The 112,190-nt window shown below is 69.8% G+C and carries 103 protein-coding genes, 10 tRNA genes and 1 other RNA gene (2 of these 114 cut by a window edge); 59 read left to right on the top strand and 55 right to left on the bottom strand.

Features of this window, described 5'->3' with window-relative positions:
• Window positions 1–326, bottom strand: partial view of an MBL fold metallo-hydrolase gene (locus ACWD5F_RS20060; RefSeq protein WP_451255945.1) — the start only. The gene continues 442 nt to the left of window position 1, outside the view; only the first 326 of its 768 coding nucleotides appear in the window; the start codon lies at window positions 324–326; its stop codon lies beyond the left edge, outside the window.
• Window positions 327–429: 103 nt separating this feature from the next.
• On the opposite strand from ACWD5F_RS20060, the gene ACWD5F_RS20055 reads away from it, so the two are divergent.
• Window positions 430–1,083: a TetR/AcrR family transcriptional regulator gene (locus ACWD5F_RS20055; protein WP_451255943.1), complete on the top strand. Its 654-nt coding sequence runs from the start codon at window positions 430–432 to the stop codon at window positions 1,081–1,083.
• Between the two features lie 100 nt (window positions 1,084–1,183).
• Here the strand turns inward: ACWD5F_RS20055 and ACWD5F_RS20050 are convergent, their stop codons facing one another.
• Window positions 1,184–2,206: a LacI family DNA-binding transcriptional regulator gene (locus tag ACWD5F_RS20050; RefSeq protein WP_451255941.1), complete on the bottom strand. Its 1,023-nt coding sequence runs from the start codon at window positions 2,204–2,206 to the stop codon at window positions 1,184–1,186.
• 191 nt (window positions 2,207–2,397) lie between these two features.
• Between ACWD5F_RS20050 and ACWD5F_RS20045 the strand changes: the two genes are divergently transcribed.
• From ACWD5F_RS20045 to ACWD5F_RS19995, 11 genes are all read left to right on the top strand, one after another.
• Window positions 2,398–3,669 (top strand): ABC transporter substrate-binding protein, encoded by a 1,272-nt coding sequence (locus tag ACWD5F_RS20045; protein ID WP_451255939.1) that lies wholly within the window; start codon window positions 2,398–2,400, stop codon window positions 3,667–3,669.
• A gap of 10 nt (window positions 3,670–3,679) precedes the next feature.
• Window positions 3,680–4,585: a carbohydrate ABC transporter permease gene (locus tag ACWD5F_RS20040; protein WP_451255937.1), complete on the top strand. Its 906-nt coding sequence runs from the start codon at window positions 3,680–3,682 to the stop codon at window positions 4,583–4,585.
• On the top strand, window positions 4,582–5,490 hold the full coding sequence (locus ACWD5F_RS20035; RefSeq protein WP_451255936.1) for a carbohydrate ABC transporter permease: 909 nt from the start codon (window positions 4,582–4,584) through the stop codon (window positions 5,488–5,490). Before ACWD5F_RS20040 ends, ACWD5F_RS20035 begins: the two co-directional genes overlap by 4 nt.
• Window positions 5,487–8,180: a hypothetical protein gene (locus ACWD5F_RS20030; RefSeq protein WP_451255934.1), complete on the top strand. Its 2,694-nt coding sequence runs from the start codon at window positions 5,487–5,489 to the stop codon at window positions 8,178–8,180. The genes ACWD5F_RS20035 and ACWD5F_RS20030 overlap by 4 nt, the downstream gene beginning before the upstream one ends.
• Window positions 8,181–8,206: 26 nt before the next feature.
• The gene (locus ACWD5F_RS20025) at window positions 8,207–11,080 is read left to right on the top strand and encodes a glycosyl hydrolase family 95 catalytic domain-containing protein (RefSeq protein ID WP_451255932.1); all 2,874 of its coding nucleotides are present in this window, start codon (window positions 8,207–8,209) and stop codon (window positions 11,078–11,080) included.
• Window positions 11,081–11,311: 231 nt separating this feature from the next.
• Window positions 11,312–11,386: transfer RNA gene (locus ACWD5F_RS20020), tRNA-Asp, on the top strand.
• Window positions 11,387–11,413: 27 nt separating this feature from the next.
• Window positions 11,414–11,487: transfer RNA gene (locus ACWD5F_RS20015), tRNA-Phe, on the top strand.
• Between the two features lie 146 nt (window positions 11,488–11,633).
• The gene (locus ACWD5F_RS20010) at window positions 11,634–11,984 is read left to right on the top strand and encodes a hypothetical protein (protein WP_451255930.1); all 351 of its coding nucleotides are present in this window, start codon (window positions 11,634–11,636) and stop codon (window positions 11,982–11,984) included.
• Between the two features lie 87 nt (window positions 11,985–12,071).
• Window positions 12,072–16,016: an ATP-dependent RNA helicase HrpA gene (gene hrpA, locus ACWD5F_RS20005; protein ID WP_451255928.1), complete on the top strand. Its 3,945-nt coding sequence runs from the start codon at window positions 12,072–12,074 to the stop codon at window positions 16,014–16,016.
• 94 nt (window positions 16,017–16,110) lie between these two features.
• Window positions 16,111–16,185 (top strand) — tRNA-Asp (locus ACWD5F_RS20000).
• A 330-nt stretch (window positions 16,186–16,515) separates the two neighbouring features.
• Window positions 16,516–16,707 carry a DUF6274 family protein gene (locus tag ACWD5F_RS19995; protein WP_451255927.1) on the top strand — a complete coding sequence of 64 codons (192 nt, stop codon included), beginning with the start codon at window positions 16,516–16,518 and terminating at the stop codon, window positions 16,705–16,707.
• 424 nt (window positions 16,708–17,131) lie between these two features.
• Here the strand turns inward: ACWD5F_RS19995 and bldC are convergent, their stop codons facing one another.
• Entirely contained in the window at window positions 17,132–17,338 is a 207-nt protein-coding gene (gene bldC, locus ACWD5F_RS19990) for a developmental transcriptional regulator BldC (protein ID WP_003949541.1), read from the bottom strand.
• A gap of 533 nt (window positions 17,339–17,871) precedes the next feature.
• Window positions 17,872–18,714: a hypothetical protein gene (locus tag ACWD5F_RS19985; protein WP_451255925.1), complete on the bottom strand. Its 843-nt coding sequence runs from the start codon at window positions 18,712–18,714 to the stop codon at window positions 17,872–17,874.
• Window positions 18,715–18,934: 220 nt separating this feature from the next.
• Here ACWD5F_RS19985 and ACWD5F_RS19980 point away from each other — a divergent pair, with 220 nt between their 5' ends.
• On the top strand, window positions 18,935–20,038 hold the full coding sequence (locus ACWD5F_RS19980) for a Leu/Phe/Val dehydrogenase (protein WP_451255923.1): 1,104 nt from the start codon (window positions 18,935–18,937) through the stop codon (window positions 20,036–20,038).
• Window positions 20,039–20,319: 281 nt separating this feature from the next.
• Window positions 20,320–20,574: a DUF3073 domain-containing protein gene (locus ACWD5F_RS19975; RefSeq protein ID WP_401719707.1), complete on the top strand. Its 255-nt coding sequence runs from the start codon at window positions 20,320–20,322 to the stop codon at window positions 20,572–20,574.
• Between the two features lie 94 nt (window positions 20,575–20,668).
• On the opposite strand, the gene purM is transcribed toward ACWD5F_RS19975, so the two are convergent.
• From purM to ACWD5F_RS19950, 5 genes are all read right to left on the bottom strand, one after another.
• Window positions 20,669–21,745 (bottom strand): phosphoribosylformylglycinamidine cyclo-ligase, encoded by a 1,077-nt coding sequence (gene purM, locus ACWD5F_RS19970; protein WP_451255921.1) that lies wholly within the window; start codon window positions 21,743–21,745, stop codon window positions 20,669–20,671.
• 34 nt (window positions 21,746–21,779) lie between these two features.
• On the bottom strand, window positions 21,780–23,306 hold the full coding sequence (gene purF / locus ACWD5F_RS19965; RefSeq protein WP_451255919.1) for an amidophosphoribosyltransferase: 1,527 nt from the start codon (window positions 23,304–23,306) through the stop codon (window positions 21,780–21,782).
• 61 nt (window positions 23,307–23,367) lie between these two features.
• Window positions 23,368–23,814: an META domain-containing protein gene (locus ACWD5F_RS19960; protein ID WP_451255917.1), complete on the bottom strand. Its 447-nt coding sequence runs from the start codon at window positions 23,812–23,814 to the stop codon at window positions 23,368–23,370.
• A 101-nt stretch (window positions 23,815–23,915) separates the two neighbouring features.
• Window positions 23,916–24,713: a sterol carrier family protein gene (locus tag ACWD5F_RS19955; RefSeq protein ID WP_451255915.1), complete on the bottom strand. Its 798-nt coding sequence runs from the start codon at window positions 24,711–24,713 to the stop codon at window positions 23,916–23,918.
• 67 nt (window positions 24,714–24,780) lie between these two features.
• Window positions 24,781–25,425 (bottom strand): TetR/AcrR family transcriptional regulator, encoded by a 645-nt coding sequence (locus tag ACWD5F_RS19950; RefSeq protein ID WP_451255913.1) that lies wholly within the window; start codon window positions 25,423–25,425, stop codon window positions 24,781–24,783.
• Between the two features lie 95 nt (window positions 25,426–25,520).
• Here ACWD5F_RS19950 and ACWD5F_RS19945 point away from each other — a divergent pair, with 95 nt between their 5' ends.
• Window positions 25,521–27,023, top strand: coding sequence for an MFS transporter (locus tag ACWD5F_RS19945; protein WP_451255911.1), 1,503 nt, complete (start codon window positions 25,521–25,523; stop codon window positions 27,021–27,023).
• Here the strand turns inward: ACWD5F_RS19945 and ACWD5F_RS19940 are convergent.
• Complete coding sequence (locus ACWD5F_RS19940) at window positions 26,967–27,566, bottom strand: O-methyltransferase (RefSeq protein WP_451255909.1); 600 nt, start codon at window positions 27,564–27,566, stop codon at window positions 26,967–26,969. The two genes, ACWD5F_RS19945 and ACWD5F_RS19940, sit on opposite strands and share 57 nt — an antisense overlap.
• A gap of 220 nt (window positions 27,567–27,786) precedes the next feature.
• On the opposite strand from ACWD5F_RS19940, the gene ACWD5F_RS19935 reads away from it, so the two are divergent.
• Window positions 27,787–28,920 (top strand): FAD-dependent oxidoreductase, encoded by a 1,134-nt coding sequence (locus tag ACWD5F_RS19935; protein WP_451255908.1) that lies wholly within the window; start codon window positions 27,787–27,789, stop codon window positions 28,918–28,920.
• Window positions 28,921–28,984: 64 nt separating this feature from the next.
• Here the strand turns inward: ACWD5F_RS19935 and purL are convergent, their stop codons facing one another.
• The 3 genes from purL to purS are packed head-to-tail and all read right to left on the bottom strand — an operon-like array spanning window position 28,985 to window position 32,180.
• On the bottom strand, window positions 28,985–31,243 hold the full coding sequence (gene purL / locus ACWD5F_RS19930) for a phosphoribosylformylglycinamidine synthase subunit PurL (RefSeq protein WP_451255906.1): 2,259 nt from the start codon (window positions 31,241–31,243) through the stop codon (window positions 28,985–28,987).
• Window positions 31,240–31,920, bottom strand: a complete 681-nt coding sequence (gene purQ, locus ACWD5F_RS19925) for a phosphoribosylformylglycinamidine synthase subunit PurQ (RefSeq protein WP_123999136.1) — start codon at window positions 31,918–31,920, stop codon at window positions 31,240–31,242. Before purQ ends, purL begins: the two co-directional genes overlap by 4 nt.
• On the bottom strand, window positions 31,917–32,180 hold the full coding sequence (purS, locus tag ACWD5F_RS19920) for a phosphoribosylformylglycinamidine synthase subunit PurS (RefSeq protein WP_123999135.1): 264 nt from the start codon (window positions 32,178–32,180) through the stop codon (window positions 31,917–31,919). Before purS ends, purQ begins: the two co-directional genes overlap by 4 nt.
• A 291-nt stretch (window positions 32,181–32,471) precedes the next feature.
• Between purS and ACWD5F_RS19915 the strand changes: the two genes are divergently transcribed.
• From ACWD5F_RS19915 to ACWD5F_RS19880, 8 genes are all read left to right on the top strand, one after another.
• The gene (locus ACWD5F_RS19915) at window positions 32,472–32,789 is read left to right on the top strand and encodes a histone-like nucleoid-structuring protein Lsr2 (protein WP_123999134.1); all 318 of its coding nucleotides are present in this window, start codon (window positions 32,472–32,474) and stop codon (window positions 32,787–32,789) included.
• A gap of 127 nt (window positions 32,790–32,916) precedes the next feature.
• Window positions 32,917–32,988: transfer RNA gene (locus ACWD5F_RS19910), tRNA-Gly, on the top strand.
• 98 nt (window positions 32,989–33,086) lie between these two features.
• Window positions 33,087–33,159: transfer RNA gene (locus tag ACWD5F_RS19905), tRNA-Gly, on the top strand.
• A gap of 157 nt (window positions 33,160–33,316) precedes the next feature.
• Window positions 33,317–34,264 carry an ABC transporter ATP-binding protein gene (locus tag ACWD5F_RS19900; RefSeq protein WP_451255904.1) on the top strand — a complete coding sequence of 316 codons (948 nt, stop codon included), beginning with the start codon at window positions 33,317–33,319 and terminating at the stop codon, window positions 34,262–34,264.
• A 44-nt stretch (window positions 34,265–34,308) separates the two neighbouring features.
• A complete protein-coding gene (locus tag ACWD5F_RS19895; protein WP_451255997.1) occupies window positions 34,309–35,088 on the top strand; it encodes an ABC transporter permease in 780 nt (259 codons plus the stop codon).
• 19 nt (window positions 35,089–35,107) lie between these two features.
• Window positions 35,108–36,562, top strand: a complete 1,455-nt coding sequence (locus ACWD5F_RS19890; RefSeq protein ID WP_451255902.1) for a sensor histidine kinase — start codon at window positions 35,108–35,110, stop codon at window positions 36,560–36,562.
• Between the two features lie 11 nt (window positions 36,563–36,573).
• Window positions 36,574–37,185: a response regulator gene (locus ACWD5F_RS19885; protein ID WP_401720569.1), complete on the top strand. Its 612-nt coding sequence runs from the start codon at window positions 36,574–36,576 to the stop codon at window positions 37,183–37,185.
• A gap of 37 nt (window positions 37,186–37,222) precedes the next feature.
• Window positions 37,223–37,295: transfer RNA gene (locus ACWD5F_RS19880), tRNA-Gly, on the top strand.
• A 65-nt stretch (window positions 37,296–37,360) separates the two neighbouring features.
• Here the strand turns inward: ACWD5F_RS19880 and ACWD5F_RS19875 are convergent.
• From ACWD5F_RS19875 to ffs, 6 genes are all read right to left on the bottom strand, one after another.
• On the bottom strand, window positions 37,361–38,260 hold the full coding sequence (locus ACWD5F_RS19875) for a phosphoribosylaminoimidazolesuccinocarboxamide synthase (protein ID WP_451255901.1): 900 nt from the start codon (window positions 38,258–38,260) through the stop codon (window positions 37,361–37,363).
• A gap of 94 nt (window positions 38,261–38,354) precedes the next feature.
• Entirely contained in the window at window positions 38,355–39,890 is a 1,536-nt protein-coding gene (locus tag ACWD5F_RS19870; protein ID WP_451255899.1) for a N,N-dimethylformamidase beta subunit family domain-containing protein, read from the bottom strand.
• Between the two features lie 265 nt (window positions 39,891–40,155).
• Complete coding sequence (locus ACWD5F_RS19865; RefSeq protein ID WP_451255995.1) at window positions 40,156–42,282, bottom strand: hypothetical protein; 2,127 nt, start codon at window positions 42,280–42,282, stop codon at window positions 40,156–40,158.
• Between the two features lie 531 nt (window positions 42,283–42,813).
• Window positions 42,814–44,070, bottom strand: coding sequence for a phosphoribosylamine--glycine ligase (gene purD, locus ACWD5F_RS19860; RefSeq protein WP_401719745.1), 1,257 nt, complete (start codon window positions 44,068–44,070; stop codon window positions 42,814–42,816).
• A gap of 204 nt (window positions 44,071–44,274) precedes the next feature.
• The gene (locus tag ACWD5F_RS19855) at window positions 44,275–46,689 is read right to left on the bottom strand and encodes a DNA polymerase III subunit gamma and tau (protein ID WP_451255897.1); all 2,415 of its coding nucleotides are present in this window, start codon (window positions 46,687–46,689) and stop codon (window positions 44,275–44,277) included.
• Window positions 46,690–46,825: 136 nt separating this feature from the next.
• Window positions 46,826–46,924, bottom strand: an RNA gene (gene ffs, locus ACWD5F_RS19850) — signal recognition particle sRNA small type.
• Between the two features lie 72 nt (window positions 46,925–46,996).
• On the opposite strand from ffs, the gene ACWD5F_RS19845 reads away from it, so the two are divergent.
• Window positions 46,997–47,084, top strand: a tRNA-Ser gene (locus ACWD5F_RS19845).
• A gap of 105 nt (window positions 47,085–47,189) precedes the next feature.
• The gene (locus ACWD5F_RS19840) at window positions 47,190–47,717 is read left to right on the top strand and encodes a DUF402 domain-containing protein (RefSeq protein ID WP_451255895.1); all 528 of its coding nucleotides are present in this window, start codon (window positions 47,190–47,192) and stop codon (window positions 47,715–47,717) included.
• A gap of 223 nt (window positions 47,718–47,940) precedes the next feature.
• Here ACWD5F_RS19840 and ACWD5F_RS19835 read toward each other — a convergent pair whose 3' ends face one another.
• From ACWD5F_RS19835 to ACWD5F_RS19825, 3 genes are all read right to left on the bottom strand, one after another.
• On the bottom strand, window positions 47,941–48,585 hold the full coding sequence (locus tag ACWD5F_RS19835; RefSeq protein ID WP_451255893.1) for a hypothetical protein: 645 nt from the start codon (window positions 48,583–48,585) through the stop codon (window positions 47,941–47,943).
• Between the two features lie 610 nt (window positions 48,586–49,195).
• The gene (locus tag ACWD5F_RS19830) at window positions 49,196–49,657 is read right to left on the bottom strand and encodes a PH domain-containing protein (protein WP_451255891.1); all 462 of its coding nucleotides are present in this window, start codon (window positions 49,655–49,657) and stop codon (window positions 49,196–49,198) included.
• 276 nt (window positions 49,658–49,933) lie between these two features.
• Complete coding sequence (locus ACWD5F_RS19825; RefSeq protein WP_451255993.1) at window positions 49,934–50,401, bottom strand: DUF4240 domain-containing protein; 468 nt, start codon at window positions 50,399–50,401, stop codon at window positions 49,934–49,936.
• 198 nt (window positions 50,402–50,599) lie between these two features.
• On the opposite strand from ACWD5F_RS19825, the gene ACWD5F_RS19820 reads away from it, so the two are divergent.
• Window positions 50,600–50,848, top strand: coding sequence for a DUF7660 family protein (locus tag ACWD5F_RS19820; protein WP_451255889.1), 249 nt, complete (start codon window positions 50,600–50,602; stop codon window positions 50,846–50,848).
• 109 nt (window positions 50,849–50,957) lie between these two features.
• Here ACWD5F_RS19820 and ACWD5F_RS19815 read toward each other — a convergent pair whose 3' ends face one another.
• Window positions 50,958–51,101, bottom strand: coding sequence for a hypothetical protein (locus tag ACWD5F_RS19815; RefSeq protein ID WP_451255887.1), 144 nt, complete (start codon window positions 51,099–51,101; stop codon window positions 50,958–50,960).
• A gap of 60 nt (window positions 51,102–51,161) precedes the next feature.
• Here ACWD5F_RS19815 and ACWD5F_RS19810 point away from each other — a divergent pair, with 60 nt between their 5' ends.
• Entirely contained in the window at window positions 51,162–51,446 is a 285-nt protein-coding gene (locus ACWD5F_RS19810; RefSeq protein WP_451255886.1) for a hypothetical protein, read from the top strand.
• Window positions 51,447–51,933: 487 nt separating this feature from the next.
• Window positions 51,934–52,584: a DUF5994 family protein gene (locus ACWD5F_RS19805; RefSeq protein WP_451255884.1), complete on the top strand. Its 651-nt coding sequence runs from the start codon at window positions 51,934–51,936 to the stop codon at window positions 52,582–52,584.
• A gap of 253 nt (window positions 52,585–52,837) precedes the next feature.
• On the opposite strand, the gene ACWD5F_RS19800 is transcribed toward ACWD5F_RS19805, so the two are convergent.
• Window positions 52,838–53,236 (bottom strand): DUF5994 family protein, encoded by a 399-nt coding sequence (locus ACWD5F_RS19800; RefSeq protein WP_451255882.1) that lies wholly within the window; start codon window positions 53,234–53,236, stop codon window positions 52,838–52,840.
• Window positions 53,237–53,314: 78 nt separating this feature from the next.
• Entirely contained in the window at window positions 53,315–54,316 is a 1,002-nt protein-coding gene (locus tag ACWD5F_RS19795) for an acyl-CoA desaturase (protein WP_451255880.1), read from the bottom strand.
• A gap of 259 nt (window positions 54,317–54,575) precedes the next feature.
• On the opposite strand from ACWD5F_RS19795, the gene ACWD5F_RS19790 reads away from it, so the two are divergent.
• Window positions 54,576–54,920: a hypothetical protein gene (locus ACWD5F_RS19790; protein ID WP_401719775.1), complete on the top strand. Its 345-nt coding sequence runs from the start codon at window positions 54,576–54,578 to the stop codon at window positions 54,918–54,920.
• Window positions 54,921–55,013: 93 nt separating this feature from the next.
• Here the strand turns inward: ACWD5F_RS19790 and ACWD5F_RS19785 are convergent, their stop codons facing one another.
• The 8 genes from ACWD5F_RS19785 to ACWD5F_RS19750 all read right to left on the bottom strand — a co-directional run bounded on the left by ACWD5F_RS19785 (window position 55,014) and on the right by ACWD5F_RS19750 (window position 64,400).
• Entirely contained in the window at window positions 55,014–55,901 is an 888-nt protein-coding gene (locus tag ACWD5F_RS19785; protein WP_401719778.1) for a carbohydrate ABC transporter permease, read from the bottom strand.
• Complete coding sequence (locus tag ACWD5F_RS19780) at window positions 55,898–56,878, bottom strand: carbohydrate ABC transporter permease (protein ID WP_401719780.1); 981 nt, start codon at window positions 56,876–56,878, stop codon at window positions 55,898–55,900. The genes ACWD5F_RS19785 and ACWD5F_RS19780 overlap by 4 nt, the downstream gene beginning before the upstream one ends.
• Before the next feature lie 8 nt (window positions 56,879–56,886).
• Window positions 56,887–58,203, bottom strand: a complete 1,317-nt coding sequence (locus ACWD5F_RS19775) for an ABC transporter substrate-binding protein (protein WP_451255878.1) — start codon at window positions 58,201–58,203, stop codon at window positions 56,887–56,889.
• Window positions 58,204–58,432: 229 nt separating this feature from the next.
• Window positions 58,433–60,217, bottom strand: a complete 1,785-nt coding sequence (locus tag ACWD5F_RS19770) for a copper resistance CopC/CopD family protein (protein WP_451255876.1) — start codon at window positions 60,215–60,217, stop codon at window positions 58,433–58,435.
• 137 nt (window positions 60,218–60,354) lie between these two features.
• On the bottom strand, window positions 60,355–61,119 hold the full coding sequence (locus ACWD5F_RS19765; protein WP_451255875.1) for an SDR family NAD(P)-dependent oxidoreductase: 765 nt from the start codon (window positions 61,117–61,119) through the stop codon (window positions 60,355–60,357).
• Window positions 61,116–61,589 (bottom strand): cupin domain-containing protein, encoded by a 474-nt coding sequence (locus ACWD5F_RS19760; protein ID WP_451255873.1) that lies wholly within the window; start codon window positions 61,587–61,589, stop codon window positions 61,116–61,118. Before ACWD5F_RS19760 ends, ACWD5F_RS19765 begins: the two co-directional genes overlap by 4 nt.
• Window positions 61,586–62,200, bottom strand: coding sequence for a GNAT family N-acetyltransferase (locus tag ACWD5F_RS19755; RefSeq protein WP_451255871.1), 615 nt, complete (start codon window positions 62,198–62,200; stop codon window positions 61,586–61,588). Before ACWD5F_RS19755 ends, ACWD5F_RS19760 begins: the two co-directional genes overlap by 4 nt.
• On the bottom strand, window positions 62,193–64,400 hold the full coding sequence (locus tag ACWD5F_RS19750; protein ID WP_451255869.1) for a penicillin acylase family protein: 2,208 nt from the start codon (window positions 64,398–64,400) through the stop codon (window positions 62,193–62,195). Before ACWD5F_RS19750 ends, ACWD5F_RS19755 begins: the two co-directional genes overlap by 8 nt.
• 78 nt (window positions 64,401–64,478) lie before the next feature.
• On the opposite strand from ACWD5F_RS19750, the gene ACWD5F_RS19745 reads away from it, so the two are divergent.
• The 5 genes from ACWD5F_RS19745 (at window position 64,479) to ACWD5F_RS19725 (ending at window position 67,117) form a co-directional block, all read left to right on the top strand.
• Window positions 64,479–65,189, top strand: coding sequence for a siderophore-interacting protein (locus ACWD5F_RS19745; RefSeq protein WP_451255867.1), 711 nt, complete (start codon window positions 64,479–64,481; stop codon window positions 65,187–65,189).
• A gap of 24 nt (window positions 65,190–65,213) precedes the next feature.
• A complete protein-coding gene (locus tag ACWD5F_RS19740) occupies window positions 65,214–65,807 on the top strand; it encodes an HhH-GPD-type base excision DNA repair protein (RefSeq protein WP_451255865.1) in 594 nt (197 codons plus the stop codon).
• Window positions 65,808–65,891: 84 nt separating this feature from the next.
• Window positions 65,892–66,557 (top strand): HdeD family acid-resistance protein, encoded by a 666-nt coding sequence (locus ACWD5F_RS19735; protein WP_451255863.1) that lies wholly within the window; start codon window positions 65,892–65,894, stop codon window positions 66,555–66,557.
• A gap of 74 nt (window positions 66,558–66,631) precedes the next feature.
• A complete protein-coding gene (locus tag ACWD5F_RS19730; protein ID WP_451255861.1) occupies window positions 66,632–66,937 on the top strand; it encodes a hypothetical protein in 306 nt (101 codons plus the stop codon).
• 57 nt (window positions 66,938–66,994) lie between these two features.
• Window positions 66,995–67,117: a hypothetical protein gene (locus ACWD5F_RS19725; protein WP_451255859.1), complete on the top strand. Its 123-nt coding sequence runs from the start codon at window positions 66,995–66,997 to the stop codon at window positions 67,115–67,117.
• 21 nt (window positions 67,118–67,138) lie between these two features.
• On the opposite strand, the gene ACWD5F_RS19720 is transcribed toward ACWD5F_RS19725, so the two are convergent.
• On the bottom strand, window positions 67,139–68,746 hold the full coding sequence (locus ACWD5F_RS19720) for a helicase HerA-like domain-containing protein (protein WP_451255858.1): 1,608 nt from the start codon (window positions 68,744–68,746) through the stop codon (window positions 67,139–67,141).
• Between the two features lie 105 nt (window positions 68,747–68,851).
• Here ACWD5F_RS19720 and ACWD5F_RS19715 point away from each other — a divergent pair, with 105 nt between their 5' ends.
• Both ACWD5F_RS19715 and ACWD5F_RS19710 read left to right on the top strand, forming a co-directional pair.
• Window positions 68,852–69,148, top strand: a complete 297-nt coding sequence (locus tag ACWD5F_RS19715) for a type II toxin-antitoxin system VapB family antitoxin (RefSeq protein WP_003999914.1) — start codon at window positions 68,852–68,854, stop codon at window positions 69,146–69,148.
• A gap of 112 nt (window positions 69,149–69,260) precedes the next feature.
• Window positions 69,261–69,908 carry a LytR C-terminal domain-containing protein gene (locus ACWD5F_RS19710; protein ID WP_451255856.1) on the top strand — a complete coding sequence of 216 codons (648 nt, stop codon included), beginning with the start codon at window positions 69,261–69,263 and terminating at the stop codon, window positions 69,906–69,908.
• Between the two features lie 127 nt (window positions 69,909–70,035).
• Here the strand turns inward: ACWD5F_RS19710 and upp are convergent, their stop codons facing one another.
• Window positions 70,036–70,671 carry a uracil phosphoribosyltransferase gene (gene upp, locus ACWD5F_RS19705; RefSeq protein ID WP_401719809.1) on the bottom strand — a complete coding sequence of 212 codons (636 nt, stop codon included), beginning with the start codon at window positions 70,669–70,671 and terminating at the stop codon, window positions 70,036–70,038.
• A 96-nt stretch (window positions 70,672–70,767) separates the two neighbouring features.
• Between upp and ACWD5F_RS19700 the strand changes: the two genes are divergently transcribed.
• The 9 genes from ACWD5F_RS19700 (at window position 70,768) to ACWD5F_RS19660 (ending at window position 76,229) form a co-directional block, all read left to right on the top strand.
• Window positions 70,768–70,986, top strand: coding sequence for a hypothetical protein (locus ACWD5F_RS19700; RefSeq protein ID WP_401719812.1), 219 nt, complete (start codon window positions 70,768–70,770; stop codon window positions 70,984–70,986).
• Window positions 70,987–71,288: 302 nt separating this feature from the next.
• On the top strand, window positions 71,289–71,822 hold the full coding sequence (locus ACWD5F_RS19695) for a tRNA adenosine deaminase-associated protein (RefSeq protein ID WP_401719814.1): 534 nt from the start codon (window positions 71,289–71,291) through the stop codon (window positions 71,820–71,822).
• A gap of 56 nt (window positions 71,823–71,878) precedes the next feature.
• A complete protein-coding gene (tadA, locus tag ACWD5F_RS19690; protein ID WP_402356349.1) occupies window positions 71,879–72,304 on the top strand; it encodes a tRNA adenosine(34) deaminase TadA in 426 nt (141 codons plus the stop codon).
• Between the two features lie 64 nt (window positions 72,305–72,368).
• A tRNA-Ser gene (locus ACWD5F_RS19685) sits at window positions 72,369–72,453 on the top strand.
• A 201-nt stretch (window positions 72,454–72,654) separates the two neighbouring features.
• Window positions 72,655–72,831: a hypothetical protein gene (locus ACWD5F_RS19680; RefSeq protein WP_185146105.1), complete on the top strand. Its 177-nt coding sequence runs from the start codon at window positions 72,655–72,657 to the stop codon at window positions 72,829–72,831.
• A 24-nt stretch (window positions 72,832–72,855) separates the two neighbouring features.
• Window positions 72,856–73,149 carry a Dabb family protein gene (locus ACWD5F_RS19675; protein ID WP_451255852.1) on the top strand — a complete coding sequence of 98 codons (294 nt, stop codon included), beginning with the start codon at window positions 72,856–72,858 and terminating at the stop codon, window positions 73,147–73,149.
• A 194-nt stretch (window positions 73,150–73,343) separates the two neighbouring features.
• On the top strand, window positions 73,344–74,177 hold the full coding sequence (locus tag ACWD5F_RS19670; protein ID WP_451255850.1) for an RNA polymerase sigma factor SigF: 834 nt from the start codon (window positions 73,344–73,346) through the stop codon (window positions 74,175–74,177).
• A gap of 304 nt (window positions 74,178–74,481) precedes the next feature.
• Window positions 74,482–75,375: an RNA polymerase sigma factor SigF gene (locus tag ACWD5F_RS19665; RefSeq protein ID WP_401719831.1), complete on the top strand. Its 894-nt coding sequence runs from the start codon at window positions 74,482–74,484 to the stop codon at window positions 75,373–75,375.
• Between the two features lie 101 nt (window positions 75,376–75,476).
• Entirely contained in the window at window positions 75,477–76,229 is a 753-nt protein-coding gene (locus tag ACWD5F_RS19660; protein WP_451255848.1) for a hypothetical protein, read from the top strand.
• Between the two features lie 26 nt (window positions 76,230–76,255).
• Here the strand turns inward: ACWD5F_RS19660 and ACWD5F_RS19655 are convergent, their stop codons facing one another.
• Window positions 76,256–76,453 (bottom strand): hypothetical protein, encoded by a 198-nt coding sequence (locus ACWD5F_RS19655; RefSeq protein WP_401719837.1) that lies wholly within the window; start codon window positions 76,451–76,453, stop codon window positions 76,256–76,258.
• Between the two features lie 204 nt (window positions 76,454–76,657).
• Here ACWD5F_RS19655 and ACWD5F_RS19650 point away from each other — a divergent pair, with 204 nt between their 5' ends.
• From ACWD5F_RS19650 to ACWD5F_RS19635, 4 genes are all read left to right on the top strand, one after another.
• Window positions 76,658–77,155, top strand: a complete 498-nt coding sequence (locus ACWD5F_RS19650) for a MarR family winged helix-turn-helix transcriptional regulator (RefSeq protein ID WP_451255846.1) — start codon at window positions 76,658–76,660, stop codon at window positions 77,153–77,155.
• Between the two features lie 13 nt (window positions 77,156–77,168).
• Window positions 77,169–79,733, top strand: a complete 2,565-nt coding sequence (locus ACWD5F_RS19645; protein WP_451255844.1) for an MFS transporter — start codon at window positions 77,169–77,171, stop codon at window positions 79,731–79,733.
• A gap of 95 nt (window positions 79,734–79,828) precedes the next feature.
• Window positions 79,829–80,647 (top strand): YceI family protein, encoded by an 819-nt coding sequence (locus ACWD5F_RS19640; RefSeq protein ID WP_451255842.1) that lies wholly within the window; start codon window positions 79,829–79,831, stop codon window positions 80,645–80,647.
• A 21-nt stretch (window positions 80,648–80,668) separates the two neighbouring features.
• Entirely contained in the window at window positions 80,669–81,142 is a 474-nt protein-coding gene (locus tag ACWD5F_RS19635) for a PPOX class F420-dependent oxidoreductase (RefSeq protein ID WP_451255840.1), read from the top strand.
• Window positions 81,143–81,222: 80 nt separating this feature from the next.
• On the opposite strand, the gene ACWD5F_RS19630 is transcribed toward ACWD5F_RS19635, so the two are convergent.
• The 6 genes from ACWD5F_RS19630 to ACWD5F_RS19605 are packed head-to-tail and all read right to left on the bottom strand — an operon-like array spanning window position 81,223 to window position 89,593.
• Window positions 81,223–81,981, bottom strand: a complete 759-nt coding sequence (locus tag ACWD5F_RS19630; protein WP_451255838.1) for a TetR/AcrR family transcriptional regulator — start codon at window positions 81,979–81,981, stop codon at window positions 81,223–81,225.
• Window positions 81,982–82,024: 43 nt separating this feature from the next.
• Window positions 82,025–83,416 carry an MFS transporter gene (locus ACWD5F_RS19625; RefSeq protein ID WP_451255836.1) on the bottom strand — a complete coding sequence of 464 codons (1,392 nt, stop codon included), beginning with the start codon at window positions 83,414–83,416 and terminating at the stop codon, window positions 82,025–82,027.
• A 52-nt stretch (window positions 83,417–83,468) separates the two neighbouring features.
• Complete coding sequence (locus tag ACWD5F_RS19620) at window positions 83,469–85,670, bottom strand: ArnT family glycosyltransferase (RefSeq protein WP_451255834.1); 2,202 nt, start codon at window positions 85,668–85,670, stop codon at window positions 83,469–83,471.
• Window positions 85,667–87,160, bottom strand: coding sequence for a glycosyltransferase (locus ACWD5F_RS19615; RefSeq protein WP_451255832.1), 1,494 nt, complete (start codon window positions 87,158–87,160; stop codon window positions 85,667–85,669). Before ACWD5F_RS19615 ends, ACWD5F_RS19620 begins: the two co-directional genes overlap by 4 nt.
• 13 nt (window positions 87,161–87,173) lie before the next feature.
• Window positions 87,174–88,856, bottom strand: a complete 1,683-nt coding sequence (locus ACWD5F_RS19610) for an ATP-binding protein (protein WP_451255830.1) — start codon at window positions 88,854–88,856, stop codon at window positions 87,174–87,176.
• Window positions 88,853–89,593, bottom strand: coding sequence for a response regulator transcription factor (locus ACWD5F_RS19605; protein ID WP_185146104.1), 741 nt, complete (start codon window positions 89,591–89,593; stop codon window positions 88,853–88,855). Before ACWD5F_RS19605 ends, ACWD5F_RS19610 begins: the two co-directional genes overlap by 4 nt.
• 306 nt (window positions 89,594–89,899) lie before the next feature.
• On the opposite strand from ACWD5F_RS19605, the gene ACWD5F_RS19600 reads away from it, so the two are divergent.
• Entirely contained in the window at window positions 89,900–91,231 is a 1,332-nt protein-coding gene (locus ACWD5F_RS19600) for an outer membrane protein assembly factor BamB family protein (RefSeq protein WP_451255828.1), read from the top strand.
• Between the two features lie 45 nt (window positions 91,232–91,276).
• Here the strand turns inward: ACWD5F_RS19600 and ACWD5F_RS19595 are convergent, their stop codons facing one another.
• The 3 genes from ACWD5F_RS19595 to ACWD5F_RS19585 are packed head-to-tail and all read right to left on the bottom strand — an operon-like array spanning window position 91,277 to window position 93,512.
• A complete protein-coding gene (locus ACWD5F_RS19595; protein ID WP_451255826.1) occupies window positions 91,277–92,227 on the bottom strand; it encodes an amidohydrolase family protein in 951 nt (316 codons plus the stop codon).
• Between the two features lie 32 nt (window positions 92,228–92,259).
• A complete protein-coding gene (locus ACWD5F_RS19590; protein ID WP_451255824.1) occupies window positions 92,260–93,150 on the bottom strand; it encodes a DUF2797 domain-containing protein in 891 nt (296 codons plus the stop codon).
• Window positions 93,150–93,512 carry an HGxxPAAW family protein gene (locus tag ACWD5F_RS19585; RefSeq protein WP_451255822.1) on the bottom strand — a complete coding sequence of 121 codons (363 nt, stop codon included), beginning with the start codon at window positions 93,510–93,512 and terminating at the stop codon, window positions 93,150–93,152. Before ACWD5F_RS19585 ends, ACWD5F_RS19590 begins: the two co-directional genes overlap by 1 nt.
• A gap of 115 nt (window positions 93,513–93,627) precedes the next feature.
• On the opposite strand from ACWD5F_RS19585, the gene ACWD5F_RS19580 reads away from it, so the two are divergent.
• Together ACWD5F_RS19580 and ACWD5F_RS19575 are read left to right on the top strand one after the other, a co-directional pair.
• Window positions 93,628–94,104: a MarR family winged helix-turn-helix transcriptional regulator gene (locus ACWD5F_RS19580; protein WP_451255820.1), complete on the top strand. Its 477-nt coding sequence runs from the start codon at window positions 93,628–93,630 to the stop codon at window positions 94,102–94,104.
• 216 nt (window positions 94,105–94,320) lie between these two features.
• On the top strand, window positions 94,321–94,845 hold the full coding sequence (locus tag ACWD5F_RS19575) for a GtrA family protein (protein ID WP_451255818.1): 525 nt from the start codon (window positions 94,321–94,323) through the stop codon (window positions 94,843–94,845).
• A gap of 65 nt (window positions 94,846–94,910) precedes the next feature.
• Here the strand turns inward: ACWD5F_RS19575 and ACWD5F_RS19570 are convergent, their stop codons facing one another.
• Complete coding sequence (locus tag ACWD5F_RS19570) at window positions 94,911–95,492, bottom strand: hypothetical protein (protein WP_451255816.1); 582 nt, start codon at window positions 95,490–95,492, stop codon at window positions 94,911–94,913.
• Between the two features lie 728 nt (window positions 95,493–96,220).
• On the opposite strand from ACWD5F_RS19570, the gene ACWD5F_RS19565 reads away from it, so the two are divergent.
• The 3 genes from ACWD5F_RS19565 to ACWD5F_RS19555 all read left to right on the top strand — a co-directional run bounded on the left by ACWD5F_RS19565 (window position 96,221) and on the right by ACWD5F_RS19555 (window position 98,276).
• The gene (locus ACWD5F_RS19565) at window positions 96,221–96,577 is read left to right on the top strand and encodes a hypothetical protein (protein WP_451255814.1); all 357 of its coding nucleotides are present in this window, start codon (window positions 96,221–96,223) and stop codon (window positions 96,575–96,577) included.
• 77 nt (window positions 96,578–96,654) lie between these two features.
• The gene (locus ACWD5F_RS19560) at window positions 96,655–97,377 is read left to right on the top strand and encodes a hypothetical protein (protein WP_451255812.1); all 723 of its coding nucleotides are present in this window, start codon (window positions 96,655–96,657) and stop codon (window positions 97,375–97,377) included.
• 569 nt (window positions 97,378–97,946) lie between these two features.
• A complete protein-coding gene (locus tag ACWD5F_RS19555; protein WP_451255810.1) occupies window positions 97,947–98,276 on the top strand; it encodes a hypothetical protein in 330 nt (109 codons plus the stop codon).
• A gap of 1,408 nt (window positions 98,277–99,684) precedes the next feature.
• Here ACWD5F_RS19555 and ACWD5F_RS19550 read toward each other — a convergent pair.
• A complete protein-coding gene (locus ACWD5F_RS19550; protein WP_451255809.1) occupies window positions 99,685–100,086 on the bottom strand; it encodes a hypothetical protein in 402 nt (133 codons plus the stop codon).
• Between the two features lie 172 nt (window positions 100,087–100,258).
• Here ACWD5F_RS19550 and ACWD5F_RS19545 point away from each other — a divergent pair, with 172 nt between their 5' ends.
• Window positions 100,259–100,861 (top strand): hypothetical protein, encoded by a 603-nt coding sequence (locus tag ACWD5F_RS19545; RefSeq protein WP_451255807.1) that lies wholly within the window; start codon window positions 100,259–100,261, stop codon window positions 100,859–100,861.
• Between the two features lie 144 nt (window positions 100,862–101,005).
• Here the strand turns inward: ACWD5F_RS19545 and ACWD5F_RS19540 are convergent, their stop codons facing one another.
• The 3 genes from ACWD5F_RS19540 to ACWD5F_RS19530 form a co-directional block, all read right to left on the bottom strand.
• A complete protein-coding gene (locus tag ACWD5F_RS19540) occupies window positions 101,006–101,554 on the bottom strand; it encodes a YcxB family protein (protein WP_451255805.1) in 549 nt (182 codons plus the stop codon).
• Between the two features lie 146 nt (window positions 101,555–101,700).
• Window positions 101,701–101,773, bottom strand: a tRNA-Arg gene (locus ACWD5F_RS19535).
• Window positions 101,774–101,933: 160 nt separating this feature from the next.
• Window positions 101,934–102,024, bottom strand: a tRNA-Ser gene (locus tag ACWD5F_RS19530).
• Between the two features lie 239 nt (window positions 102,025–102,263).
• Here ACWD5F_RS19530 and ACWD5F_RS19525 point away from each other — a divergent pair.
• Window positions 102,264–102,881, top strand: a complete 618-nt coding sequence (locus ACWD5F_RS19525) for an SSI family serine proteinase inhibitor (RefSeq protein WP_451255803.1) — start codon at window positions 102,264–102,266, stop codon at window positions 102,879–102,881.
• 345 nt (window positions 102,882–103,226) lie between these two features.
• Window positions 103,227–107,597 carry a PAS domain-containing protein gene (locus ACWD5F_RS19520; protein WP_451255801.1) on the top strand — a complete coding sequence of 1,457 codons (4,371 nt, stop codon included), beginning with the start codon at window positions 103,227–103,229 and terminating at the stop codon, window positions 107,595–107,597.
• A gap of 84 nt (window positions 107,598–107,681) precedes the next feature.
• Here ACWD5F_RS19520 and ACWD5F_RS19515 read toward each other — a convergent pair whose 3' ends face one another.
• The 5 genes from ACWD5F_RS19515 to ACWD5F_RS19495 form a co-directional block, all read right to left on the bottom strand.
• On the bottom strand, window positions 107,682–109,337 hold the full coding sequence (locus ACWD5F_RS19515) for a long-chain fatty acid--CoA ligase (protein ID WP_401719938.1): 1,656 nt from the start codon (window positions 109,335–109,337) through the stop codon (window positions 107,682–107,684).
• Window positions 109,338–109,477: 140 nt separating this feature from the next.
• The gene (locus ACWD5F_RS19510) at window positions 109,478–110,035 is read right to left on the bottom strand and encodes a SigE family RNA polymerase sigma factor (RefSeq protein ID WP_451255799.1); all 558 of its coding nucleotides are present in this window, start codon (window positions 110,033–110,035) and stop codon (window positions 109,478–109,480) included.
• 226 nt (window positions 110,036–110,261) lie between these two features.
• Window positions 110,262–111,428 (bottom strand): lipid-transfer protein, encoded by a 1,167-nt coding sequence (locus tag ACWD5F_RS19505; RefSeq protein ID WP_451255798.1) that lies wholly within the window; start codon window positions 111,426–111,428, stop codon window positions 110,262–110,264.
• Window positions 111,425–111,868, bottom strand: a complete 444-nt coding sequence (locus tag ACWD5F_RS19500) for a MaoC/PaaZ C-terminal domain-containing protein (protein WP_451255796.1) — start codon at window positions 111,866–111,868, stop codon at window positions 111,425–111,427. The genes ACWD5F_RS19505 and ACWD5F_RS19500 overlap by 4 nt, the downstream gene beginning before the upstream one ends.
• 71 nt (window positions 111,869–111,939) lie before the next feature.
• Window positions 111,940–112,190 carry the 3' end of a bifunctional MaoC family dehydratase N-terminal/OB-fold nucleic acid binding domain-containing protein gene (locus ACWD5F_RS19495; protein WP_451255795.1) on the bottom strand. The gene runs 658 nt beyond the window's last position, so only the last 251 of its 909 coding nucleotides appear in the window; its start codon lies off the right edge, out of view; its stop codon occupies window positions 111,940–111,942.

The following is a 112,190-nucleotide window of genomic DNA, read 5'->3' as shown; positions in this document are numbered from 1 at the left end:
GGCTTGGCATGGCGCATCGCGCTGCGCGGGCCGTCGCGCAGGATGACGGCGTCCCGGTCATGGATCCAGACGTCGGCGCCGGCCTCCTTGAGGGGGTGGGCCAGGCCGGTGTGGTCGAGGTGGCCGTGGGTCAGGAGGACGGCACGGACGTCGGACAGCGAGCGGCCGAGGTCGGTCAGCAGCCCGCGCAGCTGGTCCAGATGGGCGGGCAGTCCCGCGTCGATCAGGACCAGGCCGTCGGGGTGCTCGACCAGGTAGAAGTTGACGGCGTGATCGCCCAGGCGATGGACGCCGGGTGCCACCAGGGTGGGCGCGGGACGGGACATACGTGCCTCCGGCAACCGAAGTTCGTTCGATACGGTCGAAGCAATTCGATGCGCTTCGGTGTATTCAATACAGTGGACTGTAACAGATTGGGGGAGTCCCTCGATGGCAGGCGAGACGCCACGCCGGACCTACAACTCCGAGCGCCGGCAGGAGGCCGCGCGCCGCAACCGGGCCGCGGTCCTGGCGGCCTGCGGCGAGCTGCTCTTCCGGGACGGCTACCACGCCATGACCGTGCGCGCCGTGGCCGAACGGGCGGGCGTCTCCGCGGAGACGGTCTACAAGACGTTCGGCGGCAAGCCGGGCATGGTCAAAGCCCTCTGGGACATCACGCTGGCCGGCGACGACGACCCGGTACCCATGGGGGACCGCCCCCAGACGCGCGAGATCCTGCGGACCGACGAGCCGCACGCCAAGCTCCGGCTCTACGCCGCGTTCGTGCGCGGCATCCATGAACGCGTCGCCGAGCTGTTCGCACTGCTCACGCAGGCCGGACCGGACGTCGGGGAGGTCCTGGAGACGGCCGAGCGGGAACGGCTCATCGGCGTCACCGCGTTCGTCACCCACCTCGACGAGACCGGCGCGCTGGGTCCGGACGCCGATCCGGCCCGCGTGGCGGACGCGCTCTGGGCCCTGGCGGGGCCGCAGCTGTACAACCAGCTGACGGCCGGACGGGGTTGGTCGACCGAGACGTACGAGGAGTGGCTGGCCGCGACGCTGACGGCGACGCTCCTGCCGGCCTCGCGACGGCTGCCGTAGGCAGTGAGCCTCACACCTCGGGGCCGCCCATCGGCCCGTTTCGAATAACGTTATCGCGTACGATCCCCACGCCCAGGCCCGTGCACCCGCGCCCTGCCCCTCAGGCGCGCACCTCCCCCGAGCCGCGGACCGTCAAGGTGACCGGGACGATCACGGACTGGACCGGGCGACCGGGGTCGGCGATGCGGGCGCGGAGGAGTTCCACGGCGGTCCGGCCGATCTCGGCGGTCTGCTGGGCGACGACGGTGAGGGCCGGTTGCAGGAGGTCGGCCAGGGGCACTTCGTCGAAGCCGACGAGGGCCAGGCGGGAGGCCTCCTTGGGGCCCAGGTGCCGTAGGACCGCGAGGGTGGTGTCCATGTTGCCGGTGACCAGGGCGGTCGCCGGGTCCGGGCCGTGCAGTGCGGTGTCGAGGGCGGCGGCCACGCGTTCGGGGGTGATCTCGCCGGGGTGCACCAGGCCCTCGACCGCCTCGCCGTGGGCGCGCAGGGCCGCGCGGAAGGCGGCGGCGCGCTCCCGGCCGGAGAAGACGCGCTCGCTGTCGCCGACGTAGCCGATCCGGCGGTGGCCGTGCTGGTGGAGGTGGTGGAAGGCCATGCCGATGCCGGAGGCGTTGTCGGACATCACGCAGTCCACGGAGACCCCGCTCATCGGGCGGTCCATGGCCACCAGCGGGACGCCCGCGTCCAACTCCGGCTGCAGATAGGCGTGGTTCTCGCCGAACGGCTCGACGATGATGCCGTCGAGGCGCTGCCGGCACATGGAGATCAGGATGTCGTGCTCCCTGGTCTCGTCGAAGTCCGTGGAGGCGGCGAAGAGGGTCAACCCCGCGTCCCGGGCGGTCCGTTCGATGGCGGCCAGTTCCGGGTTGACCTCGGCGATCCTGCGCACGGCGGCGCCGATCGTGCCGGTGACGCCGGTGCGCAGCTGGCGGGCGCGGTCGTCCGGGCGGTAGTTCAGCGCGGCGATCGCGGCCTCGACCTTGGTGACGTACTCCGGCCCCACCGTGGGGTCGTTGTTGACCACCCGGGAGACGGTGCGCAGGGCCACGCCGGCCGCGCGCGCGACGTCGACCATCGTCGGGCGCCTGGGCCGTCCCCCGCTCTCTCGCCGTGCTTGCGTCATCCGGCAGCTCCTCCTCGGATCCCTGAACGCTGGATCCCTCGAAACATCGGACCGATATCAGACCGGCCCTTGACACATTCCCGCAACGCGCTCCTATCCTCGCGATAACGTTATCTCGAAGGATGCCGTGGCGTCGATCCTCTCCGGTCCGCCCCGTCCCTCGGGCCGCATCGTCCCGTCAGGAGACTTCCATGAGGCGCAAACGTCCGACCGTTGTCTGCCTCGCCGCGGCGCTCGCCCTCACCGGTTGCTCCGCTGCGTCGACCGGGGGCGCGAAGGGTGGCAGCACCCTGACCTACCTCACCTTCGAGACCCCGAGCCTGACCGCGTCGTTCTGGAACACCTCGATCGCGGGCGCCGAGAAGAAGGTCCCGGGCGTCACGGTGAAGAAGATCGTCGCGCCGAGCACGGACCGGGACGCGTACGCCAAGCAGTTGCAGGCCTCCGGGCAGTTCCCGGACCTGCTCCAGTCGATCACCCCGTCGACGTTCGCGACGGCCGGGCTGCTGAAGCCGTACGACCAGAAGTGGGTGGACGCAAACTTCCTGCTGCCCGAGGGCAATGCCTACCGGGGCAAGGTCTACATCCCGCCGACGAACTCGCAGGTCATCCCCGAGGTCTTCTACAACAAGAAGCTGTTCGCCAAGGCCCACATCGCCCAACCGCCCAAGACCTGGGCGGAGTTCATGGCCGTGTGCGCCAAGCTCAAGGCCGCCGGGGTCACGCCGGTCGAGCTGGGCGGCGGCGATCCGTTCTCGGCCTCGATGCCCCTGGTCGGCATCCTCTCCGCCGACGTCCTGGGCAAGAACCCGAACTGGCTGAAGGAACGCTACGAGGGCAAGGTCAAGTTCACCGATCCCGACGTCAAGGCGGCGGTGGGCAAGTACCGGACGATGGTGAAGAACGGCTACTTCGAGGACGGCGCCCTGGGCGTCAAGTACGCCGACTCCATCACGAACTTCACGTCCGGCAAGGCCGCGATGTACATGATGGGCAGCTGGTTCCTCGGTGCGGTGCCCAAGGACCACGCCGACGACTTCGGCGCCTTCCTCACCCCGACCGAGGACGGCTCGCTCGTGGTGCCGTTCTCGGTGGGCGGCTCCATGGCCGTCAGCGCCAGGACGAAAAACCCCGCCAAAGCGACCGCGTTCGCGCAGGCCTGGTCCCTGGACCCCGCCAACTACAAGGCCCTGATCGAGGGCGACGGCGCGTTCCCGATGCTCAAGGGCAAGACCCTGGACGACTACGGCGTGAACGTCACCCAGGTCTTCAAGGACTCCTACTCCTACGTCACCCAAGAGAACACGAAGGTCTCGTCGTTCGGCTGGGCGACCAACGACGACTCCATGCCCTCAGGGCTCAACAACGCCTTCTACGCGGCCAGTCAGGCGCTGTTCTCCTCCGACGACATCGACGGACAGCTGGCCAAGCTGGACGCCGCCTGGGACTCGGCGACCAAGTAAGGACGCGGCCATGACCTCCCCGACCATGACCGACCGCGTCCGCCGACGCCGAGGCGATCCCGCCCTGGGCACGATCGCGGTCGTCGCGCTCGGCCTGTACGCCCTCTTCATCGTCGTACCCGTGATCATGAGCGCCTGGAAGAGCCTCACCAACGAGAACCCGCTGCTTGCGCGCGCCGACTTCGTGGGCCTGGCCAACTACCGGGAGATGGCGCACGACAGCGCGCTGGCCGACAGCCTCGGCTTCACGCTCCTGCTGGCCGGCGCGGTGACGATCGTCGCCAACGCCGCCGGCATCGGGTTCGCGATGCTGCTCAACAGGACCTCGCTGAGCTTCCGGATGATGCGTACGGTCGCCTTTCTGCCGCAGGTGCTCTCCGGTGTCATCGTCGGCTTCGTCTGGCGCTACATCCTGGCCCAGGACGGCATCCTCAACAACGTCCTGGTCTCCCTGAGCGTCATCGACAAGCCGGTCACCTGGCTGGGCAGTCCGCATCTGGCCGTCCTGTCTGTGGGGATCGTCGCGGCCTGGGTGCTGACGGGCTTCACCACCGTCGTCCACCTCGCCGCGCTCCAGTCGATCCCCGTCGAGCTGTACCAGGCCGCGATGGTCGACGGCGCCGGCCGCTGGCAGCGGTTCCGCCGGATCACGTTCCCGATGGTGGCCCCGGGCACCACCATCAGCGTCACCATCTCGCTGATCACGATGCTCAAGCTCTACGACATCATCGCGGTCCTCACCTCCGGCGGCCCGGCCAACTCCACCCAGTCCACCGCCCTTTACATCATCCAGCTCGCCTTCACGGACGACCGCTACGGCTACGCCTCGGCCGTCGCGATGCTGCTCCTCGTCGTCTCGATCGCCATCGCGCTGTCCGTGACCGCCCTGCTGCGCCGCCGGGAGGTGGACCTGTGAGCACGTCGACCTCGCAACGGCCCGTGGCACGGAGGCGAACCGCACCACCACCGGCCGTCCCCGCGCCGCGCGCGAGCCGCCGCCCCTGGGCCACGCGGGGCCACCTCCTGGTGGCCGCCCTGCTCACGCTGGCTTTCGTCAGCCCCGTCTATCTCACGATCGTCAACGCCTTCAAGACGCAGGACCAGATCGTCCGCGACCCGGCGGCTCCCCCGGCCCCGCCGACCACGCACAACCTGACGGACGCCCTCTCCCGGCCCGACCGGATCGTCCAGATCGGGCTGACCAACTCCGCGGTCACCGTGGTCGCTTCGGTGCTGCTGATCATCCCGCTGGGCGCGGCCCTCAGCTTCTGGCTGTCCGGCCGCTCGGCGCGCCTGCGCCGGATCGTCCTGGCGGCCTTCGCCGCCGGCCTGATGATCCCGCCCGCGGTGATCCTGCTGCCCACCATCCGCATCCTGACCTTCCTGCACCTGGACCACACCTATCCGGGCCTGGTCCTGGCCAACGTCGGCGGCGGCTATCTGTCGTTCGCGGTGTTCGTCTACTCCGGCTTCCTGCGGTCGATCCCCGGCGAGATCATCGAGGCCGCGACCGTGGACGGCGCCGGGCGTCTGCGGGTCTGGTGGACGATCGTCATGCCGCTGCTGCGCCCGGCCACCGCGACCGTGACGATCTTCCTCTCGCTGTGGATCTGGAACGACTTCATGAATCCGCAGTTCATCCTCGGCCCGCTGCACGGCCAGACGATCACCACAGGTCTTTATCTGTCGGTCGGTCAGTTCTCCACGGACTACGCCCAGTTGTTCGGCGTGATGCTGCTGGCGGCCGTCATCCCCGTCGCCGGATACCTCGCGCTGCAGAAGCAGTTCATCGCCGGACTGACCTCGGGAGCGACCAAGTGACCACGAAGACCGACGTGCGGGCCGTGGACATCGGCAGGACAGGCGTCCCGGACCTGACCGACGTCGCCGGGCACTGGGTCGACGCGGACGAGATCGCCCACCTGCCCTCCCTGCGCAACCAGCAGGGCCAGGCCCACGTCAACCACGACCTGACCTCCCTGTCCTGGCTGGCGGCCCCGCCGTTCACCTTCGGCTATCACACCGGCGAGCTGCGCGTGGACGGCCAGGTCCCGGCCGCACAGCGGTACTTGTGGAAGCCGTGGGGTGTGGTGCGCGAACACCGCCGCGAGGACGGGCTGTCGGTGACCACCGACACCCGCATGGCCCTGAACCGGGACCTCCTCCTGTGGCGGATCGAGGTCACCAACGACAGCGCCGAGGCGCGGACGGTCGAGCTGACCCAGGACCTCTTCGCGATGGTCGCCCACTCCGAGGTCGGCTACGGCTGGCTCTACGACGGCCCGTGGAACCACGGAATGCACCACGACTTCATGGCACTTGAGCGCATCCGGGCCACGACGGGCGGCGGCGAACCGCACTACCTGCTCTCGCCCGCACCTCGTCGGCTCCGCCTCGGCAAACCCCGCGTCCCCGGCATCCAGCGCGACGAGGACCACGGCCCGATGCTCCTGGACGACGCGCTCCCGGCCCACGTCAGCCACGACAAGGAGCCGGAGCCACGGGCCGGGGTGTCCGGAGCGGTACGTGGGCTGCGCGTGACGGGAGCCGACGGCGAGGCGCTCCTGCGGGCCGCCACCGACGAGCCGATCACGCTGACACCCGACGGCGAGACGGGCCTGGACACCTTCGCCCTCTCCCCCGGCCTGACGATCGACTTCGAGCTACGGCTCGACACGGCAAGCCAGTTCGGGACGGTCCTCACCCACGGCAACCACCCCGACTCGCTCCAAGTCGGCGTCGACGACGGCCGGCTGTGGCTCGGCATCACGGGAGAGCGGGAGGCCACCGAGGCCCAACTCCCCGTCGGAGACTGGCAGCACGTCCGCGTGGACGTCGAAGCCGACCACGTCGTACTCCGTCTCGCGGGCTCGGAGACCGCCCGCACCCGGCACTGGACCGAGTCGCGCCGCTGGATGTCCCGCATCGAGGACGGCACGGTCACCTTCACGGACTCCCGATCACCGGCGCACGCCGTCCACGCCTTCGCCGGACCACCCGGCGAGCTGCGGGCCGAGGGCGCCGGGGCACGGGCCAGGTGGATCCGCCGGATCGAACCCGGCGGGAGCGTGACCATCGGGATCGCCTGCGCATACGGCAGTGATCTCGCCGCCGTCTCGGCCCGAGCCCGCGCCGCCGCCGAGGACTTCGAGGCGACGACGCGGGCCGGGGAGGACGGCTGGCGGCGACTGTGGGCCAGCATGTTCACGCCGGGGAACCCCGACTTCTCCGGCCATCTGCCGACCTTCACCACCGAGGATGCGGGACTCGCGCGCACCTACTACATGGGCGCCCTCCAGACGCTGTACATGCGCACCACCCGCATCCGCCCCGACGAGCCGGTGTTCCTCACCGGCGGCCCCCGACTCGGCCCGACCACCACCTACTTCTGGGACCACTGCGAGTGGAGCCGCCTGTACGCCCTGCTGGAACCGGCCGGACTGCGCTCCTGGCTGCTCCGGGTCCTGGCCGGTCCCTACCGCGACTCCTTCGGCGTCGAGAACCTCAGCGGCGGCCCCCTGGGCAACGCCTACAGCTCCACCGACTACGCCCTGTTCCGGCTCATCGAGCACTACGTCTGCGTCACGGGCGACTTCGCGTTCCTCGAAGAGACACCCGGCGGAACGACCGGCAGCACAACGGTCCTCGCCCACCTGGAGCGGCTCGGCCTGGGCTGGCGCGACCGCCGCACCCCGGCCACCGGCGGCGTACTCGCGGACTTCGGCCCCGATCCATGGCAGTTGCTGGAGTGCGTGCCCACGTACACCGGAGTCGTCGCCTCCTTCAACGGCGCCTACGTCTCCTCGACGCGCTCGCTGGCCGGCCTGTACCGACGTCTCGGCCGCGCGGAGGAGGCCGAGCGGACCGAGGCCGAGGCCGGCCAACTGGGCGCTGCGCTGCTGGACTTGTACGCCGGGTCGGGCCGCTGGCGCATCCTCCGCCCGGACGGGACCGACACGATCGGCCACTGCCTGGACTTCGGTCTGGTCGCAGCGGCCCTCCACCGCGAACTCCCGGACGGGACGCGTCGGGAGATGGCCGACTTCGTCACCGACCGTCTGCTGGTGGGGAGTTGGATGCGGGCGCTCGGTCCCGACGATCCGATCGCCGCCGCCTCCGACCGCCCCGACCACGGCGCGGCCGGCGCGTTCGCCGCCTGGCCCGGAGTCACCGCCCACGGTCTGGCCCGCCTCGGCCACCGCGACCGGGCGACCGCTCTCCTGCGCGGTCTGTCCGACGCCGCCTCGGGCGGGCTGTGGGGCCAGGCCATGGAGATCGTCACCGCTCCGGACGGGCAGCACCGGGCCCGCGTGGCCGAACGCGGCACCGCCACCCGGGACAACATCGCGGGCGCGGCCGGAGCCGAGGCGGTGCTCTCGGCCCTGTTCGACATCAACCCGACGTTCAGGAACGGCCCTTCCACCGCTCTGCCCGCCGCCCTGACCGTCGAGGGCGTCGGCACGCTCACGGGGCTCGGCGGCCGGCCGGGCGAAGGAGAGGGGACCGGATGAGAAACGAGAAGAAAGGTCGCACCCCAGTGGCATCCTCACTTCGTCACCGGCGCCGCATCAGCACCCTGCTGGCCTCGGCCCTGGTGGCCCTGGGCCTGACAACCCTCCAAGGCGGCACGCCCGCAGCGGCATCCCCACCACCGACATCCACGCAGACCACCGGCAACCCCACAGCGGCCCAAGCCCTGCGCACCGTCGCGCAGTTCAAGGGCGAGTGGGACTCCCCGCCCACCGTCCTGGCCAACGGCGAGACCGTCGACGCCCCGCTGATGGGCAACGGCGACGTCGGCGTCGCGGTCGGCGGCTCCATCGACGACCAGACCTTCTACCTCGGCAAGAACGACTTCTTCTCCACCGCCACCAACGGCATCGAACCGCTCGGCCGCATCGTGCTCGCCGTCCCGGGCCTGGCCGGCGCCGACCACCACGTCGTACAGAACATCGCCCAGGCTCGGGTCGAGGGCACCTACAAGCTCGGCAACCAGACGCTCTCGTCCAGGAGTTGGGTCTCCGCCACCGACAACCTCTTCGTCACCACCTTGCGCCTTACCGGCTCGCGCGCACAGGACGCGACCGTCACCGTGCAGGACGGACAGGGCAAGACCCCGCCGACCTCCAACAGGAACGGCGTACTTGACGCGGACGTACAGGCCGGCACCACCGACGCGCCGGGCAACCCCCATGCCCGTATCGCGACAAGCGTGCGCGGCACCACCGCGAGACCGTCGGGCAACCGCATCAGCCTCACCCTCGAGCCCGGCGTGACCTACACCCTCGCGACCGCCGTCCGGAGCAGCCACGACACCCCCCGCTACGAGTCTGTCGCCCACGCGGCGGCGGCCGCGGTCACCGACGGTTCGCTGGCCGAGCTGTACGCGGCCCACGAGTCCTGGTGGCGCGCGTACTGGTCCCGGTCGTTCGTGCAGATCCCCGACCAGACCGTGGAGAAGAGCTGGTACGGCTCCCTCTATCTCCTCGGCTCGGTCTCGCGCGCCGGGAAGTACGCCCCGGGCCTGTGGGGCAACTGGATCACCGGGCCGATGAACTGGTACGGCGACTACCACGCCAACTACAACTACGAAGCGGCGTTCTACCCGACCCTGTCCACCAACCACGTGGCCCAGATGGGCAATTACGACGACCCGATCCTGGACTGGATGCCCAGAGGCAGGGCGAAGGCCGCCGCGGCCGGCTACCAGGGCGTGCTCTACCCGGTGGGCATCTCCCCCAACGGCACCAGCGCCGCCGACGACCTCTACAACCAGAAGTCCGACGCCGTGAACTTCGCCGGCGACATGGTCATGAAGTACGAGTACACCCGCAGCGCCTCCTACGCCCGCAAGGTCCTCCCCTATCTCCGGCAGGTCGGCCTGTTCTGGGAGAACTACCTGACCTGGGACGCGGCCACGGGCACGTACATCATCGAGAACGACGCGCCGCAAGAGGGCAACGCGTATCCGCAGACCAACAGCATCCTGTCCCTCGGCCTGGTGCACCTGCTGTTCCAGGGCCTGATCGACATGAGCGAGGACCTGCACATCAACGCCTCGCTCATCCCCACCTGGCAGCACATCGACAGCCACCTCGCGCCGCTGCCCACGATGACGAGAAACGGCCGGACCGTCTTCCGCCAGACCTCCGAGGGCTCCGGCTGGGTCACCGACGGCAACGACGTGGCCATCCAGGCCGTCTACCCGGGCCTCCAGGTCGGCCTGAACGACTCCCCCGACCTGCTGCGGACCGCCCGCAACACCGTCGAGCAGCTCAACAACTGGCACAGCGACAACGCGCCCGCCACCCTCTACGCGGCGGCGGCGATCGTCGGCTACAACCCCAGCACCCTGATGGAGGAGCTGCACTCCGAAGCCACCAAGCACTCCTACCCGAACATGGCGGTGCACCACTACGGCGGCGGCGTCGAGAACCTCAACGTCACCACCTCCGGCCTGAACGAAATGCTCCTCCAGTCCTTCCAGAAGGACATCAAGGTCTTCCCGAACTGGCCCACCGACTCCAACGCCAAGTTCGGCGGCCTGCTCGCCTACGGCAACTTCGAGGTCTCCAGCAGCATCCGGAACAACACGGTCGAGTACGTACGGACCACCAGCCGCTCCGGCAGCGACCTCACCCTCACCAACCCCTGGCCCGGCAAGCGCGTGGAGTACTACGCGAACGGCGTCCACAAGGGCACCCTCACGGGCACCAGGATCAAGCTGCACACGACAGTCGGCGAAACGATCGACTTCGCACCGGCGGGCACCAGCCTGTCCACCATCCGGTACGAACTCTCCCAACCGTCGAAAACCGCGACGACCGCTTCCCTCACCACGGGCTTCGAGGCCGGCCAGCCCCAGCCCACCTGGACCGACACCGTCGACAACGTCGACACCAACGGCGACGGCAACTACGGCATCACGGGGCTGTGTTGCGGCCTCACAGGCCCCCAGGCAGCCGTACGCACCGGCGAACGGGCCCACACGGGCGACGCCTCACTCATGTACTCGGGCTACGCCAACGGCGGCCCCTACGACCACGCGTACATGCAGGTCCACGGCTTCAACGGCGCACCGCTCACGGTCGACGACGACACGACCCTCAGCTACTGGATCTTCCCTCAGTCCGACGCCACCACCCCCTGGGTGCCCGCCGGCTCCGACGACAGCACCTGCGTCGCCGTCGACCTGATCTTCACCGACGGCAGCAATCTGCGGGACGCGGCCGACGGCCTCCATCCGAGCGCCCACTGCGGCCGTCTCGCACTCGACCGGTGGAACCACGTCACCGTGAACCTGGGCACGATCAAGAAGGGAACGTCGATCAGCAAGATCCTCGTCGGCTACGACCGCTCGGGCGCCACGGGCGGCTACCGCGGCTACATCGACGACGTGACCATCGGCTGACCCCGGAGCAGCCACCAGGTGGGCCGGTGACAGCCGCCCGGCCCACCACCTCCGAGGGGTCCGGACCCCTTCTCACATGGGCCGGGGCACACCCCGTGGTCTGATACGCTTTTCCAGCGACATCGGCCGCCGGCCAGTGCGAATCGAAGGTCGCAGCGTCCCTCCCCACGAGAATTCAATCCCGTTGGGAACACGCGACACCGTGTGCGAGACTGTCGTACGCAACAGCATGGTCCTGTGGAGCAGTTTGGAGTGCTCGCCACCCTGTCAAGGTGGAGGCCGCGGGTTCAAATCCCGTCAGGACCGCTGAGGTTTCTTTTCGAAGAACCTCGTGGCTGGGTAGCTCAGTTGGTACGAGCGATCGCCTGAAAAGCGATAGGTCGCCGGTTCGATCCCGGCCCCAGCCACCTCCCGAAGACCCCGTCCAGTTGGACGGGGTCTTTGTCGTACGCGTTCGGCTTGGCAGCACCCCCGCCCGGCGCTACCTTCTGGGCTGATCGGTGACCGAGGGCACCGGCTGATGCGGGTGGGGCAGACGACGATGAAGCGGGATATGGCCGGGACCGCCGGGGCTCTTGCGCTGGAGCGGGACCGGGCTCGGTTCGGGTTGATGGCCGTGGTGTTCAGCAATCTCGCGATCGCCGGGGTGGCGCTGTTCGGGGTGTGGCGGCTGGACGGGGACAAGGCGGTGATGGTGGGCGTACTGACGTCCGCGTTCACCGCGGTCAGCAGCATGACCACGGCCTATCTGGGGATCAAGGCCGTCTCCAACACGGCCCAGTCCTTCGCCATGGGGGACGGTGACGCGCGCAAGCAGCCGGCGCCGGCGGCGGCCACGCCCGCATCCACCCCGGAAACCACGCCGACCGTCACGCCTGGGCCTCCTGAGCAGCGCACTTCCTAGAACCGGTACAGGAACCGGTACGGGTCGGGGCACCGCGCGGCAAATCATTCGCCACGGATTTCTCCGGGATGAGATCCTGGATCCCGTATGTCTACGCACCCTGCCCCCGCCCTCGGCGCCCTCGCCCCCCGCCTGACCGAGCTGTCGCTGCGCGATGCGCATCGGCTCGGGCGCAGGCTCGAAGGTGCGCGCAAGATCCGTAAGCCCGAGGCTCGGGCCGCCGTCCTCGCCGAGATCGAGACGGAGGTCGGCCGGGCCGAAGAGCGGATGGAGGTGCGGCGGGCGCGGGTGCCCGCGGTCTCGTATCCGGAGCAGTTGCCGGTCAGCCAGAAGAAGGACGAGATCGCGGCGGCCATCCGTGATCACCAGGTCGTGATCGTGGCCGGTGAGACCGGGTCCGGCAAGACCACGCAGATCCCGAAGATCTGTCTGGAGCTCGGGCGCGGTGTCCGGGGCATGATCGGGCACACCCAGCCCCGTCGCATTGCCGCCCGTACGGTGGCCGAGCGGGTCGCGGAGGAGCTGGACACCCCACTCGGTGAGGCCGTCGGCTGGAAGGTGCGGTTCACCGACCAGGTGAGTCCGGACTCGACCTTCGTGAAGCTGATGACGGACGGCATCCTGCTCGCCGAGATCCAGACCGACCGCGAGCTGCGCGCCTACGACACGATCATCATCGACGAGGCCCACGAGCGGTCCCTGAACATCGACTTCCTGCTCGGCTATCTGGCGCAGCTGCTGCCCCAGCGGCCCGATCTGAAGGTCGTGATCACGTCCGCGACCATCGATCCCGAGCGGTTCTCACGGCATTTCGGGGACGCCCCGATCGTCGAGGTCAGCGGGCGGACGTATCCGGTGGAGGTGCGGTACCGGCCGCTGCTGGAGGAGGACTCCGAGGACTCGGACCGGGATCAGATCACCGCGATCACGGACGCCGTCGAGGAGTTGATGGCCGAGGGCAAGGGCGACATCCTCGTCTTCCTCTCCGGGGAGCGGGAGATCCGCGACACCGCGGACGCGCTGGAGAAGAAGAAGTACCGCTTCACGGAAGTGCTTCCGCTGTACGCCCGGCTCTCGCACGCCGAGCAGCATCGCGTGTTCCAGCAGCACAGCGGGCGCAGGATCGTTCTGGCTACGAACGTCGCGGAGACCTCGCTGACGGTCCCCGGCATCAAGTATGTGATCGACCCGGGCTTCGCCCGCATCAGCCGCTACAGCCATCGCACGAAGGTCCAGCGGCTGCCGATCGAGGCGATCTCGCAGGCAAGTGCCAACCAGCGCAAGGGCCGTTGCGGTCGTACCTCCGACGGCATCTGCATCCGGCTCTTCACCGAGGAGGACTTCCTCGCGCGGCCGGAGTTCACGGACGCGGAGATCCTCCGTACGAACCTCGCCTCCGTCATTCTCCAGATGACCGCGGCCGGCCTCGGCGAGATCGAGAAGTTCCCGTTCATCGACCCGCCGGACCACCGCAACATCCGTGACGGCGTACAGCTGTTGCAGGAGCTGAACGCGCTCGACCCGGCGCAGAAGGACCCGCGCAAGCGGCTCACGGAGACCGGTCGCAAGCTGGCCCAGCTACCGGTGGACCCGCGTCTGGCCCGCATGGTGCTGGAGGCCGACCGGAACGGCTGTGCGCGGGAGGTCATGGTCATAGCCGCCGCGCTGTCCATCCAGGACCCGCGCGAGCGCCCTGCCGAGAAGCAGACGCAGGCGGACCAGCAGCACGCCCGGTTCAAGGACGAGAGCAGTGACTTCCTCGCGTATCTGAATCTGTGGCGGTACATCCGCGAGCAGCAGCGTGAGCGGGGCTCGTCGTCGTTCCGTCGCATGTGCAAGCAGGAGTACCTGAACTTCCTGCGGATCCGTGAGTGGCAGGACATCTACACCCAACTGCGCACGGTGGCCAAGCAGATGGGGATCCAGCTGAACGAGGAGGACGCGCCCGAGCAGCGCGTCCATGTCTCGCTGCTGGCCGGGCTGCTCTCGCACGTCGGCATGAAGGACGTGAAGGACGGCAACAAGAACGAGTATCTGGGCGCGCGCAGCGCCAAGTTCGCGATCTTCCCGGGTTCGGCGCTGTTCAAGAAGCAGCCCAAGTTCGTCATGTCGGCGGAGCTGGTGGAGACTTCGCGGCTGTGGGCCCGGGTCAACGCGAAGATCGAGCCGGAGTGGGTCGAGCCGCTCGCCGAGCACCTGCTCAAGCGGACGTACAGCGAACCGCACTGGGAGAAGGACCAGGCGGCCGTGCTGGCCTTCGAGAAGGTCACGCTGTACGGCGTACCGATCGTCGCGCAGCGGAAGGTGAACTACGGCCGGATCGATCCGGAGGTCAGCCGTGAGCTGTTCATCCGGAACGCGCTGGTGGAGGGCGACTGGCGCACGCACCACAAGTTCTTCGCCGACAACCGCCGACTCCTCAGCGAGGTCGAGGAGTTGGAGCACCGGGCGCGGCGCCGGGACATCGTGGTCGACGACGAGACGCTGTACGACTTCTACGACGAGCGGGTGCCCGAACACGTCGTGTCCGGGGCGCACTTCGACTCGTGGTGGAAGCGGAAGCGGGAGGAGCAGCCGGAGTTCCTGGACTTCGAGCGGGAGATGCTCATCCGGGAGTCGGCCCAGGCGGTCACGAAGGACGACTATCCGGACTCGTGGCGGCAGGGGCAGCTGAAGTTCCGGGTGACGTACCAGTTCGAGCCGGGTGCGGACGCGGACGGTGTGACGGTCCATGTGCCGTTGCAGGTGCTCAACCAGGTCACGGACGAGGGCTTCGACTGGCAGATCCCGGGCCTGCGGGAGGAAGTGGTGACGGAGTTGATCCGTTCCCTCCCCAAGCCCATCCGCCGCAACTACGTGCCGGCGCCGAACTTCGCGAAGCGTTTCCTGGACACGGCGGTTCCTTTGCAGGAGCCGCTGACGGTGACCATGGCGCGCGAGTTGAAGCGGATGGTGGGAGTCCCGTTCACCGCGGACGACTTCGACTGGTCGAAGGTGCCGGACCATCTGCGCATCACGTTCCGGATCGTGGACGAGCGGCGACGCAATCTGGCCGAGGACAAGGACCTGGAGGCGCTGCGGCTGCGGCTGAAGCCGAAGGCGCGCCAGGCGCTCTCCCAGGCCGCCGCGGCCACCGCCGAGCGCGAGGGCGGCCCGTCGCTGGAGCGCAAGGGCCTCACGGACTGGACGATCGGCACGCTGAGCCGGGTCTTCGAGACGCGTCGGGCCGGGCAGCCGGTGAAGGCGTATCCGGCGCTGGTGGACGACGGCGACACGGTCTCCGTACGCCTCTTCGACACGGAGGCGGAGCAGGCGGAGGCGATGTGGAAGGGCACGCGGCGGCTGATCCTGCGCAACATCCCGGTCAATCCGGCGAAGTTCGCGTCGGAGAAGCTGACCAACGTCCAGAAGCTGGCGCTGTCGTCGAATCCGCACGGCTCGATCCAGGGCCTGTTCGACGACTGCGCGATGGCGGCGGCGGACCGGCTGATCGGTGACTTCGGGGGTCCCGCGTGGGACGAGGAGTCGTACCGGAAGCTCTTCGACAAGGTGCGGGCGGAGATCGTCGACACGACCGTGCGGGCGGTGGAGCAGGTACGGCAGGTGCTCACCGCCTGGCAGTCCTGTGAGCGCCGTTTGAAGGGCACGAACAGTCCGACCCTGCTGCCCAACCTCCAGGACGTACGAGGGCAGTTGGACGCCCTCGTGAAGCCGGGTTTCGTGACGGCCGCGGGGCTGCGACGCCTGCCGGACCTGCTGCGCTACCTGACCGCGGCCGACCGGCGCCTTCAGCAGATGCCGACGGGCGTCCAGCGGGACACGTCCCGGATGGAGAAGGTCCACGAGATGCAGGACGAGTACGCGTGGCTGCTGGAGCAACTGCCCCAGGGCCGGCCGATCCCGTCCTCCGTGCTGGACATCCGCTGGATGATCGAGGAGCTGCGGGTCAGCTATTTCGCCCACGCGCTGGGCACGGCGTACCCCGTCTCGGACAAGCGGATCGTGAAGGCGATCGACGCGGCGGTCCCGTAATCACCCCTGCACGGTGGGTGAGTTCGACCAGCGCCCCAACCCTCCTGTACAGTCTCTTCTCGCAGCGCAACGCACCAATCGCACTGCGAAACAAGGTCCTGTGGAGCAGCTTGGAGTGCTCGCCACCCTGTCAAGGTGGAGGCCGCGGGTTCAAATCCCGTCAGGACCGCAGTAGAGGAAGGGCCCGCACTCGACAAGAGTGCGGGCCCTTCCTCATGCCGCGCCTCAAAGTCGCTCGCCGGCCTGTCAAGGTGGAGGCCGCGCCCGCGGCGGAGCCGCAATCAGACACAGCAAATCCCGTCAGGACCGCAACAGTGAGAGCCCGGATCTTCGGATCCGGGCTCTTACGCGTTCCGGTGTCTGTTGGGGCGACACTTCCGGTTCAGACCCCTCAAGAGTCCCTCATCGCCTCACGCCGTCTTGACGGCGTCACATTCGCTCGGTACCCAGAAACCAGGGCACATTCCCGTGCGGCCCGTGCGGCCCCTGGAGGTGGCGTATGGCGGCTTCGGTCAGGCACGAGACGCGGGCGTTGCTCCGTGCGCACCTGGCGGCCGCCACGTCCTACCGGCATCTGATGCGTCACTGTCCGATCTGCCATCGCCTGCTGTGGCAGGAGTTGGACTCCGCGCCACCGGCCGGCGCGGTGACCGACGACGCCGTCGAGGACGAGAGTCCCGCCAGTGCGTGACGCTCCTTTAGCGCACGCGTAGGCGGAGTAACAAGGACTCTGGCATGTGACGGGTGTCACTGCATGAGTTTCTGAAACCGAGGAATTTACCCCTCTCCTACAACTGGTCAATTTTATATGTGCAATTGCACCAGCGCCCGGGGTCTCCGTCAGCCTCCCGTCAGGGTCCCTTCTCAGACTCCGACAAGGTCGCTCACAGCCCCACCGGACCCACCCACCTCATCCACCGCACGCGCACAAAAAAGATCGCGCTGGACCCGGCGGAGTCCAGCGCGATCGACGACGCACCCTTGTCACGTAATGGGAAAGCCCGGAGGGGCTTGGGCGTGGGCTCTGTTGGGGCAGAACCCGCGTCGTTTGGAGCTAGTGATCGGACGTATCGACAAGTTGGGGGACCTGCCGGTTTGCCCGGTTATCCAGTTGTTCAGGCCTCGCTGCGCTGCTGCGGGATGCCCGCGAGCAGAGCACGGACCTCCGCCTCGCGGTAGCGGCGGTGCCCGCCGAGCGTACGGATCGACGTGAGCTTGCCGGCCTTCGCCCACCGCGTGACCGTCTTGGGGTCAACACGGAACATCGTGGCGACCTCAGCCGGGGTCAGCAGCGGCTCGGCATCAGGGGTGCGAGCGGTCATGAGCGGCCTCCTCGGGAGAACCGAACCTTCTCGGTTCTTTCCTCTAAATTCTGCACCTTGACCCGCGTTGCCCGAAATGGCGGACGCGAGTCGAGTCGGTTATAGGACGAACGGCTTGTCCTCGGCACTACAACTACACCATCTGTCCAACCACGTAGGCCAAACCGATGGAATTGCCCCTCCAGGTATCCATCAGCGACGGAAGCCGATGGACCATGCCATAGCGGACAGTCACGCCACTGTGACGATCAGTCACAGGGCGATCAGGAGTCATCAGACCCCCCAAAGCGTGCAATGCGAGCGGAGTCCTCCCCGGACTCCTTGTCCTATTTTGGCATGAGGAGGGGTAAGGGACGCAAGGGCCGCGTACGTGCGGTCCGTCACGCTTGCCCCTTGTTGACGCGTTGTTGACACATAAGCCCGGATCGGGACCTACGTCCCATGTGGACGCGGCATCAGAAGGCAAGGGCGACTCGCACGAATGCACGAGCCGGTGTCAGGACGAAACCCCAAAACGGGCGATTCGTCAAACGTCAGTTCGCCGAGCGCCGATCCCTGACCGACCGCCAGCGGTCCACGAGACGCGCGTACGCCGCTCCCGCGGCCGCTCCGTCGCCGTGCCGCAGGGCCTCGATGCCCTCGGCGACGTCCGCCGCCGAGTGGTCGTCCTCCAACTCGCCGGGCGGCAGCGCGTGCACGAGCCCGCCGTAGTCCAGCTCCACCAGCGAGCGCGGATGGAACTCCTCCAACCAGCGCCCGACATCCAGCAGACCGTCCATCAGCGGCCCCTCGTCGAGGGTGTCGCGCAACGTCCGCAGGGCCCGGGCCACGCGCCGGCGGGCCTGCACCATCGGCGTGCGGTAGCGCAGCGCGGGCGGGATCTCGCCGGAACCCTTGTCGAAGCGCCGCTCCTCGTCGGAGACGAGCACGAACCAGTGCAGCGGCACCTGCCAGGTCGCCATGCGGATCCACGGGCGGGCGTCGGGGTTGCGCAGCAGCCAGCGCTCGTAGTCCTGGGTCGCCTGGCGTCGTACGACCTCGGGCAGGACCGCCTCCAGGACCGGCGCCGGCAGTTCCCCGGCCAGTTCCTGGAGGGCCTGCCAGCCGCGCAGCCGGGTCCGCCAGGGGCAGACGCAGACCACGCCGTCGGCGTCGAGCACGAAGGCGTCGCTGCTCTCGTGCACCGGCACCGGGATGGGCGGGGTGGGCAGCAGGTCGGCCAGGGAGCGGCGCAGCTCGTCCTGGTAGGAGGGGCGGTCGGGCCGGCGGGCGTAGCGCGCCCAGTGGGTGCGCTCCGGCTCCGGGAAGGCGGCCAGCGGTTCGTACACGCGCAGATACGTCGCATACGGGACGATCACCGAGGACACCTTGGGCACGCCTGCTCCATCCCCCGCCCACCAACGGGAAAACCTGCGGAACCCGCTCACAAACGGGCGGGAAAACTATCCAAATCGTCGCACGGACGCATCACATGAGTACGTGATCCTGAGCACTGCGCGGTGGCCGGACACCCCAAGGCCCTAATCTCGTCTCACAGCCCCCGCCACCCATGGGAGCTCGTCTCCAACCGCCGCTACTTACCCAGGAGTCACTACAGTGACCGACGTAACCGGCGCACCTGCTGACGCACTGCACACCCTGTTCCACACGGACCAGGGCGGTCACGAGCAGGTCGTGCTCTGCCAGGACCGCGCCTCCGGCCTCAAGGCCGTGATCGCCATTCACAGCACCGCCCTCGGCCCCGCGCTCGGCGGTACGCGCTTCTACCCCTACGCGAGCGAGCAGGAAGCCGTCGCCGACGCGCTGAACCTCGCCCGCGGGATGTCGTACAAGAACGCCATGGCCGGTCTCGACCACGGCGGCGGCAAGGCCGTGATCATCGGCGACCCGGACCGCGACAAGACCGAGGACCTGCTGCTCGCCTACGGGCGCATGGTGGCCTCGCTGGGCGGCCGGTACGTCACCGCGTGCGATGTCGGTACGTATGTCGCCGACATGGACGTCGTCGCCCGCGAGTGCCGCTGGACGACCGGGCGTTCACCCGAGAACGGCGGCGCCGGCGACTCCTCCGTGCTGACCGCGTTCGGCGTCTACCAGGGCATGCGGGCCAGCGCCCAGCACCTCTGGGGCGACCCGTCGCTGCGCGGCCGCAGGGTCGGCATCGCGGGCGTCGGCAAGGTCGGTCACCACCTCGTGGCGCACCTGCTGGAAGAGGGCGCCGAGGTCGTCGTCACGGACGTGCGCGAGGAGGCCGTACGCCGGATCCTCGACGCGCACCCGGCCGGCGTCAGCGCGGTCGCCGACACCGAGGCGCTGATCCGGGTGGAGGGGCTGGACGTCTACGCGCCCTGCGCGCTCGGCGGGGCCCTCAGCGACGACTCCGTGCCGGTGCTGACCGCCTCGATCGTGTGCGGCGCCGCCAACAACCAGCTGGAGCACCCGGGCGTCGAGAAGGACCTCGCCGACCGCGGGATCCTCTACGCGCCGGACTACGTGGTGAACGCGGGCGGGGTGATCCAGGTCGCCGACGAGCTGCACGGGTTCGACTTCGAGCGGTGCAAGGCGAAGGCCGCGAAGATCTTCGACACCACGCTGGCCATATTCGCACGTGCGAAGGAAGACGGTATTCCGCCGGCCGCCGCGGCCGACCGGATCGCCGAGCAGCGGATGCACGAAGCGGCGCTGAAAAGAGCCCGCTGAGGTTTGGCCGGTACCCGTCGGCGGGCAGTTAGAGAGAACTCTCACGTCCGTCGGCGGGTCGCCCGCGAAGAAGTGGTTAAAATCGCGGTTGACCAGCGGGGACGGGGCGCCTCGCAGGGGGTGGACCCGGGCCCGTCGTGCGGGCGACGTACCGTATGGGCGCGGGCTCAGGTACCGTGGAAGCCCTACGGACCGGTCTCTCCACGGAGAGCCCGTTCCAGATCATGAACGCGTGTCAAGACTCTGGGGCCGTCGAGCCCCGTCACCGAGGGGGTCGAGCCATGGGGCGCGGCCGGGCCAAGGCCAAGCAGACGAAGGTCGCCCGCCAGCTGAAGTACAACAGCGGCGGGACTGACCTGTCGCGTCTGGCCAACGAGCTGGGCGCTTCGACTTCGAACCAGCCGCCGAATGGCGAGCCGTTCGAGGACGAGGACGAGGAAGACGACGACCCGTACTCGCAGTACGCGGATCTCTATAACGACGACGAGGACGAGGACGACGAGTCCGGCCCTACGTCTCAACGCCGCGGCGCTTGACGACCCAGCGTTGCTTGACCCGGTCCATGCGGTTACCCCCGCCGGACCGGGTTTTGCGCTGCTTGGTGCGGTTCGGCCCGGGTAGGGGCGCGGTTCAGCTCGCGTAGTCGCCGATGAGCGCCGCGCCCGTCCCGTGGTCGCCGCGGTCGGTGATCTCGCCGGCCACCCACGCCTCGACGCCGCGGTCCGCCAGGGTCGCCAGGGCCACGTCCGTGGACTCCTCGGGGACGATGGCGATCATGCCCACGCCCATGTTGAGGGTCTTCTCCAGCTCCAGGCGCTCGACCTGACCGGTCCTGCCGACCAGGTCGAAGATCGGGTCCGGGGTCCAGGTCGCGCGGTCCACGATCGCGTGCAGGCCGTCGGGGACGACACGGGCGAGATTCGCGGCGAGGCCGCCGCCGGTGACGTGCGAGAAGGCGTGCACGTCGGCGGTGCTGGTCAGCGCCAGGCAGTCCAGCGAGTAGATCTTGGTGGGCTCCAGGAGCTCCTCGCCGAGCGTGCGGCCGAGCTCGTCGATCCGCGCGTCCAGGGACAGGCCCGCCTGGTTCAGCAGGACGTGCCGGACCAGCGAGTACCCGTTCGAGTGAAGACCGGAGGACGCCATGGCGATGACCGCGTCACCCGTACGGATGCGATCGGGGCCCAGCAGCCGGTCGGCCTCCACCACGCCCGTACCGGCGCCCGCGACGTCGAAGTCGTCCTCGCCGAGCAGTCCGGGGTGTTCGGCCGTCTCGCCGCCCACCAGGGCGCAGCCGGCCAGTACGCAGCCCTCCGCGATGCCCTTGACGATGGCGGCGACACGCTCGGGGTGGACCTTGCCGACGCAGATGTAGTCGGTCATGAACAGCGGCTCGGCGCCGCACACCACGATGTCGTCCATGACCATCGCGACCAGGTCGTGGCCGATGGTGTCGTAGACGCCCAGCTGCCGGGCGATGTCGACCTTGGTGCCGACACCGTCGGTCGCCGAGGCCAGCAGGGGACGCTCGTACCTCTTCAGGGCGGAGGCGTCGAAGAGGCCGGCGAAGCCGCCGAGGCCGCCGAGGACCTCGGGGCGCTGGGTCTTCTTCACCCACTCCTTCATGAGTTCCACGGCGCGGTCGCCCGCATCGATGTCGACGCCGGCAGCCGCGTAGGAAGCACCGGTGGAAAGGGGGGTCTCAGACATTGCCTGGGATCTTTCGGGTTGGTTTCTACGAGGCTTACGGGCGACGGATCGCGTCGGCCGCGGCCGTGGCGGCCGGACCGGCCGCCAGCTCGGTCTCCAGGAGCTGCTTGCCGAGCAGCTCGGGGTCCGGGAGCTCCATCGGGTACTCGCCGTCGAAGCAGGCGCGGCAGAGGTTCGGCTTGGCGATGGTGGTCGCGTCGATCATGCCGTCGATGGAGATGTACGCCAGGGAGTCGGCGCCGAGCGAGATGCCGATCTCGTCGATGGTCATGCCGTTGGCGATCAGCTCCGCGCGCGTGGCGAAGTCGATGCCGAAGAAGCAGGGCCACTTCACGGGCGGGGAGGAGATCCGGATGTGGACCTCGGCCGCGCCGGCCTCGCGGAGCATGCGCACCAGGGCGCGCTGGGTGTTGCCGCGCACGATGGAGTCGTCGACGACGACCAGGCGCTTGCCCTTGATGACTTCCTTGAGCGGATTCAGCTTCAGGCGGATGCCGAGCTGCCGGATGGTCTGCGAGGGCTGGATGAACGTACGGCCGACGTACGCGTTCTTCACGAGGCCCGCGCCGAAGGGGATGCCGGACGCCTCCGCGTAGCCGATGGCGGCGGGGGTGCCGGACTCCGGTGTCGCTATGACCAGGTCGGCCTCGACCGGGGCTTCCTTCGCGAGCTTGCGTCCCATCTCCACGCGGGAGAGGTAGACGTTGCGGCCGGCGATGTCGGTGTCCGGGCGGGCCAGGTACACGTACTCGAAGATGCAGCCCTTGGGCTTCGCTTCTGCGAATCGCGAGGTGCGCAGGCCGTTCTCGTCGATGGCGACGAACTCGCCCGGCTCGATCTCGCGGACGTAGGCGGCGCCGCAGATGTCGAGGGCGGCGGACTCGGAGGCGACGACCCAGCCGCGCTCGAGGCGGCCCAGGACCAGCGGGCGGATGCCCTGCGGGTCACGGGCGGCGTAGAGGGTGTGCTCGTCCATGAAGACGAGGGAGAAGGCGCCGCGCACCTTGGGGAGGACCGTGTGGGCGGCCTCCTCGATGGTCAGCGGCGTGCCGTCCTCGTCGGCCTGGGCGGCGAGCAGCGCCGTCAGCAGGTCGGTGTCGTTGGTCGCCGCGACGCGCGGGGTGCGGCCCTCCTGCTTGGGCAGGTCGGCGACCATCTCCGCGAGCTGCGCGGTGTTGACCAGGTTGCCGTTGTGGCCGAGCGCGATGGAGCCGTGCGCGGTGGCACGGAACGTCGGCTGGGCGTTCTCCCACACGGAGGCGCCGGTGGTCGAGTAGCGGGCGTGACCGACCGCGATATGACCCTGGAGCGAACCGAGCGAGGTCTCGTCGAAGACCTGGGAGACGAGTCCCATGTCCTTGAAGACGAGGATCTGTGAGCCGTTGCTGACCGCGATTCCCGCGGATTCCTGGCCTCGATGCTGTAGGGCGTAGAGCCCGAAGTAAGTGAGCTTGGCGACCTCTTCACCGGGAGCCCAGACTCCGAAGACGCCGCAAGCGTCCTGGGGTCCTTTCTCGCCGGGGAGCAGATCATGACTGAGTCGACCGTCACCACGTGGCACGGCACCGAGTGTAGGCGAGATCGACCACTGGTCCGAATTGGGGTTACTCGCCGGTAGTGGATCACTCGGCGGCGACGGCGCGGACGCTCGTGCCGTTTTCGCTGGTCAGCGTGAGGGTGTCGTGATCGACTCGGTAGTCGACCCGGCCGTCGAAGAGGGTCAGCAGCGAGCGTTCGGTGCCCATGAGTGAGGCGTCGCACATCATTCGGGTGGTGGACGGACGGCCGAGCGTGATGTGTCCGGCGCGTACGGTGGCCGTCGCGTTGACGGCGTTGCAGCCGAGCCGGCCGCCGACCTTGCCGTTCTTGGCGTCGAAGGCGAGGTACGGCTTGCCCTGCACCTTCTTGGTCGCACCGTCCGCGGTGATGTCCTGGACCCGCCAGTCCACACCGGTGACGGGCCGCTCGGCATCGACCGAGCCGCTGCCGCCGGTCGCCTTCTCGCTGCCGCACGCCACGACGAGCGGGAGGATGGTCAGGACGGCGAGGGTGAATCGCAGTTTGTCCATGGGGATGGGACGGGAGGGACGCGGGACGGGTTCCCTCGGGGACTTCGCCGGCCACTTCTCGGGATTCCGTCGGCCGCTTCTCGCAGATTGCGTCGGCCGCTTCACCCCATGATCGGCAGCAGTCCGCCCAGATCGGACCGCTCGCCGCTCGCGCTGACCTTCGCCTCTTTCACGGCGTCCTTCCATCCCGTGCGCCCGGTCGCGAGCCGGAGCCAGGTCAGGGGGTCGGTCTCGACGACGTTCGGCGGGGTGCCGCGGGTGTGCCGGGGGCCTTCGACGCACTGGACGACGGCGTACGGGGGGATCCGCACCTCCGTCGTCGCGCCGGGGGCCTTCACGGCGAGGGCGTCGGCGAGGAGCCGGGTGCAGGCGGCGAGGGCCTGGCGGTCGTACGGGATGTCGAGGCCCGGCACGGCGGCGTTCAAGTCGTCGGTGTGGACGACCAGTTCGACGGTACGGGTGACCAGGTAGTCGGCGAGGGGCATGGCGCCGGCGTTGGTCTCGAGCAGCCGGGTGCCGGGGTGGGTGTCGAGGTGCCCGGTGAGGGTCCGCTCGATGTCGGCGAGATAGGCGTCGAGGTCGGGGTGCTGCTCGGCGAGCGTCCGCGTGAAGTCGGCGATGGCCGCGGAGTTGGCCGCGGTGGCGAAGGGCCAGTCGAGGATCCCGGCGTCCTGCGCCGGCGGGGCGGGCCGGTCCAGGGAGCGGTGGACGGCGGTGACCGCCATCCCGATGTGCGCGACCAGCTCTCGTACGGTCCATTCCCCGAGCCGGGTGGGGAGCGCGAGCTGCTCGGGCGTGAGCGTCAACACGGCCTGACGTACGTTCCCGAACTGCGCGAGCACCGCGGCGCGGGTCTTGACGGGGTCGTACGTACGCGCGCGCTTCTTGGCCGTGGGCATGGCGGTGAGCCTAATCGTCGGGGCGGGACGGCTCACGGCGTTTTCGGTCCCCCCTCTTGTGGGCAGCTCAGCCGGCTTTGCGGGCGTAGTCCCCCAGGCCGTGCTCCACCAGGTCGAAGGCGCGGGCGGCCCGTTCGGCGGCGTCCGCGGTGACCTCCTCCACGGATTCGCCGGCGTCGAGGCGGCGGTGGTGGTCCTCCACGAGGGCGTTGCGGGCGGCGGTGAGGGTGGCGGCGGCGATCAGGGCGAGGACCGGATCGCCGGTCTCGTCCCGCAGCAGGTCGGCCAGCTCGCGGGCGCCCTTCTCGGAGGTGAGGTAGGCGCGCTCCATCAGGACCGGGGTCTCCATGATGAGCCGGCGGATCCGGCGCCCGAACGGCTCGATGTGCAGGCCTATCGACGGGTCGCGGGTCTCGATCATCTCCAGGAACTGCCGGCGCACGGCGGCCACCGCGGACTCGCCGGGGGCGCGGTCGCGCACGGCGCGGGCGGAGTCGGAGAAGTGGTCCTCGATCGGGCGGAAGACCAGGTCCTCCTTGGTCCCGAAGTAGTTGAAGACGGTCATCTTCGACACCTCGGCCGCGTCCGCGATCTCCTGCACCGAGACCGCGTCGAAGCTCTTCTCCAGGAACAGCTCCACGGCGGTGCGGTAGATCCGCAGCTCGGTCTGGATCTTCTTGCGCTCGCGCAGCCCCATCGCCTCAGCAGCCATGACATCACTGTACCAAGCCGAATTATGAGCCGGGACGAAAAATAATCCCAGAAAAAAGATTGACCCGGTACACATTGCTGCCTCATCGTGGAGGCATGACCGAGACCCAGCGCCGAATCGGCTTCCTCGTCTGTCTGGTGACGATCGTCCTGGCCGTCCTGGACATGCAGATCGTGTCCGCAGCGACCGTGCCGATCGTCCGCGACCTGGACCCCGACCACGGCATCGACAAGATCCCGTGGCTGGTCAGCGCGTTCGCGTTGGCGTCGGCCGCGGTGCTCCCCCTGTACGGCAAGCTGTGCGACACCCTCGGCGCCAAGCGCGTCTTCCTGACGGCCGTGGGCGTGTTCCTGGTCGGCTCCGCGCTGTGCGGGGCGGCCCAGTCCATAGGGCAGTTGATCGCCGCGCGGGCCGTGCAGGGCATCGGCGCCGGCGGCCTGATGAGCGTCACGATGGTGGTGATCGCCGAGCTGAGAGGCCCCGGCGAGAAGGACGCCAAGGGCGCGGGCATGGGCGGGGTCGTCTCCGGCGGCGGAATGGCGGTGGGCCCGTGGATCGGCGGCCTGCTCGCGGACCACGCGAGCTGGCGCTGGATCTTCTACGTCAACCTGCCGCTCGGCCTGGCCGTGCTGGCCCTCGGCGCGCTGGTCCTGAAACTGCCCCGGCAGCCGCGCCGCCACCGCATCGACTTCCTGGGCGCGGCCCTGGCCGCCGCGTTCTCCGCGGCCCTGCTGCTGGTGACCGAGTGGGGCGGCAAGCAGTACGCCTGGTCGTCACCGCAGATCATCGGGCTCGCCCTGACCGCGGCGGCCGCACTCGCGCTCTTCCTCCGGCGCCAGAGGACAGCGCCCGAGCCGATCCTCCCGCTGTCCCTGTTCCGGGTACCGGAGCTGCGGTGGGGCTTCGCCATCCAGGGGCTGATGGGGGCGGCGATCGTGGGCGCCATGTACTACGTCATGGTCTATCTCCAGGTGGCCCGTGGCATCACCAGCTCCTCGGCCGGCCTCTATCTGCTCCCCATGGCCCTCGGCATGACCGCGGTCGGCATCCTCTCCGCCAAGCTCGCGGAACGGGGCTGGCAGGAGCGGACGTTCGCGATAACCGGCTCGGCGATCGGCACGGTGGCGTTCCTGTCGCTGTCCACCCTCGGCACGGACACGTCCCTCTGGCTGCTGCGCGGGGATCTGCTCCTGGTCGGCATGGGCTTCGGCCTCCTCCTCGGCCAGCTGATCCAACTGGTCCAGGACGCGGCCCCCCGCCACCAGCTGGGCGTGGCCACGACCGCCATCCGCTTCTTCCAGACCCTGGGCACGGCGTTGGGCGCGGCTCTCTTCGGCACGGTGATCACCCGGCTGTACGACGGCCCCGGCCCGCTCACGTCACTGACGGGCACGGAGCGGGTGGCGGGGGTGGCGTCGTACGTCGACGCGACGGACACGGTGTTCCTGTGCGGGGCGGTGCTGATGGGGTTGTGCGTGGTGATGGGGTTGCGGCTGCCGAAGCGTCCGGGTCCCGCCGGCTCCACTCCGACGGGGGGCTCTTCAGGAGAGGGACGTCCGCTCCGGCGTACCCCGCACCGCCATGACCAGGCCGCTTGACCACGCCAGGCGCACGGACCGGAAGTCCGGACGTCCCTCCAGTTCGCCCAACAGGCGCTTCACGGCGGCCTCGTGGGTCGCCGGCCAGTCCGGCTGGAGGAGCAGGTCGTCGATCAGGTAGGTGCCGCCGGGTGCCACGAGGTCCAAGGCCAGTTCGAGGTGGGTGAACTTGCCGGGCCAGGTGTCGGCGAACACGAGGTCGAAGGGCTCCCCGTCGTACTCCTCCAGCCACTGCCCCGCGTCCGCCGTCACGAAGGTCGCTCTCGGGTCGGACCCCAACTCCTCGCGGGCGACCGCCTGGACGCCGGCGTCGAGTTCGACCGTGACCAGTCGGGAAGCTCCGTCCATCCCACTCAGGAGCCAGGCGGTGCCTTCGCCGACGCCGGTGCCGAGTTCGAGAACGCGGCCACCGGGACGGGCCGCCGCGAGCACGGCCAGCAGACTGCCGGTCCGCTCCTCACACGACATGGTGAAGCCTGCCTCCCGGGCCGCAACACGCAATGCGGGAAGGGCAGTTGGCGAGGTGATCGGGGTGTCGTCCATCCAGGGATGATGCAAGCGCCTCGCCTCGCGTGCAACAGCGGTCGGGCGATTGTCGGCCGTGTCCGGCGGGTTGTCGTCGGTGTCGGACGGCTGTCGGACGGCTGTCGGCCCTGTCGATCGTGCGTCGGCGGACTGTCGGTGCGCGCTGGAACCGTTCCGGAATACCCGCCGGGCGACCGTCCGGCAGGCCCGCCACACGCAAGGCACACAAGGAGTCGTCATGACCACTCACGTCACGATCATCGGCGCCGGACTCGGCGGACTGACCCTCGCCCGCGTCCTGCACGTGAACGGCATCCCGGCCACGGTCTACGAGGCGGAGGACTCACCGATGGCCCGGCTGCAGGGCGGGATGCTCGACATCCACGACTACAACGGCCAACTCGCTCTACAGGCGGCGGACTTGATGGACGAGTTCCGCGCCATCGTCCTGGAGGGCCGCCAGGCGACCCGCGTCCTCGACCGGGACGGCACCCTCCTGATGGACGAGCCCGACGACGGCACAGGGGGCCGCCCCGAAGTGCAGCGCGGCGAGCTGCGGCAGATCCTGCTCGACTCGCTCCCGGCCGGTACCGTCCGATGGGGCCACAAGGTCAGCGGCACCCGCACCCTCGACGACGGTCGGCACGAAGTCACCTTCGCCGACGGCGGCATCGTCGTCACCGGCCTGCTCGTCGGCGCGGACGGCGCCTGGTCGCGGGTCCGGCCGCTGCTGTCCGACGCCACTCCCGAGTATTTCGGGCGGTCGTTCGTCGAGACCTATCTGTTCGACAGCGAGACCAGGCACCCGACCGCCGCGAAGACGGTCGGCGGCGGGTCACTGTTCGTGCTCGCCCCGGACACGGGAGCGAGCGGGAAGTGGATCGGGGCGCACCGCGAGAGCGGCGAAACGCTGCACGCCTATGTGACGCTGGCCAAGCCGCAGGAGTGGTTCGCCGGCATCGACTTCACCGACTCCGCCGCGGCCACCGCCCGGATCGCCGCGGAGTTCGAGGGCTGGGCCCCCGAGATCACCGCCCTGATCACCGACAGCGACACCGCCCCGGTCGTGCGGCCCCTCAACTCGCTGCCGATCGGCCACCGTTGGGACCGGGTGCCCGGCGCGACCCTGGTCGGCGACGCCGCCCATCTCTCCCCGCCGGACGGCGAAGGCGCCAACCTGGCCATGCAGGACGGCGCCGAACTCGGCCTGGCCATCGCCGCGCACCCCGACGACATCGAGGCCGCGCTCACCGCGTACGAGGATGTGCTGTTCCCTCGTAGCGCCGCGGCCGCCACCGCGGCGGTGGCCACCAACGAAGCCATCGGACAGGACCTGATCGGCTTCTTCACCCAGAACGAACAGACCGCATAACAAAGAAGCGTTCGTGGGACGGTCACCGTGACCGTCCCACGAACGCCTTCTCCGTACTCGGGTGTTATGCCAGCAGCGCCGGGATCGTCGCCTCGTGGGCCTCGCGCAGCTCTTCCAGGGACAGTGCGAACTCGCCCTGGACATCCACGGAGTCGCCGTCCACGACACCGATGCGCGTGACCGGCAGCCCTCGCGCGCCGCACATGTCGTTGAAGCGCAGTTCCTCCGAGCGCGGGATCGCGACGACCGCGCGCCCCGCCGACTCCGAGAAGAGGAAGGTGAACGCGTCGAGACCGTCCGGGACGACCAGGCGCGCGCCCTTCTCGCCCAGCAGCGCCGACTCCACGACCGCCTGGATCAGACCGCCGTCGGACAGGTCGTGCGCCGAGTCGATCATGCCGTCGCGGGACGCGGAGATCAGGATCTCGGCCAGCAGCCGCTCCCGCTCCAGGTCGACCTTCGGCGGCAGCCCGCCGAGGTGGTCGTGGACGACCTGCGACCAGGCCGAACCGCCGAACTCCTCACGGGTGTCGCCGAGGAGGTAGAGCAGCTGCCCTTCCTCCTGGAAGGCGACCGGCGTGCGCCGCGCGACATCGTCGATGACGCCCAGCACCGCGACCACCGGCGTCGGGTGGATGGCCACCTCGCCCGTCTGGTTGTAGAGAGAGACGTTGCCGCCCGTGACCGGCGTGCCCAACTGCTGGCAGGCGTCGGCCAGTCCACGGATGGCCTCCGCGAACTGCCACATCACCGCCGGGTCCTCGGGCGAGCCGAAGTTCAGGCAGTCGGAGACGGCGAGCGGCTTCGCGCCGGTCGTCGCCACGTTCCGGTACGCCTCGGACAGCGCCAACTGAGCACCCGTGTACGGGTCCAGCTTCGCGTAGCGGCCGTTGCCGTCCGTCGCGATGGCGACCCCGAGCCCGGTCTCCTCGTCGATGCGGATCATGCCCGAGTCCTCGGGCTGCGCCAGCACCGTGTTGCCCTGCACGAAGTGGTCGTACTGCGAGGTGATCCACTTCTTGGAGGCCTGGTTCGGGGACGACACCAGGGCCAGGACCTGGGACTTCAGTTCCTCCGAAGTCCCGGGCCGCGCAAGCTTGTTGGCGTCGTCCGCCTGGAGCGCGTCCTGCCACTCGGGGCGGGCGTACGGGCGCTCGTAGACCGGACCGTCGTGCGCGACCGTGCGCGGGTCGACGTCCACGATCTTGCCGCCGTGCCAGAAGATCTCCAGGCGGTCGCCGTCCGTCACCTCACCGATGACCGTGGCGATGACGTCCCACTTCTCGCAGATCTCCAGGAAGCGCTCGACCTTCGCCGGCTCGACGACCGCGCACATGCGCTCCTGCGACTCGCTCATGAGGATTTCCTCGGGCGAGAGCGTGGAGTCGCGCAGCGGTACGTCGTCCAGGGTGACCGTCATGCCGCCGGAGCCGTTGGACGCCAACTCGCTTGTGGCGCAGGAGAGTCCGGCCGCGCCGAGGTCCTGGATGCCGACGACCAGCTTCTCCTTGAAGGCCTCCAGGGTGCACTCGATGAGGAGCTTCTCCTGGAAGGGGTCGCCCACCTGGACGGCGGGGCGCTTCGAGGGCTTCGCGTCGTCGAAGGTCTCGGACGCGAGGATCGAGGCTCCGCCGATGCCGTCGCCGCCGGTCCGGGCCCCGTACAGGATGACCTTGTTGCCCGCGCCCGACGCCTTCGCGAGGTGGATGTCCTCGTGCCGCATCACGCCGATGGCACCGGCGTTGACCAGCGGGTTGCCCTGGTAGCAGGCGTCGAAGACGACCTCGCCGCCGATGTTGGGCAGACCGAGGCAGTTGCCGTAGCCGCCGATGCCGGCGACGACACCGGGCAGCACACGCTTGGTGTCGGGGTGGTCCGCCGCACCGAAGCGCAGGGGGTCCACGACCGCCACCGGCCGCGCGCCCATCGCGATGATGTCGCGCACGATGCCGCCGACGCCCGTGGCCGCGCCCTGGTAGGGCTCGACGTACGAGGGGTGGTTGTGCGACTCGACCTTGAAGGTGACCGCGTAGCCCTGGCCGACGTCGACGACACCGGCGTTCTCGCCGATGCCCACGAGCAGCGCGTCGGACTGGGGCGCCTTCTCGCCGAACTGGCGGAGGTGGACCTTGGAGGACTTGTACGAGCAGTGCTCGGACCACATGACGGAGTACATGGCGAGCTCGGCACCGGTGGGCCGGCGGCCGAGGATCTCCACGACCCGCTCGTACTCGTCCTTCTTCAGGCCGAGTTCGGCCCAGGGCAGCTCGACGTCGGGGGTCTCGGCCGCGTGCTCGACTGTGTCCAGAGGCGTCCTGCTCATGCGTTGACCAGCTTCTTGAGGATCGAGGTGAAGAAGGGCAGGCCGTCGGTGCGGCCGGAGCCGATGAGCGGCTCGACGGCGTGCTCCGGGTGCGGCATGAGGCCTACGACGTTCCCGGCGGCGTTCGTGATGCCGGCGATGTCCCGGAGGGAGCCGTTCGGATTGAAGTCGAGGTAGCGGAAGACGACCCGCCCCTCGGCCTCCAGCTCGTCCAGCGTGCGCTCGTCGGCGACGTACCGGCCGTCCATGTTCTTCAGCGGGATGTGGATCTCCTGGCCGGACGCGTAGTCGCTGGTCCAGGCCGTGCCCGCGTTCTCCACCCGCAGCTTCTGGTCGCGGCAGATGAAGTGGAGGTGGTTGTTGCCGAGCATCGCGCCCGGGAGGAGGTGGGCCTCGGTGAGGATCTGGAAACCGTTGCAGATGCCCAGGACCGGGAGTCCCGACTTCGCCTGCTCGATGACCGTCTCCATCACCGGCGAGAACCGGGAGATGGCTCCGGCGCGCAGATAGTCGCCGTAGGAGAAACCGCCGGGAAGGACAACCGCGTCGACCTGGTGAAGGTCCTTGTCCTTGTGCCAGAGAGCGACCGGTTCGGCACCCGCGAGGCGGATCGCGCGCTGGGTGTCACGGTCGTCGAGACTTCCCGGGAAAGTGACGACGCCAATACGAGCGGTCACTTCGCGGCCTCCGCCACTTCTTCGACCTTGACCGTGAAGTCCTCGATCACCGTGTTGGCGAGGAAGGATTCCGCAAGATCATGGATGCGGGCGAGCACGGCCTCGTCGACCGGTCCGTCAACTTCCAGTTCGAATCGCTTTCCCTGACGTACATCGGAGATGTCTTCGAAACCCAGGCGCGGCAGGGCACGCTGGACCGCCTGGCCCTGGGGGTCGAGGATCTCCGGCTTGAGCATGACGTCGACTACGACGCGTGCCACTGGCACTCCCGGTGTTGTGGTGCTGAGCAGGTTCCTGCGGGTCTTCGACAGGTGGCTTCAGACTACCCGCACAAAATTTCTACGCGGGTAGCGTTGGAGGAAGCTACGTGATGGCCGTCACGGCCCGGCGCGCCGACGCCCGTTCACGAAAAGATCCAGGAAAGATCCCAGATCGACACCCGATACCTATTGCGCTCAGGACGCGCGGGAGGATTTAGTCAAGCTTCACATTGCATTGCTGAGCACTGTACAAATGAATTGGCAACGTGCCGTACGAAGGGACCGATATTCGTGGCGCAGAAGGTCGTGGTCACTCTCTTTGACGACATCGACGGCTCGGAAGCGGCGGAAACGATCGCCTTCGGACTGGATGGCAAGTCGTACGAGATCGACCTGAATGAATCCAATGCCAAGAAACTGCGTAAGGCGCTCGCGCCCTACGTGGACGCCGGCCGCAAGCGCTCGAAGTCGGGCAAGGCGTACCGGCAGACGGAGGTGGCCCCCGACCCGGCGGCCGTCCGCGCCTGGGCTCAGGCGAACAAGATGGACGTGCCCGCGCGCGGCCGGATCCCCAAGAAGGTCTACGAGGCGTTCAGCGCGGCACAGTGAGCCGCCGCGCCCGACGACGGGTCATCCGCCCCTCGGGAGACCCGACTTGCGCTGCACCCCTGATGGTCAGCTAGAGTTCGGAGCACGCCGAGGGGCGAGGCCGAAAGGCCGAACCCCCGAGGTACACGCGGGTGTAGTTCAGTAGCAGAACATCCCCCTTCCAGGGGGAAGGCGCAGTGTGCAATTCCTGTCACCCGCTCTGCATCGCTTCAGATCCACTTCGGTGGATCGGATTCACTCCGGTGGATCAGGTAAGCTGATGCCCGCGCCGATCGGTGGGAGCCGGTCGGAGGCAGTGCGGACGTAGCTCAGTTGGTAGAGCGCAACCTTGCCAAGGTTGAGGTCGCCAGTTCGAACCTGGTCGTCCGCTCACTTCACGAAGGCCCCGGTCATCGACCGGGGCCTTCGTCGTGCGCCCGGAAGGCGTGCGCCGGGAGTCGTATCTCCGCGGCCCTTCTGACATTTGTCATGCGCGGCGATGACAGCGCGCACTGCTTCCGCCTCCGGATCGCCGGGACGCTGGAGGCATGGACAACAACGAACACGAACACGTGATTGAGGTCACTGACCTACGACGTGTGTACGGGGGCGGGTTCGAGGCCGTACGCGGGGTCTCCTTCCATGTGGACCGGGGTGAGGTCTTCGCGCTGCTCGGGACCAACGGCGCCGGCAAGACGTCGACGGTCGAGGTGCTGGAGGGGCTCGCCAAGCCGGCCTCGGGACGGGTGCGGGTGCTCGGGCACGACCCCTACGAGGAGCGGTCCGCCGTACGGCCCTTCACCGGGGTGATGCTCCAGGAGGGCGGCTTCCCGTCCGAGCTGACCGTCACCGAGACCGCCCGGATGTGGGCGGGGTGCGTGAGCCGGCCCCGGCCGCCGGAGGAGGCGCTGGAACTGGTCGGCCTCCACCGGCGGGCCGACGTACGGGTGAAGCAGCTGTCCGGCGGTGAACGGCGCCGCCTCGACCTCGCGCTCGCGGTGCTCGGGCGGCCCGAGGTGCTGTTCCTGGACGAGCCGACGACCGGTCTGGACGCCGAAGGGCGGCGGGACACCTGGGAGTTGGTGCGCTCGCTGAGCGACGGCGGCACGACCGTGCTGCTCACCACGCACTACCTGGAGGAGGCCGAGGATCTCGCCGACCGGCTCGCGATCATGCGCGAGGGGCGTATCGCGGTGGCCGGGACACCGGCCGAGGTGACCGCCGCCCAGCCCTCCCGGATCTCCTTCCGGCTGCCGGACGGCTACTTCCTGGGCGACCTGCCGCCGCTGGCCGAGCTCGGGGTGACCGGTCACGAGGTGGACGGCAGGGTCGTACGGCTGCGGACGAGGGAACTGCAGCGGGCGGCCACCGGGCTGCTGGTGTGGGCCGAGCGGGCGGGGATCGAGCTGCGGAACCTCGATGTGCGGTCGGCCTCGCTGGAGGAGGCGTTCCTGGGGATCGCGCGCGAGAAGGAAAAGGAAGAGGTGGCGGCATGAGTGCCCTGGAAAGGGACGGCGCGAGCGCCACCGGACGTCGCGGCATGAATGCCCTCGATCTCGCTCCCGTCGTGCGGCGGTTGCGGGCGCTGGCGCGGGCCGAGCTGACGCTGCTCGGCCGCAACCGCAGTGCGGTGGTCACGGCGCTGCTGGTGCCGCTCGCGCTGCCGTTCAGCGTGCGGCCCACGCTCGACCAGATGGACCTGAAGGCGGAGGGGCTGAGCATCGGCACGGTGATGCTCACGGCCGCCGTCGGCTTCTCCCTCCTGTTCGCCGTCTACTCGTCCCTGGTCAGCGCCTATGTGGCCCGCCGCGAGGAGCTCGTCCTCAAGCGGCTGCGCACCGGCGAGGTCGGTGACGCCGAGATCCTCGTTGGCACCGGCCTTGCGGCCGCGTGCCTCGGCCTCGCCCAGTCCCTCCTCCTCGTCGTCGCCTGCGTGGCGCTCCTGGACACGGGGGCGCCCAAGGCGCCGTATCTCACCGTCCTGGGGCTGCTGCTCGGCCTGGTGCTGTGCGCGGCGCTGGCCGCGCTCACCGCGAGCTACACGCGGACCGTGGAGAGCGCGCAGGTCACCGCGTTGCCGCTGCTGTTCCTCTCCATGCTCGGCTCGGGCATCGCGATCCCCCTGGAGGCCCTGCCGGACCGGGTGGCGGACGTGTGCGCCTATCTGCCGCTCTCCCCCGTGATCCGGCTGGTCCGCGGCGGCTTCACCGGTGAGCTGGGCGGGTACGAGGCGCTGGGCACGGCGGCGACCGCGCTGGCCTGGACCGTGCTCGCGGTGTTTGCTGTACGCCGGTGGTTCCGGTGGGAACCACGGCGGTGACCTACGGGGGCACGTGGAGATGGGCGGCACGGTGACGGGCCCGACGGTGGTCGGACGGACGGGCGGCTGGTGGCGGCGCAAGAGCACGCCGGCGAAGGTCGAGACGTACACCCGGTGGTCGTTCCACACCATCGGGGTGAGCGAGTTCGTGGCGGTCGGACTGCCTGCCGTCGGCACGCTCGGGTTCGGGCTCGGCGCGGTGGTGCTGGTCCTGGTCACGGCGCATGCCGCGGTGTGCACGGTGACGGTGTCCCGGGCGCTGGACTGGACCCGGGGACGCAACCCGCAGCCCGTGCGGCTGTTGTGGACGCTGGCCGCCCTCAGCGCGGTGATAGCCGTCGCGGCCATGCTGATCGCGGACCGGGGCCCGGACGGCGACGGCGCCGAGGGCACGGGCAGCGCGATCTTCGCGATCATGCTGATCGCCGGCGCCGGGGTGATCGCGCTCGGTGTGGCGGACCGGCGGCGCGTGTGCCTGATCGTGGCCGGCTTCGCGGTCGGCGCGGGTCTCCTCTCGCTCCCGCTGGGCGTCCCCGCGCCCGGAGCCATGTTCACCGCGCTGGGCGTGCTCATCGGCGCCGGGTTCCTCGCCTTCACCGCCGTCTTCTCCGTCTGGCTCATGAACGCCGTCTACGAACTCGACGCGGCCCGCGAGACCCGCACCCGGCTCGCGGTCGCCGAGGAACGGCTGCGGTTCGGACGGGACATGCACGACGTGATGGGGCGCAACCTCGCGGTGATCGCGCTGAAGAGCGAACTCGCCGTGCAGCTCGCCCGGCGCGGACGGCCCGAGGCCGTGGACCAGATGACCGAGGTGCAGCGGATCGCGCAGGAGTCGCAACGGGAGGTACGGGCGGTCGTACGGGGGTATCGGGAGGCCGACCTGGACATCGAACTCGCCGGTGCGCAGGGCGTGTTGAGCGCGGCCGGGATCACCTGCGAGGTGACCGGGGAGGCGGGCGGACTGCCGGGGGAGGTGCAGTCGGTGCTGGCGTGGGTGGTCCGGGAGGCGACGACCAATGTGCTGCGCCACGGGGACGCCCGACGGTGCGAGGTGTTACTGCGGGTGGCGGAGGGGCGGGTGGTGCTCACGGTGGAGAACGACGGCGCGAAGGCCTCCGGCGGGGGCGGGGAGTCGAAGAGGGCCGGCGTCGGAAGGAGCGGGGCGGGAATGGCGGTTGACGGGACGGGCGCTTCGAGGCCGGAGGGCGGCGAGAGGTGGGGGTCGGGACCGGTGGCCGATGGCCGAAGCGATTCGGGGCCGGAGGCCGATAGAGAAAACGGTTCGGGACCGGCTGGCGGCGGGAGGTTCGCCGGGCGAATGGTCGCTGACGGGGGCATCGGGTCGGGGCTCGCCGGGCTGCGGGAGCGGCTCGCGGCGGTCGGCGGGACGCTCGTCGCCGGGCCCGCCGACGGGGATGTGTTCCGGGTGGTGGCCGAAGTGCCCCTGAACGTGAGCGAGGTCACCGCGTGACGCCCATGGCCATGACTCCGGTACGGCTGCTGCTCGCCGACGACGAGCATCTGATCCGGGGCGCGCTCGCCGCGCTGCTCTCGCTGGAGGACGACCTGGTGATCGTCGCCGAGGCCGCGAGCGGGCCCGAGGCGCTGGCGATGGCGCGGGCGCACCGGCCGGACGTGGCCGTCCTGGATCTCCAGATGCCCGGCGCGGACGGTGTGAAGGTCGCCACATCCCTGCGGACCGAACTGCCCGGCTGTCAGGTGCTGATCGTCACCAGCCACGGCAGGCCCGGGCATCTGAAGCGGGCGCTCGCGGCGGGTGTGCGCGGGTTCGTCCCGAAGACGGTGAGCGCGCAGCGGCTCGCGGAGATCATCCGCACGGTGCACGCCGGAAACCGTTACGTCGACCCCGAGTTGGCCGCCGACGCCATCGCCTCCGGGGACTCGCCGCTGACCGCCCGCGAGGCCGAGGTGCTGGAACTCGCCGCCGACGGGGCGCCCGTCGCGGAGATCGCCGAACGGGCCGCGCTGTCCCAGGGGACCGTACGGAACTACCTGTCGTCGGCCGTCTCGAAACTCGGGGCGGAGAACCGGCACTCGGCAGTGCGTCTCGCACGGGAGCGAGGTTGGGTATAGTTGCTCTCGCGCCACGGCACAGTCGTCACGGCGCGACGCGGACGTAGCTCAGTTGGTAGAGCGCAACCTTGCCAAGGTTGAGGTCGCCAGTTCGAACCTGGTCGTCCGCTCGGGAGAAAAGCCCCGGTCCACCGGACCGGGGCTTTTTCGTGCGCCGAGTGCGCCGAGCCGAGGGCTAGCTCCAGCTCAGGCCGGTGAGGCGCTCGTACGCCTCGATGTACTTCGACCGGGTCGCGTCCACGACCTGCTGCGGCAGCGGCGGCGGGGGCTGCTCGCTCTTTCGGTCCCAGCCCGACTCCGGGCCGGTCAGCCAGTCGCGCACGAACTGCTTGTCGTACGACGGCTGCGCGCGGCCCGGCTGCCACTCCTCGGTCGGCCAGAAGCGGGAGGAGTCCGGGGTGAGGACCTCGTCCCCGACGACCAGGGTCTCGCCCTCGAAGCCGAACTCGAACTTGGTGTCCGCGAGGATGACGCCCCGTTCGCGGGCGATGTCACGGGCGCGGGAGTAGATCGCGAGGGTCGCCTGGCGCAGCTGGGCGGCGGTGTCGGCGCCGACCTGGCGGGCGACCTCCTCGTACGACACGTTCTCGTCGTGCTCGCCCACGGCGGCCTTGGTGGCCGGGGTGAAGATCGGGGCGGGGAGTTCGCTGCCGTCGACCAGGCCCTCGGGGAGGGCGAGGCCGCAGACCGTGCGGGACGCGTTGTACTCCAGCAGGCCGGAGCCGGTGAGGTAGCCGCGGGCCACGCACTCGACCGGGACCATCTGGAGGGACTTGCAGATGAGGGTGCGGCCCGCCCACTCGGCGGGGGCGCCGGGCGGGAGTTCGGTGCCGAGGACGTGGTTGGGGATCAGGTCGGCGAGCTGGTCGAACCACCAGATCGAGAGCTGGGTGAGGACGCGGCCCTTGTCGGGGATCTCGGTCGGCAGCACCCAGTCGAACGCGGACATACGGTCACTGGCGACCATCACGAGCTCGCCCGCCTCGTTCTGGTACAGCTCCCGCACCTTGCCGGTGTGGAGGTGCGTCAGGCCCGGAACCTGGAGCGGCTCGGGCTTTTCTACGAATCCGGACACGGGTTCCTCCAGTGGATCTGTCCAACTGGCTTGATTGTCCCGTATGCGCGAGCGGCTTCAGGACGGGGGTCGGCGGGAGTGTTCTGCCGCCGGGTCAGTCGCGCTTGCAGATGCGGTCCAGGAGGTTCGCGGTGGCGCGCTGGACCCGGGTGTCCACATGGCCGGGGCGGTCCAGGGACGGGGTCCACGCGAACGTCCCGGACGCGAAGACGAGGGCGCCGGAGGGGGCCCGGTAGAGGGACGTCTCCTGGTGGCGGAGGGCGCCTTCGGCGTCGGCGTACGGGGAGTGGGCGAGCAGGATGCGGTTGTCGTGCTCGGGGAGCGGGGTGCGCGGGAAGTAGCGGTCGGCCTCGCCGGCGACCAGGCCGTCGATCTCGTCGCCCTCGTGCGCGCCGGTCGCGTCCCACAGCCAGTGGTCGGCGTTGCGGACGATCAGGGGGTGCGGCTCGGGGACCCGGCCCGCGTACTGGATGCCGACCAACTGCTGCTCGGGGCGGTCGACTTCACGCCACAGGACGGGCCGGCCGGGACCCCGGCGCTTGCGGCAGGTGAGCAGCCGGTCGGGTACGCCGGACGGGGACGGGCCCAACTCCACTTGCCAGTACATGGTGTTGGCGGAGAGGAAGACGAGGGACGTGCCGTGTTCGCGGGCCGTCTCCACCGTGCGGCGCATGTTGGCCGACCAGTACTCGTCGTGGCCCGGGAAGACCAGGCCGCGGTACCGGGTGGGGTCCACCTCGCCGGCGTGCAGGTCGCGGGCGTCGGCGTAGGCGAGGTCGTAGCCGTAGCGCTCGGCCCAGCGGATGAAGTCGTAGGCGTGGCCGACGTGGAGGGGGAGTCCGGCGCCCGCGTACGGGCGGTCGAAGGAGACGGTCGTGGCGGCGTCGGACTCACCGAGCAGCCGGCCGTCGTCGTCCCACGCGTGGTAGAGACTCGCGCCCGTGCGGCCGTCCTCCGGATAGAGGTTGTACGCCTGCCAGGTCACGTCGGGCAGGAGAAGGAGCAGGTCGGCGGGGTGGTCGTCGCGGACGGTGAAGGGGATGTGCGAGCGGTAGCCGTCGGCGGTGGTGAGGACGGCGACGTACGCGCCGATGCTCCAGTAGCTCGGGATCTGCAGCCGCCAGGACAGCCACCAGTGGTGGCAGGAGACCGTACGGTCCGCGGTCAGCGGCGGAGGCTGGACGATGCCCGAGAGGCGTGGACTGGTGGTGATCTTCGCGGCGCCGTCACCGCCGTAGTGGCCGATGCGGTAGATGTCGACGCCGAATTCCTGGGGCGGGTCGACCGTGACGTGGAAGTCGACGGCCTCGCCGGGGGCGACGGCGCCGGTGGAGATGAAGCCCTTGATCTGGCGGCGGACGTCGTCGGCCGAGCGGGGGCCGCCGGCGGTTCGCGGGGATGCGGTGGTCCGGGGGGCGGTCGTCCGGGGAGCGGGGACCCTTGGGATGCCGTCGGGGGTGGCGCGGTCCGGCTCCACGGACGGGTCGACGTACCAGGGGACCACCTGGCCGGTGTCGTCGAAGTACGTCTCGGCACCGCGCAGCCAGGGGACGGGGCCCTGGCCGAAGGGGTCGCTGACGGCGTGCGCCAGGGCGCCGGACTCCCAGCGACGGATCTGCTCCGGTGCCATGGTCGGTCCCCTCCCTCGCGCGTCTGCTCCGCCGTGGGTGGCCGATGTCGGCCGATGTGGGTGGCCCTGGGTGGCCGTTGGGTGGCGTATGCGGTTGCCATGTGCGCGATCGGTCCCAGCACATCACATTACGCACCCATGCGGTCACACCTCGTTGCGAATTGGCCGAAAGTGGAACGGGGGGCTCCGCCTGGTTTGGCGGGTGACGGGGAGGGCTGGGGGCGCGGGCCTGCCGTTGTGACCGGGATGGTGACCGGGGTCGGCTTCACACGAGTCTGACCGGCTTTTCGGGGCGTATGCCGGATGTGATCAGCCAGGCGTACAGCGGGGCCGGGTCGCCTTCTTCCACGAGGCTGAGGACTCGGGGGGTCAGGTCGGTGGCGCGTTCGCCGTTGACCAGGAGGGTGGGGCCGTCCAGCCAGTCCAGGCCCGGGGTGGCGCCTGCGGTGTCCATGGCCGCGCAGCAGACCATCGCGGTGACGTGGTCGGTGAGCAACTCTCGGGCTGTGCGCGGGGGTTGGAGCGGGAAGAGGGGGAACGTGGCGTCGTCCCAGAGGGGGTTGTCGGGGCGGGCGGGGTTGGTGGTGGTGTTGGCGGTGCGGGTGCCCTCTCGGGCCAGCTCGGTGGTGAGGGCTGCGGCGAGGGTGGCGGCGCGTTCGTTGATCGGCGGCTCGTCCGCCTCGGCTTCGCCATCGGCCTGTTTGCTCCCACCCGCACCACCCGTGCAGCTTTCGTCGTCGAGTGCGGGTGGCCCTTGTGGGGCGGGATCGCCGTTGGCGGCTGGGGGCTGGGGGGTGCCTTCGGCGATCGGCGGGAGAGGGCTGTCTTCGGCAGACGGAGTGACCGGCCTGTTGCCGTCGGCGAACTCGGCTACCGGGGAGGCCGGGCTCTCGCTGTCGGTGGCCGTCGAGGCGGGGCTCGAGACCTCGGGCGTGACATCGATTCCGGACGAGGCGGCCGGGTCGGCCAGGGCGGCCGGCGTGGTGTCGGGTGTGACATCGATTCCGGACGAGGCGGTCGGGTCGGCCAGGGCTGCCGGCGTGGTGTCGGGCGGGCTGTCGAGGGCTGCGGTCTCGTACCCCAAGGGTGATGCCGGATCCGTCAACGACTGCTGAACCGACGGAGTCGACAGGTGGTCCAGGATTCGGGACAGGGTCGGGGCGTTGGGGGACGGGGGCGTCCGGGTGGTGGAGCGGGTCGCGCCCATCGTGTCCAGGACTCGGTGGAGGCGGGCCGCGTCGGTGCGCCACTTGCGGTCGACGACCTCGTCCGGGTACTCCTGCCAGTCCACCGGGGACCAGTCGGGGCTCGGCTCGGCGGGGCCGCCGTGGAAGAGGCGGGCGGCGAGCAGGGAGGTGGCCTCGTCGATCGCGCCGGGCTCTTCGAGCAGGTCACAGGCGGGGCGCTCACCGAGCCGGGACGCGAAGCCCTCGGCCAGGCGGTCGCGGCGGGACAGCTCCGTGAGCGCGGCGACCACGCCCGCGTCCAGCCGGGACGGCCAGCGGCCCATCCGCCAGGCGGGGAGCGCGACCCGGGTCAGGAGACGGTCCCAACCCGCGTACGCCAGCCCCACCTGTTCCTGCGCGACGATCCGCAGACCGTAGTCCACAGCCTGTGCACGCTCGGCGGCGGCAGCCGCGACGCCCCGCTCCATCAGGGCCGCGTGCTCCCGGCAACTGCGCAGCAGCAGCCTCGCCACCCAGCCCACGCCCGCACACACCACACGGGTCAGCGGACAACGGCCGGCCGTCGAGGCGACGGCGACAGCGGCGTCCAGACCCCGCACGAAACGGCGGGCCGCGGCTATGTCCGGCTGCGCCGACGGTCCCGTACCGGCGACCACCGGGGCGAGGACCGCGCGCAGTTCGCCGACGCGCATCCACCACAGGAACGGGGAGCCGATCACGAGGACGGGCGCGGCGGTGCTGCGGCGGTGCGGGGCGCCGGCGCCCGCTATCTCGTCACGGTCCTCCGCCGGGGGCGGGCCGTGGGACGGGTGGGTACGGTCCTCCAGCCAGCTGTCGCAGTCCGGGGTGAGCGCTATCGCGGACGGGGCAGGGACGTCCAGGCGGTCGGCCAGGTCGCGCACCATCCGGTACAGGTCCGGCGCCGACTCCTCGGCGATCGCGACCGTCGGAGTGACCGCGGGACGGGCTCGGGCGACGACCAGGCCGATGGCACCGGCGGCGAGCAGGACGACCACCGCGACGGGCGTCACGACCCACCGGGCGGCGTGCCAGAACGAGCCCACCAAGTGGCCCGTCGAACCGCCGGCCAGCAGCACCACGGCGACAGCCGCGGGCAGCAGGGCCACGGCAAGTGCGCGGCTGCGGATGCGCAGCACAGCGAGGGCCCGGGAGCGCGCGGCCTGCGCGCCCACCTCGACACCCATACCCGTACCGGTACCGGTCACGGTCGGTCCTCACCCCCTCCCTGGCTGTCCTGACAGCGTCGCTGTCCTGGCGTTGCTCACTCCCCCACTGTGGCACCCGCCACTGACATCGCAATGCCGGTGGGCCAAGTGCCCGAACGCTTGCGCCGCACCCTAGTTGGGGCCCCGGCCCCCGTCAGCCGGATAGGGCAGCGGTCACTCGATGGAATGGCTTTGGGGAGAGGTGGATGACGGACAGCGATGATCAGGCCCCGATTACTGACCCAAGTTCTAAGAGACGGGCGGCCGTTCTGCAGGGTTCTGAGAGGTGGGCACACAGCGCTGGGCCCCGCATCCGAAGACGGATCCGGGGCCGGGGGGGGTTCATCCGAGGGGTGGGTGAACCCGGGTGGGTGCGGGTGAGCGGGGGCGGCCCAATGGAGGCGGGCCAGCGGGGGCGGGCCGATGGGGGCGGGCCAGTGAGGTGGGCCAGTACCGGGTCCAGGTCCGGTCGAGCCGCCGGTCAGGCGTCCGTGCCCGACCGGTCAGGGGTCAGGCGTCCGCGCCCGCCGCCTTCGCCGCGATGTCCGTGCGGTGCTGGGAGCCGTCCAGGCGGATGCGGGAGACGGCTCGGTAGGCGCGGTCGCGGGCCTCGGTGAGGTCCTTGCCGGCTGCCGTGACGGACAGGACGCGGCCACCGGCGCTGACGACGGCGTCACCGTCGTGCCGGGTGCCGGCGTGCAGCACGTACGCGTGCGGGGCGTCCTCGGCGGCCACCTCGTCGAGGCCGGTGATCGGGTCGCCGGTGCGCGGGGTGCCGGGGTAGTTGTGCGAGGCCACGACCACGGTGACCGCGGCGGAGTCGCTCCAGCGCAGGGGCGGCAGGTCGGCGAGCGTGCCGTTCGCGGCGGCGAGCAGGACGCCGGCCAGCGGGGTCTTCAGACGGGCCAGGACGACCTGGGTCTCCGGGTCGCCGAAGCGGGCGTTGAACTCGATGACCCGTACCCCGCGCGAAGTGATCGCGAGACCGGCGTACAGCAGGCCCGAGAAGGGCGTGCCGCGGCGGCGCATCTCGTCGACCGTCGGCTGGAGCACGGTCTGCAGGATCTCGTCGACCAGCTTGGGGTCCGCCCACGGGAGGGGGGAGTACGCGCCCATGCCGCCGGTGTTGGGGCCCTCGTCGCCGTCCAGGGCGCGCTTGAAGTCCTGGGCCGGCTGGAGCGGGAGGACCGTCCGGCCGTCGGTGATCGCGAAGAGGGAGACCTCGGGACCGTCCAGGAACTCCTCGATGACGACCCGCTCGCAGGAGTTCGCGTGCGCCCTGGCCGCCTCGATGTCGTCGGTGACGACGACGCCCTTGCCGGCGGCGAGCCCGTCGTCCTTGACGACGTACGGGGCGCCGAACGCGTCGAGGGCCACGTCGACCTCCGCGGGCGTCGTACAGACGTACGAGCGCGCGGTGGGGACCTCCGCTCCCGCCATGACGTCCTTCGCGAAGGCCTTGGAACCCTCGATCTGCGCGGCCTCCCCGGAGGGGCCGAAGACCGGGATGCCCACCTCGCGCACGGCGTCGGCGACCCCGGCGACCAGCGGAGCCTCCGGGCCGACCACCACCAGGTCGGCCTCCAGTGCCTTGGCCAGCGCCGCTACGGCCGTGCCGTCGAGCGCGTCGACCTGGTGCAGCTCGGCGACCTCGGCGATGCCGGCGTTGCCAGGGGCGCAGTGCAGCGCGGTGACGTCGGGATCGAGGGACAGAGAACGGCACAGGGCGTGTTCGCGGGCACCGCTGCCGATGACGAGGACCTTCACGGGGGTCAGCCTAACTGGGTTGTGCGGGGTGCTGACGCGGGCGTCCGTTGTAGGAGCTGCCGCCCCCACGCCCCCGCTTCGGCCTGGACGGCCTCGTCCTCAAACGCCGGACGGGCTGAAAACACAGATGCGGACCGGCATCGAGGAGGCACCTATACGTAGGGGAGCCACTGTGAAGGGGGCCGCAGTGAGGGAGGGGGGCCGCTACTCGTTCGTGAACTCCTCCATCACCGTCGCGCCCAGCTCCCGCACGATCAGTTCGTGACCGGAGAGGGCCGAGTCGACGAGGTCGGGGTCGTCGTCCTCCGGGGTGTCGTCCTCCGGGGAGACGGGGGGCGGGGGTGGTTCCGGGGCGGGCTGCCGCGGGGGTGAGGCCTGAGTGGACTGGCTTGTCGACGAGGAGGGCGCGGGGGACGTCGAGGTGGACGAGGGCGCCGGGGATGCGGGGCGCTGTGCGGTGGGGGACGTACCGGCGCCGTATCCTCCGCCGCCTGTGCCACCCGTACCGCCGGCGCCGTTGTAACCGGAGGGGCCGGGAGGAGCGGTGGGCGGCAAGGGGGCCGAGCCGCCGGACGGGTCGACGATCGCCTCGACCTTCCACTGCACGCTGAACTGCTCCGCCAGCGCCTGCTTCAGCACGTCCTCGCTGCCGCTGCTGACGAAGTTGTCCCGCGCACCCGCGTTGACGAAGCCCAGCTGGAGGGTCGTGCCGTCGAAGCCGGCCACCTGGGCGTTCTGGCTGAGCAGGATCCAGGTGAAACGGCGCCGGTTCTTGACCGCTTCCAGGATGTTCGGCCAGAGCATGCGGGGGTCGAGGCCGCCGGTCGGGGGAGCGTAGGAGCCGGCGGCTGGGGCTGCGGGCTGGTGGTGCGGGGCGGGGGCGGAGGTCGCTGCCGGCGGCTGCGCCTGTGCCGGTGCGCTCGGCGCGGTCGGGGGCTGTCCGGCGCCCGCCTGGGTCGGCGTGGGCCAGCCGCCGGGGCGTCGGCCTCCACCGGCGGTGGCGGCGGTGGGCCAGGCGCCGGGGGCGGGAGACGGGGACGGCGGGGGAGGCGACGACTGAGGCTGAGGGTGTTGCTGGGGGTGCGACTGGGGCTGCTGGTCCGCGAACGGGGCTGCCGGGGCACTGGGCTCGGGGGTGGGCGTAGGCGCGGGAGCGGAGGTCGGTACGGGCGCGGGAGTCTGTGCGGGGGCCGGCGCGGGCGTGGCAGGTACCGTGCCGGAGGCCATCGGGCCGCCTCCGCCCGGTACCCCTTGCGCCCCTTGCGCCCCTTGCCCGCCCTGCGCACCAGGTCCTCGTACCGCCGCACGGGCAGCCGCGGCGCCGCCACCCGGCGGAATGGGCGCGCCCCCGGGCATGGGTGCTCCCCCGGCACCGGGCATGTGCGCGCCGGCGTGCGCGTCAGGACCAGGCACGTACCCCATCGCAGGCATGGCACTGGCGCCACCACCTGCGGAGAAGTTGACGCCCCGCTCCAGTCGGTCCAGTCGGGCCATGACGGAACTCTCGTCGCCGTATGCGGCGGGGAGCATCACGCGCGCGCAGATCAGTTCCAGTTGGAGGCGGGGCGAGTTGGCGCCGCGCATCTCGGTCAGTCCCGCGTTGACGAGGTCGGCGGCGCGGCTGAGTTCGGCGGCGCCGAAGGTGCCGGCCTGGGCCTGCATGCGCTCGATGACGTCGGCCGGGGCGTCGATGAGCCCCTTCTCGGCGGCGTCGGGCACGGCGGCGAGGATCACCAGGTCGCGCAGGCGCTCCAGCAGATCGGCGACGAAACGGCGCGGGTCGTTGCCGCCTTCGATGACGTGGTCGACGACCTCGAAGGCGGCGGCGCCGTCGCCGGTCGCGAAGGACTCGACGACGGAGTCGAGCAGCGAGCCGTCGGTGTACCCGAGGAGGGAGGTGGCCATGGCATACGTCACGCCCTCCTCCTTCGCCCCGGCGAGCAGCTGGTCCATGACGGACATGGAGTCACGCACGGAGCCCTGCCCGGCCCGCACGACGAGCGGCAGAACGCCGTCCTCGACGGGAATGTCCTCCTTGCCGCACACCTCGCCGAGGTAGTCGCGCAGGGTGCCCGGCGGGACGAGCCGGAAGGGGTAGTGATGGGTACGTGACCGGATGGTCCCGATGACCTTCTCGGGCTCGGTGGTGGCGAAGATGAACTTGAGGTGCTCAGGCGGCTCCTCGACGACCTTCAGCAGCGCGTTGAAACCGGCCGACGTGACCATGTGGGCCTCGTCGATGATGTAGATCTTGTACCGGCTGCCGGCGGGGCCGAAGAAGGCCTTCTCGCGCAGCTCACGGGCGTCGTCCACACCACCGTGGGAGGCGGCGTCGATCTCGATGACGTCGATGGAACCGGGCCCGTTGCGCGCGAGGTCCTGGCACGACTGGCACTCGCCACAGGGCGTCGGCGTGGGCCCCTGCTCGCAGTTCAGACACCGCGCGAGGATGCGCGCGCTGGTCGTCTTGCCGCAGCCGCGCGGCCCGCTGAACAGGTACGCGTGATTGACCCGGTTGTTCCGCAGCGCCTGCTGCAGCGGGTCGGTTACATGCTCCTGCCCGATGACCTCGGCGAACGACTCCGGGCGATAACGGCGGTACAGCGCGAGAGACGACACGCGTACGAGGTTATAGGCGCCCACTGACAACCAGCCCCGCCCGGCCCGAGCACCACCCGAGCCGCGAGCCACAACCGGGACGCGAGCGGCAAGCCACAACCGAGACGCGAGCCGAGAGCCGTAGTCGGGCCCCGGGAACGCAAGCGCCCCCCACGCACCCGCCAGAGCCAACCTACCCTTGCTGCCTTCCGGCCCTGGGGGAGTTCAGTCAGATAGCGCCGCGTGAGGGGCTCCGCACACAGTACCCGACGTCAGGGGCCGGGAACGAGTTCGCGAGCACTCCTCTCGGTCATGTAATGTTCCCGGCGGAGGATTCGCCTAGAGGCCTAGGGCGCACGCTTGGAAAGCGTGTTGGGGGCAACCCCTCACGAGTTCGAATCTCGTATCCTCCGCCAGTGCCTCACCGGGCACGATGTCGAAGGGCCCCACCGTTCGCGGTGGGGCCCTTCGTCGTTGTCCGTCTCAGAGGACCAGAGTTGCTCCGCCGCACGCTGGGTAGGGTGCTTGATGTGATCACAGACAGCGCTTCCGTGCTGGTCGATATCCGGAAGTACGACGGAAGTCTGAGCGCGCTGTGGACTGCTGCCCGGCTGGGTGAGGACGAGCACGGCGTGTGGTTGGGCACGGCGCGGGGCGTCCCCGTCCGCTCGGCCACGGGCGGCTGGACCAGCCGGTTCGCGTACGTGATGGTGGTCCCTCGCGGTGAGTGGTGGACCGCTACGTTCTGTGTGGAGCCGGGCCCCGAGATGTACTGCGACGTGTGCACGGTGCCTGAGTGGAACGCGGACGGGACCGTCCTGCGCACAGTGGACCTTGATCTCGATGTCGTGCGGCCTCATGGCGGCGAAGCCCGTATCGAGGACGAGGACGAGTTCGCCGAACACCAAATGCGCTACGGCTATCCCGACAGCGTGATCGGCAAGGCCCGGCAGACTTGTTTGTGGTTGATGGAGGCAGGCCGTCGCGATGGTGATGGCATCGAACCCTTCGCCTCGGTGTACCGCTACTGGCTCGACCTCATCGCGTAGGCCGGGGCACGGTCTCGCTCATCTCGCATCGAAATCGAGGAGGAACGGCTTGTGCCACGACCGCGCCCGATCGGGATCGGGCGGGGACCCACGGGGAACTGCGGTTGCCGGGAGGCCACACCCAGCAGACGTCGAGGTCAGCATCCCGCAGCAGGTCAGAGGTGCCAAGGGGCTTCCGGAGCCGTGTGCTTGAAGGTGGTGTGGTGGGTGGATGGCGGTGTGTCTACCCGATGCGCGGAGCAACTGCTGCCAGCATGACGTGGGTTGAGCCCGGATTGGCGACCGTGGTGGGGTCGACGCTGGATTCCTCCGCCACTGTCGTAGCCCAGCAGTCCCCCCAGGTCGCCGCCCAGTCGCCGGCCAAGTCGCTGCCGGGGTCGAGATCCTCGGGCTTGCCTGTGATGCCGTAGGCGTCGAGGAGTCGCCGTTCGATACCGAGCGGATCGCCCAGGGCGAGGGACGGGTACTCACTGATCCAACGCCGGAGGATCCGTCCCCCTTCGGCGATCAGCCATGCTTCTCCGTCGTTCTGCTCGCTGTGGAAAAAGAGTTGGGCTTTGCCGAAGCGGACGCTCAGCTCTCGGCACAGGTCGGTGATGTGCTCTGTCTGCTGCGGATAGGGCAGACCGAAGTAGGGGCCGATGGCCAGGGTCCATCCTCGTATGGGCGGAGTGACAACGACTGTTGAGAACGGCTCCTCTTCGTCATGCGCCACCTCGTCGATGAGCACTGCGCCGTCGGCCCAGGGGATCTCCTTCACATCCGTCAAACCGAGAGCTTTGACAACTTCGGCCTGTTCGACGGTCTCAATCGCAAGCCACGAGAGCCAACAGGCGCGTATGCGTGGTGCGGAATCGGATATCCCCATGGCCCGCATCGTAGGGAGCCGGACGCGTGCCAGATCTCACGGAGAGCCATACGGAACCGCGGGGGCCAGGACAGCGATCGCCCTTGCTCTGTTTCCGGTCCACCGCAGGTCGGAACAGCCACCGCTTCCAGGGCACCCAAGAGCGGCCTCGAAAGTGTCTGATTGCGTGACAACGCCGACGAACAGCGGCGGACAAGCGCGGACGTCTGCGAACCGTCAGCGCTACTGCGAGCCGCACCAGCCCAAGTCGCCCCCCATCCAAGTTGTTTCGGGGCGAAGAGGTCGGTTCGTTAAGGTGCGCGGCGTGACCGATGACGCATCGGCCTGTCCTGAGTGCAGCCAGCCCATGAAGTCCGGCGGCTTCCTCCTCTCTCGGCGGGAGGACGATGGCCGGCGGACCTGCCGGACGCTGTGGCGGTGCACTGGTCGGCATGTCTGGTGGCGCTGGGCCGACCGACCGGACGAGCCTTTGGAGGCCTGCCCAGTGCCGGAGCTGTTCCGCTGACATCCAACGCTGAAATCAACGACCCCGGACGGCGGAAACACACAGCAGCCAGTCGTGGGACCGGTGCATGAGCCGGATCTCGACGAGGCCGAGATCAGTGAACTCCTAAAGTGATTGCCGGCCGTGGAGTTGGGCATCAACGATCCGCCGCAGTTCGGCGAACCGGTCGTCCTGCCGAGTCCCACCGGCCAGATCGCTCAGGGCGTACGCCGTGTACGTGAAGGTGTCCGTGGTGTGGAACTGGGCGCCCCAGTTGCCGAGGCTTACCGCGGTGACGCGCGACCATGCCACACGTTGGGTGCCCCAGGGATTCACCATGATGATGGTGTCCGTCGTGAGTTCCAGGCGTACGCGAAGGAGCCCCCACCAGGCAAAGAGGCCGAAGCCCAGCGCGATGGCAGTAGCGATCCCAGCGGAGCCCGCGGAGTGCACGTCCGGGTGCGAAAGAACTCCCAGCCAGGCGAACAGCGCCCCGCCCGCTGGGCCGGCAGCCAGCACGTAGCCCAATAGCCGGCCAGACCAGGCGACCCGCCACACGCCGATGATGCCGTCTCGCACATCGTCCACAGCGTGAATGATCCTCGCCGGTGCCTCCCAGCGAAACCTCCGAGCGACGATTTCGAGACCATTGCCGAGCCAGAGCACCCAAACTCAGGTCTCGAAGTCGTGCTCAGGGCGAGGGCGTGAAGCTGGCGAAAAGCGGTAGGCCGTACCTCCGACGACGATGTGCCGAGATCCCTTGCGGCTCAGTGCCATGGCTCCTCCTCGACACGGCAGATGCCCCCGAAGGCCCCGGCGTCAGGAGGACCGACCTACGGGATCTCCGTCAAGCGGTGGTCCGCCTTACCTCCCCAGGTTCGGCCATCCAACTCTGTTGGAGTAGCTCTCGAAGCAGTACCGGGTTGAGCGGTCCCATTCCTTCCCGGTGGCGAGTTCGTATGCCTGGTCCGGCACATACAGCAGCCATTCCCCGTTGTACTCGGTGGAGGTGTACGGGGCGAACTTGTCGACGTCGAAGAAGACGCTTTCCCATACGGATCGTCCTGCGGCGACGACAGCGCAACGGGCATACAGGAACACGTCGCTGGACTGCGGGAAGGGCTCGCCGTTCCGGGCCGTCATGTCGACGACGGGAAGCATTCCGAACTTCTCCTGGTCCAGGCGGTACAGAGCCTCGGCATGTCGTTCCGCGAAGCCGACGATGTCGGGTACGGAAAGGCGGCTCAGATCCTCGGCCAGGCGCTGGCAACTCGCCTGCGTGGCTTCGCCGTTCAGGGTGGCTATCTGCGACCAGAAGGCGGCCCATGTCATTCTCACTGGCGCAGGATGCCAGAGCCCTCTGACATCCACGGCTGACGTCAACGGGGCCGGACGGCGGAATACGGCAGCGTCCCCGGGTGACCGTCGGACCAGTCGTCGACGGTCGCTGGGGGCGGGTGCAGACCGAACTCCTAAGTGGTACTCACCGGGCTCAGACCCACCGCAGACGTGCCAAGTAGGGTGCCGCTCATGACCACTTCTCCTGATCACGTCGACAGCAGAGAAGACCTGGCTGCCTTCGTCCGTGCGCTCCATCGGAGCCAGACCGAGGAGGGCCACTCATGGGAGAACGCGGACCTCGCGAGTTTCTTGGAGGCGCTGGCAGCATGGATCGACGACGCGGACGGCTGGTACAACAACGCCTCCCTCGATCTGCCCGCCAGCGGTGACTGGAGCTTCTTCGCACGAGCTCTACGAGCTGCGACCACCTACGAGTAGTCCGTCGCTCCGGGCGGACATATCGGGCCTTGGCAGGTTGGCCTGTGGAGCAGTTCCTAGGTCCGGTCGGTGCTCCGTCAGTTACGTCTAGGTCCACCCGGCGAAGGCGTCATACGAGGTCTACGTCCATACCGTTGAAGGCGTTGGGCATGAAGGGTTCCTCGACCTGAGCGAGTTCCCAGACCCACCGCTCCCGCACCGCGCCCGTGGCCTCCTCGGCAGCGGCCACCGCGTTCGACGGATCCTCGGCCATAGCAACGAGTCAGCCGAACTCCTCTTCGCCCACGTCGGCGTTGAGCGCTAGGGGGGTCGCATGTCGCGCGATACAGCCGAAGCAGAGGCGGGGATGAAGGGGATCACGTTTCCTGCCTGGCACGGAAAGCACTACGTGACCCTGGCCGAACTGCTGGTTCGCCTCGGCAGCTTCGGCCTGGACCTGACGTGGCGCGTCGAATTCGACGAGATCGTCGATCCTCGCTGTGTCGAGATGGAGAAGTTGCGCGCCCTCGTACGGGCCCTCGATCGAAGGATCCTGGCAAGGGCCAAGGTCATTCCTGCTGACAGCCTGGACGTGCCGTGGTGGCGAGGCCAGATCTAGGGCCATGGGCGGCGGAATGGGCGGTCGAAGCCTCCGGAGAGCCGAAGAGACGAAGAGACGGCCCTGACCTCATGGGCTGGTCTCTGAACACCCACCCCGAAGCGGGAAGGCATCCGCGGCCGAGAGCCCGAGTCGTGAGCACCGACGTGGAGCAAGGTTTCCGTTTCCGGGGCCGGACCGCCGTATCGGCGTGGTCAGGGATGACTGCCCAGGTCTCGGCCCCGACAGCAGCCGGAGCCCGCACACAGGCAGACCCCCGCCCCGCATGCACGCACGGAAGACCACACCCGCACCCGTTCCCCCACCCCGTCCCCCACCCCCGCCAAGGTGAGACCGCCTGCGAGAACGGTCCGTCTCGGCGCTTCGGGGAGTAGCGTGAGGTCATCGGGAGTACTTCGCGCACCGGCCCCGATGCCGGTGTCGTTCCCGGTGAGCCACGACACCGGGCGACTGCGCCTCCGCAGGGGTCCGGAGACAGGTTTGCGCGATGTCCGCGTCCAGCCCTCGTTCCCCGCTGCGGGCCGTCCCGTTCAGGGCCCCGATCGCCCGCCTCGCGCTGAAGTCCCAGAACCGTACCGACGGACCGACCGGGTTGGACGGTGCGTGGTGGCCCCGTACCCGTGACCTCGCGGGTGAACTCTCCACGCTGGCCGATGTGTTGGATCCGCTGTGGGGGCGGGTCACCCGGATCGCGGTCAATCGCCGCAACTGGCAGATCCTGCCGCCGCGGATCTTCGTCAACGGCCGTGTGGTGAAGGTGGGTTGGTTCGCCTCGGAGCGGCTGGACCCGAACCAGATCCTGCTGTTGTCCGGCACCGCCGGGCGCCGGGATCTGCTGGTGGTTCCGCCGGAGACCGACGCGTCCGTGGCCGCCCGTCTGATGGCCGCCGCGAGTACGGACACCGGTCCGGACACCGGTCCTGGTCCTAGTAGTGGTCCGGCACTGTCCGCGAGCGCGCTCTTGGCGGCGGAAGGGGTCTGCGGCAGCGAAGGGCCGGAGGTCGACGCCCCGGAGGCAGGGTCGGACGACTGGAATCCCGCGAGCCAAACCGCCGTCGCCGTCGCCGTCGCTCTTCCCGTCCCCGGCCGCGTATCCGACTCCCCATACGGGATTCAGCACCCCGCCCTGGGGATGTGACCGCCGTGATCACCGCCCTGGCCGTAAGTGCCCTGCTGATCATGGTCGTTGCCGGGACGCGTCTGTACTGCCGGTTCGACGCGCGTCACGGCGGACGCGTCGCCCGCCGTGGCCGGGCGGCGGCGGCAGCCGTGCGGGGCGGGTCCGGCCACCCATGAGCCCGCCACACCACCGAGCATCGACAGACCACCGAGCACCGGCACACCACCGCGCACCGTCACACCACCGCGCACCGCCCCACTACCCGACCCGCTCACACGGGATCGGCCGCCGCGGCCTCCATCAGCGGCTCCGCCTCCTCCGCCGTCGCCCCGGGAGGTACCACCAGCAGGTCCCAGCGGCCTCGGCCGGGGGTGAGCAGGACGATGGTGTGGGCGGCGGACGTGGCGAGGCTTCGATGGAGTTGTACGGAGCGGCCGGCGACGAGCATCTGGTCGGGGACCTCGGCCCAGGTCGAGCCGTTGACGGTGACGCTGGTGATGTGGCCCCATTTGCGCGGCAACCCGGCGAGCAGCTTGGGGAGTTCGGTGAGCAGGTCGTAGGAGCGGGGCCACCAGGCTCCGTCGATGGGGCGGGGATTGCCGCTGGGGGCGGCCAGTCGCAGGCGCAGGACAGGATGGGAGGGAAGCGGGGGCTGCAGTGCGGTGGTCATGAAGGCTCCTGTCAGCTGCCATGCGGATGTCAACGGCCGTGCGGATGTCAACTACCGTACGGAGAAGGGTGGTCGGCCTCAGGTGCGGCGGGCTTCCACTCGGTCCGGGGCCGGCCAGCGTACGTCGTGCACCCAGCCGAGACGCTCGAAGAGGCGGATGACCTCGGCCGAGAGGTCGATCTGGCCTCGGTCGACGCCGTGCCGGGCGCTGGTGGGGTCGGCGTGGTGGAGGTTGTGCCAGCTCTCGCCGAAGGAGAGCAGGGCGAGCGGCCAGAGGTTGGTCGCGCGGTCGTGGCGCCTGGTGCGGAACGGGCGCTCGCCGATCATGTGGCAGAGGGAGTTGACGCTCCACGTGACGTGGTGGAGCAGCGCGATGCGGACAAGTCCCGCCCACAGCAAGGCCGTTACGCCGTACAGCCAACTGCCGCCGATCGCCCAGCCGAGCCCGAACGGCAACGCGAGCGTGGCCACGCACAGGAGGGGGAAGGCGCGGGAGACGGCCTGGATGTCGCGGTCGGCGAGCAGGTCGGGGGCGTAACGCTCGGGCGGTGTCTGATCGTTGCGGAAGAGCCAGCCCACGTGCGCGTGCAGCAGGCCCCGCAACTGGCCGGTCAGATGGGTGCCGTAGCGGTACGGGGAGTGCGGGTCGCCGGGGCGGTCCGTGAAGGCGTGATGGCGGCGGTGGGTGGCGACCCAGCCGATGACATCGCCCTGGAAGCTCATCGAACCGGCGATCGCGAGGGCTATGCGCAGCGGACGGACGGCCCGGTAGCCGCCGTGGGTCAGACCGCGGTGGAAGCCGACCGTGACGCCGAGGCACGTGATCGTGTAGAGGACCGCCGCGAGGACGATGTCGACGGGGTGGATGAGCCTGCCCCACAGCAACCAGCCGGCGAGGCCGATCGCCACGAACGGCAGCACGACGATCACCGCGGTGATCGTCACGTAGATCCGCGCGGCGCCGTCGCGCGGGGGCGTCGGGTCGTCCGCCGGGAACGGGGACGTTCCGTCGTAGACCTGGGGCGACGGGACCGGATCCTCCGGTGCGACCGTCGTGGGGGTGAGCGAACTGAGCGGCATGCGTGGCTCCTCGGCCTGGATGCGTATGGCGCGGCCGGGGTCACGGGCAGCCCCTGTGAGGACGGGTGGCGTAGTGCGGAGGAAACGCTCCGGCGGACTCGCTCGGGCTCCGGGACGACGGTCCCGAACCGGTCCGAGTTCCGGCATACGAAAAACCCTGATCCCCTCCACCGTACTCCCGCCCGTGTAAGAACCGCGTCCGCCCGACAGCGGCTTCGCGTCGGCGCGGGCCCTACCGACAGGAAAGCGGTACTCGACGATGTACGACCAGACACGCGCCCAACAGCCCTCCGACCAGCCCCGCGGTGTATCGGGACGCCGTACCTCCGGCCCCGAACCGCTGTTCCCGCCGGGCGAGCGGGAGAAGATCGTGACGCGGCTGGGCCGGGCCCTCAACACGTTCCCCGATGCCCCGCACGAGTCGCTGGAGGAGGCCGAGGGTGCCTTCGACGAAGCCGCCGCCCAGGTGATGGCCGTCCTCTCCGGGCAGCGGCAGGCGCTGCGCGAGAGCTGGCAGGGGCAGGACCCCGAGACCCAGACCGCCGAACTCCACCTCGCGCTGCGGCAGTACCGGGAGCTCATCCAACGGCTGCTGCGGCTCTAGGTGTTCGCCGCCGGGGCTCCGGAATCGCCAAACCTCCTCGTGGACCAGGGTGTTGACCGGTCCAGAAGGAGGGAGGCGAGGGAGGAAACCGGCTCAGCCCTTGGCCGAGCCCAGGGTCAGACCGCTGACGAACTGCTTCTGGAGCACGAAGTACACGACCAGCGTCGGGATCGCGGTGAGCAGCGAACCGGCCGCGATCAGGTTCGGGTCGGTGAAGAACTGCCCGGAGAGGTTGTTCAGCGCCGAGGTGATCGGCATGTTCTCACCGGTCGAGATCAGGACCAACGCCCAGAAGAAGTCGTTGTAGATCCAGATCGACAGCAGGGTGCCCAGGGCCGCCATGGCCGGCTTGCACAGCGGCAGGGTGATCTGCCAGTACAGCCGCCACACCGAGGCGCCGTCCACCAGCGCGGCCTCGGTCAGCTCGTGCGGCAGCGAGCGCATGTAGTTCGACAGCACGAAGGCGCAGAACCCGGACTGGAACGCCACATGGATGAGCACCAGACCGAGCGCCGAGTCGTACAGCTTGCCGCTCTCGGTGATGCCCGGGAGGTTCGTCAGCAGGTACATCCGGTACAGCGGGGTGATGATGACCTGCTGCGGCAGCAGGTTGCCCGCCGTGAAGACCAGCAGCAGCGCCAGGTTGACCCGGAAGTCGAAACGGCTGACGTAGAACGCGACCATCGACGACAGGAGCAGCGTGATCAGCACGGCCGGGACCGCGATGATCAACGTGTTCACGAAGTAGTGGGTCATGTCCGACTGTTCGAACGCGTTCTTGAAGTTGTCGAAGTTCAGCGTGTGCGGCCAGGACACATAGCCGCGGTCGCTGGTCTCGCTGTAGGGACGCAGCGCCGAGAAGATCGCCCACAGCAGGGGGGCGACCCACGCCAGAGCGGTGCCGGCCAGGAAGACGTGCAGCAGGACGCGGGCCGGACGGATCGGGGTGCGCTGCTTGGGCGCCGCGCTCACGGTGCTCATGCGCGCCGCTCCTTCCGGAAGGTCGCGATCAGATAGGGAATGATCACGATCAGGGAGATGAACAGCAGCACCACCGCGATCGCCGAGCCGTAACCGATCCGGCTGGACTCACCGATGATGTTGTTGGTCACCAGGATCGACAGCAACTCGGTTCCCTGCGCGCCCTTGTTGAAGACGAAGACCAGGTCGAAGGCGCGGAGCGCCTCGATGATGGTGACGACAAGGACGACCGTGTTGGTCGGGCGCAGGGTCGGGAAGATGACGCTCTTGAACGTCTGCCACTCGTTCGCGCCGTCGATCGCCGAGGCCTCCCGCAGCGACGGGTCGACGCTCTTGAGGCCGGCCAGGTACAGGATCATCATGTAGCCGGTGTGCCGCCAGGACGCGGCGACCAGCACGGCCCACAGGTTGAGGTCCGGGTCGCCGATCCAGTCGATGTAGTGGCCCGGCTTGTTGGCGCCGATGAGGCTGTTGATCAGGCCCGTGTCCGGGTTGTAGATCAGCTGCCAGACGAAGCCGATGCACGCCAGCGAGATGACGACGGGCAGGAAGAACGCCGTCTGGTAGACCCGGCTGAACCGGATCTTCTTGTCCAACTGCACGGCCAGGAGCAGGCCGAACGGCGTCGGGATCAGGATCAGCACGACGAACCAGATGACGTTGTGCTCGACGGCCGGCCAGAACTGCGGGTTGTCGGTGAAGAGTTGCTGGAAGTTGTCCAGCCCGACCCATTTGATCGAGTCGAAGCCGATGCCGTCCCAGCTGGTGAAGGCGAGGAGGATAGAGGCCAGGGCGGTCACCCAGACCAGGAGGACGTGCAGGATCGTCGGCACGCCGGCCATGAAGGCGAGCGTGATCCGGTCGCGGCGGGTCAGCAGGCGCTTGTGGCCCCGCGGTACCCGCTTCTTCTCGGACGCGCGCCCAGGAGGCGGCACGGCGGCCGCCTCCTGGGACTTCGTGGGGGTCTCGATTGTCATTCAGCAGCTCACTCGGACGCGAAGATTGTCTTCTTCTGGCGCTCGATGGACGAGAGCAGGCTGTCGATTCCCTTGGGGTTCTGCAGGAACTTCTGCAGACCGGGCTGCATCACCGTGGAGGTGAAGTCCGGGCGGGAGTCGCGGTCCATGAACTGGGTGAGGCTCTTGGCGGCGCCGATCATCTCGTACGCCTTCTTCTGCAGGGGCGTGTACGCCGCGGTGCTGGCCTTGTTGGAGGCCGCCACGACGCTCGGGTCGCCCTTGAGGTAGAGCTCCTCGGCGGCCGGGGTGCCGAGGTACTCCAGCAGCTTCACGACACCGTCGTGGTTCTTCGGGGACTTGCTGACCATGAAGCCGTCGGTGGGCGCCTCGACGGTGTCCTGGCCGTACGCGGAGTTGATCTCCGGGAAGGCGAAGAAGTCGAGGTCGTCGAGGTCGGCCTTGTTGGTGAACTGCTGGGCCACGAAGGAGCCGAGGAGGTACATGCCGGACTTCTTGGCCACCAGACCCTGCGCCGCGTCCTGCCAGGTGCGGCCCATGAAGCCGTCCTGGTGGTAGGGGAGCAGCTCGGCCCAGTGGTCGAAGACGGCCTTGACCTTGGCGTCGGTCCAGGAGGCCTTGCCGCCCATCAGCTCGACGTGGAAGTCGTAGCCGTTGAGGCGGAAGTTGATCTGGTCGAAGGTGCCCATGGCCGGCCAGGCGTCCTTGTCGCCGAAGGCGATCGGGACCAGGCCGTCCTTCTTCATCTGCTTGCACAGGGCGACCAGTTCGTCCCACGTGGCGGGGACGGTGTAGCCCTTCTCCGCGAAGAGGCTCTTGCGGTAGAAGATCGCCCAGGGGTACGTGTTCAGCGGCACGAAGTAGTACTTGCCGTCCGCGCCCTTGCTGAGCTTCTTCATCGCGTCGGGGAAGTTGGCCCCGATCTTCTCCCACACGTCGTCGACCGGGGAGGCCAGGCCCTTCTGCGCGAAGAACTGCATGCGGTAGCCCGCGAACCAGTTGAACACGTCGTCCGGCGTGCCCTGCAGATACGAGTTGATCTGCTCCTGGAAGGTGTTGTGGTCCTTGGTGTTCACCTTGACGGTGAGGCCGGACTGCTTGGTGAAGGCGGTGTAGAGAGCTCCGTAGGCCTTCTTCGGCACGGCGTCGGACTGGTTCGAGCCGACGCTGACCGTCTTCGGGTCGGAGGAGGATCCGCTGTCGCCGCAGGCTGACAGCAGGGGTATGCCGGCGCCCGCGAGGAGCGCGGCGCCACCGACACCGCGCAACACACCACGGCGACTTGGACCAGTGAGGGAGAGACCCGAGGGGGAGAGGTCACGCATCAACGGCTCCTGAGGGCTGGGTTCGGTCTCGGAGATACTGCCGCGTCGAAAAAAAGTCGAAACCGACCAGAAACCAACTCGACCGAACATCGTGGCGGTAATAACAGCCCCATGCCAGGTCATGGGTCAAGGGGTCACGTCCACATTTGTGGAAACGTGACCGACACAACGATGATCGTTTCGTCCGAACCCTCGAACAACAGCGGGTGAGTTGGCCGCCGAAATGGCGCTAACCGATGATGCGTACCGATTTGGTGGCACTTACCTGGTCGAGTTCGGAGACCCTGACCGTGATCTTCATCTCCCAGGTCCCGGCGATGGGGACGGTGAGGTTGTCACTGCCCCAGTACCCGCCGCGGTTGCTGAGACGGGCGTCGAGCGGACCGATCTTCTGGGCGGGCAGGGTGAGGGACAGGCGCAGTTCGGGGACGGTGGAGATGCCGCCGTCGGGGCCGAACACCACGGCCTGCACGGTGTTGTCGCCGACCCGGCCCGGGTCGAGGGTGATCTGCACCTTGCCCTTGCCGTTGGGGGTGCCCACGTCGAAGGGGATGGTCGTGACGGACGCGGCCGGCAGCCCGGCGCCGGTCACGGGCTGCGCCGCGGCCTCCTCCGCGGCCCGGCCCGGCAGCGTGCCGGTGAGGATCGTCGTGATCACCAGCACCACCACACCGACACCGACCTCGGCCAGCACGGACCGCCGCAGCCCACGCCGGTGCGCGTCGGACGCGATCGGCTCCGCCGGCCCGTCGGGCTCCCCCGGCGACGGCAGCGCCGGCCCGCCCACGGGCTGCGGAACCTTCTCCCGTACGCCCTCTCGTACGACCGTCTCCGCGGCCCTCTCGACATCCGCGTCGGCCGGCGTCATGGCCGACGTCCAGCGCCGCGAGACGCCGGCCGCCATGAGCAGCAGGACGATCGCGAAGAGCTTGGCGACCAGGAGGCGGCCGTACGTCGTCTCCGTGAAGGCGCTCCAGGAGCCGAGGCCGCGCCAGGACTGGTAGACGCCGGTGACGACCAGGACGGTCACCGAGAGGAAGGCGAGCCGGGAGAAACGGGCGACGGTGGCCGCGGGCAGCGAGGAGGCGCGGTACAGGGACAGCAGCAGGGCGGTGAGTCCGCCCAGCCACAGGGCCATCGCCAGCAGGTGCAGCACCGAGGACGCCATCGCCACCGGCACCTGGATACCGGCCGACGCGTGCTCGGCGGCGGCCCAGGTGAGCGCCAGGCCTACGGCGAGTGCGGTACCGGCGGCGAGCGCCGGGCGCGAGAAGGTCTCACGCCCGCGCAGCCGTACGGCGAGGACGGCGGCCGGCGCGAGCAGCGCCAGGCGGGCCAGCAGAGCGAGCCCAGGACGGCCCGTGAAGGTGCGGCTGAGGGCCTCGGAGTCGAAGGCGGTCCCTGGGCCGGTACCCGCCTCGTACGGAGCGCGCAGGACCAGCAGGGCGACCGTGGAACCCACCAGAGTCCACCACCCCACCACCAGCGGCCGGCGCAACGGCGTCCGGTCCGACGGGCGGCACAGCACGATGAACGCGGCGGTGCCGATGAGGAGGGCGGCGGCGAGGTAGCCGAGGTAGCGGCCGATGTTGTACAGGCTGCCGGTCGCCGGGTCCTCCACCGGTCCCGCGTCCGCCACGGCCGCCGTCGGGGAGGCCTTGCCGACGGAGAAGGTCAGCGCGCCCGACACCGGGTGGCTGTCCGCCGACACGACCCGCCACGCCACGACGTACGTGCCCTGGGCGAGCCCTTTGGGCAGCGTCACGCGGGCCGTGTCGGAGCCGCCGGGCCCGTGCCCGGCCTCGCCGATCTTCACGCGCCGGTTGTCGGGGTCCAGGACGCGGAAGGAGTCGTCGAGCAGACCGACGGACTCCGTGAAGGTCAGGGTGATGCTGCCGGGTGCGGACTTGAGGACGCTTCCGTCGGCGGGGTCGGTGCCTTTGAGGGCGGCATGGGCCGACGCGGGCCCCGCCCCGCCGAGGACGAGCAGGACCAGCAGGGAGCCCAGCAGCACCAGCCCTTGAACTCTCCGGTGCCCGAAGAGTCCTCGACGCCCTTGCCGTCCACTGCGTCCACCGTCACACCCCACGCCACACTCCGTCTTGGGACCTGCCACCGTCCCGATAGGTACGCAGGGGAGCCGACGAACGCTCACCAGGTGGGTCGCGTCGACACCCCGCCGTCCACCACCAGGTCGTGGCCCGTGATCCAGGAGGCGAGGCGGGAGGCGAGGAAGACGCAGGCGTCGCCGATGTCCTCGGGACGGCCCAGGCGTCCCGTCGGTGCCGCGTCCAGCCATCTGCGCACCCCTTCCGGCCAGGACTCCGTCAGCCCCTCCCGGTCGATCAGGCCGGGCGAGACCGTGTTGACCCGGACACCGTACGGGCCGTACTCCAGGGCGGCGGCACGCGCGTGCATGACGACGGCCGCCTTGGAGGCGCTGTAGTGCGCGTGCAGGGGTGCCGGCTGCCGGGCCTCGATCGACGCGATGTGCGTCACCGAGCCCCCGCCCTCCTGTCCCCGCATGATCTCCGCGGCGGCCTGCGTGCACGCGAACACGCTCGACAGGTTGGCGTCGACGACCGCCCGCCACTGGTCCGCCGTCATGCCCGGCAGCGCCCGCACGGGCTGGACGCCCGCGTTGTTGACCAGTGCCGTCAGCCGGCCGCCGCCCCACTCGGCCGCCTCGCCGACCAGCCGCGCGCACGCGTCCGCGTCGGTGAGGTCGGCGCGCAGGACGACGGCCCGGCCGCCGAGGTCCCGGATGCGCGCGGCCACTTCACCGGCTGCGTCCACCGCCGTACGGCAGTGCACGGCGACCGCCGCGCCCTCCTCGGCGAAGCGCAGCGCGATGCCCCGGCCGATGCCGCCGCCCGCGCCGGTGACCAGGGCGGTCTGTCCCTCCAGCAGGTTCATGGACGGCACAGTCCCGCGATCCGGTCGGCCCGGTCGGGATACCGCGCCGTGAGATCGGCCGCGTCCCCGTGCTCGTACCCCTCGTAGGTGAACCCGGGCGCCATCGTGCACCCGAAGAACGACCACGCGCCGCCCGCGGCGACCCGTCCGCCCATCCAGGTCCCGGCCGGAATGGTGAGTTGGGGGTGCTGGCCGCCGAGCACGTCCGGGCCGAGGACCGCCGTGCGGGAGGTCCCGTCCGGGGCCAGGAGGAGGAGTTCCAGCGGGTCGCCGCCGTAGAAGTGCCAGATCTCGTCGGTGGGCAGGCGGTGCAGGGCCGAGAAGTCGTCCGCCGTCAGCAGCGCGACGATCGCGGTGCCCGCGGGCCGGCCGTCCGCGCGCTCCGGGCCCGCCCAGGTCTGTCTGAACAGACCGCCCTCGCGCGGAATCGGTTCCAGTCCGTAGTGGGCGACGAGGTCCTCGGGAGTCATCCGGGGAAGGCTACCGCCCGCGAGAGAAACGCCAGCTGGGCCTTCTTCTCCGGCAGATGCACGTCCGGCAGATCGATCTCGGGCAGCACGACCACGGGACCCGCCTCGAACCCGTGCCGCAGGAACCGCGCGATCGCCTTCTCGTTGCGCACGTCCGGATCGACGACGACCCGCGACCGGTCGAGCGTGTGCAGCACATACGTCGATACGGCCCCCAGCAGCGCCGCCGTCCAGCCGTTCCGTGTGCCGCCCTCCCCCGCCGGGGCGAGCAGCAGGTGGACGCCGATGTCACCGGGCCCGACCTCGTAGCACTCGCTCACCCGGTCGGCCTCGGGCTCGTAGGTCTGCAGCAGCGCGACCGGTTCGGCGTCCTTGAGGACCAGGAAGGCGTGATGGGTGTCGAGGCCGGCCATGTGCGCGTAGATCTCGGCGACTTGATCGCGGGTGAGCCCGTTCATGCCCCAGAAGGCGGCGCGCTCCTCGGCCACCCAGGCGTGCAGCACGTCCGCGTCGGCGGGCGGGTCGAGGGGCAGCAGACGGACGGTGCCGAAGCCGTCGACGTCCTGCTCGTGGACGGCGGGGCGGGAACGGTAGGGGTCGGGGTCAGACATCGGTCTCCTTGAGGATTTCCTCGGTGGTCTCTTGGGTGAGTCGGTCGAAGTCGGTGACGACCGGGACGAGATCTCCCTTGAGCCACAAGGGGAGTTGGTCCCGGTGATGGGCCGAACCGGGCACCCCAGAGGCCCCGAACGGCACCACCCACCGGCTGTCCTCGCGCCGCGCCAGATCCCACACGTACCGGGCGGCCGGCCCGCGCGCGCTCAGGTCGGTCAGCCCGGGCACGGCCGAGGTGCACAGCACGCAGTCGTGATCGCCGGACAACCCGGGTTCGTCGTACGGGACGTGCGGGAGCGCCCGCCAGGGAGCGAGGCGGTGGGTACCGCCCCAGGGCACGTCGGCGTGCGTGCCGGCGACCTCCTCCAGCGCCTCCCACACGACCGCCGCCCGGTCGATGCCGTACAACTCCTCGGCCCGCAGCAGGTGTTCGAGCGCGAAGGCGATCCGGGGGAGCAGGGCGAGCCAGGGCTGGAAGACGTCGGGGTAGGCGGGCGGCACGGCGAGCCCGGCGAACGCCTGGTGCCGCGCGAGCCGCCGTACGACCGCGCCGCGCACCGCCGCGTAGGCCCCCGCGTCGGCGTCGGCCGCGTCCATCCGGCGGTCCCAGCGCAGCAGGCGGTCGCGGAGGGCGACGGCTTCGGGAGAGAGGTCGGTGAGGGCGGCGAGGCGGTCCAACAGGGGCCCCGCGGAACCGAGATGGGTGTCCATGTGGATCCTCGCCATGTCCCCGGGCGTCCACCGGTCCTTCTCCCCCAGCAGGGCGGTGATCCGGTCGGCCCGGTGGGGTGCGGCGAACTCGACGCCGAGCGGGGTGGCCGGTCCGCGCTGGTTGGCCATCACGGCGACACCGCCGCTGAGCCCGGCCCGGGGCATCTCGTGCCATCCCCGCCACTCGTGCCCGGGCTCCCAGGCGTTGACGAGCCGCACCCGATTGGCCTCGGCCCGCAGCGGCACCCGCCCGGCGACCCGGTGCAGGGTGCCGCCGTCGGTGTCGGCGGCCTGCACGACGTTCACGGGCTCGGCCCACAGGTCGACGGCCCGGTCGACGTCGGCGACGCGACGGGCCCGGAGGAGGGGGAGCAGAGCGCTGAAGCCGAGGTCGGAGGTGACTCGGGGTGGGTAGCGGAGGGCGAGGGCCAGGGGGCCGCCCGCTCCCTGGGAGTCGACCCCGGGTCCGGACACGCTCGGCACCACCTCCCCCTCGTCGTCCAGTACTCCGCCGTCCAGGCCCTCCGGGCCGCCCGCGATCACCGGTCCCCGTTCCGTCTCGATCACCTCGATCTCGATCGGGGGCTCACCGGCCACCTCCACCGTCTCCGTGTGCCGGGAGGCCCGGTGCCAGTGGCCGTCGGGGCCGAGGGCCTCGATGCCGGCGCCGGTGCGGCGGAGGCGTTCGCGGTAGAGGTCCTGGTAGTCGGCCATGGCGTTGGTGATGGCCCAGGCGACCGTGCCGGTGTGCCCGAAGTGGGCGATGCCCGGGATGCCGGGGACGGCGAAGCCGACGACATCGAACTCCGGGCAGGAGAGGTGGATCTGCTGGTAGACGCCGGGGTCCTCGATGAAGCGGTGGGGGTCGCCGGCGATCACCGCGTGACCGGTCGTCGTCCGCGCCCCGCTCACCAGCCAGCCGTTGCTCCCGGAGGTGCCGGGACCGTCGGTGGCGAACAGCCCGACCGCCTCCTCGCCCAACTCCCGCACCGCCTCCTCCCGCCAGAGCTTTGCCGGGAACCCGGCGAACAGGATGTGCGTGGCAAGCCAGACAGCGAGCGGCGTCCAGGGCTCCCAACGCCCGGGGGAGAGACCGGCACGGGCGAACTCCAGGGCGCCGGCCGGCCCTTCGCTCCCGGAAGCGGCGGACCCACCGTCGGCCGCCGAGGCAGCCGCCAGTCCCTCGTTGACCCCGTCCACGTACGCCCGTACCCACTCCGCCGTTTCCGGGTCCCGTTGCTCCAGGGACGTGAAACAGCGCTTCGCCGTGTCCGTCAGGCGGGTGCGGCGGGTGAAGACGTCCCAGGGCACCGCCTCCGTGCCCAGGAAGGACGCCGAGGTGCCTTCGGCCCGGTGGCGTTCGACCTCCAGTTGCCAGGCGCGGTCGTGGGCCGTCGTGCGGCCCTGGGCCCGGGCCAGGTCGAGGACGGTGTCGGCGCGCAGGTGGGGGATGCCCCATGCGTCTCGGTAGATCTCGGTCCCCACCCTGCGTCCTCACTGTTCTTTAGGTTAGCCTCACCTAAGTAAGCCGAGGAGAAATCGTACGCGAGGGGTGGAGACGGCATGGCGCAGGGGCGGGGCTGGGAGGGCACGGTCCTTCGGCTGATGCGGGCCAAGGACTTCACACTGACGGTGACCGGCGCCGAGGACGTCACGCCCGAGTACCGCCGGCTGCGGCTCACCGACGGCGGCCTGCTCGCCGCGACCGGCGTCCACCCGACCATGTGGGTCCGGCTGTGGTTCACCAACGCGGGCAAGCCGCACCAGCGGGCGTACACCCTGGTCGACCCCGATCCGGAGACCGGCACCTTCGCCCTGGAGTTCGCCTTGCACGAGGGCGCCGCCAGCGACTGGGCGCGGGCCGCGCGGCCCGGCGACACCATCGACGCGACCGTCCAGGGCACCGGCTTCGAGGAGCCGGCGCCCACGCCCACCCACGTCCTCGCGATCGGCGACCCGGCCTCCCTGCCCGCGATCAACTCCCTGCTCGGCGCGTTCGGTTCGGTCCCGGCGACGGTGTGGTTCGAGGGCGGCGCGGACGACCTGCCCTTCCGCACCGACCCCGACCGGCACGAGGTGCGGCGGCTGCGGCGGGGCGAGTTGGTCGAGCAGGTGCGTGCCGATCTGCCGAAGGCGCTGGCGGCCGGCGACTCGCCGTACGTCTGGATCGCCTGCGACACACGGACCACCCGCGCGCTCTCCGCCTACGTGCGCAAAGAGCTGGGCGTGCCGAAGGAGCGGACGCACGCGCTCGGGTACTGGCGCGCGAGCTGACGGCGTACGGGCGAAAATCGGGGCATGGACGTCACCCTGCACCTCGCCCAGGACCCCGAGGCCGACGAACTCCTCGGCCGTTCCCCGCTCGCCGCGCTGACCGGGATGCTGCTGGACCAGCAGGTCCCGATGGAGTGGGCGTTCAAGGGGCCGCGCACGATCGCGGACCGGCTCGGCGCCGCCGACCTGGACGCGCACGAGATCGCCGCGCAGGACCCGGAGGCCTTCGCCGCGCTGCTCTCCGAGAAGCCGGCCGTGCACCGCTACCCGGGCTCCATGGCCAAGCGCATCCAGCAGCTGTGCCAGTACCTCGTCGAGCACTACGACGGGAACGCCGAGCTCGTCTGGAAGGGCGTCACGGACGGGTCCGAACTGCTGCGGCGGCTCGAGGAACTGCCCGGCTTCGGCAAGCAGAAGGCACAGATCTTCCTGGCGCTGCTCGGCAAGCAGCTGGACGTACGGCCCGAGGGGTGGCGGGAGGCGGCCGGCGCGTACGGCGAGACGAAGTCCTTCCGCTCGGTCGCCGACATCACCGGCCCTGAATCGCTGGCCAAGGTACGGGCGCACAAGCAGGAGATGAAGGCCGCGGCGAAGGCGGCGAAGGCCGCCGGGAAATAGGCGCTCGAGGACGGCCCCGCACCCGCGTCAGCCGAGTGGGTCCCAGGGGTGGCGCGGTGGGCCCGGACGGTCCAAGCATGGAACATGACTGAGCCGAGCGCTTCCTCCCGAGGCCCGGAGTACGACGACCGCAAGGTCCATGCGGCCGCCGCCCACGCGCCGGGCCGGACCGAATCCGAACCGCCCTTCGAAGGGCCCCTGCACGCTCTCTCCCGCGCCGCCTGGCAGGCCGTCCTGGTCACCGGCATCGCGTCCCTGATCCTCGGTGTCCTGGTGCTGGTCTGGCCGGGCGCCTCGCTGCTCGCGGCCGGCGTCCTGTTCGGCCTCTACCTCGTGATCAGCGGCATCTTCCAGCTCGCCGCCGCCTTCGGCACCCACAAGACGACCTCGCTGCGCGTGCTGGCCTTCATCAGCGGCGCCCTGTCGATCCTGCTGGGCCTGTTCTGCTTCCGCGGCCCGATGCAGTCGATCCTGCTGCTCGCCCTGTGGATCGGCATCGGCTGGCTCATCCGCGGCATCACCCAGACCCTGGCCGCCGCGTCCGACCAGCACATGCCCGCCCGCGGCTGGCAGGTCTTCCTCGGGATCCTCACCTTCGTCGCCGGCATCGTCCTGATCGACTCCCCCTTCGAGTCCGTCGCCGTCCTCACCCTGGTCGGCGGCATCTGGCTGGTCGCGGTCGGCGTGGTCGAGATCATGACCGCGATCCGGATCAAGGGGCGCGCCCAGGAAGTGCCGCGCACGGTGTAACAAGGCGTACGCCAACTGGGCGTATATCGCGGGTGACGTCACGTATCCGGCGTTTCCCCGGGGACACCCCCAGCATGAGCACCGCACGCCGTCACCCGCACAGCCGCGCCTGGCTGCGGGTGCTCATGCTGCTCCTCGTCCTCCTCGTGCCGGGGGAGACGGCCACGGCCGCGCCGGCCCCGGTGGCGGTCGAGAGCGTCGAGTACGACGCCGTGGAGGCGGCCCTGCCGCCCCTGGTCCGCGCGGTCGCCCGGCGACCGGACGTACCCCACCGCCCGGCACCCCGGCCGGCCCCGGCGCCGTACCGCCCCAAGGCCCGCTCCGCCGCCGTCCCCCCGCACGTCCCGGACGTCCTGCGCACGGTGGTCCTGCGCTGCTGACAGACCCGCTCCCCCACGCGAGCCAGGTCCCTCAGTACGACGCAAGGAACTTCAGCCATGCCCACAGACCCGTACGCGATCCTGCGCGCCCTGCTGCGCGCCGAGGCCGTCCGCAGCGAGCCGAAACCGGCCGTGAAGAAACCCCAGCCCGAGCGGTCCCCGGCGAAACGGGAGCGCTGACCCGCGGGCCCGGCGGAGCCGCTACCGCCTCCGCCGGGCCGTCCCGAACAGCGAGCGCGTGATCTCCCGTCCGATCTGCGTGCCGACCGAGCGGGCCAGCGACTTGAACATCCCGCTGCCGACGACCTGTTCGACCATGGACGGCGGTTCCTTGGGAGCCTTGGAGGCGGCGGGCTTGGACGCCGGGGCCTTGGCGGGGGCCGGGCTCGTCTCCGCCGCCGTCTTCTCCTGCGTGGCCGTCAGCTTCTCGTACGCCGATTCCCTGTCCACAGCCTGTGCGTAACGTCCATGCAGCGGCGACGACTTCACCGCAGCGTCCAGGGCCGTCGCCTCGATCGGGCCCATCAGGGACTCCGGCGCGCGCAGCCGGGTCGCGGCGACCGGGGTCGGGGCGCCCTTCTCGCTCAGCACGGTGACGACGGCCTCGCCGGTGCCGAGCCCGGTGAGCAGCTCCTCGAGGTCGTACGGCGAGTTCGGGAAGGTCTTCACGGTGGCCTTCAGCGCCTTCTGGTCGTCCGGGGTGAAGGCCCTGAGCGCGTGCTGGACGCGGTTGCCGAGCTGGGCGAGGACGTCGGACGGCACGTCCTTGGGGGTCTGCGTGACGAAGAAGACGCCGACCCCTTTCGAGCGAATCAGCCGGACGGTCTGCGTGATCGAGTCCAGGAAGGCCTTCGAGGCGTCGTTGAAGAGCAGGTGCGCCTCGTCGAAGAAGAAGACCAGCTTCGGCTTGTCGGCGTCGCCGACCTCGGGCAGATCGTGGAAGAGGTCGGCGAGCAGCCACATCAGGAAGGTGGAGAAGAGCTGCGGTTTGTCCTGGACGGCGGGCAGTTCGAGGACCGAGACCATGCCGCGCCCGTCGGCCGCCGTCCGCAGGAACTCGTTCGTGTCGAACTCCGGCTCCCCGAAGAAGTCGGACATCCCCTGCGCCTCGAAGGCGGTGAGGGAGCGCAGGATCACGCCGGCCGTGGCGGTGGAGAGACCGCCGATGTTCTTGAGCTCCGCCTTGCCCTCGTCCGAGGTCAGGAACGCGACGACCGCGCGCAGGTCCTTGAGGTCGAGCAGTTCCAGGCCCTTGGTGTCGGCGTAGTGGAAGATCAGGCCGAGCGACTGCTCCTGGGTCTGGTTGAGCTGGAGCACCTTGGAGAGCAGGACCGGGCCGAAGCTGGTGATCGTGGCCCGCAGCGGGATGCCGTGCCCGAGGCCGCCGAGCGCGTAGAACTCGGCGGGAAAGCCGGTCGCCGTCCACTCCTGGTGGACCTCGCCGGCCCGCCCCCGCACCTTGTCGTTCGCCTCCCCCGGAGCCGACATCCCGGACAGGTCGCCCTTCACGTCGGCCAGGAACACGGGCACGCCCTGGGCCGACAGCTGCTCGGCGACGAGCTGGAGCGTCTTGGTCTTGCCGGTGCCGGTGGCGCCCGCGACCAGGCCGTGGCGGTTGAGCATGGGCAGCGGGATGCGGATCTGCGCGTCCGGCAGGCAGTGCCCCTCCCACATGAGGGCGCCCAGGTCGAGCGCCGGTCCGGTGAAGGCGTACCCGGCGGCGATCTCCAGGGCGCCCTGCGGAAGTGCGGGAGCGCTCCCTACTGACTCGCCGGTCGTGGCCGCGGGCACGGTCTCGCTGTCGCTCATGTCGGACCCCTGTTCCCGGTTTGCCCTGTTTCGACACGTCTTTTCCAGCGTCGCACTCCGTCGCCATGGCTGCGCCCGGAACGTCTCGACCGGTAGGCTTTCCGTGTGATCTTCAAGCGCATCGGAAACGGCCGTCCGTACCCCGACCACGGCCGGGAGAGCACCCGGCAGTGGGCGGACGTCGCGCCGCGCCCGGTCCGCCTCGACCAGCTGGTGACGACCAAGGGGCAGCTCGACCTGGAGACCCTCCTCGCCGAGGACTCGACGTTCTACGGCGACCTCTTCGCGCATGTCGTGAAGTGGCAGGGCGACCTGTACCTGGAGGACGGACTGCACCGCGCGGTACGGGCGGCACTCCAGCAGCGTCAGGTGCTGCACGCGCGCGTCCTCGAACTGGACTGACTCGCGCTTTTCAGAAGCCTGTCGGTAAAGGCTTGGCCCTTTCGGGTTCACCTGCGTGGCGTCTAATGATCATCTAGTAGGCATCGCCGCTCGGGCGCACTACGCTGCGCACATGAGCATGCTGACTCCCCCAGGCATGGGCGGCAAGTACCGGATCACGGGGGACAAATACCCGCGCATGCGACAGCGCCGGCGGCGCGGCCGGCTCGCGGTCACCGTGGTGGCGTCCGCCGCGGCGCTCGGGCTGCTGGGCTGGGGCACGTTGCAGCTCATCGACGTCTTCACCGGGGGTGGGGACAAGGCGTCCGCGGCCGGCTCCAAGGCCGCGTGCGCGAGTCCGTCTCCGGGGGTGCGCGGGGCGACCACGTCGGTCTCCGTGCCGAAGCCCGGGCAGATCACCGTCAACGTCTACAACGCGACGGCTCGTAGTGGGCTGGCCAAGGACACGGCGGATGCGTTGAAGAAGCGCGGGTTCAAGATCGGGGACGTGGGCAACGCGAGCAAGGAGTTCGACAAGAAGGTCAAGGGGAGCGGGATACTGCTCGGGCCTTCGTCGGCGTTGAAGACGTCCTTGCCTGTGCTGGGTACGCAGCTCTCCACTGCTGAGCAGCGCGCGGTTGCGTCCCGCAAGGGTGCCGAGCTCGATCTGATCGTCGGCAACGGGTTCAAGGCACTTACGCCGAAGGCGGCCGCGGACAAGGCGTTGGCCTTGCTGGCCAAGCCTGCGTCCACGACCGCCTCGACGAAGAAGAGTTGCTGAAGGGCGCGGTTTCGCCACAGAGGCGGAAGTGGATCGGCGACTGCGGGTGTGTTGTGGCTGGTCGCGCCCACGCGGCGGAGCCGCACATTGATACAGCCCCGCGCCCCTAACGGCATGCAGGCAACGCCTACTCAGCCGCGCCGTACAGCCTGTCTCCCGCATCCCCCAAGCCCGGCACGATGTAGCCGTGCTCGTTGAGGTGGTCGTCGATGGCTGCCGTGACCACGGTGACCGGCGTTCCCGCCAGGTCGCGTTCCATGACCTCTACGCCCTCGGGGGCGGCCAGGAGGACCACGGCTGTGACGTCGTCGGCGCCTCGCTTGATCAGTTCGCGGATCGCGGCCACCAGGGTGCCGCCCGTGGCCAGCATCGGGTCGAGGACGTAGACCTGGCGGCCGGAGAGGTCCTCGGGCATGCGGGTGGCGTACGTGGAGGCCTGGAGGGTCTCCTCGTCGCGGACCATGCCCATGAAGCCCACCTCGGCGGTGGGGAGCAGGCGCATCATGCCGTCGAGCATGCCGAGGCCCGCGCGGAGGATCGGGACCACCAGGGGGCGGGGGTAGGAGAGCTTGACGCCCGTGGTGGAGGCGACCGGCGTCGTGATGTCGACCTGTTCGGTGCGCACGTCGCGGGTGGCCTCGTAGGCGAGCAGGGTGACCAGCTCGTCGGCGAGGCGACGGAAGGTCGCGGAGTCGGTGCGCTGGTCGCGCAGGGTGGTGAGCTTGTGGGCGACCAGGGGGTGGTCGACGACGTGGAGACGCATGTCCACAACAGTAGCCGCCGCTCCGTGCCTGCTCGCGCTGGCATCAAACCGCCCGTCCGGGGGAAAGTGGGAGGGACGGACTGGGGTGGTGAACCGATGACTGACCTGCCGAATCGGGAGACCGATCAGAATCCGTCCCCGCCGGGACCGCCCCCGCAGGGGTCGCAGGAGACCGACGCGGAGCGCCGACGGCGCCGCGCCCGGTTTCTGCGCGAACTCACCGAGGCCCGCGAACTGCGCGACCGTGTTCAGCCCCGGCGTGCGAAGACGGCCCGACTGCGACACGCGATGCGGATGCGCACGTTCCGTTGGTAGTCGGCCCGACGCGGAAGATCAAGGGCGGTACGGGTGTTGACCAGGTGGGCGTGCGTGGGCACATGGAAAAGCCGCGTACGATCCGCTGTTGGCGGCAACGAGTGTGCTGGTGAGTGCTGGGCGACGCGCACGCGTGCGTGCGATCAAAACCACCGGACACAGGGAGCCGAAGACGTCCCCTGAACGCCTTGTTTCTGCCACGATTCCGAGTGGGCGGGGCTCGGAGCACAGCTCTCCCCACCCGAAGACCTCCGCCGGGGGGACCCCCAACCGGCACGCCTAAGACCAGTGGGAGAGTCACGGTGTACTTCGCCGCACTGCTCGCGCGCACCGAAGACGGGTGGGAAGCGAGCGACACAGAGCTCGACGATGTGGAGACGCTGTCGGATCTTGCCGATCTGGCGCGGGAGTCCTCCGGTGAGGAGGACGAGACCGTTCTCGTCTTCATCGAGCAGGAGGATTCGTGGTTCGGCATCGTCCGCGTGGACGGTGAGGAAGACCCCCGCGTCTACGTCTCCGACGCCGCCGCCGCCAGCCGCAGCTCGTACGGGGAGCTGCTGCTCACCGACGAACTGCTCGGGAGGGATCCCGGCGACGACGGCCCCGACCTGGACGCCCTCGATCTCGACGGCACCGAGGACGGTGAGGACGAGGACGACGACAGCGACGAGGAGACCCCGTCCGCCGACGCGGTGCCGCAAGGTCCCGTGGGCGACAGCGAGATCCTCGACGACCTCGGTGTCAGCCCGAAGCAACTGCGTGCCCTGGACGAGGACGCGCTCAACTCGATCGCCGAGGCGCTGGGCGCCTCCGAGGTCCTGGAGACCGTCCGCTGACCTCGCCGACCGCAGCAGGCGGTCCCGACCCGGTACGGGACCGCTGGCGGGCCGCGATGCGGCTCGCCCTGGACGAGGCCCGCAAGGCCGGTACGGACGTGCCCGTGGGCGCGGTCGTGCTGGCCCCGGACGGTACGACGGTGCTCGCGGGCGGACACAACGAGCGGGAGGCCACCGGGGATCCGACCGCGCACGCCGAGGTCCTGGCGCTCCGCCGGGCCGCGGCGCGGCTGGGTGAGTGGCGGCTGGCCGGCTGCACGCTGGTCGTCACCCTGGAGCCGTGCACGATGTGTGCGGGCGCGCTCGTCCAGTCCCGGGTGGACCGGGTCGTCTACGGCGCCCGTGACGAGAAGGCGGGCGCGGCCGGCTCGCTCTTCGACGTCGTGCGCGACCGCCGGCTCAACCACCGGCCCGAGGTGATCGAGGGCGTCCTCGCGGACGAGTGCGCCCGGCTGTTGACCGACTTCTTCCGGGACCGCTGACCTCCCCGGGGGCCGTCGAATACCGATTTCAAAGCACGGCCCACCGTGCGGTAAGGTCTCTCTCGGTAGCGTGTCCGAGCGGCCGAAGGAGCTCGCCTCGAAAGCGAGTGTGGCGCAAGTCACCGAGGGTTCAAATCCCTCCGCTACCGCTTCTGAAGGGCCCCGTCGAGAGACGGGGCCCTTCGTGCTTCCGCTTCGTGCGTCCCCTCGCGTGGGGGCCGCCGGTCGGGCCGTAGCCCCCGAAAGCCTTCTACCTGCGAGCCGTTGGTCATATAAGAGGCTCCGACGGTTACACTCACCGCCGACAACAGGGGCCCCGATGGGCACTTCAGTCTCAGGGGGAGGCCGCGGTGGCGGTGCATTCGAAGAAGATCGCCGTCTACGTGCTCGTGGTCTTCGCGCTGTACGTGATCATCACCGACCCCGCCAAGGCCGCGGACTACGTCCAGATAGGCTTCGAGGGCATATCGGACGCCGCCAAGGCCATCGGCGACTTCTTCACCTGGCTCGCCGACGGGGCGCACTGAGACCGGCTCGAACAAGGAGCGCGCATGATCCGCCACCTCGTCCTCTTCAAGCTCGCCGAGGGCGTCGACCGCGCCGACCCGCGGGTCGAGGCGGGCTACGAGGCCTTCCGGTCGCTGGACGCGAAGATCCCCGAGATCCGCTTCTGGGAACTGGGCTGGAACCTCAGCGACCGACCCATGGCGTACGACTTCGCCATCAACTCCGGCTTCGACGACGCGGACGCCCTGCGCCGCTATGTGGAGCACCCGGAGCACCAGGCGGGAGTGGCGCTGTGGAAGGAGTTCGCCACCTGGGTGATCGCCGATTACACGTACTGATCGGCACCTTTCTGGGCCCTCCGCCGGGAACGGCTGGGGGCCTTTTCGCGTCTTACGCCCCAACTCGCCCTCAACACGGTGTTATGCGGTGCTTGCACACAGTGCACATGTCTTGTGATGCTATGACCGCTTTTGACGGATGAGTTGACCGATGGGTCGACCCGAGCGTTGACCGAAGCAGAACCGATGAAGAGGTGGCGTTGACCGTGTCGGCCAGTACTGCGCCGCCCCAGGAAGAGGCGCCCGTCCAGACCCCCGAGCGGCGCCGCGGCGCGGACACCCGGGCCCTCACCCAGGTGCTCTTCGGGGAGCTCAAGGAGCTCAGACCCGGTACGCCGGAGCACAACCGGGTGCGCGGGGCGCTGATCGAGGCCAACCTCCCGCTCGTGCGCTACGCCGCCGCCCGCTTCCGCTCCCGCAACGAGCCGATGGAGGACGTGATCCAGGTCGGCACCATCGGTCTGATCAACGCCATCGACCGCTTCGACCCGGACCGGGGCGTGCAGTTCCCGACCTTCGCGATGCCGACGGTCATCGGCGAGATCAAGCGCTACTTCCGCGACAACGTCCGTACCGTCCATGTCCCGCGCCGGCTGCACGAGCTGTGGGTGCAGGTCAACGGCGCGACCGAGGACCTGACGACCGCCTTCGGACGGACGCCCACCACCGGCGAGATCGCCGAGCGGCTGCGCATCTCCGAGGACGAGGTGCTGTCCTGCATCGAGGCCGGCCGGTCGTACCACGCGACCTCGCTGGAGGCCGCCCAGGAGGGCGACGGACTGCCGGGCCTGCTCGACCGGCTGGGCTACGAGGACCCGGCGCTGGACGGCGTGGAGCACCGCGATCTGGTCCGCCATCTCCTGGTCCAACTCCCGGAACGCGAACAGCGAATCCTGCTGCTGCGCTACTACAGCAATCTCACCCAGTCGCAGATCAGTGCGGAACTCGGTGTGTCACAGATGCATGTATCCCGGCTACTCGCGCGTAGCTTCCAGCGGCTGCGATCCGCCAATCGGATCGAGGCATAAGAGGCGCACAGGCGCACACTCGGTAACACCGCAGTTCGCACGCGGGGTCGAGTTGTCACCGTGACGAGCGAATCGCTCACCAGGGCGCTTCCCTGTGGTTCTGCGCCTATAAAGCCCCAGACCCCCTCTTTCCAGGGCCGTTTCGGCTCCTGGTTGTCGACATGTCACTACAGCGTGTTGCCGACATGTGACATTCTCCCGGTAGAGCGTTTGCCGGGGCTTCGGTTCCGGTATTCAGGTGAAGGCTGAACTCCTCATCAGGGGAACATCGGCCACGACCGTCCCGCGACCCAGAGGGGGTGGCATGTCCGCAGACCAGGGCAGCTCCAAGGTGCTCACGCTCACGAAGAGCGAGTCAGCGCCCGACGCCGTTCTCAACGACGTCACGGCCCTTGAGGCCGTACCGGCCCCGGCCCTCCCGAGCACTTCGGGAGCCATCGACACCCGCACCCTGTCCCGCTCCCTTTTCCTGCGGCTCGCCGCACTGGACGAGAACAGCCCCGAACGCGGCTACGTCCGGGACACCCTGATCGAGCTCAACCTCCCGCTGGTGCGTTACGCCGCCGCGCGTTTCCGCTCCCGCAACGAGCCGATGGAGGACATCGTCCAGGTCGGCACCATCGGCCTGATCAAGGCGATCGACCGCTTCGACTGCGAACGGGGGGTGGAGTTCCCGACGTTCGCGATGCCGACGGTGGTCGGCGAGATCAAGCGGTTCTTCCGCGACACCTCGTGGTCGGTGCGCGTGCCGCGTCGGCTCCAGGAGCTGCGGCTGGCCCTCACCAAGGCCAGTGACGAGCTCTCGCAGAAGCTGGACCGGTCCCCGACCGTCCCCGAACTCGCCGCGGTCCTGGGCGTGTCCGAGGAGGACGTGGTCGACGGCCTCGCGGTCGGCAACGCGTACACGGCCTCCTCGCTGGACTCCCCGGCACCGGAGGACGACGGCGGCGAGGGCTCCCTGGCCGACCGGCTGGGCTACGAGGACACCGCGCTGGAGGGCGTGGAGTACCGCGAGTCCCTGAAGCCGCTGCTGGCCAAACTCCCGCCCCGCGAGCGGCAGATCATCATGCTCCGCTTCTTCGCCAACATGACCCAGTCGCAGATCGGCGAGGAGGTCGGCATCTCCCAGATGCACGTCTCCCGGCTGCTGACCCGGACCCTGGCGCAGCTGCGGGAAGGCCTGCTGATCTCCGACTGAGAGCACCCCGAAAGGTGCTCAGGGGGCTCCCGAGCCTCTGCGAGGTGCTCAAGGGGCTCCTGAGGGTTCCTATTTGACGGAGTGTCAGCCACCATGGCGCGATGCTTCGGACGACACGGACACATGGCCGTCGAGGTGCCGTACTCGGTACGTCGGCGGCCGTCGTCTGTCTGGGCGCCGCACTGGCCGCGTGCGCGGGCGGTGGGGGCGAGGGATACGTCGCCACCGGCTCGGCGGGCGGCACGCCTCAGGCGTCCGGTACGGCGACGGCACCCACCGGCGGGGTGACGCTGGTGCCGCTGGACGGGCCGCGGGTGGCGAGCGGGGCGCCCGGCGGTGACGGCAACAGCCCTGCCGGGAGCGGGACTTCGTCCGGCGCCTCAGCGACGGCACCGGGCGCGGGCGGCAGCGCCTCCGGTGACTCCTCCGGCGCCTCAGTAGGGGACGGCGCCAAGTCCGGTCGTACGACCGACAATTCACCCGCCCCGCCGGGTACTCCCACGGCCGAGCCCCCACCCGGCCCCACGCCCAGTGGATCGTCCGCCGGGCCCGCCGCGTTGAGCTGGGGCGAGCCGGCCCGCGCCGCCACGGACGAACGGTGGTGCGAGGACGTGACGCTCGCCTTTGTGAACTCCGGGGGCAGCGCGGTGCGTTCGGGCTCGGTGACCTTCGGGACGCATGTCATCGGCGCGCTCGGCATCGACTGGGCGACGGTCGAGTCGACCGTGGAGCTGCCGGTGCCGATCGCGGCGGGGGCGCGCAGGAAAGAGACCTGGACGGTGTGCGTCGACGCGTGGCGTGTGCCGCTGGGGATGCACATCGAGACGCGGGACGTCACCGTCCAGTGGAAGTAGCGGGCCGTGGGCCCGACTTGAGCGAGTTACATGAGGGCGAGCCAGGCCACCGCGGCGACGATCGCCACGGCGACGACCACGCCCACGATCAGGCCGATGCGGGGACCGGCCGCTGCGACCGGCTCCGGCTGCCGGCCCTGCGGGCCCTCGTCGACGAACGCGCGGAACATCTGGGTGCTGCCGGCGGGGTCGTGGTTGCCCTGGGGGTTCTGGGGGTTAGCCATAGCCCGAGACCCTAGCGAATGCGTGGGGGAGACCCAAGTGGGGGGAGGTCGGTGGCCGCATCCGGCCCGCGGCTGACCCCACCTGCACGTTTACGTTCGCAATACTTGCCTTTGCCAAGTTTTTATCCCGTTCACAGACTTCTTGTTTGCCTGTAGCAACCAACAACTCTTATGGTTGCCCAGAGCAACGATGCGGGAGGTGTGATGGCCGAACGGGCGCAGTACGAGGAACTGCTCCAGCAGTTCAGCGCTTTCGGGGCGGTGAAACGGGAGCTCGGGCGGGTGCTGCCCGCCGAGTGCCCGAGCGGCAGCGTCGCCGTGCTCACCCTGCTCGGACGGTACGGCGACATGCGCATGAGCAAGCTCTCGGAGCTGCTCGCGGTGGACATGTCCGTCACCAGCCGGCATGCCGCGCACCTCGCGGAGCGGGGCTGGATCGACCGGTCCCCCGACCCCGCGGACAAGAGGTCCAGGATCCTGCGCCTCACCGCGCCGGGGCAGGCCCAGCTGGAAGCGCTCTTCGAGCGCACCACGGAGCTGCTGGCCGACCGGCTGAGCGACTGGAGCGACGAAGAGGTCGCCCAGCTCACCCGGCTCATGGCCCGGCTGCGGACGAGCTTCGACGACCACCGCGCCCCGCCGCCCCGGCTGCCACCCCCGCACCTGCTCGCAGCGACCACCCGTACACCCGCGACCACTTGAGACAAGGAAACCCATGGCTACAACCACACCAGCCGGTGTGCGGGCTCATGCCAAGCACGGGGGAGGCCCCTCCACCGAGTACGCCCCGATGACGCACCGGCAGATCATGGAGGCCATCTCCGGCCTGCTGCTCGGCATGTTCGTGGCGATCCTGTCGTCCACGATCGTCACCAACGCCCTGCCGCACATCATCAGCGACCTCGGCGGCGGCCAGTCCGCCTACACCTGGGTCGTCACCGCGTCCCTGCTGGCGATGACCGCGACCACGCCCCTGTGGGGCAAGCTCTCGGACCTCTACAGCAAGAAGGCGCTCGTCCAGATAGCCCTGATCATCTACGTGCTGGGGTCCGCGGCGGCCGGTCTGTCGCAGAACGCCGGCATGCTGATCGCCTGCCGTGTCTTCCAGGGCATCGGCGTCGGCGGTCTGTCCGCACTCGCCCAGATCGTCATGGCCGCGATGATCTCCCCGCGTGAGCGCGGGCGATACTCCGGCTACCTCGGCGCGACCTTCGCCGTCGCCACCGTCGGCGGCCCGCTGCTCGGCGGTGTCATCACCGACACCAGCTGGCTCGGCTGGCGCTGGTGCTTCTACGTCGGTGTCCCCTTCGCCGTCATCGCGCTGATCGTGCTGCAGAAGACCCTGCACCTGCCGGTCGTGAAGCGGGACGTCAAGGTCGACTGGTCCGGCGCCACCCTCGTCGCCGCCGCCGTCTCGCTGCTGCTGGTCTGGGTCACCTTCGCCGGTGACAAGTACGACTGGATCTCCTGGCAGACGTACGCGATGGTCGGCGGTTCGATCGCGCTGGGTCTGCTCTTCGTGCTGGTCGAGTCCAAGGCGCGCGAACCGATCATCCCGCTGCGGCTGTTCCGCAACCGGACCATCACGCTGGCCTCGCTCGCCTCGCTGTTCGTCGGTGTCGCGATGTTCACCGGCACGGTCTTCTTCAGCCAGTACTTCCAGCTGGCGCGCGACAAGTCGCCGACGATGTCCGGGGTCATGACGATCCCGATGATCGGCGGACTGTTCATCTCCTCCACCGTCTCGGGGCAGTTCATCACCCGCACCGGGCGCTGGAAGGCGTGGCTGGTGAGCGGTGGCGTGCTGGTGACGGCGGGCCTGGGCCTGCTCGGGACCATCCGGTACGACACGGACTACTGGAAGATGGGCATCTTCATGGCCCTGCTGGGTCTCGGCATCGGCATGATGATGCAGAACCTGGTGCTGTGCACGCAGAACCAGGTCGACCCCAGTGACCTCGGCTCCGCCAGCTCGACGGTCACCTTCTTCCGCTCCCTCGGCGGCGCGGTCGGCGTCTCCGCCCTCGGCGCGGTGATGTCCCACCGGATCACGCACTACGTCACCGACGGCATCGCCTCCCTCGACCCCAAGTACCGTGCGGCCCTTGCCGGTTCGAACTCCTCCACGGACAGCATCCCGGACCTGGCCAAGCTGCCGGCCCCGGTGCGCACGCTCATGGAGAGCTCCTACGGCCATGGCATCGCCGACGTCTTCATGATCGCCGGCGCCCTGGCGGCCGTCGCGTTCCTGATCACCCTGTTCATCAAGGAGGTCCCGTTGCGGACCAAGGGCGCGCTGGCGCAGGCCGCGGGCGAGCAGGAGAGCCCGGCCACGGAGACCCCCGCCGCGGAGACCGCTCCGGTCGCCGCCGACGCTCCGGCCGCCGAACACGTCCCGAGCCGGGCCGTGTCGGAGACCGAGCCCGCCTCCGACGGCACCCAGCGGCTCGGCGCCGTGGCGACGATCGCGCGACCCGAGGAGTCGGGAGATTCGGGCTCGGGCTCGGGCTCCGGCTTCGGCGGGATCCCGGTACGGGGCTTCGTGCGCGGCAACGAGAGCGCGCCCGTCCCGCAGGCCGCCGTCACGCTGATCTCGCTGGCCGGCCGCCAGTTGGGCCGGTCGATGACCCAGGCCGACGGCTCCTACGCCGTCGAGGCGCCGAGCGTCGGGTCGTACGTCCTGATCGCGTCCGCCGACGGGTTCCAGCCGCAGGCGTCCACGGTCCTCGTGAACGGTGAGCCGCTCGCGTACGACGTGCTGCTCAGTGGGACCAGTGGGCTGAACGGGCTGGTGCGGGCCGCGGCGACCGGGCTCGCCGTCAAGGACGCGATGGTCGTCGTGACCGATGTGCGCGGGGATCTGCTGGCCACCCAACAGACGGGCGAGCAGGGCGAGTTCGCCTTCGGCGAGCTGGTGCCCGGCCCGGTGACCGTCGCGGTGAACGCCGACGGGTACCGGCCGAGGGCGCTGCCCGTCGAGGTCGGCGGCACCGGGGTCACCCGGATCGAGGTCGACCTGGACTCCGGCGCCCAGCTCCAGGGTGTCGTAAGGGCTCCGCACGGCCCGCTGGCCGATGCCCGCGTCACCCTCGTGGACGCGGCGGGCAACGTGGTCGGCACGGCCACCACCGGGTCGGACGGGGCGTACGCCTTCACCGACCTGGGCGGCGGCGAGTACACGGTCATCGCGACGGGTTACCCGCCGGTGGCCAGCGCGTTGACCGTCAACGGGCGCGGTGTCGACGACCACGACATCGAACTCGCCCACCCCGGCGAGTAGTTCGAACACCCCCGGCCCGTGGCGGGCGCACGCTCCGAGCGGAGGTGCGGTCGCCGCGGGCCGGATTCACGCGTACGGCAAGGAGTTTGAGGAACATGGGACTGACCGCGAGGATCCGTACGCGGGACGGATGGGCCGTGGCGCACGCGGTCGTGACGGTGACCGACATGCGCGGGACGCAGGTGCTGCGCGCCGAGGCCGACACCGAGGGGGCCGTACGGGACGCCACGGAACTGGCGCCCGGCCCGTACACCGTCATCGTCACGGCCGTCGGGTACGCGCCGGCCGCCGCCACCGCGATCGTCACCGCGAGCGGGCGGGCCGAGGTCGGGGCCGTGACCCTGGGCCGCCAGGGCGGCACCGAACTGCCGCCGCCGGGGCCCTGGACCGTCGACCCCGCGCACTCCTCCGTCGCCGCGGTCGCCCAGCACCTGGGCATCTCCAGCGTGCACGGCCGCTTCACCGACTTCGCCGCGCGCATCGAGATCGCCCCGGACGAGGTCGCCAAGTCCCGGGTCGAGGCGGTGATCCAGGCCGCCTCCATCGACACGGGCAACGGCATGCGGGACGAGCATCTGCGCTCGGCGGACTTTCTGGACGTCGAGAAGTACCCGGAGATCACGTACCGCTCGACGGGCGTCGTGGCGGCTGCGGGTACGGACCGGTGGACGGTCCACGGGGAGCTGACGCTGCACGGGGTGGTGCGGGAGGTCGATCTGGACCTCGCGTATCTGGGCACGGGAGCCGATCCCTGGGGCGGCACCCGGGCCGCGTTCCGCGCGACGGCCGAGCTGCGGCGGGAGGACTTCGCGATGAACTACAACCAGGTGGTGCAGGCGGGGATCGCGGCGATCGGGACGACGTTGAAGGTGGAACTGGATGTGCAGGCGGTGCAGGGCGAGGCGTTGCCGTAGGGCTGGACATAGGCTGGTCGTATGGCACCGAACATCGCTAGTAACACCCGGGTATCCCTGGAAGAGCTGCTGGAGTTTGTGCGGCCCCGGCATCACGCGTTGCTGTTGACGCGGCGGGCCGACGGGAGTCCGCAGGCTTCGCCGTTGACCTGTGGGGTCGACGACTCGGGGCGGATCGTCGTCTCCACGTATCCCGAGCGCGCGAAGACGCGGAACGCGAAGCGGGACGAGCGGGTCAGTGTCGTCGTGCTGAGCGACGACTGGAACGGGCCGTGGGTGCAGGTCGACGGCGTCGCTGAGGTGATCGATCCGCCGGAGTCCGTGGAGCCGCTGGTGGAGTACTACCGGAACATCGCCGGGGAGCATCCGGACTGGGACGAGTATCGGGCGGCGATGGTGAAGCAGGGGAAGTCGATCATTCGGGTCACGCCGGAGAAGTGGGGTCCGGTGGCCACCGGTGGGTTCCCGGCGAGGTTGGCTTCGCCGGGCGCCTAAGAGCTCGGGGGGTGCGGTTGTATGGCGAGTGCCGGTCCGTTGGGGCTGGTCGCGCAGTTCCCCGCGCCCCTTAGGGAAACCTACTTGCCCTCTCTTTTCACCATTGCCTCGATGCCCGCCACCAAGAGCTCCAAGGCGAAGGTGAAGTCCCGTTCCCGCATTTCCTCCACCGTGTCTCCTCCCCTCGCTGCCATGAGGTCTGCTGATTCCTGGATGACCTCGGCTGCCGACGGAGACTGGTTCACCGCTGTCATCGCGTGGCGGAAGTACTCGTCCTGGGTCATGCCGGCGGCGGCGGTGCGGGCGATGAAGTGGCCCTCGATCGTGCCGAAGCCGTAGACGAACTGGAAGACGGCCGAGATGGCGCCCGTGAGGCCGGATGCGGGGAGGCCGGTCTTCCGGATGACCTGCTGGACGACCCTGGAGAAGGCCAGTGAGTTCGGGCCGATGTTCAGGAACGTGCCGGCCAGCGGGGAGAGCCAGGGGTGGCGGACCAGGAGGGCGCGGTACTCCCGTGCCAGGGCGCGGAGTTGGTCCCGCCAGTCCTCGTCGGTCTCCGGGTCGGGCAGCGGGAGTTCGCCGAAGGCCGCGTCGAGGGCGAGTTCGAGGAGGTCGTCCTTGGTGTCGACGTACCAGTAGACGGACATCGCCGTGACGTTCAGTTCGGCGGCGAGGCGGCGCATGGAGAACTTGGCCATGCCCTCGGCGTCCAGCAGCCGCACGGTCGCCCCGGTGATCCGGTCCCGGTCGAGCCCGGACGGCTGCCCGCCCCGACCCCGGCGGACCTTGCCCTCCAGCCACACACTGGTCCGCGCCGCCCCTTCGGCCGACCTAGCCATCAGCGCACGCACCTTTCTGGCCGTCCGGTTACTGATCAAGATCCTAAACGGCAGTCACCAATTCCGAGTCTGCCCGCTCCGCCCTGCGCAACAACGCCGCCGCCACGAACCCACCCAGCAGTACCGCGGCCGCCCCCACCAACTGACCCGATCTCAGCCCTTCCGCGAGCCCCCCGGAAGAGCTGAGGACCGCTCCGAGCACGGCGACACCCAAACCGTTGCCGAACTCCGCCAGCGTTCCGTTCACCCCGGCCCCCACCCCCGCCTTCGCCGGAGGAATCGCGCTCATGATCGCGTGCGCCATCGCCGGGCTGGCGATCGCGCCTCCCGCGCCGATGAGCAGCAGACCCACCAGCGTGCCCGCATAACCCCCCGTCGCCAGCACCGCGATCGACGCCAGCCCCGCCGACATCAGCACCATGCCCAGCGCGATGGACACCGGCGTACCCAGCCGCGCGGACCACTTCGCCGACAGGCCGCTGAAGTTGAGGACCACGATCGTCAGGGCCAGCGGAGCGGTCCGCAGGCCCGCCTCCAACGGGCCGTATCCCAGGACGAATTGCAGGTGCTGGGTGAGCAGGAAGAGCGAGCCGCCCATGCCGAAGGCGATGAGCACCGCCCCCGCCACCGCACCCGTGAACCGGCGGTCGCGGAAGAAGTGCGGGTCGAGCATGGGGTACGGGATCCGGTTCTCCCAGTACGCGAAGGCGCCCAGGGACACGGCGGCCACGGTCGCCGGCAGCAGGACCCGGCCCGACGTCCAGCCGTATGCCGGGCCCGAGATGATCGCGAAGACCAGCGACGCCATGCCGATCGTGGAGAGCAGGGCGCCGGGGAGGTCGGGGCGGTCGCCTGTGGGGTTTTTCGACTCCGGGACCAGGGCCACCACCGCCACCAGGCCCAGCGCCGCTACCGGCAGGTTGATCAGGAAGATCGCGCCCCACCAGAAGTGGTTCAGCATGAAGCCGCCGAGGAGCGGTCCGATCGCGAAGCCGAGCGCGTTGACCGCCGCCCAGATGCCGATCGCCTTCGGCTGCTCCTCGGGCGTGAAGATCTGCATCGCCACGGCGAGCGTGGTGGTCATCAGCAGCGCGCCGCCCACGCCCATGCCCGCGCGGGCCGCGATCAGTTGGCCCGTGGAGCCGGCCAGGCCCGCCGCCAGCGAACCGACGCCGAAGAGGGCGAGTCCGGCCAGCAGCATCTTTTTGCGGCCGTAGCGGTCGGCCGCGCTGCCGGCGGTGAGCAGCAGGCCGGACTGGACGAGCGAGTACGCGTTGATCATCCACTGGATGTCCGAGGTCTCGGCGTGCAACTCCCGGGTGAGGGAGGGGATCGCGACGTTCAGCACGGTGTTGTCGAGCAGCACGGTCAGCTGGGCGAGGCAGATGACACCGAGGATCAGCCAGCGCTGGGGGTGGCCTTGGGAAACGGACATGCTGTACACCGTATGGCGCCAACCATACGGTGTACAGCAAGTTCTCTTACTGTCAGCCGCTCGTCTTCTGCGTGAGGTCGTAGAAGGTGGACGAACCGACCGTCACCTTCTTGAAGTTGCTCTCGACCCACGAGGTGATCTGCGAGGACGTGCCGGTGCTGCTGCCGCCCATGCCGCCACCCGTGCCGCTGGAGATGAAGTAGTGGATCTTTCCGTCGGCCACGTACTTCTCGAACTGCGCCAGCGTCGGGGACGGGTCGGTGCCGTTGAAGCCGCCGATCGCCATCACCGCGTCACCCGTGGCGAGTTGGTAGCTCGCCGCGTTCTGGGCGCCGATCGCGGCCGCCGCCCAGGTGTAGTCGTCGGCGTCGGTCTGGAGCAGCTTCTTGGCCTCGGCGCTGACGGTCGCGCCGTTCAGCAGGCCGCCGACGCCACCGCCGCCGCCCATGCCGCCGCCGTCACCCGTGGTGCCACCGGGGGCGCCCTGCTGGCCCTGGGTGCTGCCGTTGCCGTTCTGCCCGGGCATACCGCCCGTGCCGCCGCCCGGGAAGCCACCGCCACCCTGCTGGTTCTGGGTGTTGCCGTTGCCGTTCTGCTGACCCGGCATGCCACCGCCGCCGAAGCCGCCGCGTGCGCCGCCGGCGCCGCCGGGACCGCCCCGGCCGCCCATCATGCTCGCGCCCGCCGGACCGGCCGTCGGGATGGAGCCGGTGTGCGCCGAGTCGACCGTGCTGAGGGTGTACGCCGTCGGTCCCGCCAGGGAGGCCACGATGCCCAAGCCCACGGCGGCGAGCGCGAGTTGGCGGCCCAGCTTGGCCACGAAGATCACACCGAGCGCCGCGGCCAGGCCGCCGATCAGGACCAGCCAGCGCAGCCAGGGCAGGTAGTCGGGCGTGCGGTTGAGGAGTACGTAACCCCAGACCGTGCCCGCCACGATCGCCGCCGCGAGGGTGAGCGAGGCCCACATCTCGGAGCGCTTCTCCCACAGGGTCCCGGCGCCCATGCCGATCACGGCGGCGATGTAGGGAGCCAGCGCGATCGTGTAGTACTGGTGGAAGATGCCCGCCATGTAGCTGAAGACGAGCAGGGTGATCAGCAGCGAGCCGCCCCACACCAGGAACGAACCGCGGGTCACCGAGGTCCGCTTGAGCTTGCGGGTGGCCACGAGTCCCGCGACCAGCAGGATCAGCGCGGCCGGCAGCAGCCAGGAGATCTGGCTGCCGATCTCGGAGTTGAACATCCGGTCCCAGCCGGTCTCGCCCCACTGTCCGGTGCCGCCCGCGCCACCGCCGCCGCCGACACTGCCGGTCTCCTCGCCGTTGATGCGGCCGAGGCCGTTATAGCCGAAGGTCAGCTCGAGGAAGCTGTTGTTCTGCGAACCGCCGATGTAGGGGCGGGAGGAGGCGGGCCACAGCTCGACGATCGCGACCCACCAGCCGCCGGAGACGATCAACGCGAGCGTGCCCGCGGCCAGTTGACCGAACCGCTTCTTCAGCGAGACCGGCGCGCAGACGGCGTAGACGATCGCCAGCGGCGGCAGGATCAGGAAGGCCTGGAGGGTCTTGCCGAGGAACGCGAAGCCGATCGCGACACCGCACCACACCAGCCACTTGGTCCGGCCGTCCTCCAGCGCGCGGACCACGAAGTAGCAGGCCAGCGCCATCAGGAGGGCGAGCATCGCGTCCGGGTTGTTGAACCGGAACATCAGCGCGGCGACCGGGGTGAGCGCGAGCACCGCACCCGCGATCAGGCCGGACGCGGGGCTGAAGCGGCGGCGCACCGAGGCGTAGACGACGGCGACCGTGCCGACGCCCATGAGGACCTCGGGGCCCAGGATCGTCCAGGTGTTGACGCCGAAGATCCGGGCCGCGATCTCCATCGGCCACAGGAACGCCGAGGGCTTGTCGACGGTGATCGCGTTGCCCGCGTCCAGCGAGCCGAAGAACATCGCCTTCCAGCTCTGGGTGCCGGCCTGGACGGCCGCCGAGTAGAAGGAGTTGGAGTAACCGTTGACGCCCAGGTTCCAGAAGTAGAGCACCGCGGTGGCGGCCAGCAGGCCGAGGAAGGCCGGGCGGGCCCAGCGGGGGTCCTCGGGACGGCCGCGCCACAGTCTGCGGACGAAGGGCTGCTTGGGCTCGCCGCCCGCGGGGGCCGGTGCGTGCGGCTGCTGCGAGTCCACCACGTCGGGTGCGGGGCCCGAGGGGGTGGGAGCCGCACCTCCCTGGTAGGTCGGCTGGTCGTAGTGGGTGGTCATCGGGTGTCCCCCGGATCGGTGTCGTAAGGGCGCAGCGGCCGGAACTGCATCGTGGAGTCCCGCCAGGTGCCGTCCGCGGCTTCACCGGCGCGGAACTGGGAGGTGTGGTGCGGCTGTTGCGACGGGTACGGCTGCTGGGGCGCGTACTCCTGCTGGTGCTGCTGCTGGTACGGCGTGGTCGAGTACGTCGGTGACGACGGGCCGGATGTCGGGCTGTGCGAGGCCACCACCGTCGAGCCCGCGTCGCTGTCCCGGCGGTCCGGGAAGACCCACGCCCTGAAGAGCAGGAAGCGCAGGACGGTCGCCGCAAGGTTGGCGGCGATCAGGACCGCCAGTTCGGTGGAGTGCGCGGGGTCGCTGCTCGCCGCGTTCAGGGCGGCGAGCGAGCCGCTGGTCAGCGCCAGGCCGATGCCGAAGACGACCAGGCCCTGTGCCTGGTGCCGGACCGCGCCGCCGCGTCCGCGCACCCCGAAGGTCAGCCGCCGGTTGGCCGCCGTGTTGGCGACGGCGGAGACCAGCAGGGCGAGCGCGTTGGCGATCTGCGAGCCGGTGAAGGAGCGGAAGGCGCTGTACAGGACCAGGTAGAACAGGGTCGACAGGCCGCCGACCACGCAGAACCCGACGAGTTGGCGGGCCAGGCCCTTGGGCACGTCCTGGATGTCGCGGTCGCGCGGGTCGTCACCGAAGGGGCGGGTGATCCGGTCCAGCGGCAGCGAACCGCTCGCCAGGGCCTTGCCGACGCGCCACACGCCCTTGAGGTCCTCGGTCGCCGTCCTGACGATGTGCACGGTCGAGTCCGGGTCGTCGACCCAGTCGACCGGCACCTCGTGGATCCTGAGGCCCGCGCGCTCGGCGATGACCAGCATCTCGGTGTCGAAGAACCAGCCGGTGTCCTCGACCATCGGCAGCAGCACCTGGGCCACGTCACGCCGGATCGCCTTGAATCCGCACTGCGCGTCGGAGAAGCGGGCCTGCAACGAGCCGCGCAGGATGAGGTTGTACGAGCGGCTGATGAACTCCCGCTTGGCGCCGCGCACCACGCGCGACGAGCGGGCCAGCCGGGAACCGATCGCCAGGTCGGAGTGGCCGGAGATGAGCGGTGCCACCAGGGGCAGCAGGGCGTTCAGGTCGGTCGACAGGTCCACGTCCATGTAGGCGAGGATCGGAGCGTCCGAGGCGGACCAGACGGTCCGCAGCGCCCGGCCGCGGCCCTTCTGCTCCAGCCGGAAGGCCTTGACCTCCGGAAGCTCCGCCGCCAGCCGTGCGGACACCTGGGGAGTGGTGTCCGTCGACGCGTTGTCCGCGATCGTGATGCGGAACGCGTACGGGAACGTGCGCTTGAGATGGTCGTGCAGTCTCAGCACACACGGCTGGAGGTCCTTCTCCTCGTTGTAGACGGGGATCACTACGTCCAGAACAGGCGTACCGGCGTCGCCGGCCGGGAGGTGCTCCCGCGCCGGCAAGGTGCCGGGAGAAGAGTCGGTTCGCATGGAACGACTCTTGTCAAGCGCCCTGTTGCACCCATGTGGTGGCACTGTGCTGGGCCTGTGAGTGCGATTGCCAATTCGTTTCGGGGGCCGGCTGCGGGAGCTGCGGAGCCAGCGCGGGCAGGTGCACGGTGAAGACCGTACGGCCGGGAACGCTGTCCACGGTCACCGCGCCGCCGTGGGCGCTCGCGACGGCCTGCACGATCGCCAGACCGAGCCCGGTCGAGCCGGTCGAGCGCGAGCGCGCCGAGTCGCCGCGGGCGAATCTCTCGAAGACGTGCGGGAGCAGGTCGGGTGGGATGCCCTGGCCGTTGTCCTCGACGTCCACGCACATCCACGGGCCGCGCCGCTGCACGCGTGCGGTGACGGTCGTCCCCGGTGGGGTGTGCTTGCGGGCGTTGCCGAGCAGGTTGATGAGGACCTGCTGGAGGCGGGCCGCGTCGCCGGAGACGGCGGCGGGTTCGTCGGGCAGGTCGAGGCGCCAGTTGTGGTCCATGCCGGCCGCGCGGGCGTCGCTGATGGTGTCGACGACCAGCGGGATGAGGTCGGTCTGCTCGAACTGGAGCGGCCGTCCGGCATCCAGCCGGGCGAGCAGCAGCAGGTCCTCCACGAGCAGCGTCATGCGGCTCGCCTCGGACTCGATACGGCCCAGCGCGTGCCGGGTGTCCGGGCCGACCTGCTCTCTGCCGCGCCGGGTCAGCTCGGCGTACCCGCGGATGGAGGCGAGCGGGGTGCGCAGCTCGTGGCTGGCGTCCGCGACGAACTGCCGTACCCGCATCTCGCTCTGCTGGCGGGCGTGCAGGGCGCCGTGGACGTGGTTCAGCATCCGGTTGAGCGCGGCGCCGACCTGGCCGACCTCGGTGTGCGGATCGGTCTCGGACTCCGGGACCCGCTCGCTGAGGTTCACCTCGCCCGTGTGCAGCGGGAGTTCGGAGACGCGGGTGGCGGTGGTGGCGACGCGGCGCAGCGGGCGGGTGGCGACGCCGACGAGGACGTAGCCGGCGATGCCTGCGGCGACGAGGCCGGCGGCGGTGACGCTCAGTTCGACGAGGATGAGGGTGTTGACGGTGCTGTCGACGTCGGCGGTCGGCAGGGCGACGTAGAAGCCCTCGGTGGGGGTCTCGGAGCTCGTGGCGTACTTGACCCGGTAGTCCCCGAGGCCGGGAATGGTGACGGTGTGCGTCTTCCCGTCCCTCGACACGGACGCGAGGGCCTGGCTCTGCTCCGTGGAGAGATCGACGCCGGTCATTCCCTTGAACGCGCCGTTGGTGTCGTTCTGCTGCTTGCTGTACGCCGCGCTGGCGATCGAGCCGTTCTGCACGTAGGCGGCGACGGTGCTGGCCTGCGTCGGGCCGGTGGTGAGGACTTTGTTGACCTTGCCGGCGGCCGAGACGGGCGTGTCGCTGCCCAGGGACTTGCCGGCCGAGGAGGACGCGCCGTTCTGGGTCCCGGGAAGGTTGCCCGGACCGTTGCCCTGGTTGTCCCCCAGGGGACGGCCCGCCGCGCGCATGGCGGTCTCCTGCACCTTGCCGTCCAGCTGGTCGTACAGGTGCGAGCGCAGCGCGAGCGTGGTCACCGTACCGATCACCGCGCACACCACCGCGATCAGCGTCACGGACGCGACGACGAGCCGAGTCCGCAGGGTGCGCGGCTTACCCGCTCGTCGCTTCTGCGCACGCGGCCGTCGTCGCCCGCTCATGAGGCCGCGGGCTTGATCAGATAGCCGGCCCCACGCCGGGTGTGGATCATCGGCTCACGTCCGGCGTCGATCTTCCGGCGGAGGTAGGAGATGTAGAGCTCGACCACGTTGGCCTGGCCGCCGAAGTCGTAGGACCACACCCGGTCGAGGATCTGCGCCTTGCTGAGTACACGCCGTGGATTGCGCATGAGGAAGCGCAGCAGTTCGAACTCGGTGGCGGTGAGGTGGATGCCCTCCCCGGCCCGCGACACCTCGTGGCTGTCCTCGTCGAGGGTGAGGTCTCCGACCACGAGTACGGAGTCGGAGCGGCGGTCGGCGGCACCGGACCGCCGGATGAGCCCGCGCAGCCGGGCGACGACCTCTTCGAGGCTGAACGGCTTGGTCACGTAGTCGTCGCCACCGGCGGTGAGCCCGGCGATACGGTCCTCGACGGCGTCCTTCGCCGTCAGGAACAGCACCGGCACGTCCGGCAGTTCGCGGCGCATCCGCCCCAGGACGGTCAGGCCGTCCATGTCGGGCAGCATCATGTCCAGGACGACGGCGTCGGGCCGGAACTCCCGCGCGGTCTGGATGGCACCCGTGCCATCACCCGCGCTCCGGATCTGCCAGCCCTCGTAGCGAAGGGCCATGGACAGCAGTTCGGTGATCGACATTTCGTCGTCCACCACAAGCACTCGGACGGGGCTCCCGTCCGGCCTCAGCAGTTCGGTGCGCCCCTGGGGCGAGGTCGTGGTCATAGTGAGCACACTGTCGGGATCCTCTGAGAGCACGCTTTCGACAACCTGTGATTTCCCTAAGAAACTCACAGGGGCCTCTCAGGCAACCCCTTGGAACCGCTTGCTGAAAGCGGTTGCCACGGAGGGGAGACGGAGGCGGGAGGGGCGTGCTTGCCTCGCGGGGAGCCGGCGGGACAAGATCCCTCAACTGTTCGAGGCGACGGGGACACGGGGGCTGCGGTGACGGGTGGGGACAGCGGGGGCATATCAATACGTCTGCCGGGAGAACGGGATCCCGACGCGTGGCGCCGGCTGACGCTCTACCTGATGGGATACGTGACCGCGGTCCTCTTCGTCCTCACCGGCCTGGAGGCCCGGCACGAGACCCCGGCACCGGAACCTGACGTGGTCACCGGCGCGCAGGGCGCCTTCCCGGCCGCGCTCGGCCCCGAGGCACCGGCCACGCCCAGCCACGTCCTGCGCCGGACGACCGCCGACGAGACCGTGGTGCACGGCCTGTCGATCCAGGCCACGGGGGTGGGCGTGCGCGCCGTGAACACACGGACCGGCGCGGAGTACTGGCGCTACGAGCGGGCCGGCTACGGGGAGGGGGACGCCGAGGGGGGTGAGAACAGGGGCTACTACGCACCGACGCTCGAGGTGTCCGCCCGCACGGTGGTGGCGGGCTTCGTGGACGGCCGGTTCACGGCGATCGACCTGCGCTCGGGCAAGATCCTCTGGCACCGGAACATCTCGACGGGCGAGAGCCGACGACGCACGTACGCCGAGCTCGCCGGCGGCCGCGTCATCATCGACACCCCGGCCGGCATCCGCGCGCTCGCCGAACGCACCGGCCGCACCCTGTGGACGGTGAGAAGGCCGGCCGAGTGCGACGAGACACCGGTCCAGACCGTGTACGACTTCCCGGACCACCTCGTCACGGCATTGGCGGACTGTGACGTACTGGGCCCCAAGCGCGGCAACGCGAGCTTGGAGATCGCCCCCGCCGTCGCCGACAGCTCCGCCCTGCTCCTCGGTATCGACGACCGCACGGGCCAGGTCCTCTGGCGGGAACAGCACACGGAGTTGTACGACGACCTGCTCCGGACCGACACCCACACGCTGGCCGCCGTCGGCCCCGAACGCCGCACCCCGCGCCCGGTCCACCTCCTCGACGTGAGCCGCACGGGGGCACCGGAACGGGCCACCTTCTCCATCCATAACCACGCCGGCATCACCACAGACGACGGCACCGCCGTCACCACGATCGACCCGCACATCTACGACATCGACTCCCCCACCCTCCTCAGCGTCTACGACACCGCAACGGGCCGCCTCCGCTGGAAACTCCGCGCACCGACCGGCCAGCAGTACGGCCAACCCGTGGTCGCGAACGGCCGGGTGTACGTCGTCCGCCAACCGATTTACAAGTACGCCGACGCCGGCCACGGCACCTCGGCCGACCTGCTCGTCCTCGACGCGCAGACGGGACGTGCGGGGCATGAGCTGAAGCTGACGGGGTTGACGGTGCCGACGGACGTCAATGCGTATGCGTCACTGGACGTGAGCAAGTTGGGGTCCAGGGAGGCCGGCGCGGATGGCGTGGTCGCGGTCAGCTGGCGGGGTGGGCGGAAGGAAATGCTGTTGGTGACGGGGTGACTCGTAGGGGGCAGGCGGTGCATGGCACGTGGTTCGCCAAAGGCGTCATAGGTCGAACAGCCTCGCCCCGTTGTCGTGGCACACGGCCCGTAGCCAGTCGTCGCCGAGCTCCAGCCGCTCCAGTGCCTCCAGCTGATGGACGTACGGATAGGGGATGTTGGGGAAGTCGCTGCCGAGCAGGATCCGGTCGCCGAGGTCGGTCAGCCGGGGCAGTGCCCTCCGGGGGAACGGCGCGAACCGGTCGCTGAAGTCCGTGAACGACATCGTCGTGTCCAGCCGCACCTCGGCGTACCGATCGGCCAGGTCGAGGAAGTCCTCGTACTCCGTCATCCCCATGTGCGCGACGATCAGCCGCAGTCGGGGATGCCGGGCGAGCACCCGCCCGATCGGCTCCGGCCCGGTGGACTTGCCCGGCATGGGCCCCGAACCGCAATGGATCACGACCGGCACACCGGCCTCGGCGAGCAACCCCCAAGCGCCGTCCAGGAGTTCATCGGCCGGGTCGTACGCCCCCACCTGCACATGCGCCTTGAAGACCCGCGCCCCCGCCTCGACGGCCTCCCGGACATAGCCCTCGACTCCCGGCTCGGGGAACAGCGTCGAGGTGTGCAGGCAGTCGGGGGTACGGCGGGCGAAGTCGACGGCCCAGCCGTTGAGCCACTCGGCCATGCCCGCCTTGTGCGGGTAGAGCATGGCGGTGAAGGCACGAACGCCGAAGTCCCGGATCAGGGCGACCCGTTCGGCCTCCTCGGCGCGGTAGGTGATGGGCCACTCGACGCCACCGGTGAGCGGGCCGAGCGAGTCGAAGTATCCCCAGACCTTGTGGAGGACGCGCTCGGGCATGAAGTGGGTGTGGACGTCGACGAGGCCAGGCAGCCCGAGGCGCTGCCAGAAGCGGCGGACCTGGTCATTTTCTTCGGCTTCTGTCGCCTCGACTTCCGTGGCCTCCGCTTCCGTCGCCTCGACTTCCCTCTCCGCGGTCTCCCGACCGTCCATGGCGCCCATCCGTTACCTGGCCTTCCGCATCCTCAGAACAACTCGTCCTGCACCGCCGACACGCTTCTGAACTCCCGCAGGGGAAAGGCCGGTCGGCCTCCGACCGCAGGTCCCAGCTCCCACCCTGTCATCAGCCGAGTGTCGAGCACGACGACCTCCGGTGCTCCTTCGCCACCTCCCCCGACGGCAAGGTGGAGATCAGGCCCGGCAGCCGCGACCAGCTCCCCACTCACCACCCCGCCGGCAACCAGCTCACTCACCTCGCCGACGGCACCCGGCAGTTCCACGAGCCCGAACGCGTCCGCGTGGTCGACCGGCCGGCACGGCTCGCGCGTGAGCGACTCGGGCCAGTCGGCGAGCGCGACCGCACGGGCATGCAGTTCCACGACTTCGGCCGCCCGCTCGCTCTCCGCCCCGGGCAACTCCGAACGCACCGCCCGCTTATCGGCGTACGGAATCCGATCGGGCACCCGGAGCGCGGCCCGCAACAACTCTTCGGTGCGGCGGGCTGCCATCAACGGACCGGTGCCGAGCCAGCTGAAGCACACCGCCCCCTGCTCCAACAGCCGGGCCGACCCCCGCTCGACCCCCGTGATCCCGACCTTGACCATGCCGGGTCCGAACCACGCCAGATATACGCGGTACGGCCGCGGATCGTCCGCGATCGTGTCGGCGGCCACCGAGTGCGCCCGGTCCAGCCGCGCACACTCCTCGCACCGCGCCCCCGTACTCCGCCCCGACACCCCCGCCCGCACCGGACACGCGTGCCCCCGCGCTCCCACACACGTCCGCACACCCCCGTCCGCGACCCCGAAGGCCACCCGTTTCCCCCAGGCCAGCGCACTGCGCCGCCCGCCGTCCCACACCAGCACGGGGCCGCCGTCCAACCACCGCAACCCCGAACACTTCCATGCCTGTGCCATCACTCACGAGAGTAGGAGACGGCACTGACAACGGCTGCCGGAGAGGGCGACCGCCCGCGCTCGGGATTCCGCCCCGCCAACCGACACCCCACACATCCGGCATGCCCCTCCCGCGCGGTCAGATCCCGGACCCGCCACGCCCACTGCTCCCGCGGTCGCAGCCCGGGCGGTTTACCCCAGCCGGCGAGATGCAGGGCCCAGGTGACCAGGACACTCACGACGACGATCCCAAGGCCCCCGGCCAGCAGCACGACCGAGGTCGTGCACACGCCGAGGCCCAGCACGGCCGTTCCGACGGTGGCGATGCCGAAGCCGGTCCACCCCGCGGCCGTATGGCCCTCGTCATACTGATGTGCGCTCATGCACGTACCCGCCTCTCTCCAGGCAGCGGAAACTAGAATCCAAGCAATCTCTCACCACGTAAGAAATTTATCGCATAAACCTCTCACAAGCTAAGGGAATCAGGGAACCACTCCGATGCAAGCCACACCGCGCCGCCCCGCCACCGCGGCCGAGGCGCTGAGCGCGATGGACCACCTCATCGCGACGAGCATGATCGGCCAGCAGGAGATGGCCCAGCGGGTGGGCCTGAACGTCACCGACCTGACCTGCTTCGGCTACGTCATCGAGGCGGGCGAGAACCTCCTCACCGCCGGCGACCTGGCGGCTCGCGCCCACGTCACGACGGGCGCGGTGACCGGCATCCTCAACCGCCTGGAACGCGCCGGTTACGTCACCCGCCGTCCCGACCCGGCCGATCGCCGCCGGGTCCGCGTGGCCGCCCAGCCGGACGCGGAGGCCCGGGTCCGCGAGCTGTACGAGCCGTACTACGCCCGCCTGCACGCCCTGTTCGCCGAGTACTCGCCCGCCGAAGTCGCCGTACTGACCGACTGGTTCACGCGCGCGAGCGCCCTCGCGGCGGGCTACCTGGAGGAGCACCGCCGCACGAACTGACCGCCCCCTCACCGGCCTTCCCCCCGATCGCCCCGACCGCGGGGGTAGGGCTGGCTCCACCATCGGTTCGGTAGGACACTCCATCGTTCCGGCGGGCGAATCACGGAATCGTAGGCGTCAGTTGATCCACGACTCCTCGACTCCACGAGACGCGCGAGACACGCAGGCCCACAAGCCTCACGCGACTCGCGGGCCGCCCCCGGAAGGAACCGCGACATGGACGCCGCCGCCGCAGTACGGCAGACCCCGACCGCCGGCCCCGGCCCGTTCGCGTCCTTCGTGCGGTTCGTGGTGTGCGGGGGCGGTGTCGGCGTCCTGTCCAGCGCGGCCGTACCGCTGCTGGCGCTGCTGATGCCGTGGGTCCTGTCGAACGCGGTGATCACGATCGCCTCGACGATCCTGTGCACCGAACTCCACGCCCTGTTCACCTTCGGCACCGGCAAGCGGGCCGGCTGGCGCGAGCACTGGCAGTCGGCGGGTTCGGCGGCCGTCGCCTACGCGGTGACCAGCACGGCGGTGCTCGTACTCCACACCGTCCAGTCCACGCCCTCACTGCTGACCGAACAGACCGTCTACCTCACGGCATCCGGCCTGGCGGGCCTGGGCCGCTTCCTGGTCCTGCGGTTGTTCGTCTTCGCGACCGAGGCGCGGAAGCCGCGGCCCAAGGTCACGACCGTCCGCCGCCAACCGGCCTGGTTCGGTACGAGGACGCCGGCGGCGGCGCTGTCACAGGCGGCTTGAGGGCGGACGCGGAACTCGCTTCGATACAGGGCGAGTTCAGCTTGCAGCTCCTGACGGAAGCCCGCTCAACCACTCGCGCCGGACTTCCCCCCGGCCGGAGTGACGGCATGCCACAGTCCGTCCTTGCCCTGCCCGTTCACCTGACCGGCCGCGGTGTCGCCGACGTACCTGTACAACGGCCAACCGGCGAGGGTGAGTTGCGGCTTGCCGTCGCGGTGGACCGTACCGAGAAGGCTCTTCTCCACGCCGGTGGTCTGCACGGAGTCCTGAGGAGAGGCCTGCGGGGAGTCCTGCACGATGACGGGTATCCACGTGTCCGTACAGGCCCCGGAACACGTCCACTTGGACGGATCGGACTCGTCCTTGTCGTAGCGGTAGAGGGTCATCCCATTGCCGTCGCTGACGACATCACCCGTACCGCCGACCGCCGTGGCTGTTAGCGCGGTGGTCGTACCCGTGCCCCCGTTGCCGTCGCCGGCCGGTGTCGAACTCCCGGCTTCAGCCGCGGCCGTGGCGACCGGCGCGAGCGAGGCGACGCTGCCGGGGCTGGTAGCGCCGGCGTTGTCGGTCGACGAGTCGCACGCCGCCAGCAGCAGCGCGGAGACAAGGCCTGCGACCGAGGCGAGGACGATGCGGTGCGGGATCACGTAGTTGCCCTTCGGGAGTCGCCGTCCACTTACTCCCTAGTACGTGGGACAGCCCCGGCGCTCTCATCGACTGACGTCACATGGCGCAGACTTGACCATCTTGACCATCCCGACCATCGGGCGGGGCAGTCGGCCGGGGCGGTGTGGTGTGTCCGTTGGTGCCATGCAGGGGGTCCGGTGCCAACTCGGCTGCGGACGCGGTCCCTTGCCGACCGCCGTCATCTATCTGACGGCACTCCGTCTCGCACGCCTCTTCATCTGGTCTGCGCACTGACTCGAAGCCGCCTTTGGCCCAGAATGATCGCGTGCTTCCTCCTCGGCTGCTGTGGTGCGACCCTCGGCCCATCCCCCCGTTCAACCGTCAGGAACCGGTGACAGTGATCGTCCGGGACCCCGGTTTCTACGAGCCGACCGACGAGGACGACTGCACAGTGTTCTCGCACTTCTGCCAGGCGCATGACCGCCTCTACCGGCACGAGGCCTGCGGGGCGGGACCGCATCTTGTGGCGCTGCACTGTGAAGAGCACGGGCCCGAGAGCATGTGGCCACAGCCACTCACGCTCATGTTCCCTGAAGGTTTTGAGCCACCGCTCAGCGAGGCACAACTCAGCTGTCTGCAAGCGGAGTGGGATGCCGGGTAGGCGTCGATTGGGCACAGGACGAACAGGCGATCGCTGAGGTTGCGGCACTTCGCGGCTCAACAACAAAGTCCCGACCGGAGTGAGGTCATGGACCGGGAACAGCTCGAACGATTGCTGAGCGGTGGCGACGAGGCGTCGTCGGCCGCGCTCGACGCTCTCCGCGCCGGCGCTTCTCACGTTGTCTGGGACGGAACGACATCAGGCGAGATGCTCGCAAAGGTCTACGGGCGCCGCCTCCGTCACACGCTTCGAAGGAACATCGAGACCTCCGGCCTGGAACGTGCCGTGAGCCGCCTCGCCTCGCACCACGGACCGGTTCGACTGGGCCAGATCAGGACTGCCGACGGCTCGTGGACCTTCATGCTGTTTCTCGACCAGGACGGCAGCACGTTGGTGGCATGCACCGGCGTTCGCCGGGCCCAACCGGGTCCGCGACTGGGCTGAATGAGACGGAAACTGAGGCGGAGCGGGGCTGACCCGGACGCCTCGGTGGTGTCGGCGCCTCATGCCATCATCCTCGCGTGTTGACGATCCCGGGATATGCAGGCGGTCCGCTGACCGAGGCGGATGCCTACCTTGACGATCCGTTGTTCTGGCCCGTGCACCTCGGCAGCTGTTTGCGTGGCGAGGACGCGCAACGAGCCGCGTTCGGAGCTGACTGGGACGCGGCCATGGAGCTCTACCGCGTGCTCTCGGCCGAACAGGAGTGGCCGGTGTTCAGCGTGGCCCTCCGCTCCGGCCACACCATCCATGTCGTCTATCGCAACTTCGACGGAGACCGAGGGGTGGACTACCTGATACATCACCCGACGTGGCCGACAGCGGAAACCCTCGCTGTGGATGACGGTCATTTCATGGGCCCCGGCATGGCCTGGCCGGAGTTGCTGTCCGCTGCTCGGCAGTCGCCGCCAAAGGGCGTCGGCGACCCCGACGCCCGACTTCTGCTGCTCTTCCCCACACTCGGCGACGCGCAACTGCCCGACGAAGCAGCCGTTGCGCTCACCACCGCGCTCAGCGCTCTCACCTTGATCGAAGAGCCCGACGACGTGGCGAGCATGCTCCTTGAGAACCAAGGCCAATGGACTCCTGCTCACTGGAGGTCTGCAAACGGTGTCCGCATCAACGACGGCGGCCATTCGTACCGAAACCCCGGCAACGCCTTCGCCCTGCCCAGGGGCCGCCTTCGAGAGATCAGCAACGCATTGAACGGCGAAGAACCGACGGATCACCAGAATTCCGACTGAAACTCCGAGCCTGGGAAGCTTCGGTCATCTGTGGACCGCGAGACCTGGCACGTTTCTGGCCCAACCTCTTCGTCCCGAACTGCCGGTTGAAGACCCACTGAGGTCTGGTGGACGGGTGGACTGGCGAGTCAGCCATCAACGGTTGTTGGCGGTCGGCTGCGGTCGTGATGGTTGCCGTACTTCACTACTGTGCAGCGGCCACGGGATCAGGAAAGCAACCCGGCCTCGTGAAGCGCGTCGAAAGCCGGCTCGTCGACGGCCGAGACCCGGTCCCGATCGGCATAGCGGAACCATGCCTTCTCGGCGATTTCTACCGTGAGTGCGCGTCACCAACACCCGGTCGTCCCGAACCAGGAACCACGCCACCTTCTCCGGCACACCATTGCCCTTAGCCATGGCCCGGGACCGTATCGGAGGGCGCCGTCCACGTCAGCGCCGTCGCTTCGTCCAGAACCAACTGGAGCAGCCAGAACCTCACCGACCAGGAGGCTGTGTCGTAGGGCACGGCCAGATACTGAGACGCCCTGGCGGGCCGAACTGGCTAGCATCCTCCGTGTCGAGGAGGAGCCATGGCATTGGGCCGCAAGGGATCTCGCCGCATCGTCGTCGACAGCATCGCCTACCGCTGGAGGTTGCGACGCAGGCCGACCTATTTCCAGGCTCTTGCCTGGACACCATGCTCGTACGCGGTTGAGCACGCGGACGTCCCCGGGACAACGCTCGTGGTCGTGACCGATCAGCCGCACCCGAGCAACTGGTTCGGACGTGAGGCTCAGCCTGTACTGCCATCCGACGTGGCTCAGGCCATCCAGCTTGCTCTTCATGAGAGCTGGACCCCAACGGCTCCGGGCTCGCCGTTCCACCTCGACCTTTCCGTCGACTTCACACCCTCGCTTTGAGCCCGACTTCAAGATCTGAGCTTGGGAAGCTTAGATGCATCAGGGGACCAAGCGAGCCTGGTGCACCTACGATGACCCTCCCAATCTGCAGGGCACAGAGAGCGAGGCGGGCATGGGAGTCCTTCAAGGGGTGGCTAGCGTTCTAGGCAGTGCGCTTGTGGGCATTGTGCTGGCGGCGCTGTTTCAAGACCAACTGACGGAATTCCTGGCTCAGATTTTCACGTACATGCGATCGCCTGGCCGGGATATTTCCGGGAAGTGGGAAACCTATTGGTATGTCATTCCCGAGCCTGGTTCGTCGTCAACGTCGAGGGCTGCGGACGTATCCATAATTACGTTCGACCTTAAACGACTAAGGAGTCGAGTAACGGGTCGAGATGTAAATCACGCATCGTCACAGATAAGGTCCACACTTATTGATTCGACATTTCTGACAGGTACGTGGACGGATCATTCCGGAGAGCGATATCAATGGGGATCATTTCAGCTGCATTGGGACAGTGAAGGAAATGGAATGGTCGGAAAATTTACAGGTAAGGACTCTCGCAATCACATTAATCATGGAATCTGGTTGTGGGCACGTCGCGATACCGACCTATCGAAACTTGCTGAATCGGCGCACGAGTTGCAGGGGCAAGGATATAAGTTCGATCTAGCAGCTGCGCAATCGGGTATCGAACGCGCCATGGAAGGGCGGCAGGGATGACTTTAACTGGAGGTGCGTGAGTTCAAAGGAGTGATGTCAGCCGATATGGGTCCACTACTGCTCAACTGCTCACGGGCACTACGGGAATAGGCACTTTTGCCACGAATGTACATGCGTCGCTGCAAGCAAGAATGAAGTTTCTCCCAACCGAGACAGAGGGCCCCTCCGAGCGACCGATGCGAGGCCCCGGCGGGCCTTAGCTTGGTAGGCCAAGCGACGACTGTAGGCATCGCCGTCTTCTTGACCTGGGTTTTGTCGGGGATCTGGGGAGCTGTCTTTTGCTCGTCGGGGATGTTGGTCTCGTGCGCCTGATGGTCGTGGGTGGTCGCCATTGGTCACTGCCGGGCGGCCTGGGGCGGCCCAGCTTCGGCGAACTCAGCTGACGGCCGGCACCTGCGATGGGACCCTCCCGTCCGAACCTTGGTCGACGACAGTCAGCCACTACGGCGGGTCAACCGAACAATCCAGGCGCGCGCGTGGCTCGCTGCACCGCCACCGGCCTCAGCCATGTTGCCTGTGCGGTCGACTAGAGCAAGCGCGACGGACGGCGCCTGACAACGGTGGCTAGCCGAGTCCTCAGCTTGGGAAGCTAAGGGCGTTCTGGGGCAGTTGTCGCCCTACCCTCAAGCGCAACGGTGACAAGACTCGGTGGTGCTGTGTCAGGAAGTGAGCGTCCAGTGAGCAGCGTCCGGGTGAGCGGCCTTACCACTTCCGCCACTTGTCCGTGATCTGGTGGCGGCCGAGTCCATGCCGGGCGGTCAGCGCGACGATGTCGATGCCGTGCTCGGTGAGTGACTGGTCGATGAAGTCGCACAGTTGCTCGCGCTCGTCGGTTTCGTAGGCGCCTTCCTTGTGGGCTTCGTTGACGGCGTTCAGGGCCAGGACGACGCGTTCCACGACGCCGAAGATCTGCGTGTCGTCCGCATCACCCAGGCCGGGGAGCTCCCTCTCGAAGGTGTCGAGGACGGCATCGGTCGACGCGAGCAGTTCTTCGGGGAACAGTCCCGCCATGCACGCACAGTCAGGGTCCAGAGTGCCGTCGGCAAGCGCTTCGGCTTCTTCGGCTATGCCGTCCCGCCAGTCGGTCGTAGGTCTCTCAACCATGGCGCGGACCGTACAGCGCCGGTCTGACAGTGATATCGAGCAGTGCGGGGGCGAGTTGGGCGCAAGGCCGTTCACCGGGTTCATGAGCCGATGCCTGTCGGCGTACGGAAACTTAGACGGAGTCGCGCACAACTCGGGTGACGGCGACCTGTGGTCGCGCTAGCGTGCCGTGGTGATCAGCGGCGAGGGTGCGGGCCTGGGTGCCGAAGCCGCGCGGCGTCTGGTGCGGACAGGTCTCTACGAATTCGAGTCGGGGCTGACGGACGCCGAGTTCGCGCGCATCGAGCGCGAGTACGGCTTCGAGTTCGCCGACGATCACCGTGCGTTCCTCGCGGCCGGGCTCCCGGTCAATGTCCCTCCCGAGGACGGGCAGACCTGGTCCAGGCCCTGGCCGGAGTGGCGCGGCGGCGACCTGGACAGCTTGCGTCGACAGCTCGACTGGCCGGTCGAGGGCGTTCTGCTCAGCGTTGAGCACAGCGGATTCTGGTACGAGGGCTGGGGTGAGCGTCCCGCCGACGAGACGGTGGCACTGGATACCGCGAGACGTCATCTGGCAGAGGCGCCGGTCCTGGTGCCCGTGTATGCCCACCGATACCTGCCCGCCGGCCGTGGCGGCTTCGGGCACCCGGTGCTCTCGATGTGGCAGACCGACATCATCTACTACGGCCTGGACCTGGCCGACTACATGCACCAGGAGTTCGACGAGGCGCGAGGCGAGGTCGACGAGAACTGGAACCCGCGAGCAACGGTCCCTTTCTGGCGGGACCTCCTCTGACCCTTCGAGGTCGGCGGCCGGGCGCCGGGCGCGCTCAGCCTGGGTTGCTTGGGGTTCGGCACGCGATGGCACGACTCGCGTCCCCGCCCGCCTCGTACGAAGTCCCATGGCATGGGCGGACACCGGGCTCTTGGCCTCCGAGCCTCAAAGCCGCTTCAGGTTGTGGTCCAGGATCGCCCGGAGCCGATCCACGTCCGCGGGATCCTGGGCTCCCCTCTTCGGCAGCACCGCGACTCCGGCCGCGCGGTCGCCACTCAGCAGCACGAAGAGCCCGGGTGTCTCCACGTACTCCCGGAACGCCGTCCAGTCGACGGTGGTGGACGCCCGCTCGCCGGTGACGGCCGTGCCGTGGTCGTCGGCCACCATGCGGCACTGCCCGTACGTCTCCATGACGCTGAACATCCGGCGGGCCATGGTGCGCAGCCCTCGTACCGCTCCCCAGGACGTGACTGCCACGACGAGCACCAGCGAGATGATCAACACGGGCAGCGTGGGATCTTGGACGACCGAGAAGACGACCACAGCGACCACCGCGATCAGCGGCGCCGTCAGCAGTTGGGCCCGGCCCGCCGGCGACCGACGGGCCCGCGCACGGAGCGCCTCCTCGAAGTCCGCGGCCGTCAGGCGGTAGCCGAACTCCACGGCCGCACGATCCGTGCCCTGTTGTGAGGGATCCCCGCCCCGAGTGTCCATGACAGGAATCCTAGCGAGGACGATTCAGCCGGATCGGGCCGTCGCGCCAGGACCCGCAGCCGCTCCGGCTCCACTCCGAACCCGGTTGCGGCTAAGGCATAAGCGAGAGGCCCCGTGGATTTCTCCATGGGACCTCTCGCCAACTGTGCACTCGGCAGGATTCGAACCTGCAACCTTCTGATCCGTAGTCAGATGCTCTATCCGTTAAGCTACGAGTGCTTGTCCTGTGTGCCGTTCCTGGTCCTTTCGGGCCGCTCGCGGCGACAGGAAGAACATTACATGACTGCCGCCGCCATGTGAAATCCGTTAGCCGCAGCCATTGTGACCTGCGGAAACGACGAAACCCCGGTCCTGGGACCGGGGCTTCGGTGATCTTGCGCGGAGGCGGAGGGATTTGAACCCTCGATGGGCTTTAAGGCCCAAACCGCATTAGCAGTGCGGCGCCATAGACCGGACTAGGCGACGCCTCCCGCACAGCCGCCCGCGCGAGCGCGAGTGGTGCGTGCAGATGATGACACAGTCGAGCGCGGTGTCACCAATCGCCTCCCACGGTACTAGGCGTGCAGGCCGCAGGGCAAAGTGCTTCTCCACCCGGCGGGCCCCCGCGAAGCCCCCGCGAAGCCCCCGCGAGGCTTCCGGGAAGCCCCGCGAGACCCCGCCAGGAGGACGCCGCGCGCAACGTCCCGACCCGGGCGCCGTTAGTCAGGTCATGTTCCAGGTCTCCCACGTCTCCCCGTTGCCGCACATCTCCTCGGCACCCCCTGTCCCCGACGCCCCCCATTCGCCGCTAGCCCAGGCACCCCGTTCCCCGGCACCCCACGCACCCCACGCACCCCAAACCCCCCGCCGCGCCCGCCGCCTCGCCGCCCTGTTCGTCGCCGTCGCCGCCTCCGCCTCCCTCGCCCCCACCCTCACCGCACCCGCCGCCTACGCCGACGCCGGTTCCCTCACCCTCGCCCCACCCCCCGTCCGGGACGAGGACCAAGCCGGCGACCACCTCACCGTCACCGTGCGCGACGCGGGCGGCGGCAAGGACGGTACGTACGACCTGTACTGCCATCCCGGAGGCGGGACCCATCCCGACGTCACCGGCGCGTGCGACGCGCTCGATCGCGGGGCCCGCTGGGGGCGGGACACCTTCGCCCCCGTTCCCGACGGAAGCGTGTGCACCATGCAGTACGGCGGAACCGCCACCGCGCATGTCACCGGGGTGTGGGCCGGGCGGCCCGTGGACGCCTCGTACGACCGTCGGAACGGGTGCGAGATGGGGCGGTGGGACCGGATGGTGCCGTTGCTGCCCGATCTGCGGCCCCGGGGACAGGCGTAACCCGCCGAAGGCATGGCCCGCAGAGGCGCCTCCAGGGGCGTGACCCCCGGCGTCCGAGGGCCTGCTCCGCACAGACGTTCCACCGGCGCTCCACCGGGTCCACAAAATGTGTCGAGCCGTCAGTCGCGTACAGCTCCGCACAGCGCGGTCAGGGGTGTGCAGGCCAGGCCGCGGGCGGCGTCGCGCCGTCACACCTTCTGCGTCACTTCGTCGTGCGACCTCCCTCTCATCCGGCGCCGCGGGCGGGACCGCAGCCCTTAGACTCGCTCGCGTGACACGTTGCGGGCAGGTTGGCAAGATGGCCCGAGCGGTCGGCAAGATGCGGTAACAGGGAGGAAGCGTCTCGTGAGCAGCAGGCCATCCCGAGGCGCTGCTCGCCTCGCAGCCATACTCGACGCGCTTCCCGACGCGTTGGTGCTGGTCAACGCCAATGGGACCGTCGTCAACGCGAACACCATCGCGCTGGAGGCCTTTGAAGCGCCGGGAACGGCGCTGGTGGGGCGAGGGCTGCTCGATCTGTTGCCGCAGTTCGACTCGAAGCTGATCCCGGGCTCCATGCGGCGGCCCGATCACATGGATCCCCGCGGCCAGACCAAGCCGACGCGGATGATCGCGCGGCGGACCGACGGGAGCGAGTTCCCCGTCGAGGTCACCAGCGCGAATCTCGAGAACGGGCAGCAGGCCTACGACAGTTACGGCTACGGCTCCGACGAGCTGCTGATGCTCGTCGTACGCGACCTGACCGGGACCGTCGACACCGAGGCCGAGCTGGCGCGTTCGCAGCGGCAGACCGAGATGATCCTGCGGGCCGCTGCCGAGGGTGTGGTGGGGACCGACACCGACGGGCGGATCGTGCTCGTCAACCCCGCCGCCGCCCAGATCCTCGGGTACCGGGCCAGCGACCTCGGCGGCAAGGCGCTGCACGACCTCGTCCTGCACTCGCGCGCCGACGGCACCCCCTTCCCGTACGACGAGTCGCCGCTCGCCGACACCCTGCGGTCCGGGCGCAAGCACCGGGTGCGGGGGCAGGTGCTGTGGTCGAAGTCCGGGGACGAGGTCTCCGTCGACCTCACGACCGCGCCCGTGCGCGACGGCGACCAGCTCGTCGGCGCGGTGATGACCTTCACCGACCGGCGGCCCTACGACGCGCTCGCCGAGGAGAAGGACGCCGTCGAGAAGCGGCACACGGACGAACTGGAGCGGATCGAGGAGGAGCACGCCTCCGAACTGACCGCCCTGCGCCAGAAGCACGTCCGCGAGATCGAGGAGCTCCAGGAGCAGCACGACGAGGAACTCGCCGCCGGCGACGACCGGTACGCGGCCCTCGGTGAGCGGGCGAAGGACCGGTACGAGGCGCTCGCCGGTCGGCACGAGCAGCTGCTGACGCTGCTGGCCCGGTCGCTGCGCGGGCCGCTGGACGAGCTGCGCCGCGATCTCGCCGCGCTCGCCGCCGACGACGCCGGGCAGTTGTGGCCCGAGGCCAACCAGGTGCTCCACCACCTGTCCGCCGGCTACTCGCGGATCACGACCCTCATCGACAACGTTCTCGGCTACCAGGCCCTCGACGCCGGCACCGAGCAGGTCGTCCGTACGAAGGTCATGCTCGACGCGGTCGTCGCCGCCGGCGTCGACGGGGCCGTCGAACTGATCGGGCCCGGGCGAGTGCAGTTCGCCGTGCACGCGCCGCCGATAGAGGCCGAGGTCGACCCGCAGCGGCTCGCCACCGCGCTCGCGCATCTCGTCGCGGACGTGGCCGGCGTCGACGCGACCGGCAACGCGCCCGTGTCGGCGGGCGGTTACATGGACAACACCGTCGTGGTCGCGGCGGCGCAGCGCGGTGAGGTCGTACGGATCGAGGTGCGCGGGCCGTACGCCGGGGGAGACCCGGTGCACGAGCCGATCGTGCGCGGGATCGTGCGGGCCCACGGCGGGGTGCTTCAGACGCACGAGGTGCCGGGTATGAGCGGCAGCGCGTACGTCCTCGAAGTGCCCATCGGCGGTGGCGCCGGGGCCGTCGAGGTGCAGGCCGCGGCCCTCGAACTGGCCGAGCCCAGCTCCGGCGGCGGGCGGCGGCGGGCGCGGCGGTCCTCCGTCGACGCCTTCCTGGAGAGCGACGTTCCGGGGGAGGCCGGCGGATCCGGCACCCCGGGTGCCGAGGTCGCCGTGCCCACGGGCCGGCGTCGCCGCCGGGCGGCCGAGGAGCCTGCCCAGGAACCCGTCGCCGCGGACGGTTCCGGCGGTACGGGGCGACGGCGCGGACGGGCCGCCGACGGGAGTGCCGAAGGAGTAGAAGGCCAGATCGAGGGCGACGGTTCCGGGGACGGGGTCTCCGAGGGTGCCGTCGTCATGGCCGGCGAACACGGCGCCGGTACGGCGGCCGTCGGCAGCGGCCTGGGCGGCACGGTGCCGCCGCAGGGCGTTCCCGCGCCCGCCGGCGGAACCGCGACCGGGCGGCGCGCGCGGCGCGACGGCGGCGAGCAGCACGCCCTGCCGCCGGCCCTGCCCGCGGCCACCGGCCCCTCCAACCAGCCGGTGCTCGCCAACCAGCCCGTCCTCGCCAACCAGCCCGTTCCCGCCGAGAACGCCGAGCCGACCGGGCGCCGTCGCCGTGCCCTGGCCGCCGCGAACGAGCGCGCCGCCGCCGCGCAGGAGGCGGGACCTCGTACGGTCTTCGCCCTGCCGCCGGCCGAGGCGGACCGGACACCGGAGTCTGCGGCGGCGGCAGCGGCGGGCGGCGTGAACGTGCCCCAGCAGCAGGTGCCGACGGCCGGGCAGGTGCCGGGCCAGGTGCCAGGTCAGGTGGCGGGCCAAGTTCCGGGAGCGGTACCGGGGCAGGTCCCCGGTCAGCTGCCGGGGCAGATGCCGGGCCAGCAGGTGCCCGGGCAGCTTCAGCCGCCCGTTCCCGTGCAGGGCCAGGTCCCGGGTCAGATGCCGGGTCAGGTGCCGGGTCAGGTGCCGGGTCAGGTGCCGGGTCAGGTGCCGGGTCAGGTGCCGGGTCAGCTTCAGCCGCCGATGCCCGTCCCGGTTCAGCAACAGGCCCCGGCGCAAGCGCACCCGCACCCTCAACTCCCCGGCCAGAGCGGGCAGAACCTCGCCGGCGACGCCCTGATCGACAACGGTCGGCACGACACCGCCCCGCACGACCAGTCCGAGGACCACACTCCGCCGCAACCGCACCCCACGAGCGCGCCGACGGGTCGCCGACGCCGTGCCGTGGCGCAGGGTGGGGCGGCGGGGACGCCCGAGCAGGGAGTTCCGGTGGCGGAGGCCGCCGGGATGACCGGGATGGCGCAGGCGGGGCTCGCTCCTGCCGTGCCCGGTCAGGCGGTCGGTACGGCGGGGCAGCCGATCCCGCCCGGACAGCAGCCGGTGCCCGCGCAGGGCGCGCCGATCCCGGCCCAGGCGACCCCCGGCCAGCCCCTTCCCGCGGAGGCCGCCGCCGGTCCCGTACCGGCGAACGGCCTCGCCGGCCCCGTACCGCCCGCGCAGTCCGGCACCACACCCGCACCCGGCGCGCCGCTTCCGCCGGAAGTGGCCGCGGCGCAGGCCCAAGCGCAGGCCTCGCAGCCGTTGCCCGCCGAGGCCGGTGGCATGCCGGTCGACCCGAACTCCACTCAGGGGCGGGCGTTCAGTGTGCGGACGCTGGGGCAGGGCGTGCCGTTCACGCGGCAGGCCGCGCAGGTGCAGCAGCCGGCGGCGGCGCCCGCGGCGAACAACCCCACCAACGGGGGCCGGCGCCGCAAGCTCGGCACGCGGACCGACGCGACCGCCGCGCCCCAGGAGCAGGCGGCCCGTCCGCATCCGTCGGCCGAGCAGCCGCAGCCCTCGCTCGCCGGGCAGTCCCGGCTGGCGCAGGTGACCGAGGGCTCCGGACGGTCGTACGCCATAGGAGCACCGGACGAGAACGCCGCCGAGGGCCCCGAGCCGCTGGACGGTCCCGGCGGGGCGGTCGAGGTCGCGGATCCGCCGCGGCCGCAGCCGCTGGACGACGAGTTGCCGCCGGAGCCGCTGGACAACCCGCGGCGGCTGCTGGTGTGGCCCGCGCCGGACGTCACCACCCAGCAGGCGCTCAGCGACCGCGGCTACCGGCCCGTCATCGTGCACTCGCGCGAGGAGGTCGACGCGCAGATCGCCGCGTTCCCGGCCGCGCTGTTCGTGGACCCGCTGACCGGGCCGATCACCCGGACCGCACTCCAGTCGCTGCGGCAGGCGGCGGTGGCCGCCGAGGTGCCGGTGATGGTGACGGCGGGGCTCGGACAGGCGACGCGCGAGGCGGCCTACGGCGCCGATCCCGCCGTACTCCTGAAGGCGCTCGCCCCGCGGGACAGCGACCAGCACCCGCCGCGCGTGCTGCTCATCGAGGAGCACGCGGAGATCGCGCTCGCGCTGACCGCGACGCTGGAGCGGCGCGGGATGCAGGTCGCGCGGGCGGCGAGCGACGCGGACGCGGTGACGCTGGCGGGGCAGTTGCGGCCGAACCTGGTCGTGATGGACCTGATGCAGGTGCACCGGCGGCAGGCCGGCATCGTCGACTGGCTGCGCGCGAACGGCCAGCTCAACCGCACCCCGCTCGTCGTCTACACCGCCGCCGTCGACCAGGCCGACCTCCCCCGCCTCGCCTCCGGCGAGACGGTCCTCTTCCTCGCGGAACGCTCCACCAGCACCGAGGTGCAGAGCCGCATCGTGGACCTGCTGGCACGGATCGGCACCAACTGAGGCCGGTAGCCTATGAGTTGGGCCCAGGCCCACGTCCTACGACGGTGACGTGGGCCCGTGCCGTTCTGTTCCCGGTGCCGGCAGCTAGAGCTTGGTGACGTCCAGGCCGCCCTCGGCGTACTGCCTGCGCAGCACCTTCTTGTCGAACTTGCCGACGCTCGTCTTCGGGACCGACTCGATGATCGTCCAGCGCTCCGGGAGCTGCCACTTGGCGATCTTGCCCTCCTCGGCGAGGAAGGCGCGCAGGGACGCGAAGTCGGCGGTGGCGCCCTCCTTGAGGACGACCGTGGCCAGCGGGCGCTCGCCCCACTTCTCGTCGGGGACGGCGACCACGGCGGCCTCGGCGACGGCCGGGTGGGACATCAGCGCGTTCTCCAGGTCGACGGAGGAGATCCACTCGCCGCCGGACTTGATGACGTCCTTGGCGCGGTCGGTGAGGGTGAGGAAGCCGTCGGGCGAGATCGTGCCGACGTCGCCCGTCTTGAGCCAGCCGTCCTCGCTGAACTTGTCGGCGGGGAGCAGGGGTTCGGCGTCCGGGCCGTTGTAGTAGGCGCCCGCGATCCAGTTGCCGCGGACCTCCAGCTCACCGGCGGACTCACCGTCCCAGGGCAGCCGCTCCCCGCCGGGTCCGGAGAGCCGCGCCTCGACGCCGGCCGGGAAACGGCCCTGGGTGAGGCGGTACGCGAACTCCTCCGGCGTGCCGACCGCCTGGGCCGGCGGGCGGGCGATCGTGCCGAGCGGGGAGGTCTCCGTCATGCCCCAGGCGTGACAGACCCGCATGCCGAGGCTGTCGAAGGCCTCCATGAGGGAGGGCGGACAGGCCGAACCGCCGATGGTGACCTGGGTGAGCGAGGAGACATCACGCGGGCGTGCGGTCAGCTCGACGAGCAGGCCCTGCCAGATGGTGGGCACGGCGGCGGCGTGCGTCGGGTGCTCGGTCGCGATCATCTCGGCGAGCGGGGCGGGCTGCAGAAAACGGTCCGGCATCAGCATGTTGATGCCGGTCATGAAGGTGGCGTGCGGCAGTCCCCACGCGTTGACATGGAACTGCGGAACCACGATCAGCGAGGTGTCCTGATCGGTCAGGCCCATCGACTGGGCCATGTTGACCTGCATGGAGTGCAGGTAGACGGAACGGTGCGAGTACACGACCCCCTTGGGGTCGCCCGTCGTCCCGGAGGTGTAACACATGGCGGCGGCCTGCCGCTCGTCCAGCTCCGGCCAGTCGTACGAGGTCGGCTTGCCGGCCAGCAGCTCCTCGTACTCGTGCACCTGCACGGCGGCACCGTCCAGCAGCGAACGGTCGCCCGGGCCCGACACCACCACGTGCTCGACCGGCTTGAGGTGCGGGAGCAGCGGGGCGAGCAGCGGCAGCAGCGAACCGTTGACGATCACGATCCGGTCCGCCGCGTGGTTCACGATCCACGCCAACTGCTCGGGCGGGAGGCGGAGGTTGAGGGTGTGCAGGACCGCGCCCATGGACGGGATCGCGAAGTAGGCCTCCACATGCTCCGCGTTGTTCCACATGAGGGTCGCGACCCGGTCGTCGCCCTCGACACCGAGGTCCTCGCGCAGAGCGTGCGCCAGCTGGGCCGCACGGTCGCCGACCTCGGCGAAGGAACGGCGGTGGGGTTCCGCCTCGCCGGTCCAGGTGGTCACCTGCGAAGTGCCGTGGATCGTGGATCCATGCGTCAGGATCCTAGAGATCAGCAGCGGTACGTCCTGCATGGTGCTCAGCACGGCGATCCTCCCGGGGCGACATTGCCTACGCGGCGGTAACGGTTGCGCCGATTCTGCGCACATACCGCTCGGTATGTCACTAGGTGCCGGTGATCGATCACATCACGCGGGGCACTCCGGGCTCACTCCAGGTCAGTGCGTCACCGCACGAGGCCCAACTCAGGATCCTCCCGCAGCTTGCCGAGCGCACGCGACACCGCGGACTTCACCGTGCCCACCGACACTCCGAGCACCTCGGCCGTCTGGGCCTCGCTGAGGTCCTCGTAATACCTGAGGACGACCATCGCCCGCTGCCTGGCCGGCAGCTTCGCGATCGCCCGCCACATCGCGTCGTGCAGAGCCTGCTTCTCGGCCGGGTCGTCCCCACCGGGCGCGGGCTCCGGCTCGGGCAGCTCCTCGCACACGAACTCGTCGACCTTGCGCTTGCGCCACTGCGACGTACGGGTGTTCAGCAGCGCCCGGCGCACATAGCCGTCGAGCGCACGATGGTCCTCGATCCGCTCCCACGCGACATACGTCTTGGTGAGGGCGGTCTGCAGCAGATCCTCCGCGTCGCACGGGTTCGCGGTCAGCGACCGGGCAGTACGCAGCAGCACCGGCTGGCGGGCCTTCACGTACGAGGAGAACGACGGGTACGCGAGGGTCTGCGCCGCTGGTTCGGCAGCGGTCGAGGCGCTGGTGCAGACGAGTGTGGTCATGGCTCCACGCTAGGAGCGAGGGCACCTCCGGCGGATCGGCCGCAGGTCCCGAAGCCGGGTCCGCCTCAGGTTGTAGGGGTGGTGCTGGCTGCACCTCCTGAAGGTGGACTAGCGGGTGAGGGGTACTGCGGGATGACCCCTGGGGGGTGTCCCGGGGGAGTACCTCGCAGGAGCGTCCCGGAGGAGTGCCCGGAGGGCCTCGCAGGACTGTCCCTGGGGGCGTCGCTCAGCCGTCCGACGTCAGCACCAGTCCCGATGTCGGCACCCCCGTGCCCGCCGTGACCAGCACCCCTCGCGCCCCCGGTATTCGGTTCACCGCCGTCCCCCGCAACTGGCGCACCCCCTCCGCGATCCCGTTCATCCCATGGAGGTACGCCTCCCCCAGCTGCCCCCCGTGCGTGTTGATCGGCAACGACTCCCCCGCCACGAAATCCGCCGCCTCCCCCTTGCCGCAGAACCCGAACTCCTCCAACTGCATCAGCACGAACGGCGTGAAGTGGTCGTACAGAATCGCCACGTCGATCTCGGCCGGCGTGAGCCCGCTGGTGCGCCACAGCTGCCGGGCGACCACGTCCATCTCCGGCAGCCCCGCCAGGTCGTCGCGGTAGAAGCTGGTCATCTGCTCCTGCCCCCGGCCCGCGCCCTGGGCGGCCGCCGCTATGACCGCCGGCGGGTTCGGCAGATCGCGGGCCCGCTCCACCGAGGTGACCACCAGCGCCTGGCCGCCGTCGGTCTCCTGGCAGCAGTCCAGCAGCCGGAGCGGCTCGACGATCCACCGCGAGGCCGCGTGGTCGGCGAGGGTGATGGGGCGGCCGTGGAAGTACGCCGCCGGATTCGTCGCCGCGTACTTCCGGTCCACCACGGCCACATGCCCGAACGCCTCCGGGGTCAGCCCGTAGGTGTGCAGATACCGCTGCGCCGCCATCGCCACCCACGAGGCCGGGGTGAGCAACCCGAACGGCAGAGACCAGCCGAGCGCGGCGCCCTCCGCCGACGGCTCCCGGTGCTGCACGCCCGAGCCGAATCTCCGCCCCGAGCGCTCGTTGAACGCGCGGTAGCAGACGACGACCTCCGCGACGCCCGTCGCCACCGCGAGCGCCGCCTGCTGGACCGTCGCGCAGGCCGCCCCGCCGCCGTAGTGGATCCGGGAGAAGAAGGACAGCTCACCCATCCCGCAGGCCTGCGCCACGGTGATCTCCGGGCTGGTGTCCATCGTGAACGTCACCATCCCGTCCACGTCACCCGGTACCAGCCCCGCGTCGTCCAACGCGGCCCGCACCGCCTCGGCCGCCAGCCGCAGCTCACTGCGCCCCGAATCCTTGGAGAACTCCGTGGCCCCTGTCCCGACGATCGCCGCCCGCCCGCCGAGCGCGTCTCGGGTGCGGACGCTCATGCCGGACCTCCGGTCGGGCCGGGAAGCTGGTGCGGGGCAGGAAGCGGCACCTGCGCCTCTGTCGGCACCGTCACGGTCACCGTGCCTGTGACATGGCGGCCTATGCCGTTGTCCCCGACGACCCGGACCGTCGCCGTGTCGCCGTCGACCTCCTCGATCGTGCCGGTCAACACCATCGTGTCGCCGGGGTAGTTGGGCGCGCCGAGCCGTATGGCCACCTTGCGGAGTTCGGCCGCCGGGCCGAAGTGGTCGGTGATGTAGCGGCCGACCAGACCGTTCGTCGTCAGGATGTTCATGAAGATGTCCGGGGAACCCTTCTGCCGGGCCAACTCGGCGTCGTGGTGCACGTCCTGGTAGTCACGGGAGGCGATGGCGCCGGCGACGATCAGGGTGCGGGTGACCTGGATCTCCAGGGGCGGGAGCTTCTCGCCGGCCCTCATGTCCGCGGAACCTGTTTCTCCGGCCCTCACGTCTCCGGCCCTCTCCTCTCCTTCCGTCATCTCTCCTTCCGTCATCCGACCTCCTCCATCGCGCGGAAGACAGGCAGCACCAACTCGTCGTCGTACGAACGGAATTCGAGCCGCACCGGCAGCCCTATCCGGACCTTGTCGTACGGCACCCCCACGACGTTGCTGATCATCCGCACGCCCTCGGCGAGTTCGATCAGCGCGACCGCGTACGGCGGGTCGAAGGCCGGGAAGGGCGGGTGGTGCATGACGACGTACGAATAGACCGCGCCGTCGCCGCTCGCCTCGACCGGGG

The organism is Streptomyces sp. NPDC002499 (genome assembly GCF_053595415.1).
The sequence above is the reverse complement of the archived record's forward strand: the minus strand, read 5'-3'. Positions and strand labels throughout refer to the sequence as shown.

Coding starts and splice junctions, on each gene's coding strand:
- ACWD5F_RS19700 (WP_401719812.1), top strand. CDS start 70,768: ATGACTGACCTGCCGAATCGGGAGACCGATCAGAATCCGTCCCCGCCG.
- ACWD5F_RS19775 (WP_451255878.1), bottom strand. CDS start 58,203: ATGCGTGACCTCTCCCCCTCGGGTCTCTCCCTCACTGGTCCAAGTCGC.
- ACWD5F_RS19740 (WP_451255865.1), top strand. CDS start 65,214: ATGGACGTCACCCTGCACCTCGCCCAGGACCCCGAGGCCGACGAACTC.
- ACWD5F_RS19950 (WP_451255913.1), bottom strand. CDS start 25,425: ATGGCTGCTGAGGCGATGGGGCTGCGCGAGCGCAAGAAGATCCAGACC.
- ACWD5F_RS19665 (WP_401719831.1), top strand. CDS start 74,482: ATGTCCGCAGACCAGGGCAGCTCCAAGGTGCTCACGCTCACGAAGAGC.
- ACWD5F_RS19730 (WP_451255861.1), top strand. CDS start 66,632: ATGAGCACCGCACGCCGTCACCCGCACAGCCGCGCCTGGCTGCGGGTG.
- ACWD5F_RS19625 (WP_451255836.1), bottom strand. CDS start 83,416: ATGTCCGTTTCCCAAGGCCACCCCCAGCGCTGGCTGATCCTCGGTGTC.
- ACWD5F_RS19890 (WP_451255902.1), top strand. CDS start 35,108: ATGGGCGGCACGGTGACGGGCCCGACGGTGGTCGGACGGACGGGCGGC.
- ACWD5F_RS19900 (WP_451255904.1), top strand. CDS start 33,317: ATGGACAACAACGAACACGAACACGTGATTGAGGTCACTGACCTACGA.
- hrpA (WP_451255928.1), top strand. CDS start 12,072: ATGTCTACGCACCCTGCCCCCGCCCTCGGCGCCCTCGCCCCCCGCCTG.
- ACWD5F_RS19640 (WP_451255842.1), top strand. CDS start 79,829: ATGGGACTGACCGCGAGGATCCGTACGCGGGACGGATGGGCCGTGGCG.
- ACWD5F_RS19525 (WP_451255803.1), top strand. CDS start 102,264: ATGTTCCAGGTCTCCCACGTCTCCCCGTTGCCGCACATCTCCTCGGCA.
- ACWD5F_RS19960 (WP_451255917.1), bottom strand. CDS start 23,814: ATGGACAAACTGCGATTCACCCTCGCCGTCCTGACCATCCTCCCGCTC.
- ACWD5F_RS19710 (WP_451255856.1), top strand. CDS start 69,261: ATGAGCATGCTGACTCCCCCAGGCATGGGCGGCAAGTACCGGATCACG.
- ACWD5F_RS20050 (WP_451255941.1), bottom strand. CDS start 2,206: ATGACGCAAGCACGGCGAGAGAGCGGGGGACGGCCCAGGCGCCCGACG.
- ACWD5F_RS20045 (WP_451255939.1), top strand. CDS start 2,398: ATGAGGCGCAAACGTCCGACCGTTGTCTGCCTCGCCGCGGCGCTCGCC.
- ACWD5F_RS19550 (WP_451255809.1), bottom strand. CDS start 100,086: ATGGTTGAGAGACCTACGACCGACTGGCGGGACGGCATAGCCGAAGAA.
- ACWD5F_RS19650 (WP_451255846.1), top strand. CDS start 76,658: ATGGCCGAACGGGCGCAGTACGAGGAACTGCTCCAGCAGTTCAGCGCT.
- ACWD5F_RS19975 (WP_401719707.1), top strand. CDS start 20,320: ATGGGGCGCGGCCGGGCCAAGGCCAAGCAGACGAAGGTCGCCCGCCAG.
- ACWD5F_RS19805 (WP_451255884.1), top strand. CDS start 51,934: ATGTCCGCGTCCAGCCCTCGTTCCCCGCTGCGGGCCGTCCCGTTCAGG.
- ACWD5F_RS19605 (WP_185146104.1), bottom strand. CDS start 89,593: ATGACCACGACCTCGCCCCAGGGGCGCACCGAACTGCTGAGGCCGGAC.
- ACWD5F_RS19610 (WP_451255830.1), bottom strand. CDS start 88,856: ATGAGCGGGCGACGACGGCCGCGTGCGCAGAAGCGACGAGCGGGTAAG.
- tadA (WP_402356349.1), top strand. CDS start 71,879: ATGCGGCTCGCCCTGGACGAGGCCCGCAAGGCCGGTACGGACGTGCCC.
- ACWD5F_RS19675 (WP_451255852.1), top strand. CDS start 72,856: ATGATCCGCCACCTCGTCCTCTTCAAGCTCGCCGAGGGCGTCGACCGC.
- ACWD5F_RS19760 (WP_451255873.1), bottom strand. CDS start 61,589: ATGACTCCCGAGGACCTCGTCGCCCACTACGGACTGGAACCGATTCCG.
- ACWD5F_RS19795 (WP_451255880.1), bottom strand. CDS start 54,316: ATGCCGCTCAGTTCGCTCACCCCCACGACGGTCGCACCGGAGGATCCG.
- ACWD5F_RS19725 (WP_451255859.1), top strand. CDS start 66,995: ATGCCCACAGACCCGTACGCGATCCTGCGCGCCCTGCTGCGCGCCGAG.
- ACWD5F_RS19870 (WP_451255899.1), bottom strand. CDS start 39,890: ATGGCACCGGAGCAGATCCGTCGCTGGGAGTCCGGCGCCCTGGCGCAC.
- ACWD5F_RS19720 (WP_451255858.1), bottom strand. CDS start 68,746: ATGAGCGACAGCGAGACCGTGCCCGCGGCCACGACCGGCGAGTCAGTA.
- ACWD5F_RS19655 (WP_401719837.1), bottom strand. CDS start 76,453: ATGGCTAACCCCCAGAACCCCCAGGGCAACCACGACCCCGCCGGCAGC.
- ACWD5F_RS19575 (WP_451255818.1), top strand. CDS start 94,321: ATGGACGCCGCCGCCGCAGTACGGCAGACCCCGACCGCCGGCCCCGGC.
- ACWD5F_RS19615 (WP_451255832.1), bottom strand. CDS start 87,160: ATGCGAACCGACTCTTCTCCCGGCACCTTGCCGGCGCGGGAGCACCTC.
- ACWD5F_RS19580 (WP_451255820.1), top strand. CDS start 93,628: ATGCAAGCCACACCGCGCCGCCCCGCCACCGCGGCCGAGGCGCTGAGC.
- purM (WP_451255921.1), bottom strand. CDS start 21,745: ATGTCTGAGACCCCCCTTTCCACCGGTGCTTCCTACGCGGCTGCCGGC.
- ACWD5F_RS19825 (WP_451255993.1), bottom strand. CDS start 50,401: ATGACATGGGCCGCCTTCTGGTCGCAGATAGCCACCCTGAACGGCGAA.
- upp (WP_401719809.1), bottom strand. CDS start 70,671: ATGCGTCTCCACGTCGTCGACCACCCCCTGGTCGCCCACAAGCTCACC.
- ACWD5F_RS19865 (WP_451255995.1), bottom strand. CDS start 42,282: ATGGGTGTCGAGGTGGGCGCGCAGGCCGCGCGCTCCCGGGCCCTCGCT.
- ACWD5F_RS19585 (WP_451255822.1), bottom strand. CDS start 93,512: ATGAGCGCACATCAGTATGACGAGGGCCATACGGCCGCGGGGTGGACC.
- ACWD5F_RS19510 (WP_451255799.1), bottom strand. CDS start 110,035: ATGACCACACTCGTCTGCACCAGCGCCTCGACCGCTGCCGAACCAGCG.
- ACWD5F_RS20010 (WP_451255930.1), top strand. CDS start 11,634: ATGGCCGGGACCGCCGGGGCTCTTGCGCTGGAGCGGGACCGGGCTCGG.
- ACWD5F_RS19630 (WP_451255838.1), bottom strand. CDS start 81,981: ATGGCTAGGTCGGCCGAAGGGGCGGCGCGGACCAGTGTGTGGCTGGAG.
- ACWD5F_RS19660 (WP_451255848.1), top strand. CDS start 75,477: ATGCTTCGGACGACACGGACACATGGCCGTCGAGGTGCCGTACTCGGT.
- ACWD5F_RS19835 (WP_451255893.1), bottom strand. CDS start 48,585: ATGGGGATATCCGATTCCGCACCACGCATACGCGCCTGTTGGCTCTCG.
- ACWD5F_RS19595 (WP_451255826.1), bottom strand. CDS start 92,227: ATGGACGGTCGGGAGACCGCGGAGAGGGAAGTCGAGGCGACGGAAGCG.
- ACWD5F_RS19935 (WP_451255908.1), top strand. CDS start 27,787: ATGACCACTCACGTCACGATCATCGGCGCCGGACTCGGCGGACTGACC.
- ACWD5F_RS19505 (WP_451255798.1), bottom strand. CDS start 111,428: ATGAGCGTCCGCACCCGAGACGCGCTCGGCGGGCGGGCGGCGATCGTC.
- ACWD5F_RS19620 (WP_451255834.1), bottom strand. CDS start 85,670: ATGACCACCCACTACGACCAGCCGACCTACCAGGGAGGTGCGGCTCCC.
- ACWD5F_RS19955 (WP_451255915.1), bottom strand. CDS start 24,713: ATGCCCACGGCCAAGAAGCGCGCGCGTACGTACGACCCCGTCAAGACC.
- purL (WP_451255906.1), bottom strand. CDS start 31,243: ATGAGCAGGACGCCTCTGGACACAGTCGAGCACGCGGCCGAGACCCCC.
- ACWD5F_RS19945 (WP_451255911.1), top strand. CDS start 25,521: ATGACCGAGACCCAGCGCCGAATCGGCTTCCTCGTCTGTCTGGTGACG.
- ACWD5F_RS20055 (WP_451255943.1), top strand. CDS start 430: ATGGCAGGCGAGACGCCACGCCGGACCTACAACTCCGAGCGCCGGCAG.
- ACWD5F_RS19810 (WP_451255886.1), top strand. CDS start 51,162: ATGTCGCGCGATACAGCCGAAGCAGAGGCGGGGATGAAGGGGATCACG.
- ACWD5F_RS19940 (WP_451255909.1), bottom strand. CDS start 27,566: ATGGACGACACCCCGATCACCTCGCCAACTGCCCTTCCCGCATTGCGT.
- ACWD5F_RS19765 (WP_451255875.1), bottom strand. CDS start 61,119: ATGAACCTGCTGGAGGGACAGACCGCCCTGGTCACCGGCGCGGGCGGC.
- ACWD5F_RS20040 (WP_451255937.1), top strand. CDS start 3,680: ATGACCTCCCCGACCATGACCGACCGCGTCCGCCGACGCCGAGGCGAT.
- ACWD5F_RS19540 (WP_451255805.1), bottom strand. CDS start 101,554: ATGGACACTCGGGGCGGGGATCCCTCACAACAGGGCACGGATCGTGCG.
- ACWD5F_RS19885 (WP_401720569.1), top strand. CDS start 36,574: ATGACTCCGGTACGGCTGCTGCTCGCCGACGACGAGCATCTGATCCGG.
- ACWD5F_RS19785 (WP_401719778.1), bottom strand. CDS start 55,901: ATGAGCACCGTGAGCGCGGCGCCCAAGCAGCGCACCCCGATCCGTCCG.
- ACWD5F_RS19820 (WP_451255889.1), top strand. CDS start 50,600: ATGACCACTTCTCCTGATCACGTCGACAGCAGAGAAGACCTGGCTGCC.
- ACWD5F_RS19995 (WP_451255927.1), top strand. CDS start 16,516: ATGGCGGCTTCGGTCAGGCACGAGACGCGGGCGTTGCTCCGTGCGCAC.
- ACWD5F_RS19600 (WP_451255828.1), top strand. CDS start 89,900: ATGGGATACGTGACCGCGGTCCTCTTCGTCCTCACCGGCCTGGAGGCC.
- ACWD5F_RS19645 (WP_451255844.1), top strand. CDS start 77,169: ATGGCTACAACCACACCAGCCGGTGTGCGGGCTCATGCCAAGCACGGG.
- ACWD5F_RS19745 (WP_451255867.1), top strand. CDS start 64,479: ATGGCGCAGGGGCGGGGCTGGGAGGGCACGGTCCTTCGGCTGATGCGG.
- ACWD5F_RS19555 (WP_451255810.1), top strand. CDS start 97,947: ATGGCATTGGGCCGCAAGGGATCTCGCCGCATCGTCGTCGACAGCATC.
- ACWD5F_RS19590 (WP_451255824.1), bottom strand. CDS start 93,150: ATGGCACAGGCATGGAAGTGTTCGGGGTTGCGGTGGTTGGACGGCGGC.
- ACWD5F_RS19635 (WP_451255840.1), top strand. CDS start 80,669: ATGGCACCGAACATCGCTAGTAACACCCGGGTATCCCTGGAAGAGCTG.
- ACWD5F_RS19815 (WP_451255887.1), bottom strand. CDS start 51,101: ATGGCCGAGGATCCGTCGAACGCGGTGGCCGCTGCCGAGGAGGCCACG.
- bldC (WP_003949541.1), bottom strand. CDS start 17,338: ATGACCGCTCGCACCCCTGATGCCGAGCCGCTGCTGACCCCGGCTGAG.
- ACWD5F_RS19800 (WP_451255882.1), bottom strand. CDS start 53,236: ATGACCACCGCACTGCAGCCCCCGCTTCCCTCCCATCCTGTCCTGCGC.
- ACWD5F_RS19500 (WP_451255796.1), bottom strand. CDS start 111,868: ATGAGGGCCGGCGAGAAGCTCCCGCCCCTGGAGATCCAGGTCACCCGC.
- ACWD5F_RS19565 (WP_451255814.1), top strand. CDS start 96,221: ATGGACCGGGAACAGCTCGAACGATTGCTGAGCGGTGGCGACGAGGCG.
- ACWD5F_RS19755 (WP_451255871.1), bottom strand. CDS start 62,200: ATGTCTGACCCCGACCCCTACCGTTCCCGCCCCGCCGTCCACGAGCAG.
- ACWD5F_RS19735 (WP_451255863.1), top strand. CDS start 65,892: ATGACTGAGCCGAGCGCTTCCTCCCGAGGCCCGGAGTACGACGACCGC.
- ACWD5F_RS19895 (WP_451255997.1), top strand. CDS start 34,309: ATGAATGCCCTCGATCTCGCTCCCGTCGTGCGGCGGTTGCGGGCGCTG.
- ACWD5F_RS19780 (WP_401719780.1), bottom strand. CDS start 56,878: ATGACAATCGAGACCCCCACGAAGTCCCAGGAGGCGGCCGCCGTGCCG.
- ACWD5F_RS19790 (WP_401719775.1), top strand. CDS start 54,576: ATGTACGACCAGACACGCGCCCAACAGCCCTCCGACCAGCCCCGCGGT.